The organism is Mesorhizobium sp. M0522, assembly GCF_040321085.1.
GTDB lineage: Bacteria > Pseudomonadota > Alphaproteobacteria > Rhizobiales > Rhizobiaceae > Mesorhizobium.
This window is the reverse complement of sequence record NZ_JAMYQW010000026.1, coordinates 1-94351: the sequence shown is the minus strand read 5'-3', so window position 1 is coordinate 94351 and position 94351 is coordinate 1. Positions and strand designations below refer to the sequence as shown.

At 62.5% G+C, this 94351-nt stretch carries 96 protein-coding genes, 4 tRNA genes and 1 pseudogene; 56 read left to right on the top strand and 45 right to left on the bottom strand.

Annotated elements, in window-relative coordinates; translation table 11 throughout:
• Positions 1–911, bottom strand: a 911-nt coding sequence (gene tuf, locus NKI58_RS24455; RefSeq protein ID WP_352699883.1) for an elongation factor Tu, incomplete at its 3' end; no start/stop codon positions are given.
• A gap of 272 nt (positions 912–1183) precedes the next feature.
• Between tuf and NKI58_RS24450 the strand changes: the two genes are divergently transcribed.
• The 3 genes from NKI58_RS24450 (at position 1184) to NKI58_RS24440 (ending at position 3327) form a co-directional block, all read left to right on the top strand.
• Positions 1184–2071 (top strand): DMT family transporter, encoded by an 888-nt coding sequence (locus tag NKI58_RS24450; RefSeq protein WP_352787449.1) that lies wholly within the window; start codon positions 1184–1186, stop codon positions 2069–2071.
• Positions 2072–2106: 35 nt separating this feature from the next.
• Positions 2107–2562 carry a GFA family protein gene (locus tag NKI58_RS24445; RefSeq protein ID WP_352685036.1) on the top strand — a complete coding sequence of 152 codons (456 nt, stop codon included), beginning with the start codon at positions 2107–2109 and terminating at the stop codon, positions 2560–2562.
• Between the two features lie 105 nt (positions 2563–2667).
• Positions 2668–3327: an N-acetylmuramoyl-L-alanine amidase gene (locus tag NKI58_RS24440; protein WP_352685038.1), complete on the top strand. Its 660-nt coding sequence runs from the start codon at positions 2668–2670 to the stop codon at positions 3325–3327.
• Between the two features lie 45 nt (positions 3328–3372).
• On the opposite strand, the gene NKI58_RS24435 is transcribed toward NKI58_RS24440, so the two are convergent.
• Entirely contained in the window at positions 3373–3630 is a 258-nt protein-coding gene (locus NKI58_RS24435) for a GlsB/YeaQ/YmgE family stress response membrane protein (RefSeq protein WP_023680431.1), read from the bottom strand.
• Between the two features lie 159 nt (positions 3631–3789).
• Between NKI58_RS24435 and NKI58_RS24430 the strand changes: the two genes are divergently transcribed.
• Positions 3790–4257 carry a YidB family protein gene (locus tag NKI58_RS24430; protein WP_023680430.1) on the top strand — a complete coding sequence of 156 codons (468 nt, stop codon included), beginning with the start codon at positions 3790–3792 and terminating at the stop codon, positions 4255–4257.
• Positions 4258–4432: 175 nt separating this feature from the next.
• Here the strand turns inward: NKI58_RS24430 and NKI58_RS24425 are convergent.
• Together NKI58_RS24425 and NKI58_RS24420 are read right to left on the bottom strand one after the other, a co-directional pair.
• A tRNA-Gly gene (locus NKI58_RS24425) sits at positions 4433–4506 on the bottom strand.
• A 67-nt stretch (positions 4507–4573) separates the two neighbouring features.
• Positions 4574–4658: transfer RNA gene (locus tag NKI58_RS24420), tRNA-Tyr, on the bottom strand.
• A gap of 202 nt (positions 4659–4860) precedes the next feature.
• Between NKI58_RS24420 and NKI58_RS24415 the strand changes: the two genes are divergently transcribed.
• Positions 4861–5712, top strand: coding sequence for a TrmH family RNA methyltransferase (locus NKI58_RS24415; RefSeq protein WP_352787443.1), 852 nt, complete (start codon positions 4861–4863; stop codon positions 5710–5712).
• Positions 5713–5828: 116 nt separating this feature from the next.
• On the opposite strand, the gene NKI58_RS24410 is transcribed toward NKI58_RS24415, so the two are convergent.
• From NKI58_RS24410 to gcl, 3 genes are all read right to left on the bottom strand, one after another.
• Positions 5829–6716: a 2-hydroxy-3-oxopropionate reductase gene (locus tag NKI58_RS24410; protein ID WP_023680428.1), complete on the bottom strand. Its 888-nt coding sequence runs from the start codon at positions 6714–6716 to the stop codon at positions 5829–5831.
• Between the two features lie 161 nt (positions 6717–6877).
• The gene (hyi, locus tag NKI58_RS24405) at positions 6878–7675 is read right to left on the bottom strand and encodes a hydroxypyruvate isomerase (protein ID WP_352787438.1); all 798 of its coding nucleotides are present in this window, start codon (positions 7673–7675) and stop codon (positions 6878–6880) included.
• 23 nt (positions 7676–7698) lie between these two features.
• A complete protein-coding gene (gcl, locus tag NKI58_RS24400) occupies positions 7699–9480 on the bottom strand; it encodes a glyoxylate carboligase (RefSeq protein ID WP_352570927.1) in 1782 nt (593 codons plus the stop codon).
• Between the two features lie 201 nt (positions 9481–9681).
• On the opposite strand from gcl, the gene bhcR reads away from it, so the two are divergent.
• Positions 9682–10539 (top strand): HTH-type transcriptional regulator BhcR, encoded by an 858-nt coding sequence (gene bhcR, locus NKI58_RS24395; protein ID WP_023680425.1) that lies wholly within the window; start codon positions 9682–9684, stop codon positions 10537–10539.
• 40 nt (positions 10540–10579) lie between these two features.
• On the opposite strand, the gene NKI58_RS24390 is transcribed toward bhcR, so the two are convergent.
• The 3 genes from NKI58_RS24390 to NKI58_RS24380 form a co-directional block, all read right to left on the bottom strand.
• Positions 10580–10936: a hypothetical protein gene (locus NKI58_RS24390; protein WP_023680424.1), complete on the bottom strand. Its 357-nt coding sequence runs from the start codon at positions 10934–10936 to the stop codon at positions 10580–10582.
• A 464-nt stretch (positions 10937–11400) separates the two neighbouring features.
• Positions 11401–11700 carry a BA14K family protein gene (locus NKI58_RS24385; RefSeq protein ID WP_023680423.1) on the bottom strand — a complete coding sequence of 100 codons (300 nt, stop codon included), beginning with the start codon at positions 11698–11700 and terminating at the stop codon, positions 11401–11403.
• Between the two features lie 175 nt (positions 11701–11875).
• Positions 11876–12043, bottom strand: coding sequence for a hypothetical protein (locus tag NKI58_RS24380; RefSeq protein ID WP_023680422.1), 168 nt, complete (start codon positions 12041–12043; stop codon positions 11876–11878).
• Between the two features lie 156 nt (positions 12044–12199).
• On the opposite strand from NKI58_RS24380, the gene NKI58_RS24375 reads away from it, so the two are divergent.
• From NKI58_RS24375 to NKI58_RS24360, 4 genes are all read left to right on the top strand, one after another.
• A tRNA-Thr gene (locus NKI58_RS24375) sits at positions 12200–12275 on the top strand.
• A 153-nt stretch (positions 12276–12428) separates the two neighbouring features.
• Positions 12429–12668, top strand: coding sequence for a hypothetical protein (locus tag NKI58_RS24370; protein WP_156937488.1), 240 nt, complete (start codon positions 12429–12431; stop codon positions 12666–12668).
• A 275-nt stretch (positions 12669–12943) separates the two neighbouring features.
• Positions 12944–13141: a hypothetical protein gene (locus NKI58_RS24365; RefSeq protein WP_084641813.1), complete on the top strand. Its 198-nt coding sequence runs from the start codon at positions 12944–12946 to the stop codon at positions 13139–13141.
• 135 nt (positions 13142–13276) lie between these two features.
• Positions 13277–13915, top strand: a complete 639-nt coding sequence (locus NKI58_RS24360; protein WP_352570926.1) for a cupin domain-containing protein — start codon at positions 13277–13279, stop codon at positions 13913–13915.
• A gap of 64 nt (positions 13916–13979) precedes the next feature.
• Here the strand turns inward: NKI58_RS24360 and NKI58_RS24355 are convergent, their stop codons facing one another.
• Positions 13980–14546, bottom strand: coding sequence for a DUF2569 family protein (locus tag NKI58_RS24355; protein ID WP_352787428.1), 567 nt, complete (start codon positions 14544–14546; stop codon positions 13980–13982).
• Positions 14547–14686: 140 nt separating this feature from the next.
• On the opposite strand from NKI58_RS24355, the gene NKI58_RS24350 reads away from it, so the two are divergent.
• On the top strand, positions 14687–14887 hold the full coding sequence (locus NKI58_RS24350) for a DUF2905 domain-containing protein (RefSeq protein WP_352787425.1): 201 nt from the start codon (positions 14687–14689) through the stop codon (positions 14885–14887).
• A 55-nt stretch (positions 14888–14942) separates the two neighbouring features.
• Here NKI58_RS24350 and NKI58_RS24345 read toward each other — a convergent pair whose 3' ends face one another.
• Positions 14943–15557 carry a TetR/AcrR family transcriptional regulator gene (locus tag NKI58_RS24345; RefSeq protein ID WP_352570924.1) on the bottom strand — a complete coding sequence of 205 codons (615 nt, stop codon included), beginning with the start codon at positions 15555–15557 and terminating at the stop codon, positions 14943–14945.
• Positions 15558–15648: 91 nt separating this feature from the next.
• Here NKI58_RS24345 and NKI58_RS24340 point away from each other — a divergent pair, with 91 nt between their 5' ends.
• From NKI58_RS24340 to NKI58_RS24315, 6 genes are all read left to right on the top strand, one after another.
• The gene (locus NKI58_RS24340) at positions 15649–16755 is read left to right on the top strand and encodes a polyamine ABC transporter substrate-binding protein (RefSeq protein ID WP_352724703.1); all 1107 of its coding nucleotides are present in this window, start codon (positions 15649–15651) and stop codon (positions 16753–16755) included.
• A 13-nt stretch (positions 16756–16768) separates the two neighbouring features.
• Positions 16769–17611, top strand: a complete 843-nt coding sequence (locus NKI58_RS24335) for an ABC transporter permease (protein ID WP_352724704.1) — start codon at positions 16769–16771, stop codon at positions 17609–17611.
• 2 nt (positions 17612–17613) lie between these two features.
• The gene (locus NKI58_RS24330) at positions 17614–18396 is read left to right on the top strand and encodes an ABC transporter permease (RefSeq protein ID WP_352755283.1); all 783 of its coding nucleotides are present in this window, start codon (positions 17614–17616) and stop codon (positions 18394–18396) included.
• Positions 18393–19457, top strand: a complete 1065-nt coding sequence (locus NKI58_RS24325) for an ABC transporter ATP-binding protein (RefSeq protein ID WP_352787419.1) — start codon at positions 18393–18395, stop codon at positions 19455–19457. The genes NKI58_RS24330 and NKI58_RS24325 overlap by 4 nt, the downstream gene beginning before the upstream one ends.
• A gap of 2 nt (positions 19458–19459) precedes the next feature.
• Positions 19460–20221 carry an MBL fold metallo-hydrolase gene (locus tag NKI58_RS24320; RefSeq protein ID WP_352787417.1) on the top strand — a complete coding sequence of 254 codons (762 nt, stop codon included), beginning with the start codon at positions 19460–19462 and terminating at the stop codon, positions 20219–20221.
• Positions 20222–20682: 461 nt separating this feature from the next.
• A complete protein-coding gene (locus tag NKI58_RS24315) occupies positions 20683–21456 on the top strand; it encodes an NAD kinase (protein ID WP_023679915.1) in 774 nt (257 codons plus the stop codon).
• 83 nt (positions 21457–21539) lie between these two features.
• Here the strand turns inward: NKI58_RS24315 and NKI58_RS24310 are convergent, their stop codons facing one another.
• Positions 21540–22193, bottom strand: a complete 654-nt coding sequence (locus NKI58_RS24310) for an outer membrane protein (RefSeq protein ID WP_352787415.1) — start codon at positions 22191–22193, stop codon at positions 21540–21542.
• 347 nt (positions 22194–22540) lie between these two features.
• Here NKI58_RS24310 and NKI58_RS24305 point away from each other — a divergent pair, with 347 nt between their 5' ends.
• Positions 22541–24142: a DEAD/DEAH box helicase gene (locus NKI58_RS24305; RefSeq protein WP_352787412.1), complete on the top strand. Its 1602-nt coding sequence runs from the start codon at positions 22541–22543 to the stop codon at positions 24140–24142.
• A gap of 81 nt (positions 24143–24223) precedes the next feature.
• On the opposite strand, the gene NKI58_RS24300 is transcribed toward NKI58_RS24305, so the two are convergent.
• A complete protein-coding gene (locus NKI58_RS24300; protein ID WP_352787409.1) occupies positions 24224–26218 on the bottom strand; it encodes a BTAD domain-containing putative transcriptional regulator in 1995 nt (664 codons plus the stop codon).
• Positions 26219–26684: 466 nt separating this feature from the next.
• Positions 26685–27578: a LysR family transcriptional regulator gene (locus NKI58_RS24295; protein WP_352787406.1), complete on the bottom strand. Its 894-nt coding sequence runs from the start codon at positions 27576–27578 to the stop codon at positions 26685–26687.
• Between the two features lie 120 nt (positions 27579–27698).
• Between NKI58_RS24295 and NKI58_RS24290 the strand changes: the two genes are divergently transcribed.
• Both NKI58_RS24290 and NKI58_RS24285 read left to right on the top strand, forming a co-directional pair.
• The gene (locus NKI58_RS24290) at positions 27699–28583 is read left to right on the top strand and encodes an NmrA/HSCARG family protein (RefSeq protein ID WP_352787403.1); all 885 of its coding nucleotides are present in this window, start codon (positions 27699–27701) and stop codon (positions 28581–28583) included.
• Positions 28584–28631: 48 nt separating this feature from the next.
• Positions 28632–28904, top strand: coding sequence for a DUF2798 domain-containing protein (locus NKI58_RS24285; RefSeq protein WP_023679921.1), 273 nt, complete (start codon positions 28632–28634; stop codon positions 28902–28904).
• Between the two features lie 90 nt (positions 28905–28994).
• Here the strand turns inward: NKI58_RS24285 and NKI58_RS24280 are convergent, their stop codons facing one another.
• From NKI58_RS24280 to NKI58_RS24255, 6 genes are all read right to left on the bottom strand, one after another.
• Positions 28995–29642, bottom strand: a complete 648-nt coding sequence (locus NKI58_RS24280) for a YiaD family glycine zipper/OmpA-like lipoprotein (protein WP_023679922.1) — start codon at positions 29640–29642, stop codon at positions 28995–28997.
• Positions 29643–29816: 174 nt separating this feature from the next.
• Positions 29817–30185, bottom strand: coding sequence for a GFA family protein (locus NKI58_RS24275; protein WP_023679923.1), 369 nt, complete (start codon positions 30183–30185; stop codon positions 29817–29819).
• 177 nt (positions 30186–30362) lie between these two features.
• Positions 30363–30749 carry a hypothetical protein gene (locus NKI58_RS24270; protein WP_031212810.1) on the bottom strand — a complete coding sequence of 129 codons (387 nt, stop codon included), beginning with the start codon at positions 30747–30749 and terminating at the stop codon, positions 30363–30365.
• A 473-nt stretch (positions 30750–31222) separates the two neighbouring features.
• Positions 31223–32354 (bottom strand): peptide chain release factor 2 gene (gene prfB / locus NKI58_RS24265; protein ID WP_156937454.1). Its coding sequence is split into 2 segments (ribosomal slippage): positions 31223–32287 and positions 32289–32354, totalling 1131 coding nucleotides; the frame shifts between segments, so codons are not numbered across the junction.
• Positions 32355–32487: 133 nt separating this feature from the next.
• On the bottom strand, positions 32488–34944 hold the full coding sequence (locus NKI58_RS24260) for a penicillin-binding protein 1A (RefSeq protein WP_023679927.1): 2457 nt from the start codon (positions 34942–34944) through the stop codon (positions 32488–32490).
• A 214-nt stretch (positions 34945–35158) separates the two neighbouring features.
• Positions 35159–36421 (bottom strand): N-acetylmuramoyl-L-alanine amidase, encoded by a 1263-nt coding sequence (locus NKI58_RS24255; protein ID WP_352593831.1) that lies wholly within the window; start codon positions 36419–36421, stop codon positions 35159–35161.
• A 666-nt stretch (positions 36422–37087) separates the two neighbouring features.
• On the opposite strand from NKI58_RS24255, the gene NKI58_RS24250 reads away from it, so the two are divergent.
• Positions 37088–40069, top strand: a complete 2982-nt coding sequence (locus NKI58_RS24250) for an Rne/Rng family ribonuclease (protein ID WP_352787398.1) — start codon at positions 37088–37090, stop codon at positions 40067–40069.
• A gap of 197 nt (positions 40070–40266) precedes the next feature.
• Here NKI58_RS24250 and NKI58_RS24245 read toward each other — a convergent pair whose 3' ends face one another.
• The gene (locus NKI58_RS24245; RefSeq protein ID WP_352593829.1) at positions 40267–41214 is read right to left on the bottom strand and encodes a glutaminase; all 948 of its coding nucleotides are present in this window, start codon (positions 41212–41214) and stop codon (positions 40267–40269) included.
• 11 nt (positions 41215–41225) lie between these two features.
• Positions 41226–42374 carry a pyridoxal phosphate-dependent aminotransferase gene (locus NKI58_RS24240; RefSeq protein WP_352699919.1) on the bottom strand — a complete coding sequence of 383 codons (1149 nt, stop codon included), beginning with the start codon at positions 42372–42374 and terminating at the stop codon, positions 41226–41228.
• A gap of 145 nt (positions 42375–42519) precedes the next feature.
• On the opposite strand from NKI58_RS24240, the gene NKI58_RS24235 reads away from it, so the two are divergent.
• The 6 genes from NKI58_RS24235 (at position 42520) to aat (ending at position 47867) form a co-directional block, all read left to right on the top strand.
• The gene (locus tag NKI58_RS24235; RefSeq protein WP_352472763.1) at positions 42520–43914 is read left to right on the top strand and encodes a M48 family metalloprotease; all 1395 of its coding nucleotides are present in this window, start codon (positions 42520–42522) and stop codon (positions 43912–43914) included.
• Between the two features lie 70 nt (positions 43915–43984).
• On the top strand, positions 43985–44788 hold the full coding sequence (locus NKI58_RS24230) for a DsbA family protein (protein WP_023674825.1): 804 nt from the start codon (positions 43985–43987) through the stop codon (positions 44786–44788).
• 163 nt (positions 44789–44951) lie between these two features.
• On the top strand, positions 44952–45386 hold the full coding sequence (gene aroQ / locus NKI58_RS24225; protein WP_352755278.1) for a type II 3-dehydroquinate dehydratase: 435 nt from the start codon (positions 44952–44954) through the stop codon (positions 45384–45386).
• A gap of 26 nt (positions 45387–45412) precedes the next feature.
• Positions 45413–45871 (top strand): acetyl-CoA carboxylase biotin carboxyl carrier protein, encoded by a 459-nt coding sequence (gene accB / locus NKI58_RS24220; protein ID WP_023674823.1) that lies wholly within the window; start codon positions 45413–45415, stop codon positions 45869–45871.
• 19 nt (positions 45872–45890) lie between these two features.
• On the top strand, positions 45891–47234 hold the full coding sequence (gene accC, locus NKI58_RS24215) for an acetyl-CoA carboxylase biotin carboxylase subunit (RefSeq protein WP_023674822.1): 1344 nt from the start codon (positions 45891–45893) through the stop codon (positions 47232–47234).
• Positions 47235–47249: 15 nt separating this feature from the next.
• Positions 47250–47867, top strand: a complete 618-nt coding sequence (gene aat, locus NKI58_RS24210; RefSeq protein WP_023674821.1) for a leucyl/phenylalanyl-tRNA--protein transferase — start codon at positions 47250–47252, stop codon at positions 47865–47867.
• An 83-nt stretch (positions 47868–47950) separates the two neighbouring features.
• Here the strand turns inward: aat and NKI58_RS24205 are convergent, their stop codons facing one another.
• From NKI58_RS24205 to NKI58_RS24195, 3 genes are all read right to left on the bottom strand, one after another.
• Positions 47951–48319 carry a hypothetical protein gene (locus NKI58_RS24205; RefSeq protein ID WP_352458853.1) on the bottom strand — a complete coding sequence of 123 codons (369 nt, stop codon included), beginning with the start codon at positions 48317–48319 and terminating at the stop codon, positions 47951–47953.
• Positions 48320–48407: 88 nt separating this feature from the next.
• Entirely contained in the window at positions 48408–48890 is a 483-nt protein-coding gene (locus NKI58_RS24200) for a DUF2155 domain-containing protein (RefSeq protein WP_352787388.1), read from the bottom strand.
• Between the two features lie 171 nt (positions 48891–49061).
• A complete protein-coding gene (locus NKI58_RS24195) occupies positions 49062–49460 on the bottom strand; it encodes an NADH:ubiquinone oxidoreductase subunit NDUFA12 (protein ID WP_352458848.1) in 399 nt (132 codons plus the stop codon).
• Between the two features lie 254 nt (positions 49461–49714).
• Here NKI58_RS24195 and NKI58_RS24190 point away from each other — a divergent pair, with 254 nt between their 5' ends.
• From NKI58_RS24190 to NKI58_RS24170, 5 genes are all read left to right on the top strand, one after another.
• Positions 49715–50887: a helix-turn-helix transcriptional regulator gene (locus NKI58_RS24190; protein ID WP_352787383.1), complete on the top strand. Its 1173-nt coding sequence runs from the start codon at positions 49715–49717 to the stop codon at positions 50885–50887.
• A 208-nt stretch (positions 50888–51095) separates the two neighbouring features.
• Positions 51096–52496 carry an ArnT family glycosyltransferase gene (locus tag NKI58_RS24185; protein ID WP_352787379.1) on the top strand — a complete coding sequence of 467 codons (1401 nt, stop codon included), beginning with the start codon at positions 51096–51098 and terminating at the stop codon, positions 52494–52496.
• Between the two features lie 94 nt (positions 52497–52590).
• On the top strand, positions 52591–52890 hold the full coding sequence (locus NKI58_RS24180) for a hypothetical protein (protein WP_352646745.1): 300 nt from the start codon (positions 52591–52593) through the stop codon (positions 52888–52890).
• Positions 52891–53039: 149 nt separating this feature from the next.
• A complete protein-coding gene (locus NKI58_RS24175; protein ID WP_352787376.1) occupies positions 53040–54248 on the top strand; it encodes a hypothetical protein in 1209 nt (402 codons plus the stop codon).
• Between the two features lie 151 nt (positions 54249–54399).
• Positions 54400–54741 (top strand): hypothetical protein, encoded by a 342-nt coding sequence (locus NKI58_RS24170; protein WP_352578246.1) that lies wholly within the window; start codon positions 54400–54402, stop codon positions 54739–54741.
• A 16-nt stretch (positions 54742–54757) separates the two neighbouring features.
• Here NKI58_RS24170 and NKI58_RS24165 read toward each other — a convergent pair whose 3' ends face one another.
• The 4 genes from NKI58_RS24165 to NKI58_RS24150 all read right to left on the bottom strand — a co-directional run bounded on the left by NKI58_RS24165 (position 54758) and on the right by NKI58_RS24150 (position 58244).
• Entirely contained in the window at positions 54758–55249 is a 492-nt protein-coding gene (locus tag NKI58_RS24165; RefSeq protein WP_352787371.1) for a GNAT family N-acetyltransferase, read from the bottom strand.
• A gap of 1 nt (position 55250) precedes the next feature.
• Positions 55251–56750 carry an Asp-tRNA(Asn)/Glu-tRNA(Gln) amidotransferase subunit GatB gene (gene gatB, locus NKI58_RS24160; RefSeq protein ID WP_352787368.1) on the bottom strand — a complete coding sequence of 500 codons (1500 nt, stop codon included), beginning with the start codon at positions 56748–56750 and terminating at the stop codon, positions 55251–55253.
• Between the two features lie 191 nt (positions 56751–56941).
• The gene (locus NKI58_RS24155; protein ID WP_023717464.1) at positions 56942–57373 is read right to left on the bottom strand and encodes a CBS domain-containing protein; all 432 of its coding nucleotides are present in this window, start codon (positions 57371–57373) and stop codon (positions 56942–56944) included.
• Positions 57374–57473: 100 nt separating this feature from the next.
• Positions 57474–58244 carry a rhomboid family intramembrane serine protease gene (locus NKI58_RS24150; RefSeq protein ID WP_352787365.1) on the bottom strand — a complete coding sequence of 257 codons (771 nt, stop codon included), beginning with the start codon at positions 58242–58244 and terminating at the stop codon, positions 57474–57476.
• Positions 58245–58637: 393 nt separating this feature from the next.
• Between NKI58_RS24150 and NKI58_RS24145 the strand changes: the two genes are divergently transcribed.
• From NKI58_RS24145 to NKI58_RS24135, 3 genes are all read left to right on the top strand, one after another.
• Positions 58638–59276 carry a PAS domain-containing protein gene (locus tag NKI58_RS24145; RefSeq protein ID WP_023674809.1) on the top strand — a complete coding sequence of 213 codons (639 nt, stop codon included), beginning with the start codon at positions 58638–58640 and terminating at the stop codon, positions 59274–59276.
• Positions 59277–59393: 117 nt separating this feature from the next.
• Positions 59394–60011: a PilZ domain-containing protein gene (locus tag NKI58_RS24140; protein ID WP_352787362.1), complete on the top strand. Its 618-nt coding sequence runs from the start codon at positions 59394–59396 to the stop codon at positions 60009–60011.
• Positions 60012–60274: 263 nt separating this feature from the next.
• Positions 60275–60874 carry a transglutaminase-like cysteine peptidase gene (locus NKI58_RS24135; RefSeq protein ID WP_198023528.1) on the top strand — a complete coding sequence of 200 codons (600 nt, stop codon included), beginning with the start codon at positions 60275–60277 and terminating at the stop codon, positions 60872–60874.
• A 218-nt stretch (positions 60875–61092) separates the two neighbouring features.
• Here NKI58_RS24135 and NKI58_RS24130 read toward each other — a convergent pair whose 3' ends face one another.
• A complete protein-coding gene (locus NKI58_RS24130) occupies positions 61093–61620 on the bottom strand; it encodes a gamma carbonic anhydrase family protein (RefSeq protein ID WP_352825336.1) in 528 nt (175 codons plus the stop codon).
• A gap of 18 nt (positions 61621–61638) precedes the next feature.
• Positions 61639–61983, bottom strand: a complete 345-nt coding sequence (locus NKI58_RS24125) for a DUF6949 family protein (protein WP_352787357.1) — start codon at positions 61981–61983, stop codon at positions 61639–61641.
• A 119-nt stretch (positions 61984–62102) separates the two neighbouring features.
• On the opposite strand from NKI58_RS24125, the gene NKI58_RS24120 reads away from it, so the two are divergent.
• Positions 62103–62834, top strand: coding sequence for a hypothetical protein (locus NKI58_RS24120; RefSeq protein WP_023674801.1), 732 nt, complete (start codon positions 62103–62105; stop codon positions 62832–62834).
• Positions 62835–63098: 264 nt separating this feature from the next.
• Here NKI58_RS24120 and NKI58_RS24115 read toward each other — a convergent pair whose 3' ends face one another.
• Entirely contained in the window at positions 63099–63302 is a 204-nt protein-coding gene (locus NKI58_RS24115; protein WP_023674799.1) for a DUF3126 family protein, read from the bottom strand.
• A gap of 209 nt (positions 63303–63511) precedes the next feature.
• Positions 63512–64360: a serine O-acetyltransferase gene (gene cysE / locus NKI58_RS24110; protein ID WP_023717455.1), complete on the bottom strand. Its 849-nt coding sequence runs from the start codon at positions 64358–64360 to the stop codon at positions 63512–63514.
• A 159-nt stretch (positions 64361–64519) separates the two neighbouring features.
• Here cysE and NKI58_RS24105 point away from each other — a divergent pair, with 159 nt between their 5' ends.
• Complete coding sequence (locus tag NKI58_RS24105; RefSeq protein ID WP_352702388.1) at positions 64520–65134, top strand: HD domain-containing protein; 615 nt, start codon at positions 64520–64522, stop codon at positions 65132–65134.
• A 41-nt stretch (positions 65135–65175) separates the two neighbouring features.
• On the opposite strand, the gene NKI58_RS24100 is transcribed toward NKI58_RS24105, so the two are convergent.
• The 4 genes from NKI58_RS24100 to NKI58_RS24085 all read right to left on the bottom strand — a co-directional run bounded on the left by NKI58_RS24100 (position 65176) and on the right by NKI58_RS24085 (position 67647).
• Entirely contained in the window at positions 65176–65439 is a 264-nt protein-coding gene (locus NKI58_RS24100; protein WP_352787354.1) for a hypothetical protein, read from the bottom strand.
• A 240-nt stretch (positions 65440–65679) separates the two neighbouring features.
• Positions 65680–66447 carry an alpha/beta fold hydrolase gene (locus NKI58_RS24095; protein WP_352683375.1) on the bottom strand — a complete coding sequence of 256 codons (768 nt, stop codon included), beginning with the start codon at positions 66445–66447 and terminating at the stop codon, positions 65680–65682.
• Positions 66448–66467: 20 nt separating this feature from the next.
• A complete protein-coding gene (locus tag NKI58_RS24090; RefSeq protein ID WP_352787351.1) occupies positions 66468–67031 on the bottom strand; it encodes a DUF192 domain-containing protein in 564 nt (187 codons plus the stop codon).
• Between the two features lie 19 nt (positions 67032–67050).
• Positions 67051–67647 (bottom strand): cold-shock protein, encoded by a 597-nt coding sequence (locus NKI58_RS24085; protein ID WP_502897017.1) that lies wholly within the window; start codon positions 67645–67647, stop codon positions 67051–67053.
• Positions 67648–67862: 215 nt separating this feature from the next.
• Between NKI58_RS24085 and gloA the strand changes: the two genes are divergently transcribed.
• Positions 67863–68303 (top strand): lactoylglutathione lyase, encoded by a 441-nt coding sequence (gloA, locus tag NKI58_RS24080; RefSeq protein WP_023674793.1) that lies wholly within the window; start codon positions 67863–67865, stop codon positions 68301–68303.
• Positions 68304–68380: 77 nt separating this feature from the next.
• A pseudogene (locus tag NKI58_RS24075) lies at positions 68381–68675 on the top strand (DUF2218 domain-containing protein).
• An 8-nt stretch (positions 68676–68683) separates the two neighbouring features.
• Here NKI58_RS24075 and NKI58_RS24070 read toward each other — a convergent pair.
• Together NKI58_RS24070 and ilvA are read right to left on the bottom strand one after the other, a co-directional pair.
• Complete coding sequence (locus NKI58_RS24070) at positions 68684–69256, bottom strand: DUF1697 domain-containing protein (RefSeq protein ID WP_031211246.1); 573 nt, start codon at positions 69254–69256, stop codon at positions 68684–68686.
• Complete coding sequence (ilvA, locus tag NKI58_RS24065; protein WP_352787342.1) at positions 69253–70509, bottom strand: threonine ammonia-lyase IlvA; 1257 nt, start codon at positions 70507–70509, stop codon at positions 69253–69255. The genes NKI58_RS24070 and ilvA overlap by 4 nt, the downstream gene beginning before the upstream one ends.
• A gap of 128 nt (positions 70510–70637) precedes the next feature.
• Here ilvA and NKI58_RS24060 point away from each other — a divergent pair, with 128 nt between their 5' ends.
• The 3 genes from NKI58_RS24060 (at position 70638) to NKI58_RS24050 (ending at position 74505) form a co-directional block, all read left to right on the top strand.
• Positions 70638–72032 (top strand): hypothetical protein, encoded by a 1395-nt coding sequence (locus NKI58_RS24060; protein ID WP_352787339.1) that lies wholly within the window; start codon positions 70638–70640, stop codon positions 72030–72032.
• A gap of 103 nt (positions 72033–72135) precedes the next feature.
• On the top strand, positions 72136–73209 hold the full coding sequence (locus NKI58_RS24055; protein ID WP_023674783.1) for an alpha/beta hydrolase: 1074 nt from the start codon (positions 72136–72138) through the stop codon (positions 73207–73209).
• A 132-nt stretch (positions 73210–73341) separates the two neighbouring features.
• Positions 73342–74505 (top strand): alpha/beta hydrolase, encoded by a 1164-nt coding sequence (locus NKI58_RS24050; protein ID WP_023674782.1) that lies wholly within the window; start codon positions 73342–73344, stop codon positions 74503–74505.
• Positions 74506–74763: 258 nt separating this feature from the next.
• On the opposite strand, the gene ade is transcribed toward NKI58_RS24050, so the two are convergent.
• Positions 74764–76575 carry an adenine deaminase gene (gene ade, locus NKI58_RS24045; RefSeq protein ID WP_352787334.1) on the bottom strand — a complete coding sequence of 604 codons (1812 nt, stop codon included), beginning with the start codon at positions 76573–76575 and terminating at the stop codon, positions 74764–74766.
• A 544-nt stretch (positions 76576–77119) separates the two neighbouring features.
• A complete protein-coding gene (locus NKI58_RS24040) occupies positions 77120–77572 on the bottom strand; it encodes a cupin domain-containing protein (RefSeq protein ID WP_352620635.1) in 453 nt (150 codons plus the stop codon).
• A 279-nt stretch (positions 77573–77851) separates the two neighbouring features.
• On the opposite strand from NKI58_RS24040, the gene NKI58_RS24035 reads away from it, so the two are divergent.
• A tRNA-Leu gene (locus tag NKI58_RS24035) sits at positions 77852–77937 on the top strand.
• A gap of 64 nt (positions 77938–78001) precedes the next feature.
• On the opposite strand, the gene NKI58_RS24030 is transcribed toward NKI58_RS24035, so the two are convergent.
• Positions 78002–78580, bottom strand: a complete 579-nt coding sequence (locus NKI58_RS24030) for an NUDIX domain-containing protein (protein WP_023674774.1) — start codon at positions 78578–78580, stop codon at positions 78002–78004.
• Between the two features lie 153 nt (positions 78581–78733).
• Here NKI58_RS24030 and NKI58_RS24025 point away from each other — a divergent pair, with 153 nt between their 5' ends.
• The 8 genes from NKI58_RS24025 to NKI58_RS23990 all read left to right on the top strand — a co-directional run bounded on the left by NKI58_RS24025 (position 78734) and on the right by NKI58_RS23990 (position 85429).
• The gene (locus NKI58_RS24025; protein ID WP_352787329.1) at positions 78734–79837 is read left to right on the top strand and encodes an NADH:flavin oxidoreductase/NADH oxidase; all 1104 of its coding nucleotides are present in this window, start codon (positions 78734–78736) and stop codon (positions 79835–79837) included.
• A gap of 108 nt (positions 79838–79945) precedes the next feature.
• The gene (locus NKI58_RS24020; RefSeq protein WP_352787326.1) at positions 79946–80263 is read left to right on the top strand and encodes an SH3 domain-containing protein; all 318 of its coding nucleotides are present in this window, start codon (positions 79946–79948) and stop codon (positions 80261–80263) included.
• Positions 80264–80325: 62 nt separating this feature from the next.
• The gene (locus tag NKI58_RS24015; RefSeq protein ID WP_352623603.1) at positions 80326–80619 is read left to right on the top strand and encodes a DUF982 domain-containing protein; all 294 of its coding nucleotides are present in this window, start codon (positions 80326–80328) and stop codon (positions 80617–80619) included.
• A 28-nt stretch (positions 80620–80647) separates the two neighbouring features.
• Entirely contained in the window at positions 80648–80887 is a 240-nt protein-coding gene (locus NKI58_RS24010; RefSeq protein ID WP_023674770.1) for a DUF2188 domain-containing protein, read from the top strand.
• Between the two features lie 164 nt (positions 80888–81051).
• A complete protein-coding gene (locus NKI58_RS24005; RefSeq protein ID WP_352593804.1) occupies positions 81052–82137 on the top strand; it encodes an ABC transporter ATP-binding protein in 1086 nt (361 codons plus the stop codon).
• A gap of 33 nt (positions 82138–82170) precedes the next feature.
• Complete coding sequence (locus NKI58_RS24000; protein ID WP_352593803.1) at positions 82171–83496, top strand: ABC transporter substrate-binding protein; 1326 nt, start codon at positions 82171–82173, stop codon at positions 83494–83496.
• 186 nt (positions 83497–83682) lie between these two features.
• Positions 83683–84534, top strand: coding sequence for a carbohydrate ABC transporter permease (locus NKI58_RS23995; RefSeq protein WP_502897019.1), 852 nt, complete (start codon positions 83683–83685; stop codon positions 84532–84534).
• A gap of 1 nt (position 84535) precedes the next feature.
• The gene (locus NKI58_RS23990; RefSeq protein WP_023674766.1) at positions 84536–85429 is read left to right on the top strand and encodes a carbohydrate ABC transporter permease; all 894 of its coding nucleotides are present in this window, start codon (positions 84536–84538) and stop codon (positions 85427–85429) included.
• Positions 85430–85615: 186 nt separating this feature from the next.
• On the opposite strand, the gene NKI58_RS23985 is transcribed toward NKI58_RS23990, so the two are convergent.
• On the bottom strand, positions 85616–86602 hold the full coding sequence (locus NKI58_RS23985) for an alpha/beta fold hydrolase (protein ID WP_352593802.1): 987 nt from the start codon (positions 86600–86602) through the stop codon (positions 85616–85618).
• A gap of 149 nt (positions 86603–86751) precedes the next feature.
• Here NKI58_RS23985 and NKI58_RS23980 point away from each other — a divergent pair, with 149 nt between their 5' ends.
• From NKI58_RS23980 to NKI58_RS23960, 5 genes are all read left to right on the top strand, one after another.
• The gene (locus NKI58_RS23980) at positions 86752–87501 is read left to right on the top strand and encodes a competence/damage-inducible protein A (protein WP_352570874.1); all 750 of its coding nucleotides are present in this window, start codon (positions 86752–86754) and stop codon (positions 87499–87501) included.
• A gap of 78 nt (positions 87502–87579) precedes the next feature.
• Positions 87580–88413, top strand: coding sequence for a universal stress protein (locus tag NKI58_RS23975; RefSeq protein ID WP_352458593.1), 834 nt, complete (start codon positions 87580–87582; stop codon positions 88411–88413).
• Between the two features lie 128 nt (positions 88414–88541).
• A complete protein-coding gene (gene gpt, locus NKI58_RS23970) occupies positions 88542–89042 on the top strand; it encodes a xanthine phosphoribosyltransferase (protein WP_023674762.1) in 501 nt (166 codons plus the stop codon).
• Between the two features lie 221 nt (positions 89043–89263).
• Complete coding sequence (locus NKI58_RS23965; RefSeq protein ID WP_352458592.1) at positions 89264–89752, top strand: NUDIX hydrolase; 489 nt, start codon at positions 89264–89266, stop codon at positions 89750–89752.
• Positions 89753–90398: 646 nt separating this feature from the next.
• Positions 90399–94163, top strand: a complete 3765-nt coding sequence (locus NKI58_RS23960) for a vitamin B12-dependent ribonucleotide reductase (RefSeq protein WP_352683418.1) — start codon at positions 90399–90401, stop codon at positions 94161–94163.
• Between the two features lie 91 nt (positions 94164–94254).
• On the opposite strand, the gene NKI58_RS35605 is transcribed toward NKI58_RS23960, so the two are convergent.
• The coding region (locus NKI58_RS35605; protein ID WP_502897018.1) for a hypothetical protein at positions 94255–94351 on the bottom strand (97 nt) is incomplete at its 5' end.

Below are 94351 nucleotides of genomic sequence, written 5' to 3'. Positions count from 1 at the left end.
GCAACGAACTTCTTGTGCGGCTTGACGGTGCCGGGCTTGGCCAGGACCTGGCCGCGCTCGACGCCTTCACGGTCGACACCGCGCAGCAGCGCGCCGATGTTGTCGCCGGCCTGGCCCTGGTCGAGCAGCTTGCGGAACATCTCGACGCCCGTGCAGGTCGTCTTGGTGGTCGGACGGATGCCGACGATCTCCAGCTCCTCGCCGACCTTGACGACGCCGCGCTCGACGCGGCCGGTCACAACCGTGCCGCGGCCCGAGATCGAGAACACGTCCTCGATCGGCATCAGGAACGGCTTGTCGAGCGGACGCACCGGCGTCGGGATGTAGGCATCGACCGCAGCCATCAGTTCGCGGATGGCGTCCTCGCCGATCTTCTTGTCGCTATCTTCAAGTGCGGCAAGCGCCGAACCCTTGACGATCGGAATGTCGTCGCCGGGGAACTCGTTCTTGGTCAAAAGCTCACGCACCTCGAGCTCGACCAGCTCGAGCAGCTCGGCGTCGTCGACCTGGTCGACCTTGTTCAAGAACACCACGATCGAGGGCACGCCGACCTGGCGGGCGAGCAGGATGTGCTCGCGCGTCTGCGGCATCGGGCCGTCGGCGGCCGACACCACCAGGATCGCGCCGTCCATCTGCGCAGCACCGGTGATCATGTTCTTCACATAGTCGGCGTGGCCGGGGCAGTCGACATGGGCATAGTGGCGGTTGGCGGTTTCGTATTCGACGTGCGCCGTCGAAATGGTGATGCCGCGCGCCTTCTCTTCGGGCGCCGCATCGATCTGGTCGTAGCGCTTGTATTCGCCAAAATACTTGGTGATCGCCGCCGTCAGCGACGTCTTGCCATGATCGACGTGACCAATCGTGCCAATGTTCACATGAGGCTTAGTGCGCTCGAATTTACCTTTTGCCATAGTCTCTTTCCTTGGACGGCCTGGGGACGGCCTGGACCTTCAGTTCAGTCGAATGCGGGGCGATTAGCGACTAAGGCCGAAAAACACAAGTGCCTTGTCGCCGAGCGCGCTCGCCCGGCCCGAACGCGTGATCCGGTTTCGGAGAATGTGGCGCGGATATAGGAACGAACAAGGGCAAATGGAATGGTTACGGCGGCGGCTGACGGCTTTGCCGGATTTACAGCCGGATCTGGCCCATTGCCGCCCTGGCGCCGGTCTGATTTCGTGGGCCGATGCATTTCATCCCGACTGCCATACGAGGCCCGCTGTTCATGGTCGTTTCGACCGGGTCCTACATCGTCAACGACACGATGATGAAACTCGCAACCGCGGGACTGCCGCCCTATGAGGTGCTGTTCCTGCGCGGCGCTGCGGCAACATTGTGGGGCATTCCGCTGCTGTTCATGCTGGGCTATGGCAAGCAGATCCCGCTGATCCTCGACGCCAAGGTTTTGCGCAGGAACCTGCTCGAACTGGGTGCGATCCTTTGCTACGTGGTGGCGCTCGCCAACATGCAGATCGCCGATTCGACCGCGCTCGGACAGATCACGCCCTTGCTGATGCTGGTCGGCTCCTCGATGCTGTTTGGCGAACGGATCGGCGGGGTGCGCCTGGCGCTGATCGGCCTTGGTTTTATCGGCGCGGTGATGGTGGCACAACCGACGATGCAGGGGATTTCGGTCTATGCCCTGCTGGCGCTAGGCAATGCAGCCCTGTCCGCGGCGCGCGATCTGGCCGGACGCAAGGTCGCCGCCGACGTGCCGGGAATGGTCGTCGCTATGTCCGCGGTGATTGTCGTGCTCGCGGGGGCCGGGGCAGCTCATTTGCTTTCCGAGCAGTGGGTGGTGCCTGAAATCCGTCACCTGCTGCTGATGGGCGGCGCCGGACTGTTCCTGATCTTCGGCCACTTCTTTATCTTCATGGCCTATCGCGTCGGGCCGACCAGCGTGGTGGCGCCGTTCTACTATTGCTTTACCGTCTGGGCGGTGATTTCAGGCCTGGTGGTATTCCGGCAGCTCCCGAATGCGCTGGCCATCTGCGGCATCCTGCTGGTGGTGGCCAGCGGGTTGACCATAGTCTCGCTCGACGAGCGCAAGCGCCGGTTGACCGTCGTCGCCTAGAGCGGAAAACGGCGCAGGGATAATCGGAGAAGCGCATGGCAGGCCCGGATAACGAGAACAACCAGAATGCAAGCAACCGCACGCTCACCGGAAAGTGCCTGTGCGGCGCCGTTCAGTACGCGGTGGCGGACGCGTTCGTCTATGCCGCGAACTGCCACTGCTCGAACTGCCGGCGCACCACCGGTTCGGCGTTCAAGCCATTCGCCGGCATCGAACGCGACAGGCTGAGCCTGACCAGGGGCGAGGACAATCTCACGATCTTCGGCGACGAAACCGGCCATGACGCGCACTGCCGGACTTGCGGCTCGTTGCTCTATTCCGTGGTCCGCGACGGTGCCTTCGTGCATGTCGCCATGGGAACCCTGGTCGACGAGCCGACCATCCGCCCGACGCAGCACATCTTCGTCGGCTCGAAGGCGAAGTGGTTCACGATCACCGACGATCTGCCGCAATACAGAGAACACGCGGTCGCCGCAGATGCCGGCGAATAGCTGACCGTTAGAAAACGCTCAACCAAATTATCGTTTCGTTTTCGCGTCGGCCGCCAACGAAACTATACTGTGCTCCGTCACTGAACTTATGTCGCGGGGATTTCTGTGGCATTGCCGCCCGACTGGTTGCCCAATGTTGCGATGAAGCGCGTCATTTGCCACTGGACGGCCGGCTCGCATTCGGCCGGCGATACCGACAGGGATGCGTATCACATACTGGTCGAGGGGAATGGCCGCCTGGTCAGGGGCCGGCCTTCGATCGCGCTCAATTCGAGCCGGGTAAAACCGGGATATGCCGCGCACACGCTCAACTGCAACGGCGGCTCGATCGGGGTTTCGCTCTGCTGCATGGCCGGGGCGGAGGAAAGGCCGTTCGATGCCGGCCGCTATCCGATGACCAGGGCGCAGTGGGACGCGATGACCACGGTTGTCGCCGAACTCTGCAAATATTACCGCATCAAGGTCACGCCCAAAACGGTGCTGTCGCACGCCGAGGTCGAAAGCAATCTCGGCATCGAGCAGCGCGGAAAATGGGATTTCACCCGGCTGCCCTTCGATCCGACGATCAGCGGCGCAAGCGCCTGCGGCGACCGGCTGCGCCGCGACGTGACGGCGGCAATGGGCGCGATGCCAAATCTGCCGGTGAGGAACGGGCGCGATGCCGCATGGCAGCGACTGCTCGAGGAATTATGGCCGATCATGGTGGGAGGGCTGGAAGCCGGCCTCAACACGCTGATCCGCGAAATCCTCAAAAGGATCAGATAGGCGGTCGGCATTCGGATGAATGCCGACGCAATTGCCGAGCGGCTTCTACAGAGCCCGCCTGCCGCTGAACTGGTGATAGGCCCACAGGACAACCACGGCACCGACCACGGCTACGATCAGGCTATAGATGTTGAGCCCGGTAACGCCCGACGCGCCAAAGGCGCTGAAGATGAGCCCGCCGACGATGGCACCGACAATCCCGAGCACGATGTCGAGCACAAGGCCTTGCCCGCTTTTATTGACGATCTTGCTGCCTATGAAGCCGGCGATGACGCCGAGAATAATCCAGCTTAATATTGACATTTTTCCTCTCCGTTCCCCGCACCCGATTACTTCCACATTATTAAGCAAAGCTCAAGCCAACTTGAAAATCATGATTACGGAAAGCTCAAACCGGCTTGAAATTCGCCATGGATGCGTCATTGTTGGAGACGGACGGGCAATTTGACATGGAGATCCACAATGGGACTGTTTGACAATGCCGTTCCCGGCGGCAACGTCGCCAAGCCGCTGATGATCGCGCTCGGCGCACTTTTGGTGGGAAAAATGCTGAGCGGTGGAAGTTCCGCCCAGCCGGAGGCGGCGCAGAGCCCTGCCCCCGTCCCGCCTGATACAACCGCATCCGCCGACGGCGGACTGCTCGGCGGTCTGGGCGGACTGCTCGACAAACTGAAGGACGCCGGCCACGGCAACGTTGCCAATTCGTGGGTCGGCACCGGTCAGAACCAGCCGATCAACCCCAGCGATCTGGGCAGTGCTCTCGGGCCACAAATCATCCAGGAGATCGCGCAAAGGACGGGCCTGAACCAGCAGGATCTGCTCAAGCAATTGTCCGCGGCCTTGCCAGGGCTTGTCGACCAGTTGACGCCGAACGGGCAGGTGCCGCAGCAGAACCAGCTCGCGTCCATATTCAGCAAATTCGCGAGCTGACGCCTGTCGCCCAACGCCGCCTGCGGTTCGGGACAACGATAACAACGATAACACAGATTAAGATGCGCGTCCGTCTGGACGCGCAACGAATACTTTGAACTATCGGCAAAGCGCTTCGCTTGGGGCTGCCTACTTCGGCATCGTGCGCGAGGTGCGCCGCGGCTTGGGGGAAATCTGGAGCGGGTAGCGGGAATCGAACCCGCATATTCAGCTTGGAAGGCTGCTGCTCTACCACTGAGCTATACCCGCGCCTTTCAGTCAAGCATCGGATCCGCTCCGACGCTCGCTCTGCGTTTCAGGGCTTCCGGGCCGGCAGTGGTGGAGAGGGTTGGATTTGAACCAACGTAGGCATAGCCAACGGATTTACAGTCCGTCCCCTTTAACCACTCGGGCACCTCTCCAGTCTGCCGCCGGAGCCATGCAACGAGGCATCGACGCGTCGCGGCTGCCTGAGCAGCCCTTCCGCGAAGCGCCTTATGGCGGCAGCGCCCAAAACTGTCAACCGCAACAGTCCGGCAAAAAGCGCTGAATCTCACGCCTCGCCCGACAAGCAGCTTATGCAGCTGTATCCATGGCCGGACGACACGGCTATAGAAGCCGGCCATGAGCAACGACAACAAATCGAAGACCCCTAAAGACGCCCACTACGCCAAGCTGCGCCGCGCGCATCGCGACGAGAAGAGCGGTGGCGCGCCTGCATTCAGGCCACGCCAGCCGGTGCCGCCCGGCGAGAACCCGGCGGATGGGCTGGTGCGGCTCTACGGGCTGCACACGGTGCGGGCCGCACTCGACAATCCGCGCCGAAAAATCAAGAAGATGCTGGTGACGCGCAACGCTGCCGAGCGGCTGGCAATCGCCGATCTTGGCGCTTTGCCCTTCAAGGCGGAGTTGGTCGAACCCAGGGACATCGACAAGGTCACCGGCTCGGATGCCGTGCACCAGGGCGTGGTGATCGAGGCCGAGCCGCTGAAACCGAAACGCCTCGATGCGCTCGGCGACACCAGGCTGGTGCTGGTGCTCGACCAGATCACCGATCCGCACAATGTCGGCGCGATCCTGCGCTCGGCGGTCGCCTTCGGCGCCGGCGCACTGATCACCACGGCGCGCCACAGCCCGCAGGAATCCGGCGTGCTGGCAAAGTCGGCTTCCGGCGCGCTCGAACACATCGATCAGATCGAGGTGAAGAACCTCGCCCATGCGCTGGAGCAGCTGCACGAGGCCGGATTCCAGACGATCGGCCTGGATTCAGACGGGCCGGCGGAGCTCGAAACGAGCTTTGCCGGAGAAAAGATCGCGTTGGTACTTGGCGCCGAGGGCAAAGGCCTGCGCCAGAAAACGCGCGAGACGGTGACGACGCTGGCCCGGCTCGACATGCCCGGCGCCATCCGCTCGCTCAACGTGTCGAATGCCGCGGCGGTGGCGCTTTATGCGGCGAGGAAGTTTTTGAGAGAGTGAATGGTGAATGGTGAATGGTGAATGGTGAGAGTGTACGTAAGTCGTGACCAATTCACTACCAACGACTCACCCATCTGCTTCTGATTACCGACCCACTATTCACTATTCACTATTCACTATTCACCCACTTCACATCCCGCCATTCGCTCCAGCGCCTTGACCAGCGCCGAATGATCCTCCTTTGACCCGCCATTCGCCGCGCACGAGTTGAACAATTGCTGCGTCGTTGAAGTGTTGGGCAGGGCGACGCCGAGCGCTTTCGCGCCTTCAAGGGCGAGATTCAGGTCCTTCTGGTGGAGTTCGATGCGGAAGCCGGGCGCGAAAGTGCGCTTGATCATGCGCTCGCCATGCACTTCCAGGATGCGCGAGTTTGCGAGCCCGCCCATCAGCGCCTGCCTGACCTTGGCCGGGTCGGCGCCGGCTTTCGATGCAAAAACAAGCGCTTCGGCGACGGCCTCAATGGTCAGCGCGACGACGATCTGGTTGGCGACCTTGGTGGTCTGGCCGACGCCGTTCGGTCCGACCAGAGTGATGTTCTTGCCAAGCTTCTCGAAGATGGGCCTAGCGCGTTCGAAGGCTTTTTCCTCACCGCCGACCATGATGGTCAGCGAAGCCGCCTTGGCGCCGACCTCGCCGCCCGACACCGGCGCGTCGAGATAGTCGCAGCCGACATCGTTGATCTTTTTTGCGAATTCCTTGGTCTCGATCGGCGAGATCGAGCTCATGTCGATGACCAGCTTGCCTCTTGTCAGCCCGGACGCGACGCCGTTCTCAGCGAACAGCACGTCGGCGACCTGCGGCGTATCCGGAACCATGGTGATGACGATGTCGGCGGCACGCGCGACGGCATCATGGCCGGTGACTGTCTTCAGGCCCTTGGCGACGAGATCGGCCGGCGGCTTCGAGCGGTGGTCGCTGGCGACGACCTGATAACCGGCGTCTAGCAGATGCCCCGCCATCGGCGCGCCCATGATGCCGAGGCCGATGAAGCCGATGGTTTCCATGTTTTTCTCCAAGTGACTATGTGAAACGCCCCCTCATCCGGCCCTTCGGGCCACCTTCTCCCCGAGGGGAGAAGAGATCGCGAACGCCGGTGCCAGCCTCTTCTCCCCAGCGGGCAGAAGGTGGCCGCGCAGCGGCCGGATGAGGGGGCCTCTCTTGCCCGCTACGCCGCCGCGCTGCCCTGCCCGGCCAGGTCCCGGAACCACCCCAGTCCGGCATCCGTCCCCGCCTTCGGCTTATACTCCGCGCCAATCCAGCCGGCATAGCCGATGCGGTCGATGTGGTTGTACAGAAAAGGAAAATTGATCTCGCCCGTCCCCGGCTCATGACGGCCGGGATTGTCCGCAAGCTGGATATGCGCGATGCGGTTGAGGTTTGCCTCTATGGTACGGGCGAGATCCCCCTCCATGATATGCATGTGATAGATGTCGTATTGCAGGAACAGGTTCTTCGATCCGACGCGGTCGATCAGGGCCAGAGCCTGGTCCGAGTAATTCAGGAAGAAGCCCGGAATGTCGCGGGTGTTGATCGGCTCGATCAGCAGCCTGATGCCGGCCTGCTCCAGCTTTTCGGCCGCGAAAGCCAGATTTTCGGCGAAGACGTCTTCCAGCACGGAGCGATCGACGCCTTGCGGCGCGATGCCGGCGAGGCAGTTGACCTGCTCGCAGCCGAGCGCATGGGCATAGGTGACGACCTTGGCAATGCCCTGCCGGAACTCCGGGATGCGGTCGGGCAGGATCGCGATGCCGCGCTCGCCCTTGGCCCAGTCGCCGGCAGGCAGGTTGAACAGGACCTGCGTCAGCCCGTTCTTCTTCAACCTGGCCGCGACGACATCCGGCGCATGGTCATAGGGGCCGATATACTCGACGCCCTTGAAGCCGGCGCGGGCGGCGGCATCGAAGCGGTCGAGGAAGTCATGCTCGCCAAAGAGCATCGAAAGATTGGCTGAAAACCGTGGCATGGCAGTAGTTCCTCATATGCGGCTTAATCGAGCATGACGATCGCCGTGGGGGCATCTTCGTGATGTTCGGCTAGCTCCTCGAATTCGGTGATCTTGTCGATTTCGGTACCCATCGAAACGTTGGTGACGCGCTCGAGGATGAATTCGAGCACCACCGGAACCTGGTGCTCGTTCATCAGGCGCTTTGCCTCTTCGAAGGCACCGGCGAATTCCCCCGGCCGGCGCACCCGGACCGCCTTGCAGCCCATCGCCTCGGCAACGGCGACGTGGTCGACGCCGTAGCCCGCCTCAGGCTCGTCTTTCCGGTTGACGTTCTCGAAGGCCAGGCTGACTTCGAAGTCCATCGAAAAGCCGCGCTGCGCCTGGCGGATCAGGCCGAGATAGGCATTGTTCACGACGACATGGATGTAGGGCAATCTGTGCTGTGCGCCGGCCGCCAGTTCCTCGATCATGAACTGGAAATCATAGTCGCCGGACAGCGCCACGATGGTGCGGTCCGGATCGGCGGCGCGAACACCGAGCGCTGCCGGCAGCGTCCAGCCGAGCGGGCCGGCCTGGCCGCAATTGATCCAGTTGCGTGGCTTGTAGACGTGCAGGAACTGCGCCCCGGCGATCTGCGACAGGCCGATCGTGGTGACATAGGTGATGTCGCGGCCGAACGCCTTGTTCATCTCCTCGTAGACGCGCTGCGGCTTCAGCGGGACCTGGTCGAAATGGGTCTTGCGCTTCATTGTCTTCTTGCGCTGCCGGCATTCGCCGGCCCAGCCCGACCAGTCGCGCAATTTTCCGGCCGTCCTCCACTCGGTGGCGACGTCGAGCAGCATTTTCAGCGCCGCACCGGCGTCCGAGACGACGCCGAGGTCCGGCGCGAAGACGCGGCCGATCTGCGTCGGCTCGATATCGACGTGGATGAATTTCTTACCCTTGGTGTAGACGTCGATCGAACCGGTGTGGCGGTTGGCCCAGCGGTTGCCGATGCCGAAAACGAAATCGGCTTCGAGCATCGTGGCATTGCCATAGCGGTGCGAGGTCTGCAGCCCGCACATGCCGGCCATCAGGCGGTGGTCGTCGGGGATCGCACCCCAGCCCATCAGCGTCGGAATGACAGGCACGCCGGTGACCTCGGCGAACTCGATCAGCAGATCGGACGCATCGGCGTTGATGATGCCGCCGCCGGCGACGATGACAGGCTTTTCCGCCGCGTTCAGCATCGTCAACGCCTTCTCGGCCTGAGCGCGCGACATTGCCGGCTTGAACGGCACCAGCGGCTCATAGGCATCTATATCGAACTCGATCTCGGCCAGTTGCACATCGACAGGCAAATCGATCAGCACCGGCCCCGGCCGCGACGAGCGCATCAGATGGAACGCTTTCTGCAGCGCCATCGGCACCAGATAGGGTTCCATGACGGTAACAGCCCATTTGGCGACGGGTGCGGCGATCGCCGCAATGTCGACGGCCTGAAAATCCTCCTTGTTGAGACGCGCGCGCGGCGCCTGCCCGGTGATGCAGAGGATGGGAATTGAATCGGCAGCGGCCGAATAGAGGCCGGTGATCATGTCGGTGCCGGCGGGACCCGAAGTGCCGATGCACAGACCGATATTGCCCGATCTGGCGCGGGTAAACCCTTCGGCCATATGCGAGGCCGCCTCGACGTGACGCGCAAGGATGTGGCGGATACTGCCCCTCGCCTTCAGTGCCGAATAGAGCGGGTTGATCGCAGCACCCGGCACGCCGAAGGCACAGGAGATGCCTTCCTTTTCGAGAACGAGAACCGCTGCGTCGACTGCGCGCATCCTGGCCATGTCAGCCTCCACGGAATTGTTGATAGCCTATGATGCCAGCGCACCAATGATTTTTCAATTTTTTCAGAATATTTTTTCATTTCTAGAAAACGGCTCTTGTGAGTTGAATTGATTTGACTTTCTGTTTTCTACGAATCGCTTGGCAAATCGGTGAAAAACTTTTTCATTGCTTGTTGGGCGAACAGAGCGAAGAATGGCCCGATGGAGACCACCGAAAAACGCCAGCGCGGCCGGCCGCGCGCCTTCAACGGGCCGGCCGAGGCCGCCTCGGTGCAGTCGCTGGACCGGGCGCTGCGCATCCTGGCAATCGTCGCCGATGGCAGTGGCCTGTCGCTGAGCGAGATCGCCGCCAGTTCCGGTCTGCCGGCATCCACCGCCTACCGCATGCTGACGACGCTGGAAAACCACGGCATGGTCGAGTTCGACGGCCCTGACCAGCTGTGGTCGATCGGCGTCGAGACCTATCGCATGGGCGCGGCGTTCCTGCGCCGCCGCAAGCTGGTCGACCGCGCCCGTATCGTCATGCAGGAACTGATGGAGAAGACCGGCGAGACCGCCAATCTCGGCGTCGCCGAGGACGATTGCGTCGTCTTCGTCAGTCAGGTCGAGACGCACCAGGCGATCCGCGCCTTTTTCCGGCCGGGCACGCGCAGCCCCTTCCATGCCTCGGGCATCGGCAAGGCGGTGCTGGCGCATCTCGAGCCGGAGCGCGTCGCCACCATCCTGCGCCGGGCCGGGTTGGAGCGCTTCACCGAAAATACGCTGTCCGACATCTCGGCGCTCGCCCGCGACCTGGTGACGATCAAGCTGCGCGGCTGGTCGGTTGACGACGAGGAGCGGCATCCGGGCATGCGCTGCGTTGCCGCCGCCATCTTCAATGAATTCGGCGAGCCGATCGGCGGCGTTTCGGTCTCCGGGCCGACAGTACGGGTCACGCCGGAACGGCTGGCCGAGATCGGCCCGCTGGTGCACGATGCGGCGGCGGAGGTGACGAGGATGATCGGCGGCCTGCCGACCCCTCCCGGCCTTGGCAGCGAGCCGAGCGCATGGCAGCGCTGACCAGCGCCGAATGGTGCGACATCTGCCAGGATGGCCAGAGCTAGCCCCCGGGCACCGCGCTCTTGGTCGATAGGTCGTAGAAATCAAGCAGCATCGCCAGCCCAACTCCGCAGGCGGTGAAGATGAGGCCGGCAATGAAGATACGATTGGCGCGTTCATAAACGCGCCGTTGTAGAGACGTTATGTCGAGCAGCAACCGCAGCGCTCGTATCTGCAGGGCAATGCCGATCAAAATCGGCACGACGGCGGCCAGGTGATAGATTTCCCACGGTATCGGGTTGGCGGCCCAATGCGTGATGAAGCCCAGCGAGAACGCCAGCAGGATGCCGACGGTGGTGATTGTGCCGTTGCGGAAAATTGTCTCGATCGGCTCTTCGTTCGGATCTTGCTCGCCCAAGCGCCCTCTCCCCTGTTTCGGCTCGGTGCAGATTAGGCTGTTGGGAAATCGCTGTACATCGGCAAGAGTGTTGGCGAATGCTGAAGCGGCATCCGATCTCGCCTTAAGTGGACGATGTTCGACAGGACAGAGAGGCTGACGGAGCGCGGCTTTATTCCAGCTTGGGTTCCTCGCCCCACGGAAGTGGGGAGAGGTGGCGCGGCGAAGCCGCGACGGAGAGGGGACCGCGCCCTACGAAGGCCCCCTCTCCGGCCGCGGAGCCTGTCCTCGGGCTTGCCGAAGGCAAGACCCGTAGGCGGCCACCTCTCCCCCGCTTCGCGGCGGGCGAGGAACCCAGGTCCTAAGAGGTCGGAGGAACAACCCCTCTGCCCTGCCACTCAGACACACAGAAAAAGGGGCAGTGGGGTGCCCCTTCTTCCGGTTGCCTGAAACGGTCACCTCCTCCCAAGCTGGCATAGTGGCCCTCAAAGCCAGCAGCGATGGCGATAGCCGTCGTAGCCGACATAGGTGTCCGAGTACGGGTCGTAGCTCTGGTAGCGATTGAGGCAGCGCCGGACGTGCCACGAGCCGCCGCCTTCCTCGATATAGACGGTGCGCGGCTGGGCCAGCGCGCTGCCGAGCAGGAAGCCGCCGACACCTGCGGCAATGCCGATGCCGAGGTGCTTGTGCTTGTGATGGGCGGCCGACGGCTGAACGGTGCCGACCAGCATGGCGGCGGCGACAGTGGTGGCGACGAGGCCGGAAACGATGGTGCGCTTGAACATGACGATCTCCTTGTTGTGGGAGGCGATCCAACCGCCTCTTGACCATCAGTCGTCGCAACAAGGAAAAAGGTTCGAAGGTCCTTTTGGATTTTTTTCGAAGGGAGAAATCGCGCGGTCTGATGCGCGACCACGAACGGTCGCGCCGTCGACAGTTCACCGGAACAACCGGCAGGCCTCAGCCCATGCCGGTGATATGGCGAAGCCAGAAGGCGAGCGCGATGAAGCCGATGATGGTGGTGACGCCGGTCCAGTCGATATTGGCGTGCTTCAGGTCCTTGACGAGCTTCACCAGGAGAACCCAGGCCACGACGACGAGCGGGAGAATGATGACAAACCTGATCATGCGACTGCCTCGCTGATGCAATTGCACCTTCGATCAATATAGGAAGCGAATTGGCCGTTTTCAGGACGCCTTGGCGGCAGAACCGGCGCGTTCGCGGCGACCGAAAACGGAGTTTTGTCTTTACTGGCGCGGCAAATATGGTAACCGGAGCGCCGTGCCCTTGTAGCTCAGCTGGTAGAGCAGCGGTTTTGTAAACCGAAGGTCGGCGGTTCGATTCCGTCCGGGGGCACCAGTACGGGCTTCTTGAGACCTCCGGGGCGCTTGATATCTGCTCATCCCCGATATCCACAGGCCGGGGCCGTCAGGATCGGTAGCACATCAGCTTCAACGCATATATTCCCTAGCGGAAACCATAGTTCCCTAGCGGAAAACCTAGGAGTCTTCGTTGGAGCAGAAACGCACGACCGCCCCCTTCATCAACGGCATATTTGGCGGATTTATCGTCTTCGCCTTCGCGTTCGGTTTCCGTTTCCTGCTAAGTCCCGATCCCGATCCAACATCAAGAGCAACGACAAGCCTTTCAGTACTGGCCTTCGCCATTTGTTTCGGCGCAGCCTTCCTCCGCGAGCACCGGCGCCAGATTGCCGCCGCCAGAGAATATATAAGCCGCCCAAGATCGTATTAGGGGCGTACGTGTCGGGACCGTCCTCGTCGGGTCACCAGAAACTTCCGTGAAATTGCTGGCAAAATCTGTCGCCAGACAACGAGTTAGCATCTCATATCTAGAGACGCTGAGCCAGGGCGTGACTTCGCGGTTGCAGAGCCGTCATTTCGGCCCTCTCTCCCGGCCTCGGCCATCTCGTACCATTCGATTAAATTGCTCCTGTGTATATTAGCACTCGCTCAATTAAGCGCGCCGACAATGTCGGTGCGGCGGGCCAAAAACCAAAGGGTGTTGTCATGCGAAGTGATTTCGCCGCGGCGCGCGAGCTTTTGGAGTGCGCACAAAACCGCCTCTGCGGCGCGGATGAAACGAGCCGACGCGTCAACGAGGCCCTCGACGCGCTGATTGAAGAAATAGCCATCGCGGAATTCCGCAAGGCGCCACTGACGGTCGTGCCGTTTCCGCGAGCGCGGCCGCCTAAGCATGTTCGGTAGAGCGCTGATCGCCCGCGTTGACGAAGAGCCGGCAACTGGTGTTTCCGCAATCGCCCGTTGGAGCGTCGTTGAACGACCAAGCCTTTGACGATAGAGTTGCCGGGCAGTGGTGCTCTGAAACTCCGGAGCCGATCCATGTCACGCTGTGGAGATGTCTACGAGAACAAGGTGACCGGCGAATATGCGGTCATCCTGCGTGGTACCGAAGACCGCGGCCAGGGACCTGGCATCGCTCATCTGACCGCCCGGCCGGGAGCCGCAGTGGTGGGCGAGCACTTCCACCCGAATCTGACGGAACGGTTTACCGTCCTCCGTGGCCGTCTCGACGCTTGCATCGCCGGGAGCACTTTGTCCCTGGGGCCTGGCCAATCCGCCACGGTCGAAGCAGGCGTCGCACATGATTGGTGGAACAGCAGCAAAACCGAAGAAGCGCATGTCCTGGTCGAAGTCGACCGGGCGCCAGGTGCGGACAATGTCGACCCGAACCGTTTCGAGCTGCTGATCGGCATGCTCTTCGGCCTGGCCAATGCCGGCAAGGTAGACAGAAAAGGTAGACCTTCGCCGCTTCAGGCAGCAGTCATCGCCAGGGAATTTGCCGACGTGATCGTCTTCACGCACCCGCCACCTTCGATTCAGCGAGTGGCGCTGGGGATCCTGGCGCCACTCGGCCATCTGCTCGGCTATCGCGCGATCGACCCGGACTACTGCAAGCCGCACGGGCATGTCACGCCGGCTCCTGAAATCCTCGCTAGAGCAGGCCTAGTAGCCGGATGATCCGGGTCCATATTGGGCGCCCGGCATTTTTGTCGGCAGCCATACATAGGACTCGCGGCAAGCTCTATGAAGCACTCGCGACATGACCGGATATGGCGACCCGGTCGAACGTGTTTCTCACCCTGACCGACTTGTAGACGTAGGCGACCCAGATGCCGGTCAGGACAAAAGAAACTGCGGGCATTACCAGCGCATCCCCTGCAAGCACCAAGCTCACAGGAGCGCTCATAACCGCTGAGATCCATACCGCGTCCAGAATAAACACGATTGGTATTGCAAACCACTGATACAGGAATAGCTGCTTGAAGCGGGAACTCCGCCGGAGCATTGCAACGAACACAATCACCGGGAGCACCAGAAACGCCAGCAAGAGGGCAACCTCGCCGTAGACCGCCAAAGTGCCATTCGGGAGCGTCATGAGCTGTCGGTAGCCTTCACTCGATGAGCCCAATGAGACGAGCGTGCGTAGCGGGGAGAAAGCCTGAAGGATCGCCAGCAGCATAAGCCAGCCTCCGAAACCTACGAGAGCCGAAGGATCCTGTAATGGCTTTGCGGCTGACCGAACGGCAAAGAAAACAGGCACGCCGATCAGCAGCAGCACTATAGCCCAATGCCAGATGGAAATCTGCATCCAATCCCTCCCTTGATACCCTTTTAGGTTGTATCAGATTTCAACCTCAACTCAAGAGGCAACATCGAAAGGAAGCGCTGCTTGCAAGACCCGTCAACACTATATTTCTGGCACGATGCTATTTCCGGCAGGATGCTGCCATGTCGCGAACTCTGATCGTCGTTGGTCTCAGCATAGTCGCCATAGGCCTGCTGTGGCCTTGGTTGGCCCGGACCGGCCTTGGCAGGCTGCCCGCCGATATCGTGATCGAGCGTGAGAACTTCAGGCTTTATGTCCCTATCACCACGGGGATACTGGTCAGCATCGTGCTCTCGGCCATTCTATGGCTGATCAACCGTTAGGCGATGCTCCGGCTGCGGCGATTTGTGTTGCAGGCCCTACTCGCCCTTGATCTTCTTACACTCCGATCGCCGCCACCAATATCCTGTTCTGCCTGCGTATCGCCGTGCGCAGTTCGGCAATCCTCGCCTCCTCGCGCTTCACGAATTCGATGAACATCATGTTCATGTTGTTGAAGATGAGTTCGCCGAGCGCCGGCCCGTCGATGTCGCGGCGCACCAGGCCGAGCGCCTGCAGGCGGACGATCAGCGCGCGGATTTGCTCGGTCAATGCCCGGTCGAGCGCGGTATAGGCCTGGCCGAACGGGCTGTCGGGCAGCTGCGTCGAGATCGCCATCGCCTGCCGCCACATCTCCTTGCTGAGATAATGCAGCGAATGTTCGATATAGATGCCGAGCAGCGTATCCAGCGCGTCGCCGACATTGGCCGGCGGGTTGGCGACGACGCCGCGCCCGGCATTCAGCACCTCGTTGACCTCCAGCGAGACGATGGCGCCGAGGATGTCGCCCTTGTTCTGGTAGTAATTGTAGATCGTGCCGACCGAGACTTCGGCCTGCGCCGCGATGGTCTCGATCTTGGCGCCTTCATAACCGGCATCGCGGAATAGGTCCGCTGCCGCCTCGATGATGCGGCGGTGCCGATCCGCCTTCTGCCTTGCCCGCAATCCGCTCATAGCGGCTGTTTGCCACAAAAACAGAATTGACTCAATTTTAGAATTGGTTCAATTTTTTGCCACAAGCCAAAAAGGCAAGGGAGAACACTCGATGCCCATCAAGCTGAAGACCCCCAATCCAATTACCAGGAACCCGCTTTCCGTTCTGAAGAGCCATCTCCAAGGCGCGTGCGCCGCGGCAGCACTGCTGCTGGCGGCTGGCAGCCTCGCTCAGGCGCAGGACCTGAACGCGCTGATCTGGTGCGATCACGCCGATCCGGCGCTGTTGCAGCCGTTCGAGGAGGCGAACGGCGTCAAGGTCAATGTCAAGGAGTTCGAAGGCACCGGCGCCGGCCTGGCCATCGTCGATCAATCACAGCCCGGCGACTGGGACGTGATGGTGATCGACAGCATCGACGTACCGCGCGGCGTCGAAAAAGGCCTGTTCGAGCCGCTACCGGAAGACAAGCTGCCGCTGGTCGACCTTTTTCCGCAGGTGAAGATGGATAGCTCCACCGTCGTCGACGGCAAGCGTTACGGCATCACCGAAAAGTTCGGCTACAACACGATCGGCTACAACAAGACCAAGGTCGACCCGGCCGACATGCAGTCGATGGCCGCGCTGACCGGCGACAAATACAAGGGCAAGATCGCCATCTACGATTATTACCTGCCTGTCATCGGCATGGCCGCACTGGCGATCGGCAAGAAGACTGCCGAGCTGACCGAAGCCGACCTTCCCGCCATCAAGGAAGAGCTGCTCAAAATGAAGGCCAACGCCAAGCTGGTCGGCGAAGTGACCGCCAGCCAGACGGCGCTGGCGACCGGCGAGGTCGACATTCTGGTCGGCGGCGGCGAATGGGTGACGGCGGGGCTGGCCAAGGAAAACCCTGCCCTCGACTTCTCTATCCCGAAGGAAGGCGCCGTGCTGTGGTCGCAGTCGCTGGCAATGTTCAAGGATTCCAAGAACAAGGAGCTGGCGCTTAAATTCATCCAGTACATTATGAGCCCCGAAGGCCAGGCGCGGCTCGCCACCTCGTCCTGCTATTGGGGCATGCCGGCCAGCAGCAAGGCGGCGTTGAGCGACGAGCAGAAGAATATCCTGCGCTTCGACGAGCAGCCGGAATTCCTCGCCCGCGCCCAGTCCTATCCGGCGCCGAACGCGGATCTCGACAAGAAGATGCAGGACGTCTGGACCGAAATGCTGCAGGCGCAATGACCGGCTGCCGGTCGTGAACGCCGTCAACAGCGGGCGTGCCCTGCCCTGGGCGCTGGTCGCGCCGGCGCTCGGCTGGACGTTGCTGTTCTTCGTGCTGCCCTTCGTCGCCATGGCGGTATCCAGCCTGACGGCACATGAAGGCGGCGGCTTCACGCTGTCCAACTACAGCCAGTTCTTTGCCAATCCGTCCTACTGGCAGGCGATGGTGAACTCGCTGCAGGTCACAGCGATCGTCACCGTGATCTCGGTGCTGCTTGCCTATCCCTTTGCCTGGATCCTGGCCGAGCAGGTGCCGGAGCGCTGGCAGCGGCTGGCGCTGATGCTGGCGGTGCTGCCCTTCTGGACCTCCTATGTCGTGCGCTCCTATTCGTGGCTGCTGGTGCTGGCGCAAAACGGCGTCGTCAACCGCGCGTTGACCGGCTCCGGCCTGTTCAGTGAACCGCTGCAGCTCGCCAATACTCGGCTGGCCACAATCACCGGCTTTGTGCATTTCTTCGTCATGCTGTTGACGCTGACGATCTTCGCCAATCTGAAGCAGCTCAGCCCCAGCTACCGCAAGGCCGCCGCCGACCTCGGCGCCGGGTCGCTGCGGACTTTCCTGCATGTCGTTCTGCCGCTGACGCTGCCTGGCATCATGGTCGGCGCCTTCCTCACCTTCGTGCTATGCATCGGCGACTACATCACGCCGCAGATCCTCGGCGGCAACAATGAGCTTTTGATGCCGCAACTTGTCATGATGCAGATCGGCCGGCGCGGCGACTTTCCGCTCGCCTCGGCGCTGTCGATCATCCTGATGGCGGTGGTCACCATTGCCTATCTCGCCTGCGCCCGCTGGCTGAAGATCGAGCGGGCCTGACCATGCGCGCTCTCATCCGCCTTGTCTCCGGCCTTTACGCCCTCGCCATCTACGGCTTCATCTTCTTGCCGGTCGTCGTTCTGGTGCTGTTTTCGCTGCAGGCAACCTCGTTTCCGATCCCGCCCTTCACCGGGCCCTCGCTGCGCTGGTACGAGGCCGTGCTCGCCGACACGCGGCTGACTTCGGCTCTGGTCAATTCGCTGCTGGTGGCGGTCGTCTCCTCGGCTGCCGCCGTCACGCTTGGCTTTCTCTCCGCCTGGGGTTTTGCGCGCTTCGCCTTGCCGGGCTCGGGCCTGATGCGCGGGCTGATCACCTTGCCCCTGACCGTCAGCTATCTCATCATCGGCATGGGGCTGCTGGTGCTGTTCAACTGGGCCGGCGTGCCGAAGTCGCTCATTGCCGCCGGCATCGGCCATGTCGTGATCAACCTGCCGCTCTGCTTTGCCATCGTCTACAGCCAGATGGGCGACCACCAGATCAATATCGAGCGCGCCGCGCGCGACCTCGGCGCCCCCGAATGGAAGGTGCTGCTGCTGATCACCGTGCCTGTCATGGCGCCGGCCATCTTCGCCGGTTTCTTTCTGTCGATGACCTTCTCCTGGGACGAATTCGTCATTTCGTTCCTGTTGACGCGCTTCGATACGACGCTGCCGGTCGAGATCTGGAACCTGCTCCGGTCCGGTCTCAATCCCAAGACCAACGCCGTCGGCTCGCTGGTCTTCGCCGTCTCCATCGTGCTGGTGGTATTGTTCGAGCTGATGCTGTTGCGGAGGAAGCCGGCATGACCGCGCCACTGGTCGATATAAGCTCCGTCTCGCATCGCTTCGGCCAGCATACCGTGCTGAAGAACGTCTCGCTGACGATCGAGGCGGGCAGCTACACGATCCTGCTCGGGCCGTCCGGCTCCGGCAAGACGACGCTTTTGTCCATCCTCGGCGGCTTCGTCACGCCGAGCGAGGGCAAGGTGCTGATCCGCGGCAAGGACTGCACTGCCGTGCCACCGGCGAAGCGGCCGACGACGACCGTGTTCCAGGATTATGCGCTGTTTCCGCATATGAGCGTCGGCAGCAATGTCGGCTTCGGCCTGCGCATGCGGGGTGTCGATGGCGCAACCCGGGCAGCAAGGGCACGCGAGGCGCTGGCGCTGGTCGGGCTCGCCACTGCCTTCGACAAGAAGCCGCACCAGCTTTCCGGCGGTCAGCGGCAGCGCGTGGCGCTGGCGCGCGCCCTGGTGGTCGAGCCGGCGGTGCTCCTGCTCGACGAGCCGCTCGGCGCGCTCGACCTGAAATTGCGCCGGCAGATGCAGGATGAATTGAAGGCGATCCAGAAACGCGTCGGCACCGCCTTCATCCACGTCACCCACGACCAGGAAGAGGCGATGGCGCTGGCCGATCATTGCGTGGTGATGAATGACGGGCGCATCGAGGACGAAGGGCCACCCGAGCGCGTCTATGCACGGCCGGCGACGCGCTTTTCCGCGACCTTCATGGGCGAAAGCACGCTGTTATCGGGAACGGTGACCGAGGCAAAGAGCGCCAAAATCACCGTCACCACGAAGCTTGGGCCGCTCTCGCTGCCCGGCACATTGCCGGTCGGCTCGACCGTTGCGCTGGCCGTCCGCCCGGAGCATCTTGTCCTCGGCGCTGCCGGCGGTGCTGTGGCGCTCGGTACGGCCAAGGTCAGCGACGTCGTCTTCCAGGGCAGCTTCAAGCGTGTGCTGGGGACCTCCACGACCGACCCGGCGCTGCACTTCATCGCCAAGGTTCCCTCGGCATCGGCCGTCCAGCCGGGCGACGTGGTCGCGGTATCGTGCGATGCTGGCGACATCATCCTGCTTGCGGACTGAACATGAGCACGCTTCCAACCATCGACGCCGGCCACTGGTACGAAACCATCCGCATGGGCGATGGCGTGACGCTGATCCACGAGCCGTGGATCAAGCCGTTCTTCCGCTGCAACATCTGGCACGTGCGCGGCCGCGACCGCGATCTTCTGTTCGACACCGGCCTTGGCCATTTCAGCCTGCGCCGCCACGTGCCGCTGGTCACGGAGCGCAAGCTCACCTGCGTGGCCAGCCACACGCATTTCGACCATATCGGCTGCCATCACGAATTCCCCGACCGCTGCGTGCACCCGGCCGAGGCCGGGATCCTCGCCGACCCGCGCAACGAATGGACGGTTGCCGACCGCTATGCCACCGACGAGATGTTCGACGGCATGCCGCGAGGCTGGGACACGAAGCGCTACCGGATCCTGCCCGCACCAGCCGGCCGATTGCTCGAGCAAGGCGATATCCTCGATCTCGGCGACCGTGCCTTCGAGGTGATCCACACGCCCGGTCATTCACCCGGGGGCATTGCGCTCTACGAAAACAGGACAGGCATCCTGTTTTCCGGCGACATCGTCTATGACGGCCCGCTGATCGACGACGTCTATCACTCCAATATCGACGACTATGTCGAAACGCTGCTGCGCATGCGCGATCTCGCTGTCTCGGTCGTGCATGGCGGCCATTTCCCGAGCTTCGGCAAAGTCCGCTATCGCCAGCTTGTCGACGAGTATCTCGCGCAAAAGCGCCAGGCCGGCTGCCATCTGTTGCAAGCCCGATAAGCACTGGCGCTGTGGCGTCAAAGCGCCCTTTGCGGACAGGGTGTCCCCGCCGCGTCGCCGCAGCGTGAGGCCGTGGGCTCGGGTCTAAAGCTCTTTTCCTCCGACTGGCGCACCAGTTCCGCGAAAGCCAGGGCAAAACTTGCCAGCATCAGGAAGACAATAATCAAGCGTGCCAGCGGCAATAGATCGGCCTCGACTGGTTAGCCCCCACGCCGCCCGTCCGCTGCCGGCTAACATGATCGATATGGCTTTACGAGAGTTTAAGGCGAGTCTTAACCATCACATCATTTTGTCCTCCGACATGATGCGCGAGTGCGGCTTGTTTGGTCGCCATCTCCAGGCACCTCCCTCCCTTTGCAGAAATGCCCACCCATGCTAACCCGGCGCTGGCGCGGCCCAGCAACCGGTCGCCGCCAATCGGTCGCCAGACGGTCGTCGCCAATCGGTTGTCGTTGAGAGCCATGAGCAAAACCGCCAGCCGTTTCGCCTTCGTCTCATCCGGTACAGCCGACGCCAATGCAGCGTTGGAAAGCCTTTCGGCACGCTACGGCCAGGCATCCGTCGAGGAGGCCGGGATCGTCGTGGCGCTCGGTGGCGACGGCTTTCTGCTGCAGACCCTGCGCGAGACGATGAGCACGGGAAAGAAGGTCTACGGCATGAACCGTGGCACCATCGGTTTCCTGATGAACGAATACCGCGCCAGCGGCTTGACCGGGCGCATCGCGGCGGCCGTTGCCGAAACGATCCGTCCGCTGGAGATGCAGGCGGTGACGGCCGAAGGCGAGACGATTTCGGCGCTCGCGATCAACGAGGTCGCGCTTTGGCGCCAGTCGTACCAGACGGCCAAGATCCGCATCACCGTGGATGGGCAAGAGCGGCTGGAGGAATTGCACTGCGACGGCGTGATGATTGCGACGCCGGCCGGCTCGACCGCGTATAATCTGTCGGCGCACGGGCCGATCCTGCCGCTCGACGCTCCGCTGCTGGCGCTGACCCCGGTCAGCCCGTTTCGTCCGCGCCGCTGGCGCGGCGCGCTGCTCTCCAACAAGGCGATCGTGCGTTTCGACATTCTGGAGCCGGAAAAGCGGCCGGTGAATGCGGCCGCCGACCACACCGAGGTCAAGGCGGTGACGACGGTCACAGTGAGGGAATCGCCGACGGCAACGGCGACGCTGCTGTTCGATCCCAACCATTCGTGGAACGAGCGCATTCTCGCCGAACAGTTCAGGTATTGAACAGACCGTGCAAATAAAAACCCGGCACGAGGCCGGGTTCCTATTTGACAACACAAGACTGTTGCGGCCGCCGATCGTTGCGATTAGAACTTGTAATTCAAGCCGATGACTCCGGTGTGTATGCGGACCTTTGCTTCGACATTCAGGCCGGTGTCGACTGTATAATCGCCCTTGCCCAGATCGAAATATTTGTATTCGCCCTTGAGCGACCAGTGATCGGTAAAGGCATATTCCAGGCCCGCGCCCAGGGTCCAGCCTGCTCTGGTTTTCGAGGTGCCGTTGGTCCCGATCGGACCGCTTGTGCTAATCTCAACCCTGCCGAAGCCGAGACCGCCGGTACCGTAGATCAGCAGCCTATCCATCGCATAGCCAATTCGGCCACGCAGCGATCCGAGCATCTTTACATCGGAATCGCAAGAGAAGGTGGGGTTCGGACAGGCCGTGCCGCCATCGATGTGGGCGGCCGAGATGTCCGCCTCGACGCCATAGACTATATTTCCGCTCTGGAAATTGTAACCGGCCTGGACGCCGCCCAGGGCGCCGCTGCCATCATGATCAGCCGTCCCGCCAACAGTATATTCCCAGTCTACTTTGCTGCTGCCACCGCCGACATGTGCGCCTAGATAGAGGCCCGTCCAGTTATACGTTGATGCGACCGGCAATTCCACGACATCGGCCGCGATCGCCGGAGTCAAGGCCGCTGCCAGAAACGCAGCGGAGAGAAAAACTTTCTTCATAATATGGCCCCCTCAGCCAAGAAAATGGATGAATCATTTGTGGCTAGTTTTCTGAGTTATTTCAAATCTCAAATGACACTTTCGCGTGCGGTCAGAATGAATGCACCCTGGCGTTGCTGATCTGCAACACCTGCGCTGGTGCGAGAATGTCGCCTTGCTGAAGAGCGGGCCATCGACGAGCGGTAACCATCGCGATTAAGGTTACGGCTTCACAATCGCGCCAATGCCGCCCGTTTGTGTTGACAAATCGTGGGCTTGCGCCTACCTGCAATACCAATCTTGCAGGCGCGCGGCGCTTGCCGCGACTGCATATGTTGCGCCCCCGAACCAGCCAAAGACAGCCAAACTTGTCCTCAGACACCCAGATCGCTCAAGAAGCGTTGACCTTCGCAGACCTCGGCCTGTCGCCGAAGGTCCTTTCCGCAGTTACCGATGCCGGCTACACCGAGCCGACGCCGATCCAGGCTGGCGCCATCCCTCACGCCTTGCTCGGCAAGGACGTGCTGGGCATAGCCCAGACCGGCACCGGCAAGACGGCGTCCTTCGTCCTGCCGATGCTCACCCGGCTGGAAAAGGGCCGCGCCCGCGCCCGCATGCCGCGCACGCTGATCCTCGAGCCGACGCGCGAGCTCGCCGCGCAGGTCGAGGAAAACTTCGTCAAATACGGCAAGAACCACAAGCTCAACATCGCACTGCTGATCGGCGGCGTGTCCTTCGACGAGCAGGACAAGAAGCTCGAGCGCGGCGCCGATGTGCTGATCGCGACCCCCGGCCGCCTGCTCGACCATCGCGAGCGCGGCAAGCTCCTGCTCAACGGCGTCGAGATCCTCGTCATCGACGAGGCCGACCGCATGCTCGACATGGGCTTCATCCCCGACATCGAGCGTATCTGCGAGATGATCCCGTTCACCAGGCAGACGCTGTTCTTCTCGGCGACGATGCCGCCGGAAATCACCAAGCTCACCGAGAAATTCCTGCACGCACCGGTGCGCGTCGAAGTGTCGAAGGCAGCATCGGCCGCCACCAACATCACCCAGCGGCTGGTGAAATCCGGCCCGAAACCCTGGGACAAGCGCGAGACGCTGCGCAATCTGATGAAAGCCGAGGATGCCGAGCTGAAGAACGCCATCATCTTCTGCAACCGCAAGATCGAGGTATCGGAGCTGTTCCGCTCGCTGCTGAAATATGATTTCGACGCCGGCGCTCTGCACGGCGACATGGACCAGCGCGCGCGCATGCAGATGCTGGCCAATTTCCGTGACGGCAAGCTGCGCTACCTCGTTGCTTCGGATGTCGCGGCGCGCGGCCTCGACATTCCCGATGTCAGCCATGTCTTCAATTACGACGTGCCGATCCACGCGGAGGATTACGTCCACCGCATCGGCCGTACCGGCCGCGCCGGGCGCTCGGGCAAATCCTTCACCATCGCGACCAAGTCGGACACCAAATACATCGACGCCATCGAGCGGCTGATCGGCACGAAGATCGAGTGGCATGACGGCGATTTGTCGACGGTCGTTGCCAGCGAAGGCGGCGAGGATGAGGCCCCGCGCCGTGGCCGCGGTGCGCCACGCCGTGCCGGCCGCAAGGACGACGCCGACGCCAAGGACAGGGGCGAGCGCAAACCGCGTGAACGCCACGTCAAGCGCAGCGAGGAAGCGGCGCCGGAAGCGGTTAGCGAGGAACAGCCAGTCGTGGCCGAAGCCACCGTCGCCGACATCGACGAGCGGCGTACCCGCAAAGAGGCGATCCGGTCGGAAAACAGCGAACGCCAGGCTTCACCTGAACGGAAGGCTTCGCCGGATCGCAACGAAAGGCGCGCGCCCGAACGCGGCGACACCAGGCCGCAGCGCGAGCGCCCTGCCCGCCAGCGACAGGAAGACAATGACGCGACCGTCGGCTTCGGCGACGACATGCCGGCCTTCATGCGGATCGTCGCCAAGGTCTGATGCTGCAGCGCTTGTGCGTCCTGCGGACGCGCGAAGCACCGAAACCTGCATAAGACAGCCTCGCTTCGCGCTGAGATGGGGTTAGTCCGGCAGGCCCGCCTTGCGAAGGCCTTCGATATATCTGCTGCGATCGTCCGGTCGATAAAACGGCGGCAGCACCTCGGCGAGATTCGAAAGCCGCAGCGAGGGATCGAACTCGCAAAGCCGGGCCATCATTTGCTGCGCTTCCGTTAGGCGCCCCGCAAGGGCATGACCCGCCGCCACTACACGCATCGCGCTCACGTAGTTCGGCTGGTGCCGCAGCGACTTTCCCGCCCAAGCGACGGCGTCATCGTAGTGGCCTGCACAAAAATGAGCGAGCCCGGTGTTGAACTGCCAAGCGAACAGGCGTGGATCCAATGGGCTTAGGCGCATGGCAAGCGCGGCGTGCTCGATGGCCTTGCCTGGCTCGCCCAAGCAAGCCCTCACCCAGCTGCTGACGCCCAAAGCAGCGGCCAAGTTCGGGTTGAGAGCGAGCGCGCGATCGATGCAAGCCGCACTATCATCAAGGTCGCCGCCTACGTAGCCGAGGACGTATCCACCGTAGGAAAGCGCAATTGCATCGTCCCTTCCGAGTTCGACCGCTCTCCTGGCCAGTCGAGTAGCTTCGGCAATCTCTTCTGCACGGTCGACCATCCAGCCGTTGCTTTTTCGGGTAGCGTAGCACCGCGCCGCCCGCGCATGGGCTATCGCGAACTCCGGGTCACGGTCGATCGCCTTCATGAAGAGGCGCAAGGCGTCGTCAATCGCCGATCTACTAGTGATCGTTCGGTCAAAGGCCGCCAGCCCGCGGAGATAGTAGTCATAAGCATCGAGGCTTTCTGTCGGTTTGCGTTTGGCACGCTCGATCTCAGCCTCCTCCATTTTCGGTGTGATTGCGCCGACGATGCTCGAGGCGACCTGGTCCTGCAGACTGAAAACTTCGGCGAGCGTTCCATCAAAACGGTCGGCCCAGAGATAGGCCCCCGTCGAGGTGTCGATGAGCTGCCCGGCGATGCGCAGGCGGTCGCCCGCCCGGCGAACACTTCCCTCGACCACATAGCGCACGCCCAGCTCACGCCCGACCTGCTTTATGTCTATGGACCGTCCCCTGTAGGTGAAGCTCGAATTCCGTGCGACCACGAACAGGTGACGAAAGTGAGCCAAGGCGGTGACAATGTCTTCCACCATGCCGTCGGCGAAATATTCCTGCTCCACATCACCGCTTAGATTCTGAAACGGCAGCACCGCAATCGACGGCTGGTCGTCGCGCCTCGTCGGGGCCGCCAGAACCTGCGCCAGTGATGCGGCGGCAGAGCTTGGCTCAGGCCGCTGACGTTCAGTTCTTTCACGGGACTGCAGGGAAGCCGCAAGTGAGCTTGTCTGCTCCTCTGGGTCCGCATTCAGATGTTTTTTTAAAGCTGCCCGACACAGCTCGACCTGGCGCAAGGCCGCGTTTTCGTGACCTCGATGAGCGTGGATGCGGATAAGCGCCCGATGGGCTGCCTCCGCCGTCGGATCCGAGGCGAGCAATCTCTCCGCGAGCCCTTCGCAGGCCGTCTCTTCCGCTGAGCCGGGTGCGGGCAGCGCCAGGCTCAGCCGATCGACCAACTGCAGCGCCTTGCGCTGATACTTGCTCAGATACGGTCCAAACCACTCGTCCAGTTCGTCAGGAATCGTTTGCCCGGCAAGCAGCTCACCGCGATAGAGATCGGCTGCGAAGGCGAGATCGGTGGTCCGGCCCTCCTCTAATTTCCGGTCGAACACCGAGATGTCCGCCTCATCCGGACCGGCAATCAGCACGACGGTCTCCTGATCCCCATCGATGTAGACGGTGGCATCCAAGCTGGCCGGGAACGAGCGCCTGATGTCGACAAGCGCTTGCCGCAGACTATTGCGGGCTTGCCCATTGCTTCGCCCCGGCCAAAAGGCTTCGGAAAGCTGCTCGCGACGATGGCCGCGGCGGCCTGCGAGAACCAGAGCAGCAAAAAGAAGCGAAGTCTTGCGTGTGGCGAACCGGACGGGCCGGTGCTCCGGGGAAGTAACCTCCAGGCCCACCAAGCAACCGGATGCGCACAAATCGTCTCCAGACTTTGACCGCAGCGACAGAATAGCATCTCGGTAGATTGATTTAACACCGATTTAACGGCGGATCGTCGGACTCCTCCCAATTGTTCACGCACAGCCGAACAGCCCGAAAACACCTGCGTGGCACGCTCCCACCCGCAAACTCGAAACGGGAGACTAAGAAATGGCTCACACGGGAACTCGCGCCGGCAGCAGCGCGTCCAAACGCCGCTGGCTTGGGTCTGGCCTGAAAAGCGCAGCAATGATGATCACTGCCTTCACGGGGTGGCGGCGGACCGTCGCAAGACGCAGGGCATTGGCAAATTTGACGACCGATCAGCTGAATGACATCGGTCATTCGGAGGTCCATCAACCCGTGGTCAACGCCGCCAAGGCAGTTCTGATCACGAACTTGATGTCGATGAGGTAAGATCGGCGCTCAGATTAGTTTTGCGCCCTAAAGGTTCTTGAGCTCCAGGCGGGATGCCAGCAGGTCCAGAAAAGCGCGAACTTTGGCGGAGGATGATCTGCCTTCCGGCCACACGGCGTGTATCGGCACCGGCACAGGCTCGAATTCGGTCAGAACCAGTTCCAGGCGGCCGTCGTCCACCAGGTGTTTTATCTGCCAAAGCGGCGAGTAGCCCAGACCCAATCCGTGAACCGCGGCTGCATAGATGGATATCATCAAATTCGACCGGAAAGTGCCCGCGACCTTCACCGACCGGGGCTTGCCTTCAATCTGAAACATCCATTCGCCCGGGCGGCCGTCGACAGTTCGTACGATGCAATCGTGCTCACGCAATTCAAGCGGATGGGCCGGTCGGCCGCGTTGCTGGAAGTAGGCAGGTGCGCCGAACACGACGCGCCGCAACGCCCCCAGCCGCTTCGCACGTAAATTGGAATTCGGCAAATTGCCGATCCGGACCGCCAAATCGAGACCCTCGGCATCAAGATCGACAAATTCATCGGAAAGCTGGAGGTCAACCTCGACGCGGGGATATGTCCGCATACAGTCGGCGATGACCGGCATCAGGAAATCCGGGCCGAACAGAACCGGGGCACTCACACGCAGGATGCCCGACGGCTCCGACCGTCGGTTGGCCGCCTGAAGCCTGGCTTCGTTAATTTCCTCGACGGCGGGTTTGATGCGCTGGAAAAAAGCCGCTCCGGCTTCGCTCGGCGTCGAGCGGCGTGTCGTCCTGTGCAGAAGCTCGACCCCGATGGATTCCTCCAATGTCGCCAAGGACCGACTGACCGACTGCAGTGAGCGGTTCAGCCGGCGTGCGGCAGCCGTCAGGCTGCCGTGCTCGACAATGGCAATGAAGGCCTCGAAATCATCTATCCGGCTCATCGCTCCTTTCTCCCGAAAATCGGGAGAAACTATCGCAAAATCGATCAATTGTAACGCAGTTCGCTAGATTTTATCTTCCCTGCATAGGCCGAAAGGCAGACTTGAGGGAAGGAGATCGTCATGCGAACACCCAGTCCAACGGTCCTGATCGTAGGCGCCGCAGGCCGCGTTGCCGGTTTGGTGGTGCCTGAACTCGTCCGCCGCAATGCCAGGATTCGGTCGCTTGTTCGTGACGCCGCGAGTGCCGAAAAAGCCCAGAAAGCCGGTGCATCCGAGATCGCGATCGGAGATCTGCGCGACCATCGGAGCCTTGAGCAGGCCGTGGAAGGTGTCGACGGTGTCTTTCACATCGGACCGGCCTTTGCTCCCGACGAAGCCGCCATGGGGGTTGCCATGGTTGAGGCGGCGGCGCGAGCAGGCGTTCGAAAGTTCGTCTTTTCGTCGGTGATCCAGCCGACCAATACGAGGCTGGAAAACCATGCAAGCAAGGTACCCGTTGAAGCTGCCCTCTATTCGACGAACATGGAGTACACCATTCTGCACCCGGCCAATTTCATGCAAAATATCGCGGCGGCCTGGCCGTCCGTCGTCGAGCACGGCGTTTTCGCCGAGCCGTTTCCAAGGACGGCGAAGCTCGCCCGCGTCGACTATCGCGATGTGGCTGAAGTTGCGGCAATCGCACTGACCGAAGCGCGTTTGTCCTATGCGACCCTCGAGCTGTGCGCCGACGGTATGCACAGCCGCGAAGAGGTCGTCGCCATGATGAGCGAAGCGCTTGGCCGGCCGGTTTCGGCGGGCGAGCCGACATTTCAGGACTGGGCGGCGAAGGCCCGCCTTCCCTATACGGACCGGCAGTTGCAGATGCTGGCCAAAGTACACAGCCACTACGCCAAATACGGCCTCGGCGGGAACAGCCTGACGTTGCGTGCCGTGCTTGGCCGCGAGCCGCGTTCGCTGCGAAGCTTCATTCGGGAATTGGCGCTGCAGACGGCATATGCCGCCTGATCGTCCTCACAATAGCGCCTACGCATATTTTTTTATTAGGAGATTTCGATGCAAGCATCACCGGACCGAGCCTTCAAGTTGAGAAAGCTGCCGCCCTCCTACGGCGCGGTGGTGATGCCGTTGGTTCTTTCGATTCTGATGTCCTCGATTGTCTCGGCGGTTTCGACGGCAATCGGCGCAGGCTGGACGAACGGGTTTATAGCGGCCTGGAGCTATGCGTGGGGCGCTTCATGGCTTGTTGCGTTTCCCAGCCTGCTGATTGTGCTTCCGATCGTGCGCCGGATCGTTGCCGCAATTGTCGATCAGCCGGCCCGGTCCTGATATCGCGAACGAAGGGCGCCGGCGGCCGGTGGTCCGGCATAACCATTAGAGCGGCCCCTTGCGGGGCCGCTCTCGGTTCATGTGCTTGCCTCAGGTGAGCGGCGACAGCTGGATCTCGACGCGGCGGTTCTGAGCCCGGCCGGCAGCCGTCGCATTGGAGGCGATCGGACGCGTCTTGCCGAAGCCGGTGACGGCGAAGCGGCGGGAATCGACGCCCTGTCCGGACAGATAGTTGGCGACCGCCAAAGCACGGCGCTGCGACAGGTCGAAATTGTGCTCGTCGCCGCCGGTCGAGTCGGTGTGGCCGAACACGTCGACGGTGGTCTGCCGGAACTTTTTCAGCACAAGGGCAACCGAATTCAGCACCGGATAGAAACCGGCCTTCACCGCGTCCTGGTCGACGTTGAAGGTGATGTCGGACGGCATATTGAGGATGATCTGGTCGCCGGTGCGGGTGACGCTGACGCCGGTGCCCTGAAGCTGTCGGCGCAGTTCGGCCTCGTTCTGGTCCATGGTGGCACCGATGGCACCGCCGGCAAGCGCGCCGATGCCCGCGCCGATCAGCGCGTTGCGGCGGTCGTTACCGCCGGCAAGCATGCCGAGCCCGGCACCCGCCAAAGCACCGAGACCGGCGCCGGCAGCGGTGTTGGAAACCTTCTGTTCCCCGGTGTAGGGATCGGTGGTGCATGCGCTCACGAGCACAGCCGTCGCCACGACGGCGAGCACAATCTTTTTCATATGGTGGTCCCTCTCCATTCCACGGTCGCGCAACGGCGCACCGCATCAGCCCTTCCAGCGACTTGTACCATGAAATGCGGCGAAAAACGGACCAGCAAAAGCCGTTGCCGCGGCTTTCCCCGGCTCAATTCCACACGCCTGCAGCGGCTCGCGCGACCACCCCAATTCGATCGGCTACCAGAGATTCTTGCCGTCGATGACCACCACTTCGACCTTGTCGAGATCGAAATCGTCGAACAGCCGCGAGTTCACGCTGATCTTCGGATTGTCGAAATTCGGCTCGCCTGTCGACCAGTCCGGCGTCTCGGTGAAGGTGCCGCAGCCGCAGGTGGCGCAAAAACCGTGTTTTATGGTTTTCGATCCCCACTGGTAGAACGAAACATTCTCCGGCGGGCTGGTGAGTCTGAATTGCGATGGGGTGTAATAGGCCCACAACGAACCGCGTTTCGAACAGAAGGAACAGGTGCATCGCGTCACTGTCTGCGGCGCTTGCGAAACCTCGAACGTCGTCGCCTTGCAGTGGCAGCTTGCCTTGATGGTCATGAATTGGTCCCTCACAATGCCGCCGCCCCGTACGGCAAAGGCAGCATAAAGAAACGCTCCTGACAACTGCCGGTCAGCAGACCTGTGAGCCTGCGATGCACAGATCGAAGGCCCATCGATCCAAAACCGCTGCACACGCTCGGGTCAGCCCGTGGGCAAGCTTTTGGGCGTCATGCGCTAGTAGGACGATGGGGGCACGAACAGGCAGATGGTCTTTCCGTCATTGGCACCGGCAACGGAGCACCAATGATATTCGCCGTCGGGCGAATTCTTGATCCGCTTGTCGCTATAGGCCACGACTTCCCCGGTTCCTTTGATGACATAGCCCTCGGGACGTTCGCTGATCGATGTCTGAGAGACCTCGCGGCAATCATAGCCCGAGCAGCAGGAGAACGGATAGCTCCAGCCTTGCGGCATTGCCGCGGTCGGCTTGGCATCATGCGCCAGAGCAGGCGCCGCAAATGGAATGGCGGCAGCAATCAAAACCACTGCCGCGACAAGTGAATTCAGGAGTCGGCGCGCCGTGCGGGCGACTGGGGCCGGTCTGGTTGTGAGAGCAGGCATGAGCGCAGTTCCTATCAACGGTTGTCAAGCATTTCGCTTGCCCGTTCCCGGAACGTGTCTTCCCAGTGGCCGGATCGTCAGGTCGCAGATACGCCGCGTCCGGCCATAAATGCTTTTTTCCTCCCCAGCGCATGAATGCTGGGCTGATTCCTTGGTTGGCGCAAGGAATTGCTGTCGCAATCGAACGCCGACCTCTGCAGCCGGAACCAACCTGCCGCCCTGGTTGACGAACCTCGTCGACCCCCGGCAGAGGGATCGCCAATAACGGGATTTGGCTCGCGCTGGTTCCAGGCTTGGCACCGGCAGGCCCGAGGCATCCGCGTCAAAAGCGGAAATCGATTTTGAAAAACTCTACGAAAAACAAAGTTGTAGAACGACAGGTAGGTGCAAATTGAGAGCTCGTCACTCTCGCACGATGGCCGTAACTCTCGCGTGATGAACCCACATTCCTGCCGGATTGGTGCCCGGCGGCCTCAGTCGATATCGGCCACCGTTTCGCCGGCGCCACCCTCGATCCGCTGCGACAGCGAGGCTTCCATGAAATCATCGAGGTCGCCGTCGAGCACGCTCGACGGGCTGGTGCTCTCGACACCGGTGCGCAGATCTTTCACCAACTGATAGGGCTGCAGCACGTAGGACCGTATCTGGTGGCCCCAGCCGATATCGCTCTTCGACGCTTCCGTGGCGTCCGCCACCGCTTCGCGCTTCTTCAGCTCTTCCTCGTAAAGCCGCGAGCGCAGCATTTCCCAGGCCTTGGCCTTGTTCTTGTGCTGGGAGCGCTCGGCCTGGCAGGCAACCGCGATGCCGGTGGCGAGATGGGTTATGCGCACGGCCGAATCGGTGGTGTTGACGTGCTGGCCGCCCGATCCCGACGACCGATACGTGTCGATACGGACGTCGGATTCGGAAACGTCGATGTCGATCGTATCGTCGATGACGGGATAGACCCAGACGCTGGCGAAGGAGGTGTGGCGGCGCGCATTGCTGTCATAGGGCGAAATCCGCACGAGACGATGCACGCCGGATTCCGTCTTCAGCCAGCCGTAGGCGTTGTGGCCCTTGATCAGCAGCGTGGCGGACTTGATGCCGGCTTCTTCACCGTCATGTACTTCCAGCACTTCGACCTTGAAGCGGCGGCGCTCGGCCCAGCGCGTATACATGCGCAGAAGCATCGAGGCCCAGTCCTGGCTTTCGGTGCCGCCGGCGCCAGCATGGACTTCCAGATAGCTATCGTTGGCGTCAGCCTCGCCCGACAGCAGCGTTTCGATCTGGCGCGCCTTGGCCTCGCCGCGCATCGAGCGGATCGCCGCTTCGGCCTCCGCGATTACGCCCTCGTCGCCCTCTTCCTCGCCAAGCTCGATCAGGCCGATATTGTCTTCCAGGGCCTGGGTGAGGCCTTTGACCGCGGCAATACCTTCCTCGAGGCCCTGACGCTCGCGCATCAGCTTTTGCGCTTCCAGCGGCTCGTTCCAGAGGCTCGAATCCTCGGCACGGACATTCAGGTACTCAAGCCGCTTTATGGCTTGATCCCAGTCAAAGATGCCTCCTCAGCAGGGTTATCGCCTGCCTGATCTCGTCGACAATATTTTGCGTTTCCGCGCGCATGGCTGGCTGTTCTGTCCTGTTGCTAAATGGCGGCTTGATGGCGCGATACATAGGGACGGCACCGGCCCCTGTAAAGCGGAATGGGCCGGCTCGACCATCATCGTCAAGTCGGCCCGACCCGATGTAGCGATTGTCAGTAGAGCCCGCCGCCGCCCGACTGGATGGCCTGGTTGGCCTGCGGCGACAGCGCCCCGCCGGTGGCGTTGGAGCCGTCCGCACCCATGCCGATCACCCAATAGCTGTCGGCGGGACCGGTACCCGGCTTGAAGGCTTCGGTGATGGTTCCGGCGTCGCCCGCGTTGGCTCGCATGCCGGTCTTGCGATTGATCGCAATCAGCTTCATGCCTTCCGGAACCTTGAAGTCGACATTGGGCGTGCCATCCAGCGCCACGCGCATGAAATCCTTGAAGATCGGCGCGGCAAGGCCGCCGCCGGTCGCGCCCTTGCCAAGACCTTTCGGCTGATCGTAGCCCATATAGAGGCCGACAACGAGGTTCGGCGTATAGCCGATGAACCAGGCATCCTTTTCGTCGTTGGTCGTTCCGGTCTTGCCGGCGATGTGACGGCCAAGCTCGTTGATGGTGGCGCCGGTACCGCGTTGCACGACGCCCTCCATCATCGATGTGATCTGGTAGGCGGTCATCGGATCGAGCACCTGCTCGGAGTTGTCGACCAGCTCCGGCTCTGGCTGGTCCTGCCACTCGGCGGCATTGCAGTTCGAGCAGCCGCGTTCGTCCTGCCTAAAGACGGTCTTGCCGTAGCGATCCTGGATGCGGTCGATCAGCGACGGCTTGATCGACTTGCCGCCATTGGCCATGATCGAATAGGCCGACACCATGCGCATCACCGTCGTCTCGCCGGATCCCAGCGCCATCGGCAGATACGGCGCCAGGTGGTCGTAGACGCCGAAACGCTCGGCATATTCCACGACCAGCTTCATGCCCATGTCGTTGGCAAGCCGCACCGTCATCAGATTGCGCGATTTCTCGATGCCGGAGCGCAACGTCGCCGGGCCGGCCACCGTTCCGTCGTAGTTCTTGGGCGTCCAGGTCGTGTTGCCGCTCTGGATGGTGATCGGCCCGTCCATGATCACGGAGGCGGGGGTATAGCCATTGTCGAGGGCGGCCGAATAGACGATCGGCTTGAACGACGATCCCGGCTGGCGCATGGCCTGCGTCGCCCGGTTGAACTCCGATTGCGCGTAGGAGAAACCGCCGACCATGGCCAGGACGCGTCCGGTATGCGGGTCCATGGCGATCAGGCCGCCTTCCACTTCGGGAACCTGGCGCAAGCTGTAGCTGTTGTCCGAGCCGTCGTTCTTCTGCACGAAAATCACGTCGCCCGGCTTCAACACGTCGGCGGGCGACTTCGCCTTGACGGTCCTGCCGTCGACCACGTGGCGCATGGCGAAGCTCATGTCTTCCTTGCTGACAGTGCCTTCGACGCGGTCCTTGACGATTTCGCCGGAGATCTGGCGCGTCGGCTGCAGGCCGATGGACAGGCCGGTGGCCGAGCTGTCGAGCACGACGGCGAGCGACCATTCCGGCACGTCCTCCAACCGCTTGACGTTGCCCAGCGGCACGCCCCAGTCGCCGGAAACGTCGATGCTCGTGACCGGCCCGCGGTAGCCGCGCAGCGTGTCGAACTTCATAAGTCCGTTCTGCATGGCCTTGCGGGCAATCAGCTGCATCTTCGGATCGAGCGTCGTGCGGACGGAAAGGCCGCCCTCGTAGAGCGCATTCTCGCCATAGCGCGCGATGATCTGGCGACGCACTTCCTCGGTGAAATACTCCCCGGCGAAGAGATAGTTGCCGGTGCGGCGCGGCGTGACGCCGAGCGGCTCGGCCTTGGCCTTCTCGCCTTCCTCATGCGTGACGTAACCGTTCTCGACCATCTGGTCGATCACCCAGTTGCGGCGCTCCAAGGCGCGATCGGCATGCTTGAAGGGATGGTAGTTGTTCGGCCCCTTCGGCAGAGAGGCGAGATAGGCGGCTTCGGCCACGGTGAGCTCGTTCACCGATTTGTCGAAATAGGTTAGCGCAGCACCGGCGACGCCATAGGCGCCGAAGCCGAAGAAAATCTCGTTGAGATAGAGCTCGAGAATGCGATCCTTTGAGTAGGCCTGCTCGATGCGGAAGGCGAGGATCATCTCCTTGATCTTGCGCTCGTAGGTCTGGTCTGAAGACAACAGGAAGTTCTTCGCCACCTGCTGGGTGATGGTCGAGGCGCCGACCTGGCGCTTTCCCGAGCCAACATTCTGCAGGTTGACGACAATGGCCCGGCCAAGGCCGGTCACGTCGATGCCGGGGTGATTGTAAAAGTTCTTGTCCTCGGCCGACAGGAAGGCCGCCTTGACACGATCCGGGATCGCCTGAATCGGCAGATAAAGCCGCCGCTCACGCGCATATTCGGCCATCAGCGCGCCATCCGACGCGTGGATGCGGGTCGTCACCGGCGGCTCGTATTTGGCCAGCACCTCGTAATCGGGCAGGTCCTTCGACAAATGGCCGATATAGATCGCCACGCCCGCCGCGACCAAAAGGGCCAGCGTCGTGCCGATGCCGAAGAAATAGCCAATGAGACGAATCATACCCGCTCCAGTCCTTGGTTCGGGAATTTCCTAAACGAAGCCGCCCTTCGCGCAAGCTTTCGGGACGATCCCAAACCGTAATCGCAAAACCCATGTCGCGACCATGTGGGCAAAATACGGCAGCGTGGAATTTCGGTTTCGAATGCCGGAAATAAAAGCACAGGGTGTTGTCGCCGTGCAACGCTGCTTCAGGTTGTGGGCGCCGGCGGACATTTCAGCCTCCGGCCCCCGTTCCGCTCTTGGCCGAAGCAAATAGGGCAACGGCGTTGGTTATGCTCTGGGTCGCCTTGTTGCGCCAATCGGCGCTGAGCAATTGCGCTTCGTCCTTGGCGTTCGACAGATAGCCGAGTTCGACCAGCACGGATGGAACGTCCGGCGCTTTCAGCACCTTGAAGCCGGCAGAACGCTGCGGGTTGTTGATCAGACCGACGCTGGTGGAAAGCTGTCCGACGAGAGTATGGGCGAAGCTCATCGAAAAATTATGCGTCTCGCGGCGGATCAGGTCGATCAGGATATCGGTCACTTCCTTGCTGTCGTCCTTGATCTCCATGCCGGCGAACTGGTCGGAAAGATTTTCACGGTCGGCAAGCGCCTGCGCCTCGGGATCGGAAGCCTTGTCGGACACGGTGTAGACCGTTGCGCCGCGAATGCCCTTGAGGCTGATCGTGTCGGCATGGATCGAGATGAGCAGGTCGGCCTCATGCTGGCGGGCAATGCGCACGCGGTCGTCGAGCCGCAGGAACACGTCGGTCTCACGTGTCAGGAACACGTCGTATTTGCCGCCGGCGGCGAGCTTGTCGCGCAGTTCCATGGCGAAGGCGAGCGTCACGTTCTTCTCGACCGTCCCGTTCAGGCCCTCGGCGCCGCCGTCGATGCCGCCATGGCCGGGATCGATGACGACGGTGAAACGATGGCCCGGATTGGAGACCGGCCCGGTACCGACCCTGCCGGCCTTGTCGGCGGAGACCGTCGAACCGGTGGTCAGCGCCTGATTGGCGAGCGCTGCGTCGAATTCCCGCTGCGAGGCCGCCGACATGTCGATGGCGATGCGGTAGCCGTTGCCGTCATCGTTCTTGAGCACGTCGAGATTGTCGACGGCGAACGGTCCCTTGCCGGTGAGAATCAGCCGCGATTTCCCCTCGCCGAGTCCGCCGTAACGCACGGCGCGGACAAGCCCGCGCGGCTTCATATCCTTGGCATTGAGGGCGAATCTCGTGGCCGGGAGATCGATGACCAGGCGATTGGGGCCGCGCAGCAGGAACCATTTGATGTCGGGCTCGCGGTCGAAATTGATGACGATACGCATCTTGGTGGCATCGCCGGCCATCTTGTAGCTTATGGCACCGAGCGGTGCGTCGGCAGCACGCGAAAGCGGCGAAAAGACCAGGCAAGCCAGGATCAGCGGCAGCAGGCAGGCGGTGCGGAAGAACCAGCCTCCATGATGACGGCCCTTGTCTGCGAAGCCTGCCAGTCCCATCTTTCTACCAATCGCTCCCGTTGGCGTCATGCCCGATCGCTTGTCGAAGTGCCCTATTGCTTGTCAAAGTGCTGGCAGGCCGCGAACTCGATTAACGATTGGTATCCAGAGAAGGTTAACCAAGCCTTTTCATGGAAGGCTTGGAACCGGGGCTTCCGCTGCGGAACGGCTTTTTGCCGGCATCGGGAATCGGGGTTGCCTTCCAACCCGCCAAATCATAAAAGCGATGGTGGATCACTGCAATCCTGGAACCGTCCTCCTCCGCAGCTTCCTGCTACAGGTCAGACGCAAGACGGCTCCTTTCGCTTCAGGCGAAGAAGGCATCGGTGATCGCGACGATTTTCGCAGGCGTGCTCCCGTGGCGGGGGAATCGCCTGCGTGAGCAAAACGGCCGGGATTGTCCCGTGCCGGCTCTGTATGAGCAAACAAGCTGGTCCGGTTTTTTCCGGGCTTTGGTTCAAAAGGTTCTGCTGGTGACGATGGCTTCAAGCGCAATCATGGAAAGGTCCGCAACAAACCGCGCCACTACGGCTGCGGGCGGCACCGCCATGGCGCTCAGGCAGCGGCCGGCGGACGTTCAATTGTCCGGCACCCATGTTCCAGGTCCACGGCAGCGGGCAGTGTCCTGCAAGCTGCGGCCGACGGCTGCCGGGAGGAAACGAAATAATGCCCAACAAAATGCTGATAGACGCCTCCCACCCGGAGGAAACACGCGTTGTCGTCGTTCGCGGTAACCGTATTGAAGAATTCGACTTTGAATCCCAGGACAAGAAGCAGCTCAAAGGAAACATCTATCTCGCCCGCGTAACGCGCGTCGAACCTTCCCTCCAGGCAGCCTTTGTCGAATATGGCGGCAACCGTCACGGTTTCCTCGCCTTCAGTGAAATACATCCCGACTACTACCAGATTCCGGTCGCCGACCGTCAGGCGCTGCTGCGTGCGGAAGCACAGGAAGCCCAGGACGAAGAGGACGAGGAAGCCGAAGGCGAGGACCGCCAGAGCCGCGACCGTGGCAAGCGCGGACGCCGGCGCGGCGGCAAGAGCCGCGACCGCGGCGAGCACAGGCGCGAGGCAGGCGCGGCCGACGGTGAGAATGGCGAGAACGGCGAAGATGCCGTCGCAGAAAAGCTGGATGCCGTTGCCGACAACACCACGTCCGACACTGCCGGACAGAGCGAGGATGCCGCTGGACAGATTGAAGAAGTCGCGCATAGCGGCGAGACCGAGCCTTCCGAAGGCGGATCGAGTTCCATCGCTGCCAGCGTCGATGCCGACGTAATCTCCGAAGCCGTCCCACAAGTCGAGACAAGCGGGGCCGAGACAAGCGGCGAAGCGACGTCCGAAGACAATGATCGCGGCATGCTGGAGGAGGTGCAATCCTCGCATCCGGACGATCACGAGATCGAATCGGTCGGCGCTGAAGACGCGCTCGAAGAAGTGCGCAACCGCCGCAAGCCGGTGCGCCGCCAGTACAAGATTCAGGAAGTGATCAAGCGCCGGCAGATCCTGCTGGTACAGGTCGTCAAGGAAGAGCGCGGCAACAAGGGTGCAGCGCTGACCACCTACCTGTCGCTGGCCGGCCGCTATTCGGTGCTGATGCCGAACACGGCACGCGGCGGCGGTATTTCGCGCAAGATCACCAATGCGCAGGACCGCAAGCGGCTGAAGGAAGTGGTCGCCGATCTCGAAGTGCCGCAAGGCATGGGTGTCATCCTGCGTACGGCCGGCGAAAGCCGCACCAAGGCAGAGATCAAGCGCGACTACGAATATTTGATGCGACTTTGGGAAAATGTTCGCAATCTGACGCTGCAATCGACGGCCCCTGCCCTGGTCTATGAGGAAGGCAGCCTGATCAAGCGCTCGGTGCGCGACCTCTACAACAAGGATATCGACGAGATCCTGGTTTCCGGCGAAGAAGGCTACCGTGAAGCCAAGGACTTCATGCGCATGCTGATGCCGAGCCACGCCAAGGTGGTTCAGCCGTTCCGCGACACGACGCCAATCTTTGTGCGCAACGGCATCGAAGCGCAGCTCGACCGCATGCTGCAGCCGCAGGTGACGCTGAAGAGCGGCGGCTACATCATCATCAACCAGACGGAAGCGCTGGTCGCCATCGACGTCAATTCGGGCCGTTCCACCAAGGAGCACTCGATCGAGGACACCGCACTTCACACCAATCTGGAAGCCGCCGAGGAAGTCGCCCGGCAATTGAGGCTGCGCGATCTCGCCGGCCTCATCGTCATCGACTTCATCGATATGGAGGAGAACCGCAACAACCGCTCCGTCGAGAAGCGGCTGAAGGATCACCTCAAGAACGATCGTGCCCGCATCCAGGTCGGCCGCATCTCGCATTTCGGCCTGATGGAGATGTCGCGCCAGCGCATCCGTGCCAGCGTGCTGGAATCGACCATGAAGCCTTGCCCGCATTGCGGCGGCACCGGCCATGTGCGCTCCGATTCGTCGGTCGCGCTGATGGTGGTGCGGGCAATCGAGGAATTCCTGCTCAAGGATTCGCGCAGCCACATCACGGTGCGGACGCCGGCGGCGACCGCGCTCTATGTGCTCAATCACAAGCGCGGCACGCTGGTGGAATTCGAGCACCGCTTCGGCGTGACCATCACCATCGAAGCCGATGACGCGGTCGGTGCACAACACTATGCCATCTTCCGCGGCGCGCTGGCCGAAAAGCCGGAAGGCTTTGTCGAGGCGCGCACGTTCCCGGCCTATGTCGAGCCGGAAGAACCCGAGGACGAGATCGTCATCGAAGAGGAAGACGAGGCACCGGTGCAGGCCGAGCAGCCACGCCCTGCCCAGCAGCCGCAGCAGCCAAGGTCCGGCGAGGACGGCGAAGGCCGCGATCGCAAGCGCCGCAAGCGCCGCAGACGGCGCGGCGGCAAGGATCGTGAACACGGGGATCGTGAACACGGGGAACGTGAACACGCCGATCGCGAGCATGGCGCTGCTGTGGAAGGTGCTTCCGTTTCGGCGCCGATAGACGATGCCTTCGTAGCCGCCGGCGATCAAGGCGCCGAAGCGGAACGTGAAACGCCGGCCGGTGTTGCCGAAACGGCGGAAGCGGCGGACGACGGTCACGGCAAGAAGCGCCGGCGCGGCAAGCGCGGCGGCAAGCGCAATCGCCGTGAGGACGGCGAGGACGGCTTGGAAGCTGCCCCCGGCGAGCCCACCGCCACGACGGAAGGTGCCGTGTCGGAAGCAGAGCCCGTAATCGGCGAGCCGGAAGGTGCGCCGCCGGCCGAAGAGCTTGCGGTGCTTGCTCCGGCGAACGACGACATGCCGAGCGCCGAAAAGCCGAAGAAGCCGCGCCGTGCCGCCAAGCCGAAGAAGGTTGCGGCGGAAGCAGTTGCCGAGATTGCGGGCGCCGAGACATCGGCTGCCGAGGCCGCCTCCGTGGCTTCCGGCGAGACCGCTGCGCCGGCTTCGCAGGAGACCGAAGCGGCGGCTGCCGAGGAAACGCCGAAGGTCCGGCCGTCGCGGCGCAAGCCCGTACCGGTGGATGCTCCGGTCGTGCCGGTCGTCTCCTCGATCGTCCCGGACGAGGCAAAGACCGACGAGGCAAAGACCGAGGAAGCAAAGGCCGAGGACAAGCCGAAGCGTGCCGGCTGGTGGCAACGGAAGGGCTTTTTCTAAGCCTTCCGTGCATTAGCCAGACTTTCTGATTAAAAAAATCCCGCGCTGCCGATCGGCTGCGCGGGATTTTTTTGCCCCAATTCAGGCGACAGGCACCAGAGCGGAATGCATTCAAATTGAATGGGGCATTCCGCTCTAACTGTTTGTTTTGCCGCATTTGTGCGGACGCCAAATGATTCCATTTGGCTGCAAAATGCTTATGGCGCGAAGATCGACCAGTTCATCGTCTTCGCCAATTTTTCCAGCGCGATCGACCCCAGCCTCGAATTGCCATTGGCATTGAGGCCAGGGGACCAGACGGCAAGCGAGGTGACGCCCGGCACGATCCCCAATATGCCGCCGCCAACGCCGCTCTTGCCGGGAATGCCGACGCGGAAAGCGAAGTCGCCGGAGCCGTCATAGTGGCCGCAGGTCAGCATCATCGCGCCGATGCGGCGGGCGCGCTCTGCCGAGACGACGGAATGCCCGGTCGCCGGGTTCTTGCCGCCATTGGCAAGGAAGCGGCCGGCCAGGGCCAGTTGCCGGCAGCTCATGGCGATAGCGCAATGGTGGAAATAGACGCCCAGCGCCAGCTCCGGCGCGTGATTGAGATTACCGAACGATTTCATGTAATTGGCAAGTGCGAAATTGCGAAAGCCGGTGGCGCGTTCGGACGCCGCGACCTCGCGGTCGATGATGATGGTGTCGTCATCGGCCAGGAACTGGATGAAGCGCAGGATCTCGCCGATCGCCTCGCGCGGCTGATGGCCGGCAAGCAGGATGTCCGAGACCACGATGGCGCCGGCATTGATGAATGGATTGCGCGGAATGCCGTTCTCGTGCTCGAGCTGGACGATCGAGTTGAACGGATTGCCCGAAGGTTCGCGCCCAACCCGCTGCCACAGCGCGTCGCCGACATTGCCGAGCGCCAGCGTCAGCGTGAACACCTTTGAGATGCTCTGGATCGAAAACGCCTCGTCGGCATCGCCCGCGGTCAGCACGCGGCCGTCATTGGTCACCGCGGCAATGCCGAATTTTTTCGGGTCGATCTTGCCGAGCTGGGGAATATAGCTGGCGACGTCGCCGCGATCGGTACGCTCCGCCATTTCGGCAGCGACCTCGCGCAACGCATGTTCGAGTTGGGGCGCCTGATCAAACTCCGGCATCGTCGCACCCGCTACTTCAGCCAGCGTTCGATACGCGCCATCGCCTCGACCATGTCGTCGTGGCTGCCGGCATAGGAAAAGCGCATCGTACGATGGCCTTGCAGCGGGTCGAAATCGCGGCCCGGCGTCGCAGCCACATGCGCCTCGGCAAGCATCCGGCGCGCAAACGCCATGCTGTCATTGGTGTGCCTGGTGACGTCGCAGAAGGCGTAGAACGCGCCGTCCATCGGCGCGGCCAAAGCAAAGCCGAGCTCCGGCAGGCGTTGCATCAGGAGCTCGCGGTTCCAGGCATAGCGCGCCTTCACCGCTTCCAGCTCTGGCGTCGCCTTGAATGCCTCGATCGCGGCAATCTGAGACAGTTCGGGCGGCGAGATGTAGAGGCTCTGGGCGATGCGCTCGACTGGCCGCACCAGTTCCTGCGGCAGCACCATCCAGCCGATGCGCCAGCCGGTCATGCAATAATATTTCGAGAAGGAATTGATCACCGTCACATCCGCGCCGAAAGCAAGCGCCGTCGTGTCGGGCGCCGCATAGGCCAGCCGGTGGTAGATTTCGTCCGAGATGACGGCGATGCCGAGCTCTTGCGCCGTCTCGACCAGCGCCTCGAGATCGCCGGCGGGAATGACCGCGCCGGTCGGGTTGGCCGGGCTGGCGAACAGCACGCCCTTCAGCGGTTTTTCGCGATGCGCGGCTTGCAGGTGCTCGGCATGCAGATAGGCGGCGCCGTCCAACTCGATCTCGGCGACGTCGATGCCGAGCGCGGCCATGATGTTGCGATAGGCAGGATAGCCGGGCGCAGCGATGGCGACGCGGTCGCCTGGATCGAACATTGCCAGGAAAGCGAGGTTGAAGGCAGCCGACGATCCGGTGGTGACGGCTATCCGCTCGGGCGAAACGTCAAGCCCGTAGTGCTCGCCATAATGCGCCGCGATCGCCTTGCGCAGGCCGGCGAGGCCCAGCGCGTCGGTATAGCCGATGCGGCCTGCTTTCAAGGCATTGGCCGCCGCTTCGCGAACCCCGGCCGGCGCCGGATCGGAAGGCTGGCCGACGGCCATGGAAACGACCGGCAGGCCCTTGGCTTTCAGCCGATTCGCCTCGGCCAGGATGTCCATGGCATGGAACGGTTCGACCGCGCCGCGGCGCGAAAGCGAAACAACCATTTTTCAATCCACCACACTTGTCCGCACGTGCCGGCCATGCTGGCCGCGCCGCACAAATGCCCGATTGGTGTGGGGATCACAAGTTCGGTAAGTTTAGGCTGCCGACTTTTCATCCTTCGCCCACTCGTCTACCAGTGGACCTGCCATGTTGAGCCGACCCAAATCGACGATCGCCAGGACAGCGCGCGCCCTCGCGACGCTTTCGCTTGCCGCGGTGGTCGCCATGGCCGGCTCGGTCAATGCTTTTGCGCAGAATGTGCCGGTTGTGCGCGATGCCGAGATCGAGGCGCTGGTGCGCGATTACGCGCGGCCGATCTTCAAGGCGGCGGGCTTGTCGGGCGACGCCATCAACATCGTGCTGGTCAACGACCAGAGCTTCAACGCCTTTGTTGCCGGCCGCCGCCTGTTCATCAACACCGGCGCGCTGATGACGGCCGAAACGCCCAACGAGATCATTGGCGTCATTGCCCACGAGGCCGGCCATATCGCCGGCGGACACCAGCAGAAATTGCGAGAACAGCTCGAGCGCGCCAAGACGATGGCGATCCTGGCGACGCTGCTTGGCGCCGGCGCCATGGTGGCCGGCGCCACCAGCAACAGCCGCGGTCTCGCCGGCGCCGGCATGGGCGTGGTGGCCGGCGGCGGCGAGATGGCGCAACGCAGTATCCTCGCTTATCAGCGCACCGAAGAGATGACCGCCGACCGTTCGGCGATCACCTATCTCAATGCAACCGGCCAGTCCGGCATGGGCATGCTGAAGACGTTTGGCCGCTTCCAGAACGCATTGTCGCTCTCGGGCGCGCAAGTCGATCCCTACAGGATCAGCCATCCGATGCCGCAGGAGCGTATCGCCAATCTCGAAGTGCTGGTGAAGCAGAGCCCTTACGTCGACAAGGTCGACCCGCCGGCACTGCAGCAGCGCCACGACATGATGCGCATCAAGATCGCCGCCTACATGCAGGGCCAGGCGGCGGCGTCGCGATTGATGCGCAAGAACCCCGGCAGCCTCGCCTCACGCTATGGCGACGCGCAGATGACCTATCTTTTCGGCAATCTGGCGTCGGCGCTCACCAAGACCAACGCGTTGATCAAGGAACAGCCGAAAAATCCCTATTTCCAGGAATTACGCGGCGACATCCTGATGAAGGCGAACCGGCCGAAGGATGCGGCGGACGCCTATGCCAAGTCGGTCAGCCTCGATCCGGCGCGATCGGGGCTGCTGCCGGTCTCTTACGGCCAGGCGCTGATGGCGATCGGCACGCAGGATTCGCTGAAGAAGGCGGTGGCGCAGATCAACACCGGCCTCGGACGGGATCGCGAAAACGCCGCCGGATACCGCTATCTGGCACAGGCTTACGGGGAACTCGGCAACATCCCGGCCGCCGAGCTTGCAACCGCCGAAGGGCATTTCTATTCCGGCGACTACAAGAATGCGAAAATCTTCGCCATGCGGGCGCAGCAGAGCATGAAGCGGGGCGAGCCGGGCTGGCTTCGCGCGCAGGACATTATAAACTACGCACCATCAGGTAAGAAGAAGTGAACCTTTCGGACGCAGGCTGCGACACAGCCAAAGCGAGCGGACCGGAACACGGGCAAGAGGATCGAGGATCATGACCAAGGCAATTCTGCTGGGCACTACCGGAGTGGCAGCGGCTCTCGCCATGCTGGCATTCGGCTTCGTCGCCGGCAATCCGCAGACGGCGAAGGCCGGCACGGCGCAGCTTGCCCAGACGGCGTCCTCGGGTACCAAGCTCGACCGCACCGAAGTCGAAGGCATCGTCCGCGACTATCTCCTGAAGAACCCGGAAGTGCTTCTGGAGGCACAGCAGGCACTCGAGGCCAAGCAGAAGGAAGAACAGCGCGTCGCCAGTCTCGGCGTCATCAAAGACGCCAAGGACCAGATCTTCAATTCCTCCTTTGACGGTGTTGTCGGCAATCCGAACGGCAAGGTCACCATCGTCGAATTCTATGATTATAATTGCGGCTACTGCAAACGCGCCATCGACGACATGCGCGCGCTGACCAAGGCCGATCCGGACCTGCGCTTCGTACTCAAGGAGTTCCCGATCCTCGGCCCGGATTCGCAGAAGGCGAGCGTCGTCTCGATGGCCTTCCATTTGATGAAGCCGGAGAAATACGGCGAATTCCACAATGCGCTGCTCGGCGGCCAGGGGCGCGCCACCGAGGCGGCGGCAATCAAGGTGGCGCTGTCGCTCGGCGCCGACGAGGCGGCGCTGCGCGAAAAGATGAAGGACCCGAGCATCACCGAGGCCTTCTCCAAGACCTATGACCTCGCCACCAAGCTCGCCATCACCGGAACGCCGTCCTATGTCGTCGGCAACGAGGTGGTGTTCGGCGCGCTTGGCCAGGAAGTGCTGGCCGAAAAGATCGAGGCGGCGAAGGCCGCGCTCTGATCAGCATTCGGGTTTCGATTAGGCTGCGGGTTTCCGGCACGGGCCGTTTTCCGGCTGTTGTGGACGGCGAAAGAACGCACTTGCGCTCTTTTCGCCAGCGTCTATGCCCATTATAGAGGGTCCGGCGCGCCGGCTTAGCCGCGCCGGGAAAGGTCGGCATATTTTGAAAACGGTTTTCGTCCTGAACGGCCCCAATCTCAACGCGCTCGGCAAGCGCGAGCCGGGCATCTATGGCGGCAAGACGCTTGCCGCGATCGCCGACGACTGCAAGCAGGCAGGTGCCGCACTTGGGCTGGAGATCGATTTCCGCCAATCGAACCATGAGGGCGACCTCGTCGACTGGATCCAGGAGGCCGCCGACAAGGCCGCCGCGATCGTCATTAATCCGGGCGCCTACGGCCATACCTCGATCGCCATTCACGATGCCATCCGCGCTGTCGCGCCGCTGCCGGTCGCTGAGGTGCATCTCTCCAACATCCACGCGCGGGAACCATTCCGCCACGTCTCCACGGTCGCGCCGGTCGCCGTCGGCATGATCTGCGGGTTCGGGCCGCTCGGCTACACGCTGGCGCTGCAGGCGCTGGCTGCACGCCTATGACCGGCCAACAAACAGAAGGCTCGAAAATGTCGATAAAGAAGAACGGTGTTGACCAGCAGCTGATCCGCGATCTGGCGGGCATACTGAACGACACCAACCTGACCGAGATCGAGGTCGAGCTGGGCGATCTGAAGGTGCGCGTCTCGCGGCAGGCCCCGGCCGTCCATGCCGTCGCCACAGCTCAGCCGGCCTATGCTCCGGCAGCCGCGCAGCCTGCGGCAGCGGCCGCGCCGGCGACGCCCGACGTGTCGAAGAACGCCGTTGCCTCGCCGATGGTCGGCACCGCCTATCTGGCACCGTCGCCCGACGCCAGGCCGTTCATCGAAATCGGCCAGAAGGTCAAGGAAGGCCAGACGCTGCTGATCATCGAAGCAATGAAGACGATGAACCAGATACCCTCGCCGCGCGCCGGCACGGTGACGGCGATCCTGTTTGAAGATGCGCAGCCGGTCGAATATGGCATGCCGCTCGTCGTGATCGAGTAGAGCCGGGAACAGGCGAAAGATGTTCCAGAAAATCCTCATCGCCAATCGCGGCGAAATCGCCCTCAGGGTGCTGCGCGCCTGCAAGGAGCTCGGCATCCAGACGGTGGTGGTGCATTCGACCGCCGACGCCGACGCCATGCATGTGCGTCTCGCCGACGAGAGCGTCTGCATCGGCCCGCCGCCGTCGCGCGACAGCTATCTCAACATCCACCAGATCGTCGCCGCCTGCGAGATCACCGGCGCCGACGCGGTGCATCCCGGCTACGGTTTTCTGTCGGAGAACGCCAAGTTCGCCGACATCCTCGCCGCGCACAACATCACCTTCATCGGCCCGACCGGCGACCATATCCGCATCATGGGTGACAAGATCGAGGCCAAGCGTACCGCAAAACGCCTCGGCATTCCCGTGGTGCCCGGCTCCGACGGCGCGGTCACCGAGGACAAGGAAGCCAAGCGCATTGCCGCCGCGATCGGCTACCCCGTGATCATCAAGGCGTCGGCCGGCGGCGGCGGGCGCGGCATGAAAGTGGCGCGTAGCGAGGCCGATCTCGAGGTGGCGCTGCAGACGGCACGCTCGGAGGCGGGTGCGGCCTTCGGCGACGACGCAGTCTATATCGAGAAATATCTGCAGAAGCCGCGCCATATCGAAGTGCAGGTGTTCGGCGACGGCGCCGGGCGCGGCGTGCATTTCGGCGAGCGCGACTGCTCGCTGCAGCGCCGCCACCAGAAGGTCTGGGAAGAAGCGCCCTCGCCGGCGCTCAATGCCGAAGAGCGCGCGCATATTGGCGGCGTCTGCGCCAGGGCGATCGCCGATCTCGGCTATTCCGGCGCCGGCACCATCGAATTCCTCTATGAGGACGGCGAGTTCTATTTCATAGAGATGAACACGCGCCTGCAGGTCGAACATCCGGTGACCGAGGCGATTACCGGCATCGACCTCGTGCACGAGCAGATCCGCGTCGCCTCGGGCGGCGGACTTTCGGTGCGCCAGGAGGACATCCGCTTCCACGGCCATGCCATCGAATGCCGCATCAATGCCGAGGATCCGCGCACCTTCACCCCCTCGCCGGGCACCATCACCCATTTCCACACGCCGGGCGGCCTCGGCATCCGTGTCGATTCCGGCGTCTATTCCGGCTACAAGATCCCGCCCTACTACGACAGCCTGATCGGCAAGCTGATCGTGCATGGCCGCAACCGCGTCGAATGCATGATGCGACTGCGGCGCGCGCTCGACGAATTCGTCGTCGACGGCATCAAGACGACGCTGCCACTGTTTCGCGACCTCGTTGGCAACGCCGACATCGCTAATGGCGACTACGATATCCACTGGCTGGAAAAATACCTGGCCGAAGGCGAGTGACACAGGGGCGAAGCGATGACCCGTCCCTACGCACCCGGTTATCGCATCCCGACCGACCTGTTGCTCAAAGCCTATGCCTCCGGCGTCTTCCCGATGGCCGAAAGCGCCAATGACCCCGAAGTATTCTGGGTGCGACCGGAGACGCGCGGCATCATTCCGCTCGACGGGTTCCACATACCGAAAAGCCTGAGAAAGACGATCCGCAAGAACCTGTTCGAGTTCCGCATCGATTTCGACTTCGAGGCGACGATCGAGGCCTGCGCCGAAAGGCGCGAGGAACGGCGGTCGACCTGGATCAACGCGCCGATCCGCGAAGCCTATATCGAGCTGCATCGGATGGGCCATTGCCATTCGGTCGAGGCCTGGCACAACGACCGATTGGTCGGGGGGCTCTACGGCGTATCGCTCGGCCGCGTGTTCTTCGGCGAGAGCATGTTCGCCAGGGAGACCGACGCGTCAAAGGCCTGCCTGGTTCACCTCGTCGAACGCCTGAAGGCGCGTGGCTTTGCACTGCTCGATACGCAGTTCACCACCGAGCATCTCAAACGCTTCGGTGCAATCGACGTGCCGCGCGGCAAGTACGAGAAGATGCTGGCCGAGGCGCTGAAGGGCGAGGCCGTGTTTTTTCCATAAACTGGTATGGTTCATCGTTTCACAGAAACACAATTCCGGACGGAAAGCCGTTCACACTTTCCCGGAATTGCTCTTGCGGCCGGTCAGCCTTTTGCTGCCGTCACCAGCGGCGTCTGTGCGTGGAACATCATCTTCCAGCCATTGACGCGATGGACATAGCCGGTGCTGACCAGCGCCGCATAGGCTTCGCCATCTTGCCGCGTCGCACGCGCCTCGTAGGTCAGCATGACGATGTCGCTGCCCGGCTCGATGATGCCCTTGAGATCGATGTCGAGATCGCGCCAGCGGTTCGGGTCCGTGGCAGTTGCGGCCAGATCGGTATTGCTCATCACCCGCGCCATCTGCGGGAAGGCCACCAGGCATTCGGTATCGGCATTGGCCTTGAAATAGTCGGCGCCGCCGCTCCAGAATCCCCTTTCGATGTCGAGAAGTTCGTTCTTGTTGGCCATCATCATGGCAACCTCCTCCGTAGAGAGGCACCAACGCTCGGGCAACACGGCGGTTCCGCAAGAGGCGGTATCCGCCGCGCGCTGACAGATTCTAGTTGGTTTTGGGGGCGGCGGGTGCTGGCACGTCGGACTTCTGCTTGCAGCCCTTCAGCCAGATATCATAGACGGCATGCTCGACGGCGTTGATCCCGGGGCTTTCGGCAAACATCCAGCCGGTGAAGATACGGCGTATTTTCCGGTCGAGCGTGATCTCGTCGACCTCGACGAACGAATCCGTCTTCGGCTCTTCGTTTTCGGGCCGCGAATAGCAGATGCGCGGCGTCACCTGCAAAGCGCCGAACTGCACCGTCTCGTCGATGTAGACATCGAAGGTGATGATACGGCCGGTGATCTTGTCGATGCCGGCGAATTCAGCGACGGGATTGGTGATGCGCTCGGATACTGCGGGTGCTGCAGGCGCCACCGACGCGTCCGGCGCAGGCGGCGCCAATTCCTGCGCAGTAGCAAGCGCCACCATAGAAGCGAGAACGACCCCGGTTAATCCGCCCGTCAAAATTCGGCTGAACATGCTCATGCAAGGTCCGGTGGTTTGCGCCCGGGTGATTCTCTTAACGCCAAGGCTAGTTGCTGCTGTCGGATCAGCAAACAGCTAAACAGCAATTGTGGCGACAAAGGACCGCCCTCGTGGGGACCGCCCTCGTGGGGACCGCCCCCGTGGGGACCGCGCGCGTGTCGCGGCGATCGATCACGAACCAGGCGTCCAGGCGTCGTAGTCGCCCGTCACCTGCGGACGATGCTGGTTGGTCAGCACCGAGCCTTTCGGGCGATAGGCCGCGGGGCTGCCGGTGAGGTTCGGCACATGCGGCTTTTGCCAGTCGCGTGGCTTGTAGTCTTCGCTTGGCGGCGCAACGTCGACACGATGATGGATCCAGCCGTGCCAGCCGGGCGGGATCGCCGAGGCTTCCGAATAGTTGCGGTAGATGACCCAGCGACGGGTGCGGCCTTCCGAATCGACGCCGCCCTCATAGTAGACGTTGCCGACCTCGTCCTGCCCGACCTTCTTGCCGTGCCGCCAGGTGTGGAAGCGCGTTCCCAATGTCTGGCTATTCCACCAGGTGAAAAACTGCAGAAGGAAAGTTTTCATCCAAATCCTCGTGGCAAGTCCTTGAAGCAAGTCCTCGCGGCGGCTGCGGCGCCTGTTCCTGCTTATGGCGTCACGGCATTGCGAAGGCAAGCGTCTTGCCGCAACCGAGGAGCAAATGGGTGGCGGGAAGCGAAACGATCATGTCATTTTCGCGGCCGCCCGAAGCACATGAAATGGGTTGTTGGCAACCTTACGCAGCGTTATTCTAGGAGTTGAAGCTTCGTTGCCTCAAGGACGGCAAATGAGAGGGGCTCATGTCATCGCTGGCGGGCACGGCCGGTCGCGCGTTGCCGCAGGTCGTTGAGGCGATCTACGATTCGATTGCCGACGTCGACCGCTGGCAGGCGACACTCGAGGCCATCTGCAACCTGGCGGAAGGCCAGCTTGCCATGCTCGCCGTCATCGACACGATCAGCAGCTCCGCGCGGTTTTCGGTGTCTTGCGGCGATCCCGCAGTTCTTGAGCCGTTGAAGCATGACTACGGCTCGCAAGTGCCTTTCTATGCGGCGGTTCCCAAGATGGAGATCGACGTGCCGTTCACCGTCGATTCGATCTACGCCCTGCAAGGCCCGGATACGCGACAGAGATGGCTCGAAAGCCGCATCGTGCGCGAATGGGTGCAACCCAACCGCCTGGACGATTTCTTCTGGGTGGCGTTGATGAAGCGGCCGACCCGGATCGGCACGTTGATGGTGGTTACCGACAAGGACAGGCGCCAGATTTCCCGCGAGGATATCGAGCTTGTCTGCCTGTTGGCACCGCATGTGCGGCGCGCGGTGACCATCGGCGACCTGTTCGAGGCCGAGCGGCGCAAGGCCGAAATCTTCCGCTCCATCATCGAAAGCCTCGACCATCCGGTGCTGATCGTCGCCGAAGACATGACCATCATCTTCGCCAATCCATCAGCCGAAGCGCTGCTCGCCGAAAACATTTCGGTTGCTTGTGTGCGCGGCCAGCTTTCCTTCACCTATGCCAATGCCAATGCCGCGATCGGCCGCGCCGTCCAGCTCGGCACGCGCGACGAATTCGCGCTCGGACCTTGCGGCATCAACATTCCCCTGGCCAAGACGGCCGTTCCGGCGGTGGCCCATGTGATGCCGCTGGCGCGGCGTGAGATCTCGGCGCGCATCTCGCAGCGCGCCGCTGCAGCGATCTTCATCGCGGCGGCCGGTTCGGCACCAATCCCGGCGCTGGACGCCATTGCGGCGCTGTTCGGATTGACCGCGGCAGAAAGGCGCGTCGCCGGTCACGTTGCCGCCGGCCTGACGCGAAAGGAAATCGCCGCGGCCGGCGGCGTCTCGGACGGCACCGTCAAGTCGCAGCTGGCGACGATCTTCGACAAGACCGGTACAGGCGATCAGCGCGAGCTCGAACTGTTGATGCGCGAATTGTCGCCACCCTTGCGCTTACCCTTGCGCTCCAGGTGATTTTGCTCAGGTTCCCCGGACCGGCAGCGGTCCAGAAGACTCGGCCGGCAAGTTTTTCAAGCCCTTGAGACCATCGTCCGCAAAATCTGCGAAACGAAACCGGCATCGTTGCAATTCGGCCAAAATCATGGTGCGGTCGTTCGCGGTCCAGAAACGCGGCACTATGCTCGGCTGGAATGAAAATGGTTTCTGGCGCGGATCTCGATCTTTGACACCGACATCTACCGAGCGGCTGCTCCCCTACCTCTTTCTGCTTGGGCTGATCGTAATCGCGGTCGCTTTCCGGCCACTGCTGCCCGTCGACGAAACGCGATATCTCAGCGTCACCTGGGAAATGTATCTGAGCGGACAGATCTTCGTCCCGACGATGAATTTCGCGCCCTATCTGCAGAAGCCGCCACTGCTGTTTTGGCTTATCGACCTTGTCTGGAATATTTTCGGCGCCAGCCGGCCGACGGCGATGCTGGTCATCTTCGCCGCCTCCTCGCTCGTCATCTGGCTGACGACGGCGTTGGCAAAGACCCTGTTTCCGGGCCGCGACGACATCGCGCGGCGCATCCCCTGGCTGGTTGCCGGAAGCAGCGTGTTCGTCATCTATTCGACGCTGATCCTGTTCGACCTGTTGCTGACGGTCTTTGTGCTCGCCGCGCTGTTGTCTTTGATTGCCTTTGCCCGCAGCGGCAACCGCTGGCAGGCCGTTCTGGCCGGGCTGTTCATCGGCATGGGCGTGCTGACGAAAGGCCCGGTGGTGCTGATCCATATCGGCGCGCCCATCCTGTTCTACCCGTTCTGGCGCGACGGGCGGGCGGGACTGACGACACCGAACTTCCTCGCTGGAGTGGGCCTGGCCCTGCTCGCCGCACTAATTCCGGTGGCGATCTGGCTGGTGCCGGCGACCATCCTGACAAAAGGCAATTTCGTTTATGATCTCGTCTGGAACCAGTCGGCGGGGCGCGTCACCGGCAATTTGCGCAATTCGCACGGCCGGCCGTTCTATTTCTATCTGCTGCTGCTGCCGGTCATGTTCATACCGTGGATCTTCATACCCGAGGTGTGGCGGTTGAAGCTGCGCACGCGGATACGCAGCCTGATCGACGCGAAGTCGCCGGATCTGCGCGCCTTGCGCCTGCTGTCATTCTCGTTCGTTGCCGTGTTTCTGGTGTTCAGCGCGATATCCGGCAAGCAGCCTCATTATGTCGTGCCGATGTTGCCGTTCGTGGTCATCCTGTTCGGCTATTTCATGGCGGAGATCCCGCTCGCCAGGCTGAAGAGCTCGGCCATCGTCATGCTTGTCATTTTCGGCATCGGCCACGCGGTGGCATCGGCAACCGCGTTCAAACGCTATGATCTGACGCCGCTCGCCAACTTCATCAACGAGCGAAAGGATGCGGACTGGGCCGTGGCTTTCGACTATCAAGGCGAAGTCGGCTTCCTGGCCCGGTTGCAAAAGCCATTCGAAATCACCGACAAACCGGAAGAATGGCTTGGCTCGCATCCCAGCGGCTATGTCATCGACAAGGTTTCCAAGGATCCCGGCACTGCAGGGCAAATCGCGTTCCGGCTTCGCGTCGAACGCGGCTATCTCGTCGTGCTGAAGGGACAGCATTGACGATCGTCACCGGTATGCGAGTTCGTCCCCCGCGCGGGAGATGAAGGCGTTGCTGCTTCGTGGTTCCATCGCTCGATAGAACCGGGAGGTATTCATGCGCAAGCTCATCTCGACGACGCTTTTTGCCTTATCGCTCGCTGTGGCCGGCCTTGCCGCCGATCCGGCATGGAGCTTCAAATGTCAGTCCGGAACGATTGGGCAAGGCAGTTGCTCCTGCTCCGGGACGGCCGACTGCACCGATATGCGGCATTCCAAAATGTGCAAGGGCGACCTGAACTGCGGTTCGGGCAAATGCTCCTGCACGGCCGCATTGGTAGTCGACCCCGGCCCGAAAACCCCCAAGCCCAAGGTCGTCGCGCCGAAGGCGACAACCAAAGGCGTCGTGAAGCAGTAGATATCCAATCCGAAAGGACGGCGGCTCGACGTCGCTGGGCCGACCCGATGTTTCGCGGTTCATCCCCCGTGCGGGCGATGAACCGCCATCGAACAAATGCTGCTGTCTAGCCGGAGGGTGGTTTCCAACGACAGAGCGAGGATACCATGTTGAAAACCTGCACGATGCTGTTCTTCTGCCTGATGGCGGCCACCGCGGCCGCCCAGCCGCCGCCTTCGGGGCCGCCGGTTCCCAGTGCGGCACTTGCCCCATGCAACGCCACACAATCGAACAGGCCCTGCAAAGCCGAACTCGGCGTGTTCCTGATCACCAACACCGTCCGCAACCTGGCGCAAGCCAAGGTCGACGCCACCAACGCACAGCTGGCCGCCCAGGGACGATCGTCACGCGCATCGATCGAATCGCTGAAGCAATGGCGGCCGTCGCGCTTTGCGACGCAGATGCTGAACCAGCCGAACAGCTGGTTTGTCAAAGTTCCTTACATCCTGACCATCAAAGTCTCGATCCCGGTGACCTCCGACCGCCACATCGGCATTCCCATAGACGTCAACGTCTTCTGCAGCGGCTGGCAGACCGATTCCAGCCAGGTCATCATCCGCTCGCAACCCGGCCCGGCGAGCTTCGAGGGCGGCAACATCCTCGAAGACGTTTTCAACGTCGGCAATTACATCGACGCCCAGGTACGCAGCTCGTTTTCGGCACCCCTGCCGGTGACGACGCCGGTTCCAAATTCGAAATGCTCGGCAATAGACGGCTCCGATACCGGCACGCAGGCCACCGGCGATGATCTCATCTTCTGGACGGTGCCGCGGCGCAACCTGGTGGTGACGGACGCCATAGCCAAGCCGACGGTTGAAGTGACCTTCGACAGCCTCACACGCCTGCCAGCCCGCGACTTCCACAACAATGTCGTCTATGCGGAATCCGAGGCCATAAACCTCAACGTCTATGCCAATGAGGATGGCCGTCAGAAGGCGCTGACGATGCGCGAAGGCGACGTGGTTGCGCTGAACCTTCCCGCAGTACGGCTCGACGCGCGAAAATACGATTCGCTGGTCGTCATCGGCAATGTCGACCAGCCGCCGAACGACCCCAGAGACAGCGCCTTCGCGGTAGCGGCCAAGACTGCGGGATTCGGTCCCGGTTCCAAGATCATACAGATCCCGAAGTGGTATTCGAGGCCGCCGGACCAGTTCAATCCCAAACCTACATGGGTCAGAGTTCCGGGCTACGAGCTGCACTATACGGTACGCTATCTCAACAGCGGCGGGCTGGCCGTCGATGGTGGAACCAGTACGGTCCGGCCTCCAAAAGTCGCCGTTCCGATAAAGACGCTCATCAAGCCGAAAACGCCCTGACGCGGCCGCTCTCGGATGACGGCGGCGGTTCAGACCGCTGCCGCCTTCCCCCGCGCGGCAGATGCGGCAGCGCCGGCATCATGGCCTGATCTTGCCGGGACAAACGCGCCGCTGCGCCACGAGCGAGCGGCGCCATCGATGGAGACAAACGATGCTGCACCTTCCTCACACCATGCCCGCCGTCAGGATCATTGCGGCAATCTCGCTGCTTGCCTTCCCGAACTTCCTGCCGCCGGTCACCAGCCCGGCGAACGCGCTGCCGGTCAGCCAATCCTGCCGGATCACCACGTATTATAAGACTGCGGCAAAGGCGACGGAGGTTGGCGTGCGCTCGACGTGCCAGGGCGTCAAAAAATGGGGCGTCACCTCGAAATATTACGAGGTGGAAAAAATCGAAGCCGCCACGCCGCCGCACACGTCGGGCGGCGGCGGCAGCCTGCCGTGCGAGTTTCTCGCTGCCGGCTGCTCCAACCTGCCCGAGAAACGCAACTGAACGTCAGGCGAACGAGCTAGCCGATCGCCTTCTCCAAAACCAGCGCCGGCAAGCCCGAGGCGCCGCCGCAATCGGCCGTGTTGCCGGCGGGCAAGAACCCTCGCGAGCGGTAAAAGGCGATGGCGGGAGCATTTGCTTCCTCGACCTCGACGCGCAGCGTCCGGGCCTCCGGAAAGCTTGCCTCGATCTCGTCCAGCAGCGCCTGGCCGATGCCTTGCCTCTGCCAGGCCGGATGGACGTAAAGCTGGTTCAGCATGACGATCCTGGCATCCGTGGTGGCGGCCGCGAAAGCCATGCCGCCGATGCTTTTGCCGTCGTCGGCGAGCAGGAACTCCGAGTTGGGCCGCGTCAGCCGTGCCTTGAGCGCGGCGATCGAATGCCATTCATCGGTGATTTCGGTAACCCGCGCCGCGCCGTAGATGGCGTCATAGGTGGCAGCATGCCACGTCTCGATCAGCAATGCGCGCACCGCCGCCAGATCGCGCTCGCCGGCAGTGCGGACGAACATCCTACTCGATCCCGAGCCTGGCCTTGACCAGCTCGTTGACCGCCTGCGGATTGGCCTTGCCGCCAGTCGCCTTCATCACCTGGCCGACGAACCAGCCGGCCATCGTCGGCTTGGCGCGCGCCTGTTCGACCTTGTCCGGGTTGGCCGCGATCACCTCGTCCACCGCCTTTTCGATGGCGCCGGTATCGGTGACCTGCTTCATGCCGCGGCTTTCGACCAGCTGACGCGGATCGCCGCCCTCGTTCCAGACGATCTCGAACAGATCCTTGGCGATCTTGCCGGAGATGGTGCCTTCCTTGATCAGGTCGATGACCGCGCCGAGCTGATCGGGTGAAACCGGAGCATTTTCAATACTCTTGCCGGCTCTGTTCAACGCACCCAGCAAATCGTTGATGACCCAGTTGGCGGCAAGCTTGCCATCGCGACCAGCGGCCACCTTCTCGAAATAGTCGGCGACCGCCTTTTCCGATACCAGGATCGAGGCGTCGTAAGTCGACAGGCCGAGCGAAGCGATCAGCCGCGCCTTTTTGGCATCGGGAAGTTCCGGCAGGTCCTTTGCCAACTCGTCGACATAGGCCTGGTCGAATTCCAGCGGCAGAAGATCGGGATCGGGGAAATAGCGGTAGTCATGCGCTTCTTCCTTGGAGCGCATCGAGCGCGTCTCACCCTTATTGGGGTCGAACAGCCGCGTTTCCTGCTCGATCCTGCCGCCGTCCTCGAGGATGGCAATCTGCCGGCGCGCTTCGTAGTCGATGGCCTGGCCGATGAAACGGATCGAGTTGACGTTCTTGATCTCGCAGCGCGTGCCGAATTCGCCGCCGGGCCGCCGCACCGAGACGTTGACGTCTGCGCGCAGCGAGCCTTCGTCCATATTGCCGTCGCACGTGCCGAGATAGCGCACGATGGTGCGCAGCTTGGTGACATAGGCCTTGGCTTCATCGGCGGAGCGCATATCCGGCTTGGAGACGATCTCCATCAGCGCCACGCCGGAGCGGTTGAGATCGACATAGGACATCGTCGCATGCTGGTCGTGCATCGACTTGCCGGCGTCCTGCTCCAGGTGCAGGCGCTCGATGCCGACCTCGATGTCCTCGAATTCGCCCTGCCGGTCCGGGCCGACCGAGACGATCACCTTGCCCTCGCCGACGATCGGCTGCTTGAACTGCGAGATCTGGTAGCCCTGCGGCAGGTCGGGATAGAAATAGTTTTTCCTGTCGAAAACCGATTTGTGGTTGATCTCGGCCTTCAGGCCCAGCCCGGTGCGGATCGCCTGCTTGACGCATTCCTCGTTGATGACCGGCAGCATGCCGGGCATCGCCGCATCGACCAGGCTGACATTGGCGTTGGGCACGGCGCCGAAAATGGTCGAGGCGCCGGAAAACAGCTTTGCCTGCGAGGTCACCTGCGCGTGGACCTCGAGGCCGATGATGATCTCCCAGTCGCCGGTGGCGCCGGGAACCAGGCGCTTGGCGTCGGGCGTGCGGATATCGATGATGCTCATAAGGGCCTGCATATTGAAATTGCGGATATGCGAGAACGCATATTTTGATGTGCAACTTCGCTAGTGCAAACCGCCAAAAGAGACAAGCGCAAAGCCGCAGGCGCCGACGCGGCACAGGCCCGCACCTGCCGCGATGGACTGCTATAGCGGCTTGAAAAAAGTTCAATGGCCGGCAACCCGGCCGCCGTCACCTATGCCGTGGCGATATAGGCCCTGATCTCCTCGGCCTCGCGCTCGACATCCTCGATGCGGCGCTTGACCACGTCGCCGATCGACACGATGCCGTCAAGCAGCCCGTTCTTTTCCACCGGCAGATGGCGGAAGCGGCCCTTGGTCATGATCTCCATGACCTCGTTGACGGTGTGGTTCTCATTGCAGATCTTCACCTTGGGCGTCATCGCCGAGCGGATGGCAAGGTCGAGCGCCGCCGCCCCCTCCTTGGCGAGAACCCGCACCACATCGCGCTCGGAAAGAATGCCGACGATCTTGTGATCGCCGTTGGTGATGACCAGCGCGCCGATCCTGTGTTCGGAAAGCATGCGGATGGCTTCGCTGAGCTTTTCGTTCGGCCCGAGCGTCACCACGTCGTGGCCTTTTGCCTCGAGAATTGCCTTAACAGTCATGGCGTCCTCCTCTGCATTTCCTGCCGGCTCCTGCCCTGGCCGGCTTTCCCTGGGATGAACATCGTGCGCCGCGATCGGTTGCATTTCAAGTGCGGCGGTCTCAGGTCTCCGGCTCGTCCGCCTGCCGGGGCACCTGCTCTCGCCGATCAAAAAACCGCAGGCCGAAGAAGCCGGCAAGAAAACCGCCAATATGGGCTTCCCAGGCGATCTGGCCGTCAATGCCAGGCGCCAGGCCGAAGAGGCCGGTCGCCAGGTTGATCACCATCCACATGGCGAGAAAGGTGATGACGCCGCGCGAGCGCAGCACCGCCGCCATCGGCAAAGGCTGGCCGGCGAAGGCGGCCTTGCCCGACGATCGGTCGATGCGGAAGCCGTAGCGTGCCGCCGCGCCCATCATGCCGGAAATCGCGCCGGAGGCGCCGACCAGCGGCGCCTCGCCAAGCGGGTGCATGGCCCAGAACAGCGCCACCGCCGCCAGTCCGGTCGCGGCGAAGAACAGGCTGAAGCGCAGCGCGCCGAAGCGGTTGGCCAACGGTGAGCCGAAGGCCGCGAGCCACACCATGTTGATGGCAAGATGGGCAAAGCCGCCATGCAGGAAGGCATAGGTAAAAGGGCTCGAAAACGCGAAGAAATCCAGATCGAAGCGGCCGGAATAGCGGATCGGGACAAAGGCGGCCCGGACAAGCAGTTCGAAGTCCTGGTCGTCGGTCAGCCAATAGACCCGGATCAGATGGACCGCGACACAGATGCCGATCACCGCCAGCACCACGGGCGGCAGGTTGAACACCGGCTCGCGGCGCTGCTCCGGTTCGCGGGCGGCAGGCCCGCTCTCGCCCTGCTCGATCTCCGGTGGGCTTTCTGGGTCGCTCATATGGCTTGCACTCAGTCGCTGGATTGGACTTGGCGAGCATGTAGATCACGGCCAACCGAATCACAAACGGCGAATCAGCAGCCCCGAATCAAAAAAAGAAGCCGTCCAAGGTTTCCCTTGAACGGCTGGTCGAGCCCCCTTGCTCCCCCTGAACTCTTGACTGAAGTGCTGCCGATCGTCGCAAAACGACCGCTTCTGGAGTGGTTTTGGTGTGCCACAGGCCTCGCTGGCGCGCAACGTAAACCAGTTGTTAACCTTAACCGCCCCGACCCGTGAACAAGTATTAACGATGCTGGCACGCATCCTGCTCCGCAACGCATGTAGGTCTTCGGAGGGCGCCCTTCTGTTCACCGATGGGACATCAGAAGACAGAATGCGCGGAGCAGCATTAGCATGAACCAGACCGGATCGATCACGCTGTTCCATTATTGGAACCGGTTGCGTGACGGACGCCCTGCCCCGAAGCGCTCGGAAGTCGAGCCGGCCGACATCAAGTCGCTGCTGGCCGACACGTTCATCCTGGAAAAGGACACGCGCGGCGAAGCGGTGTTCCGGCTCGCCGGCACCAGGCTCTGCGCGGTCTATGGCCGCGAACTCAAGGGGTTTTCATTCCCTTCGCTGTGGCGCGAGAAGGATCAGCGGCTGATCTCGAAGCTGACCGATGGCGTCTTCGACCTGAAATCGGTGGTGCTCATCACCTACGAGGGTTTCAGCCGCAGCGGCCGTTCCAACAGGTTCGAGCTGCTCGCGCTGCCGCTCGACGGCGGTGTCGAGAGCCCGCGCTGCCTCGGGGTGATAAGCGCCGTCGAAAAGCCCTTCTGGCTGGGCGCCGACCCGGTTCTCGACGCCTTGATCGATTCGATCCGCGTCGTCGATCCCGACAAGGAGCCGATGTTCCCGGGGAACCGTCCGGCGATCGAGGTTCCCTCGCTCGCCCCGTCGGAATTCGACCCGCCCGAGACGATTTCGGCGCTCGGCCAGGCCCGCCGCATCCGTCACCTGGTCGTCTTCGACGGCGGACGCGAGGAATGATGCCCAAAGCTTAAAGCAACAGCGCCGGGCTTTCCCCTTTGTTAACCTGCTTTGTTGTAGTTTTCCGCTGAAATTCCCCGCATCCATGCGCGGAATGCCGAACGGGGTATGGCAGTGATGAGGTCAGCGGCGGTCGACCATGAGCCGTCCCAAGCTGAAAGGCGCAACTTTCAGCGCGTCCGCGTGAAAATTTACGGACGCTTCATGCTGGAAGACCGCACCGAACATCCCTGCCAGGTGGTCGACATGTCGCCCGGCAACGTCGCGCTGCGCACCGAGCGCGCCGGCCTGGCGGGCGAAAAGGTCATTGCCTATATCGATCACATCGGCCGCATCGAAGGCGTCATCACCCGCACTTTGCAGGATGGCTTTGCGATGACCGTCATCGCGTCGGACCGCAAGAGGGACAAGCTCGCCGCGCAACTGACCTGGCTTGCCAACAAGCACGAGCTCGACCTGCCGGAAGACCGCCGCCATGAACGCGTCGCACCGCGCAACCCGACGAGCGTGCTGCAGCTTGCCGACGGACGCCAGTACCAGTGCCGCATCATCGACCTGTCGCTGTCGGGCGCGGCGATCGAGATCGACGTCAAGCCGGCCATCGGCGTCCAGGTGACGCTGGGCACCATGCGCGGCCAGGTAGTGCGCCATTTCGAAGATGGCGTCGCCATCGAGTTCGCCGTCATCCAGCGGCCGGAAACGCTCGATACCGAATTCAGCTCATCGCGCGGCTGACGCGGAAGCGTTAGCACTATCGGGAAGAGAGAGGCTGGCGATCCTTCGCGCCCCCTCTGTCCCGCCATCCTAGCTGTTCGAACGGTGCGACGAAGCATGGGAACATGCCCGGCTGGAATCCTTAAACAATTCTATATTCAATTGCGTCAAATTTTATGTTTATTCTATTGGCGTTTTACTTAATGTCTACTTCGCGCTTTTGCGTCAAATAAATCCAGCCGTGTCATTGTCTCCTCAAACGGGGAGACTGAATAATGAACAGGATGAGGGGCAAGCTGTTGCTGGCGGCAATAGCGATGCAGCTTTTCGGTTGGGGGACTGTAAACGCGGCGGAGCCGGCCTTCATGCACACCGGCGGCCGCACCACGCAGCCGGTCGGACACTACGAATTGTGCCAGCAGCTTCCGCAGGAATGCAATCAGAGGACGCCTGGCCGGGCACCCGTCGAGCTGACCCGCAAGCTGTGGGCAACGATCGTCAAGGTCAACAATTCGGTCAACAGCAGGGTCGCGCCGCGCACCGACATGGAAATGTGGGGCAAGGAGGAAGTCTGGTCCTTTCCCAATAGCGGCTTCGGCGACTGCGAGGACTATGCGCTGGAAAAGCGCCGCGAGCTGATGAGCATCGGCGTGCCGGCCGGCGATCTGCTGATGACGGTGGTGCGCCAGCGCAATGGCGACGGCCATGCGGTGCTGACCGTGCGCACCAGCCTTGGCGAGTTCATCCTCGACAATCTCCAGCCCAAGGTGCTGTCCTGGACCAATACCGGCTACACCTACTTGAAGCGCCAGTCCGAGCGGAATTCCGGCGCCTGGGTGACGATCAACGACGGCCGCTCCGACGCGGTCGCCAGCGTCCGCTGAGGACGCCAAGGCATGTCGCCCAAAGCGCGTAGCGGTCTTGAGATAACGACATGCATAAAGCAGAGGTTAAGTGCGTCGCATGACTTCGCGCTTTAGGAGAAACCCGGTCGAGTCCCCACCCTCCCCGTCCCCAACGACCGGGTTTAAGGAGCCGGCCCCGTCCCCGGGCCGGCTCCACCATTTCTGGGCTTGCGATAGGCAGCCTTCACTGACTGGCGCTACACTTTCCTCAGCCCCGCCCTGAATCTCTTCCCGTTTTCCACATAATGCGCGGCCGAGGCGCGCAGCCTGGCGACTGCGGCCTCGTCGAGCATCCTGACGACGCGCGCGGGCGAGCCGACGATCAGCGAATTGTCGGGAAATTGCTTGCCTTCGGTGACCAGCGCGCCGGCGCCGACCTGCGAGTTGTTGCCGATTTTCGCGCCATTCAGCACGATGGCGCCCATGCCGATCAGGCTGTTGTCACCGATGGTGCAGCCATGCAACAAGGCGCGATGGCCGATCGTGCAGCCTTGGCCGACGGTCAGCGGAAAGCCGGCGTCGGTGTGCATGATTGTGTGCTCCTGCACGTTTGTGTCGGCGCCGATGACGATCGGCTCGTCGTCGCCGCGGACGACGACGCCGAACCAGAAGCCGGCATTGCGGCCAATCCTGATATTGCCGATCAGGGTGGCATCGGGCGCGATCCAGTTGCTGTCGGCGTCCTCGAAGGCGGGCGCTTTTCCGTCAATCGCGTAGATCGGCATTGCTATCTCCAGATCGTCTCACACCGACAAGCTGCCAGACCCTAGAAGCGAAGCCGCCCAGGACGCAATGGCGATCACCACCATGCCCAGCGCCAGCGCCCAGATGGTCGCCGTACAGCCGCAGGAGATCAGCCCCAGCACCGAGATGCGACGCTCGCGCCAGCCGTCCAGCGCCTCGTTGGCGAACATCAGCGGCCCGGCGCAAGCCGTCGCGGCGAGCGAGCGCAGCATGTGCTTCGACGATACATAGGGCTGGACGAAGGCAAGCTTGCGGCCGGCGATCAGCTCCATCGCCGATCCGGTCAGGCCGCAAGCCGTCAGCCCAGCCATAAAACTGAATATGATCTGTTCGACAGGGCCCATCTTTACCCTCCGTTTACCATGAAATCGCACAGTCGCCCGCAAAAGCTGCGAAGCAAGCGCCGTGCCGGGCCGAGATGTGCCGCTCAGGCACACCCGATGGACGGTAAACGAGGGTCGCGATGAAGCAGGCAGCCGCCACAGAGGGCCCGCAACTCAGCGTCGTCGATTCGACGCTGATGAAGCGAGTGTTTTATGCGTTCGCGACGCTGGCGCTGCTTTCGGTGGCGATCAGCCTTGGCGGCAAATGGTTCGGCCGCTCGATCGCCATGGCCGGGTACACCGACGACACCACGGCCCACAAGGTCGTCATCGGCAACAACGTCATCGCCGTGCCGGCCAATGTCATCCGCTTTGCCCAGGCCCGGCGCGACGGCATCGCCTCGCGGCTCGACCTCTATCTGCGCTATCCCGAGATGGACGGCTACAGCGAGGGTGCCCGCAACGACTTCAACCACACCGGACCCAGCAAGGACATCGTCTTCCTGTCGTTCGAGCCGCAGATGATGTCGCGTGACATGAGCGGCCGCTTCGCGCCGATCTACAGCGCGCTGATCGCCAAGCCGGGTACGCCCGGCCCTGGCGGCACCACGCTTTACGCCTTCAGCGAAAAATCAGGCTATCTCAACGAAGTGCTGGCAGTCGCCGATCGCCCCGGAAAGGATCCGTTCGTCGCACGCTGCCTGAGCGGCCCGAGCGCGGACGAATCGCTGGCGCCCTGCGAACGCGACATCCTGGTCGGCGACAATCTCAGCCTTACCTACCGCTTCCCCCGGGAATTCCTGGGCGACTGGCAGGGGCTCGACGCGGCGATTTCTGCCGAAGCAGCGCGTGTGCTGAAGACCGGGCGGTAAGCAACGAAACGAGCCGTTCCGTAGCGATCCTTCGCGCCCCTCTCTGTCCTACCGGACATCTCCCGCACGAGGGGGGAGATCGGCCGTCATCTTGGCTTTCGCCAATCTCCAATGTTGCAGGAAGAGTGCAGCGCCGAGGCTGCCAATCTCCCCCTCGTGGGGAAGATGGCCGGCAGGCCAGAGGAGGGCGCTGTCCCGCCGGCGTCCTGCAAGGTTCCGTACCGCCGCAGCGCTTGAGGCATAGCGGCCAGCTAAACTCCCAGCTCAGGCCAGATCGATGTCGAGGATCGCCATCGAGAAATTATAATCGCCGTCGTCCTCGTCCTTGAAGACGATGCCAAGGAACTCGTCGCCGACATAGACCTCGGCCGAATCTTCCTTGCGCGGCCGCGCCTTCACTTCGAGTTTAGGGTTCTGGAAGGTGCGCTTGAAATAGGCGTCCAGCTTTCTGATTTCGTCCGGCTTCAACAGTCTTCTCCGATCGTCGCTTGCTAAAGTGCGTCGCGTCTGAAGAGACGATGCGACGCGCTTTAAATCTTGCTTCATGCATGTCGCTATCCAAAAACCGCTGGGCACTTTGGGCGACATGCATTGGTGAGCGCGCTTCTGGCACGTCGACAATGGCCATGTAAAGGCAAGCCGGCATGGGGGCAGGAATTCAGCCCCTGCCCGAGCACTCAGATGTCGAAGCTGACGACGTGGTCCATCGTCTGCGATGGCAACAGCTGGTCCATCTGCCGCGAAGGCTGGTCGCAGCCGGTCTCGCCGACGACGCGGGCCGGCACGCCGGCAACCGTCTTGTTGTGCGGTACCGGCGACAGCACCACCGAGCCGGCCGCGATCTTCGAGCAATGGCCGATCTCGATGTTGCCGAGGATCTTGGCGCCGGCGCCGATCAGCACGCCGTAGCGGATCTTGGGATGGCGGTCGCCGCCGGCCTTGCCGGTGCCGCCCAGCGTCACGCCGTGCAGGATCGACACGTCGTCCTCGATCACCGCCGTCTGGCCGACGACGAGGCCGGTGGCGTGGTCGAGGAAGATGCCCTTGCCGATGCGGGCAGCCGGATTGATGTCGGTCTGGAACACCGAGGACGACCGGCTCTGCAAATACAGCGCGAAGTCCTGGCGGCCCTGGTTCCACAGCCAATGCGCCAGCCGGTGCGTCTGGATGGCGTGAAAACCCTTGAAGTAGAGCACCGGCATGATGAAGCGGTCGCATGCCGGATCACGGTCGTAATAGGCCTGGATATCGACGCGCACCGTCGTCGACCAGTCCTTGTCGTCGGCCGCCATCGCCTTGAACGTCTGGCGGATGAGGTCGGAGCCGATGTCCTGATGGGCGAGGCGCTCGGCCAGCCGGTGAATGACCGCTTCTTCCAGGTTTTCCTGATTGAGGATGGTCGAATAGAGGAACGCCGCCAGCAGCGGATCGCGGTTGACCGCTTCCATCGCTTCGTCGCGGATCGAACGCCAGATCGGATCTACCGGCTGCACCCTGGTGGGACGGGAAATCGTAACGCTGTTCATCTGATGTCTCCGGCCATCCAATGTCTCGGCCATCCAATGTCTCGGTTGGCGGCTTGCCTATTCTCCGGCCGCACCTATAAGCCAGATCATAGCACGGGTGAACTCAATTTTCCTTAGTGCTTCGTGAAATGGATTTGGTTGGCGGAATTTCAAGCAGCCATGGAAAACGCAACCTTGATGGACGAGACCCTGAAGCGCGAGCTTTCCGCGCTCTATGAGGCCGAAGATCGCCACTACCACGACCTTGGCCACATCGAGGCGATGCTGGCGCTGGCCAATGATTACAAGGCGTTGTTGCATGATCCTGAAGCTGTCGAGGCAGCGATCTGGTTTCACGACGCGATCTACGACAGCCGCGCCAAGGACAATGAGGCGAGGAGTGCCGCACTTGCCGAGGAAAAGCTCGCCGGTCGCGCCGATGCACAACGCCTCGGCCACATCGCGGCGATGATCACTGCCACCGCCGGCCACGAATTGCCGCCCCTTGGCGACCAGCATTCGGTTCGCGACGCGGCGCTGTTCCTCGACATGGACCTGGCGATCCTGGGTGCTGCGCCCGAGGCGTTCGACGCTTATGAACAGGCGGTCCGCCGCGAATATCAGTGGGTCGATGAGCCGATGTGGCGGGCCGGACGTGCCGCAGTCCTGAATGGCTTCCTCGCCCGCCCGCATGTCTTCCATAGCAAGGAGTTCCGCCGGCGCTTCGAAACCCAGGCCCGGCATAACATGGCGCGGTCGCTCAGGGCGCTGGGGCACAGCCCGCGCGGATCGTAGCCGACGCGTCGGCCACTTGCGTCCGGAAGATTTGCCCGAAATCAGGTGAATGCGCCAAAAGTCGATGCCATTGCCCACAGCATGAACACCCCGGCCGCCAGCGACGCGCCGTTGACCACGATGCCAGCGAGGCCGAGCAAACGATTGTCGTTTGGCCGCCCAAGCGCCATCAGCCCGAAGACCGCGCCGGTAAGATGTGCCAAAGGCCCGGCCAGGAAAAATACCGCAGCGAAGAAGCCCGTCGCACAGTTCTGGAGCAGTGGGGAGGCGTCGCTCGGCATTGCCATCAACGCGGTGATCGCCATCGCGCCTGCCACCAATGCAGCCAGCGCTAGAACAACGGACCGTTCGCCGAACCTGCTTTTCGCAATGACGCCCGGCAAAGCGGCGTCGCTTCTTCCCCATTGTGCCATCGTACCCCCTGCCCTTCGTTCAGCGTGGCGGGTTTGAACCGATCCACACGTCGCTCTCATTTATTCCTGTATCGTTGCAAAACCGCTAAGGACCCGTTCAGGCCGGATGGCCGCTTTTTGGGGAGCCATCCATCAGAGCGGATGCTCGGCATAAAACTCCAGCACACGCTGCTTGAAGGTCTTGTCGCCGACCGCCAGCATGTGGTCGCGGCCTTCGATGTGAAACGCCCTGGCGTTGGGCATCAGGGCGGCGAGCTCATCCGGCGAGCCGCCGATGTCGTCCTTGGTGCCGACGGCGATCAGCGTCGGCTGGGCAATGCGGGCAAGGTCGGCCTCGCTCAGCAATTCGCGGGAGGTGGCGATGCAGGCGGCGAGCGCGCGGCGATCGCTGCGGGTCTGATCGGCGAAGGCGCGGAACGAGCGGCCGCGCGGATCGCTGGTGCCTGCCGGATCGTCGGCCAGAAGGGCGTCGGCTATTGGATCCCAGTCGCCGACGCCGTCGACCATGCCGATGCCGAGACCGCCGAAGACCAGCGTCGCCACCTTCTCCGGATCGGAGAGCGCCAGGAAGGCCGATATGCGCGCGCCCATCGAATAACCCATGACATGAGCGCGTTCGATGCCGAGATGGTTCAAAAGCGCTGCCGCGTCCGACGCCATTTTTGCCGGCGTGTAGTCGGCTTCGTCATAGCTCTTCGACGACGACCCATGGCCGCGATTGTCGAAGGCGATGGCACGATAGCCGGCGTCGTTCAGCGTCTTGAACCAGCCGGGCGACACCCAGTTGACGTAATGGCTCGAGGCAAAGCCGTGGATCATCAGCACCGGATCGCCCTGCCCCGATGCCGGCTGGCGGTCAAGGAAAGCAAGGTCGAAACCGTCATGGGAGAAAAACTGCATCGGCCGAAGATCCTGCCCGTTCAGTCGGAATCGACACTCGGCGCATCGCCCTTGTCGGGCGGCGGCATGGCCGGCCCCGGCGCCGTGCCGATGGCCGGATGGCGCAGCAGGTCGCCGTCCTCAATGCCCTTTTTGGCGGCGGTGCCTGCCTTGAGCTCGAGTACGAAGCGCACCGGCTCGTCCGGCGAGATGATCGCCTCCGACTGCGGCTCGCCTTGCCTGATCGCCCGGATCCGGCCGTCCTGGCCGACGAAGACCAAGTCGAGCGGCATCGGCGTGTTCTTCATCCAGAAGCTCACATCCTGCGGCGCACCGAACACGAACAGCATGCCGTGATTGTCGGCCATGTGGCGGCGGAACATCAGGCCGGCCTCGCGCTCGGCGGGCGTGTCGGCGATTTCGACGGAAAAAGAACGCTCGCCGGCCTTCGTCACCGCGACCAGCGGCGCCGGGTCGACGGGAAGGATCATCGCCTTGCCGTCGGCGGAACTCGGTTGCTGAAAATAGAAGAACGCACTTGCGGCGACGATGAGGAAAATCCCGGCGCAGAGCGCGCCCGCCGTCAGCCGGTTGCTGTGAGCCATATGAAATCCTCGGCCGGAACTAATGCGAGACCGGCAAGGTACCCATATCGGGGTGAATTTCGGCAGCCATAAGGCCTTTGTCGCCGCGTCCGAAGCGGACCAGCACCACCTGGCCCGGCCGGAGTTCGGTGATGCCGTAGCGGCGCAGCGTCTCCATGTGGACGAAAATGTCCTCGGTGCTCTCGCCCCGGGTCAGAAAGCCGAACCCCTTGGTACGGTTGAACCATTTGACCAGCGCCCGTTCGAGGCCGCTTTCCGGCGTCACCGCGACATGGGTGCGCTGCTCCTGCATCTCCGCCGGATGCACCGCCGTGGTGACATCCATCGAGAGCACGCGGAAGGCCTGCAGCCCGCGCTCGCCCTGCTTGACCAGGCAGACGACGCGGGCGCCTTCCAGGGCGGTCTGAAAACCGTCCTTTCGAAGGCATGTCACATGGAGGAGGATGTCGCCCGAAGTACCATCATCGGGAAGGATGAAACCGTAGCCCTTGGCCACGTCGAACCATTTGATGGCGCCGGCGATTTCGACGAGATCGGCCGTATCGGCGCTCTCATCCCGCTTCAACGCATCGTTACCGGCCCCGTCCCGCCCCATGAAAGAGGCCTTTTCCCCCATAAGAACGCCCCCTTTTTTCAACAAACACCGCAACTGATTCTTGGTATCAGATTAACACCGCGGCTTCCGGTGTGTGCAAGACCTGACGTGCCTTTTTTCACGGTTCCGTACAGGAATAGCGGATTTGCCGTTTTCCGGCGCCGGCCAACGTGGCCAATTGCCCTTTGGCCGGGCCGCCCCTATGTTGCGCCGCAACGCAACATAAGGAGGAAATCATGCGCTATCTGCACACCATGGTCCGCGTCGCCGACATCGATGCTTCGCTCGATTTCTACTGCAACAAGCTTGGCCTCAAGGAAGTGCGCCGTCACGAAAACGAGCAAGGCCGCTACACGCTGATCTTCCTCGCCGCCCCCGAAGACGAGCAAAGCGGCATCAGCGAGAAAGCGCCGCTGGTCGAACTGACCTACAATTGGGACCCGGAAGACTACAAGGGCGGCCGCAATTTCGGCCATCTCGCCTATGAGGTCGACGACATCTACGCCACCTGTCAGCGGCTGATGGACAATGGCGTTACCATCAACCGGCCGCCGCGCGACGGCAACATGGCGTTCGTCAAATCGCCGGACGGCATCTCGATCGAGCTGTTGCAGAAAGGTCCGGCCAAGCCGAAGGCCGAGCCGTGGGCGTCGATGCCGAACACCGGCAGCTGGTAACCGATCACGCCATCTTGAACGAACGCAGGCGGCCCTGGTTCGGTTTTCGCGTCCGCATTCCCAAGGAGAATTCATTTATGCCGACCAGCCATGTCGACGTCGCCACCGAACATGCGAGCCGCTATCTGCAGCAGCTGTGCAAGCATTGGGCGCATAAATTCCCGGTCGAGTTCGACCCGAACCACGGCACCATCGATCTGACGCTCGGCCGGCACGGTTCTCGATGCCGACCCGGCAGCGCTGCACATTGCGGTGACGACCGATGAAGCCGGCTCGCTCGAGCGCCTGGAAACGGTCGTCGCCGAGCACATCAAGCGCTTCGCCTTCCGTGAAGAGCTGGCATTCGACTGGAAACGCGCTCCGGCCGCGTAGACGACCTGTCAACCGCCAGCCTTGGCCATGTCCAGCAGCATCAGCACGGTGCGCCAATTACGCGCCGTGCCCGGCACCTTCAGAACGCGCGGAATGAGATTGGCAAACACCGATTTGCCGAGCCCGTCAGGCGCATGCAGGTAGAGCACGTCGCCCTTGATCTCGAAGCGTTCGGGCCCGGTGCATTTTTCCGCCAGCCGGGCGACCTCCTCGGCGGTCGGCCGGCGCTCCAGCGCATAGGCATGCAGCTTGGTCGGCTCGCCGGCCACTTCCGGATAGGGATTGTCCGCCGCCAGCCGCTCGAGCCAGCCGAGATCGCGCACCATGATGCGTGAATGGAACCCCCATTTCTTCTCGAATTCCGCTTCCAACCGCTTGGTCAGCGTCGCCGCATCGCCATCTGGCGACCGGAACACGGCGTTGCCGCTCTGCACATAGGTGGCGACATCGGAGAAGCCGAGCTGCTCGAAAAATGACCTGAGTTCCGCCATCTTGACGATGCGGTTGCCGCCGACATTGATGCCGGAAAACAGCGCGATAAAAACGTTCGCCGGAGCGTTCGGAAGATCGTTGCTGCTCATATGATGAACCCGGCGAGCGTCTCGTTGTCGGTGATGTCCTGGTAATGGACGCTCTCGGCGTCGAAATTCGCCTTGAGCAGGTCGAAATTGCGGCGGTCCTTGGTTTCGATGCCGATCAGCACCGAACCGAAATTGCGCGCCGATTTCTTCAGATATTCGAAGCGGGCGATGTCGTCGTCGGGACCCAGCAATTCAAGGAAATCGCGCAGCGCGCCGGGCCGTTGCGGAAAGCGGATGATGAAGTATTTCTTCAAGCCCTCGAAGCGCAGCGCCCGTTCCTTCACATCCGGCAGCCGCTCGAAATCGAAATTGCCGCCCGACACCACGGCGACGATGGTCTTGCCCCTGATTTCCTTCCTGGAAAAATCCTTGAGCGCATCGATCGCCAGCGCGCCGGCCGGCTCCAGCACGACGCCTTCGACATTGAGCATTTCGATCATGGTTGCGCAGAGCCGGTTTTCCGGGATCAGCCGCACGGTGTCGGCGGCAAACTCCTTGAGGTGGCGCAACGGCTCGCGGCCGATCTCGGCCACTGCTGCGCCGTCGACGAAATTGTCGACCTTGGCGAGCTTGATCCGCTTTCCGGCGGCAAGGCTCTCGCTCAGGCTCGGGGCGCCGGCCGGCTCGCAAAAGACGAAACGTGTTTCACGGTGCTGGTCGGCGAAATAATGGGTGACGCCGGCGGCCAGGCCGCCGCCGCCGACCGGCAGCATGACGATATCAGCCATGCGCGCACCGGGCATCTGGCCTGATATCTCGTAGGCGACGGTCGCCTGCCCTTCGATGATGTCCTTATGGTCGAACGGCGGCACCATGTGGGCGCCGGCAGTTTCGGAGAATTCGAGTGCGGCGCGATAGCAGTCGTCGAAGAAATCGCCGACCAGCCTGATCTCGACGAAGACGCCGCCGAACAGCCGCGTCTTGTCGATCTTCTGCTGCGGCGTGGTCACCGGCATGAAGACGACGCCCTTTTTGCCGAAATGGCGGCAGACGAAGGCAAAGCCCTGCGCGTGATTGCCGGCCGAGGCGCAGACGAACAGCTCGGCAGCGTTGCCGGCGGCGATCGTCTTGCGGAAGAAGTTGAAGGCGCCGCGGATCTTGTAGGAGCGCACCGGCGTCAGGTCCTCGCGCTTCAGCAGCACCCGCGCGCCGGTCTTCTTCGACAGATAGTCGTTTTCCTGCAGCGGCGTCTCCGGAAAAATCTCGCGGATCGCCGCAGCGGCAGCAGCGACGCGAGAGGAGAAACCGGTCATGGCAAGAGCACCCCACAGGCTACGCGAGTTCGGTCCCGCTATTGCATATCTGGCCTCGTGAAGCCATTGTCCGGCCGCCCCGAAGGGGCATTTCCGGAATCAACGTAAGCATTTGGGGGCGTTTGCTCATGCCTGTCGCATCGGTTGCCCGGAAAACCGTGTCGCTGCCGGAGTTCGGCGAGCCGACGGTGATGCCGCTGGTGCCCCGCGCCACCTATGAGGCCCGCATCGCGGCGCTGGTCGCACTTGGCGGGTTCGATGCCTTCGTCGTCTATGGCGACCGCGAACATGCGGCCAATGTCGCCTACCTCTGCGGCTACGATCCCCGCTTCGAGGAGACGCTGCTCATCATCGTTCCCGGCAAGCCGCCGAAACTGCTGGTCGGCAACGAGGGCTGGGGCTATGCCGAGATCTGCGACGGGCCTTACGAGCGCGTGCTCTACCAGACGTTCTCGCTGCCGGCGCAGCCGCGCGACCGCTCGCAGTCGCTTTCCGACATCCTTGCCGATTGCGGCCTGAAGGCCGGCCAGCGCATCGGCGCCATCGGCTGGAAACCGTTCGGCCCCGGCGACGCCGGCTTTGGCGAAACGACGCTCGACCTGCCGTCCTTCATCGCCGACACATTGCGCAGCCTTGCCGGCGATAGGGGCACGGTCGTCAACGCGGCGAACCTTTTGATGAACCCTGCCGACGGCCTGCGCGCCATCAACGAGGCCGACCAGCTGGCGGCGTTCGAATTCGCCGCGACCTATTCCTCGCAAGGCCTGCGCAATGTCCTGCAAGGCATCGAACCCGGCATGACCGAATTGCAGGCGGCGCGGCTGATGGGCATCAACGGCCTGCCGCAATGCTGTCACCCGATGCTGTCGGCCGGCAAGCGGGCGCCCTATGGCCTGCCAAGCCCGCGGCTCGAAATCATCAAGCGCGGCGACCCGATCACCATGGCCTATGGCATCCAGGGCTCGCTCAATGCCCGCGCCGGTTTTCTGGTCGAGGATCCGGCCGAGCTTCCGAGGGGCATCCAGGACTATGTCGAGAAGCTGGTCGCGCCCTATTTCTGCGCCGTCGTCGACTGGTACGAGACGGTCGGCATCGGCGTTCCCGGCGGCGCGTTGTGGCAAGCGGTGCACGACCGCATCGGCGATCGGTTCTTCGGCGTAGCGCTCAACCCCGGCCATCTCATCCATATCGACGAATGGATGCATTCGCCGGTATTTTCCAGCTCCGACATCAGATTGAAGTCGGGCATGGCCTTGCAGGTCGACATCATCCCGGCGACCGGCACCGATTATTTCACCACAAACATCGAGGACGGCATCGCGCTGGCCGACGAGGCGCTGCGCGAAGAGATCGCCGCGCGCTATCCCGAAGCCTGGCGCCGCATCGAGGCGCGCCGCGCCTTCATGACCGACGTGCTCGGCATAAGGCTGAAGCCGGAAGTGCTGCCGTTTTCCAACATTCCGGCGTTCCTGCCGCCGTTCTGGCTTTCGCGCAACAGTGCGATGGCAGTCGCGAGGCGCTGAGCGCATTTCGGCGCCTGCGACTTACTTCCGCCGCACTTGGCCTGTCCGGGAGGTGCGGCGGAGGTGGATGGGCCTTTGGTCAGGCCGGAGTGGAATTGCTTAAGTGCCCTTGAAGACGATTTGTATCATTCTCATTGCCGCGCTGCTCGCCGGCTGCGGCGGGCGCCAAACCGAGGAACTGCTCGGCAGCGCCATGATGGCGGTGCCGGTGACGGAAATCGCCGGCAACCACTCGATCTTCATCGCAACCACGCGCAAGCGCTCCGACGATCCCGATAAGGTCTTCGACGGCGAGCGCTCGGCGACGCTGAACTATGCCCGCGTCAACGTCACCGTCCCCGGTATCCACAAGACAGGCCAGATCGAGCGGCGCTCGCGCGGCAAGTCGGACGATCCGGCCAAATACTTCATGGCTTCCGAGGTCGTCGGATACGACACCCAGCCGAAATTCTCCAGCGCGCTCAGCGCCGACATCGCGGCGCGCGGCGGCCGTGTCATGGTCTTCGTCCACGGCTACAACACCGGCTTCGACGACGCGGTCTACCGCGTCACCCAGATCACCCATGATTCCGGCTATCCGGGCACGCCGGTGCTGTTTTCCTGGGCGTCGGGCGCCAAGACCACCGACTATGTCTACGACAAGGAAAGCGCCAGCGTTGCCCGCGACCAGCTGGAAGTGACGCTGAGAATGCTGGCGCAGACCGGCGCGCGGCGCATCGACATCGTTGCCCATTCGCTGGGAACCTGGGTCACCATGGAGGCGCTGCGCCAGCTCGCCATCACCGGCGACCGCGATCTCGGCGGCAAGCTCGGCGACGTCGTGCTGGCCTCGCCCGACATCGACGTCGACGTGTTCAAGAGCCAGATGCGCCGCTACGGCAAGCCGAACAAGCCGTTCATCCTGCTGCTCTCCGACGACGACCGGGCGCTGCGGCTCTCCGGCCTGATAGCCGGCGCGCGGCCGCGCGTTGGCGACTACAAGGACGCCGCCGACCTCGCCAGCTATGGCGTGTCGGTCGTCGATCTCTCCAGCGTCAAGGGAGCCGACCGCTTCAACCACACCAAATTCGCCGATAATCCGGAATTGGTGCAGTTGATCGGCCAGAAGCTGCGCGAGGATGACGGGTTTGCCAGCGACCGCGAAGTGACAGACCGCATCGCCTCGGTCGGACAATAGCTGCATTGCGCGGCAGTGACTGTTGACCATTGCCGCACCATCGGAACAGTTTGAACTGGACCGTGCCGGGCTCTGCCTCTATCGAATAGGCCAAGACGTCTCCGGCTCGACGTCGCCTTTGCGGGAGCCCGCGTGACCGTGCCTTCGAAGATCTTTCTCGTCGTTGCGTTCGCGCTCGCGCTGGCAAGCTGCGCCGGCCAGAACACGCACGACTTGCTCAACAAGACGACAATCACCGTGCCTGCTTCCGACATTGCCGCGACGCACAAGATCTTCGTCGCCACAACCCGGCAAAAGGCAATGAAAGCGCCCCGGCAGGTGTTCGATGGCGACCGTTCGCCGACCACCAGCTTTGCCAGCGTCGAGGTGACGGTGCCCAAAATTCACCAGCTCGGCGCCATCGAGCGGGTCAAGGGATCGGCCAACAGCAATCCGGCGAAGGATTTCACGGCGACCGGCGTCACCTTCTACGAAGGCGCGCCGCAATTCGCCAAGGCGGTCGGCGCCGATATCGCGATGCGCGGCGACCGCGCGCTGGTTTTCGTGCACGGCTTCAACAACGGCTTCGACGACGGTATCTACCGGCTGACGCAGATCGCGCACGACACGAAATACCCGGGCACGCCGGTGCTGTTTTCGTGGGCGTCGAGCGGCAAGACGACCGGCTACATCTACGACAAGGAAAGCGCCAATGCGGCGCGCGACGATCTCGAAGCGACGCTGCGCATGCTCGCCAAGAGCCGCGCCAAGAGCATCGACATCATTGCCCATTCGATGGGGACCTGGGTGACGATGGAAGCGTTGCGCCAGCTTGCCATCACCGGCGACCGCGACCTCGGCGGCAAGCTCGGCTATGTTATCCTGGCTTCGCCCGATATCGACGTCGACGTGTTCAAAAAGCAGATGATCCGCTACGGCAAGCCCGACAAGCCGTTCGCCGTGCTGCTTTCGGGCGACGACCGGGCGCTCAGACTGTCGACCCTGATCTCCGGCGACAAGCCACGCGTCGGCGACTATGGCGACGCGGCCGACCTCGCCAGCTATGGCGTCTCGGTGGTCGACCTGACCAAAACCAAGGGCGGCGACCGGCTGAACCACGCCAAATTCGCCGACAACCCGTTCCTGGTGCAGCTGCTCGGCGACCGCTTGCGCGCCCCGGCCGGCCTCGCCTCCGAAGAGACCGCGCCGGCCCAGCTCGACAATCTCGGCCAGGGCCTCGGCAAGGCCGTCGGTTCGGTCGCCGAAATCGTCATCACCACGCCGTTCAAAGTGCTGACCATCGCCACGGGCGGGTGAGCCGACCTCTACTGCCAAACGCGCCGGTGATTGGCAGCTGTCAACAAAAACGCTCTGCAGCGATCCTTCGCGCGCCCCCCTCTGTCCTGCCGGACATCTCCCCCTCTAGTGGGGAGATTGGCCGCCACTTTCGGCTTTCGCCAATCTCCAACTCTGACGAACAACGCGCTGTCGACGAAACTGCCAATCTCCCCCCTTGAGGGGGAGATGTCCGGCAGGACAGAGGGGGGCGCTGTCCCTCCAGGGTTCAGTGCTTCTTCAAACGAACAGATCGACCTTCTGGAATGTCGTCACGTCGATAAGGCCGACGTCGGAAATTCGGAGCTCGGGGATGACGACCAGCGCCAGCAGCGAGTGCTGCATGTAGGCGTTGTTGAGCGAGCAGCCCATCTGGCGCATGGCGTCGCTGAGTTGGTCCGCCTTGGCGGCGACGATTTCCGCCCGCTCGTTGGACATCAGCCCGGCGATCGGCATTTCGACCAGCGCCAGTTCCTTGCCCCTGGAGAACAGCACAACACCGCCGCCGACCTCGCCCAGCCGGTTCACGGCCAGGGCCATGTCCTGCTTGTTGGTGCCGACGACGATGATGTGGTGGGCATCGTGGGCCACGCTGGAGGCCATGGCGCAGTCGCCGATGTAGCCGAAGCCGGAGACGAAGGCGTTGGTGACGCCGCCGGTGCCCTTGTGGCGTTCGACCAGCGCGATCTGGCAGACGTCGTTGCGACGGTCCATGGCGACCAGCCCGTCCTCAACCCCAAGATCGGCCTCCAGCGCCCGCGTCGGCGCCTGGTTTTCGATGACGCCGATGACACGCACCCGCACCTCGTTGGCGCCCATGGGTGCGGCGATGTCGAAGTCGCCGGCCTTGAGCTTCCTGCCGAGCTTGACGGTGTTCTTCGCCGTCTTCGGATAGTCGTAGGCCGGAATGTCGATTTCGAGCTTGCCGCCCTTGGCCAGCCTGACGCCGCGGCCATAGACCTCGTCGATGGTCATTTCGGCCAGGTCGGAGACGATCAGCAGATCGGCGAGCCGTCCCGGCGCGATCGAGCCGATCTCGCGCTCCAGCCGGAAATGCTGGGCGGTGTTGAGCGTCGCCATCTGGATCGCCGTCACCGGCGTCAGCCCTTGGCTGATGGCGTGGCGCACGACCCGGTCCATATGGCCTTCGTGCACCAGCGTACCGGAGTGGCTGTCGTCGGTGCACAGGATGAAGTTGCGCGGGTCGAGCCCGCTCTCCGTCACCGCCTTGATCTGCGAGGCCACGTCATACCAGGCCGAGCCCAGCCGCAGCATCGCCTTCATGCCCTGGCGGACGCGGGCGATGGCGTCCTCGGCGCGCGTGCCTTCGTGATCGTCCTCGGGGCCGCCGGCGACGTACCCGTGGAACGGCAGGCCGAGATCGCGCGAGGCATAATGCCCGCCGACCGTCTTGCCGGCCCTCACCGTCGCCGCGATCTCGCCCGACATCACCGGATCGTTGGCGGCGACGCCCGGAAAATTCATCACCTCGCCGAGCCCGATGATGTTTTCCCAGGTCATCGCTTCGGCAACGTCGGCGACGGTCAGCTCGGCGCCGGCATGCTCCAGCCCCGGTGCCGAAGGCACGCAGGACGGCATCTGCACGAGTACGTTGACCGGCATGGCGACGGCCTCGTCATGCATCAGCCGCACGCCCGGCAGGCCGAGCACGTTGGCGATCTCATGCGGATCGATGAACATCGAGGTGGTGCCATGCGGAATCACCGCGCGGCAGAATTCCGTCACCGTCACCATGCCGCTCTCGACATGCATATGCGCGTCGCAAAGCCCCGGCACCAGATAGCGGCCGCCTGCATCGACCACCTTCGTGCCTTGGCCGATGGCATGGCCGGCGTTCGGCCCGCAATAGGCAAAGCGGCCGCCGGCAATGGCGATGTCGGTGCCGGCGATGATCTCGCCCGAATGGACGTTGACCCAGCGCCCGTTGCGGATGACGAGATCGGCGGGTTTGCGGCCCATGGCGACATCGACCAGATGCGTCGCCATCTCGGCCCAGGGTTTTGGTTTCGTCGCATTGGCGGTCTTCGGCATCAACAGGCTCCTCTTTGCCCGACTGTGCCAAGCCGCGAGGATTTTGACCAGCGAGGAAGTAAGCGCGGACGGCGAAGTTGCAGATCTCCCCCTCAAGGGGAGATGTCGCCGAAGGCGACAGAGGGGGTCGGGACGTCCTGACGCGAACCTTTACCGCGAACAAAACAGGCTGGCGCTCGACGCGCGACGACCCCCTCTGGCCTGCCGGCCATCTCCCCCTCAAGGAGGGAGATCGATGCGCCATGGCCTTCGCTAATCGCCAAGGGCATTTTGTGCCGGCCGCAGCAACTTTGTTCTTGCTTTGTGCCGGCAGCTATGCTACTAATTTGGGTATGGTGCCAATTGGCTCCAACGACCCGCCTCCCGAGGCGGGTTTTTCTGTTATGGCGCCATTCACGGCAAAATGGCCCAAGCGGAATACGATTCCGTTGCGGCCAATTAGCTTTCGTCTCGTTAGAGGGTCCTTCTGAATCGACGGTCGCGGAGTTCGACGCACTCCATCGTTCGAGCCTTCGGCCGGTTCACTCAATTCGATCCCGAACTGTCACTTTTTGCTTGGATCGTCCGCCGGGTTGACGTAGGTGATCTTGAATGGCCCCTCGCCATGAACCTGGATAATCGTTTCGCTTGTCGTCCAGGCGAAGTGATTCATTCCGGCCGGCGCGACGCCGAAGCCGCCAGCAGTCAGTTCGACACCTTTCGCCTCGTCGAGCTTATCGCCCATTCCAATATGGAAGTTGCCGGAAAGCACCGTTACGTATTCCGTGGTGGGATGATTATGTGCGGCAATTTTGTAGCCGGCGGGTGTCTTCAACCGCAGCACATAGGCGCCGTCCTTTGAGGGATCTCCAGCGACAACAGCCATTTCCGCGCCAGCGGGAATGACAGCTGGAGCAGGACCCCATTTGATGTCTTTGGCGTTCATCGGCATCTCATCGGCAAACAGAGGCGCCGTCCCAACAAGCAGCAGTGCCAGGGCAGAGGCAAGCTTGAGCATGACAATCTCCCAGTGTCTGTAGAGGACGGCGTCGAGTATCGGAGCGCCGATCCACTTGCCACTTCGAGCCTACCAGGGCAGAGCGCCCGAACGCATCCTGCGAACGGGGGACGCGCATTCGCGGTAGCCGCGGAAGCTGCCGCTAAAAACATTTCCCAGGTGAAACGATTTCGTTTGCATCACTGTAGGTGATCGGCCTCGCTAGCTTCCGGTGCCAGATTTGTCGACGGCAGAAGACGGCTTGACGGCCTTTGGCTGGCGGCTGAAAAGGACTGGCCTGCGGACGTGGCGGAATTGGTAGACGCAAGGGACTTAAAATCCCTCGATCTCTGATCGTACGGGTTCGAGTCCCGTCGTCCGCACCAGATTGGTCTCGTTTGATATCCTTCGTAACTGGAGACTAGGGCGCTCGACCCGGTTCTGGCCCCCTCACCTCCCGATCGGGTTCAGCTTCAGGTGCTGGATGAGGATGATGGTCTTGGCGTCGATGATCCGACCGTCGTGGATGCCGGCCAGTGCCTCGTCTAGCGGCATCTCCAAAACTTCGATGTCCTCGCCTTCGTCGTGGGCGCCGCCGCCGTCGGAAATGCGGTCGGCGGGCGAGTAGCGGGCGACGAAGAACCAGAGCCGCTCAGTGACGCTGCCGGGGCTCATATAGGGCGAAAACAGCCGCTGCACGTCCTTCAGCCGATAGCCGAGTTCCTCCTCGGCCTCCTTGCGGATGCAGGTTTCGGGATCGTCTTCGTCGAGCAGGCCGGCGCAGGCCTCGATCAGCGGCTCCTTGTGGCCGGTGACGTAGGCCGGGTAGCGGAACTGCCGCACCAGAAGCACCGTCGAGCGGTCGGGATCGAAAGGCAGGATCACCGCGCCGTCACCGCGATCGTAGGTCTGGCGGGTGTGCGTTTCCCATTTGCCGTCGCGCCGGCGGTAGTCGAAGACGGTCTTTTTCAGAACCGCCCATTCGTCAGAAAGGACTTCCTCGGAGCGGATGCGAATGCGATCTTCCATGGTGGACTCCCTGCTGCCGCGGCAAGGCGTAGCCGCGAACGGCGGTTCGTGCAATCGGGCCACCAATTGGTCCAGAGCACCGGTTCACCGTCTCGTGTCTGGCGCTGGCACAATCGGCTGCATAAATAGCGGCAACCCTTTCCGGAGTTTTTTATGACCTCATCGCTTTTCCAGCCGATCACCCTCGACGGCCTGACCTTCCCCAATCGCATCGCGGTCGCGCCGATGTGCCAGTATTCGGCCGAGGACGGCTCGGCCAGCGATTGGCATCTCTATCACTGGATGAACCTGGCGATGTCGGGCGCCGGCATGGTCACCGTCGAGATGACCGATGTCGAACGGCGCGGCCGCATCTCGCATGGCTGTCTCGGCCTCTATTCCGAGGACAACGAGGCGGCCGCGCGACGCACGCTGGATGCAGCCAAGCGTGTCGCGGCACCGGGCACGAAATTCGGCACGCAGCTTGCCCATGCCGGCCGCAAGGCCTCGAATCGGAAACCCTGGGAGGGCGGCGGCCCGCTGCATGCCGATCAGGATCCGTGGCCGATCGTGTCGGCCTCGGCGATCGCCTACGACACCGGCTGGCAGGTGCCGCGGGCGCTGGAGGACGACGAGATCCTGCAAATCATCGAACGCTTCGCAGAAGCGGCAAGGCGGGCCGAGCGCGCCGGCTTCGACTTCATCGAATTGCATGCCGCGCATGGCTATCTGATCTTCCAGTTCCTGTCGCCGCTCTCCAACCGGCGCACCGACCGCTGGGGCGGCTCGCTGGAAAACCGCATGCGTTTCGCCGTCGAGATCGCCAAGGCGGTGAAGAAGGCGGTGCCCAGGCTGATGCTGGGCGCGCGCCTGTCGATCAAGGAATGGGTCGATGGCGGCTTCGAGATCGAGGATGCGATCGAAGTGGCAAAAGCGCTGAAGGAAGCCGGCGTCGCCTATCTCTGCTGCTCGAGCGGCGGCAATTCACCGTTGCAGAAGCTGCCCTCCGGGCCCGGCTACCAGGTGCATCTGGCCGAAGCGGTGCGCAAGGCCGTCGGCATCCCGACGCGGGCCGTCGGCCTGATCGACGATCCGAAGCAGGCCGAGGCGATCGTCGCCGACGGCCGCGCCGACATGGTGGCGCTGGCGCGCGCCTTTCTTGCCGATCCGCGCTGGGGCTGGCGCGCCGCGGCCACCTTCGGCGAAAAAATCCACCCGGCGCCGCAGCTTGCCCGCTCGGTGACGACGATGCAGCACTGGATGAAGGCGGCGAACTGACGGCGGGTTCGTCTCGCTGGACGGGGCATCACAGCTTCGCTTTGATCCTCTGCCGGTGTAGAGTGGCCGGGGCCGCGGCTGGGCGCGGCGGGTTGGGGGAGCAGAGACATGCCGTTCAGGGGGAATTCCATTGCGGCTGCCGCCGCGGTTTTGGCCGGGCTGTCGTTCGCCGCATCGACGCCGGCCGGGGCGCAATATTGGGAAGGTACGGTGCACGGTCTTTCCAGGCACTACAATCTGGCGACGGGAAGCGGCTTTCTCGCCGTTCGGGCCCGGCCGAACTCGTCGTCGCGCATGATAGGGCAATTGTTCAACGGCGACCAAACCGAGATCTTCGACCGTCGCGGGAACTGGTACAAGGTCGATTTCGGCGGCCGCACCGGCTGGGCGAATGCACGCTGGCTGCGCAACGACTGCGGCTATTGAGCTATATTCGACTGAGCTAACATAGTACTTGCAACCAAATCGGCCGCTCCGCGTTGGCGGCGATGATGGACAGCAAGCCATTTGAAAAGCCGGTCGTGGTCGAACTCGGCCATGTCGGCAAATATCGGCAGATCCGCAGCGCCCAGGAGGCGGCGGAGTGCCTGATGACGGTCTGGCCACTCAATCGCGGGCCGCGTCATCGTGATGCCCTCGACACTTGCCTAAAAGTGCTGGAAGGTTATCGTTCGACGGCGGATGCGCGCCGGGCACTGATCGAAGCCGCCAGGGAATCGGACGTGCTGGTCACAGACGACAGGCTGCCAGACGACACACTGGCCGACGATAGGCTGCATTGAGGCAACGGGCTTTCAACCGGAGGGTTTCATGGCGAAACTGACCTACAAGATCGTCGAGCATGACGGAGGCTGGGCCTACAAGGTCGGCTCGACATTCTCCGAAACGTTCCCCACCCATCAGGACGCGTTGCGCGCCGCCGAGATCGCTTCCGCCGAACAGCAGGTCGCCGGCAACACCGACGGCATCCAGTACGAGGACGCCGACGGCAAATGGCATGACGAGCTAGCCGACGGCCGCGACCGGCCGCAGACCGAGGTTTCGGATTAGGGTGTGTCGATATCCCAGTGATGCCGGCGTGCTTTACAGGTCGGTTTGGTAGCGCTACCGTCTCACATCGCGCGTGACCGGGGAGGAGCCTGGGCGCTGTCGCGGGCCAGGCAAGAAAGCGGTTTCCTTCGAAGTCGTTGCAGGAATCAATCGGGAGGAGATCGATGGCGTCTGTCGCAATCGGCGATGTCTACAAATCATTTGGGACCGTCGAGGTCCTGCACGGGGTCAGCGTCGATATAAACGACGGCGAGTTCGTCACGCTGGTCGGTCCTTCGGGTTGCGGAAAGTCGACCCTTCTCAGGATGATCGCCGGCCTGGAAAAGATCTCGCGCGGCCAGATCGCGATCGGCAAACGTGTCGTCAATAACGTTGCGCCAAAGGAGCGCGACGTCGCCATGGTCTTCCAGAACTATGCGCTCTACCCGCATATGACGGTCGCCGAGAACATGGCGTTCTCGCTGATGCTCAAGGGCGTTCCCAAGACGGAGAGCGATGCCGGCGTGCGGCGCGCGGCCGAAATCCTGGGACTGGTGCCGCTGCTCGACCGCTATCCGCGCCAGCTTTCCGGCGGGCAGCGCCAGCGCGTTGCCATGGGCCGGGCGATCGTGCGCGATCCGCAGGTTTTCCTGTTCGACGAGCCGCTATCCAATCTCGATGCCAAGCTCCGGGTGCAGATGCGCGCCGAGATCAAGGAACTGCACCAGCGCCTGAAGACGACGACGGTCTACGTCACCCACGACCAGATCGAGGCGATGACCATGGCCGACAAGATCGTCGTCATGCATGACGGCATCGTCGAGCAGATCGGGCCGCCGCTCGAGCTGTACGACCGGCCGAACAATATTTTTGTCGCTAGCTTCATCGGCTCGCCCGCCATGAACATGCTCAGGGGCGAGATCGTAAGCGACGGCTCGCCGTCATTTCGCGGCGCCGGAGGGATTTCGGTCCCGTTGGCGTCTGCACTTTCCATCGGCAATGGTGAGCCGGTCGTGCTGGGGATACGGCCCGAGCATTTACGGCTGTCCGACCATCAGGGCATCCCGGTCACCGTCGTGGTGGTCGAGCCGACAGGGTCCGAAGTGCAGCTCATCGGCCGCACCGCCGGCGGCGAGGAGATCGTCGCAAACTTCCGGGAACGCCATTCCTTCACGCCGGGCGAAACCATCCGGCTTACGGCCGAGCCTGGCCTCATCCATCTCTTTCACGGCAAAACCGGACAGCGGTTCGAAACACCCATCGGGCAGTAGGACGGCAAGGACAATAAGCAGGAGGAAGCGAGCATGAAATTCACCAGACGTGACGTGATCCGCACCACCGCCGGCGTTGCGGCGGGAGCCTTGGGAAGCCGGCTCATCGGCTCTCCCGCCTTTGCCCAGGAGGGGTTGAAATACAAGCCCGAGGACGGCGCCAAGCTCAGGCTGTTGCGCTGGTCGCCTTTCGTGCAGGGCGACGAGGATCAATGGCTGGCCAACACCAAGCGCTTTACCGAAGCGACCGGTGTCGAGGTCCGCGTCGACAAGGAAAGCTGGGAGGACATCCGCCCCAAGGCGGCGGTCGCCGCCAATGTCGGCTCCGGCCCGGACCTGATGTTCGTCTGGTTCGACGACCCGCACCAATATCCCGACAAGCTGCACGACGTGACGGAACTGGGCGAATATCTCGGCTCGAAATATGGCGGCTGGCACGATGGACCGCACCAATATGCGACACGGCAAGGCAAATTCCTCGGCCTGCCGCTGGCGACCATCGGCAATGCCATCGTCTATCGCGAAAGCTGGGTGAAGGAGGCCGGCTTCTCCGAATTTCCGAAGGACACGGCGGGCCTGCTCGAGCTTTGCAAGGCATTGCAGGCAAAGGGGCACCCGGCCGGCTTCACGCATGGCCACGGCGTCGGCGACGGCAACAACTACGCTCACTGGCTGCTATGGAGCCATGGCGGTCAGATGGTCGACGAGAGCGGCAAGGTGACGATCAACAGCCCCGAGACGCTCAAGGCGATCGAATACGCGCAGCAACTCTACAAGACCTTCATTCCCGGCACCGAAAGCTGGCTCGACGTCAACAACAACCGCGCCTTCCTGGCCGGGCAATTGAGCGTCATCGCCAACGGCATTTCCGCCTACAACACCGCCAAGATCAACAAGGACAAGGATCCGAAGCTCACTGAGATAGCCAAGGACATCCGCACCACCAACCTGCCGATCGGCCCGGTCGGAAAATCCGTCGAGCTGTTCCAGGTGACCACGGCCGTGATCTTCGACTACACGCCCTACCCCAACGCCGCCAAGGCCTACCTGCAGTTCATGTTCGAGGATCCGCAAATGTCGCAGTGGATCACGTCGTCGGCAGGCTATTGCTGCCAGACGCTCAAAGCCTTCGACAACAACCCGGTGTGGACGGCCGATCCGAACAACGCCGCCTACGCCAAGGCCTCGGCGACGCTGCGGCCCAACGGCTATGCCGGCCCGCTTGGCTATGCCTCGGCGGCGACCATGGCCGACTATGTGCTGGTCGACATGTTCGCCAAGGCGGTGACAGGCCAGGCGACGCCGCAAGAAGCGATGGAAGAAGCCGAGAAGCGCGCAAACCGCTACTATCGCGTTTGAGCCGGGTTCACCCGGGCAGCCATGCTGCCCGGCTTCGAATCGCGCATGGCCGCCCGGCCGTTCAATGAGACCTTAGAGGAGCCGACCATGGCCGTGACCTCCGCTGCCGCTCAGCCACGCCGGTCGGCGCTGTCGCGCATTCTGACGTTCGTGTCCGAAAGTCATAACGCGCTTGGCTTCGGCTTCATGCTGCCCGCGGCGGCACTGCTGCTGGTCTTCCTGACCTATCCGCTCGGGCTCGGCGTCTGGCTCGGCTTCACCGATGCCCGCATCGGCCGCCCCGGCATCTTCATCGGCTTCGAGAACTATGAATATCTGTGGGATGACGCCGTCTTCTGGCTCTCCGTCTTCAACACCTTGCTCTACACGATCAGCGCCTCGGTCCTGAAGTTTGTGCTCGGCCTGTGGCTGGCGCTTATCCTCAACCAGAACCTGCCGTTCAAGTCGTTCTTCCGCGCGATCGTCCTGCTGCCCTGGGTGGTGCCGACGGTGCTGTCGGCGATCGCCTTCTGGTGGATCTACGATTCGCAATTCTCGATCCTGTCCTGGGCGCTTATGGAAATGGGCCTGATCGACCATCGCATCAACTTCCTCGGCGATCCCGAGAATGCGCGGGCTTCGGTCATCGCCGCCAATGTCTGGCGCGGCATTCCTTTCGTGGCGATCACGCTGCTTGCCGGCCTGCAGACGATTCCGCAGTCGCTCTACGAGGCCGCCACGCTCGACGGCGCCAGCCGCTGGCAATTGTTCCGCTATGTGACGCTGCCGCTGCTGACGCCGATCATCGCCATCACCATGACGTTTTCGGTGCTGTTCACCTTCACCGACTTCCAGCTGATCTATGTGCTGACGCGCGGCGGGCCGGTGAACGCCACGCACCTGATGGCGACGCTGTCGTTCCAGCGCGGCATTTCCGGAGGCCAGCTTGGCGAAGGCGCCGCGATCGCGGTCGCCATGATCCCGTTCCTGCTGGCGGCGATCCTGTTCAGCTACTTTGGCCTGCAGCGCCGCAAATGGCAGCAGGGCGGCGGAGATTGACATGACCGCGATCGAAACGAGCAAACGCCCCGAACTCGACGAAGGCGGCATGGGCTACCTGCAGAGTTTGCCGCGCCGCGTGGTGACGGTCTACCTGCCGTTGCTGATCTTCGTCATCGTGCTGTTGTTTCCGTTCTACTGGATGACGATCACGGCGGTTAAGCCCAACCTCGAGATGACCGACTACGCCAATTTCAATCCGTTCTGGGTGGTGCATCCGACGCTCGAGCATATCCGTTACCTGCTCTTCGAGACGTCTTATCCGGGCTGGCTGCTCAACACGATCATCATCTCGACCGCCGCCACGTTCCTGTCGCTGCTGGCTGCGGTGTTCGCTGCCTACGCGATCGAACGCTTGAGGTTCTCCGGGGCGCGGCAGGTCGGCCTCGCGGTGTTCCTCGCCTATCTCGTGCCGCCCTCGATCCTGTTCATTCCGCTATCTGTGATGGTGTTCAACCTTGGACTTTACGACACGCCGTTCGCGCTCATCCTCACCTATCCGACCTTCCTGATCCCGTTCTGCACATGGCTGCTGATGGGTTATTTCCGCTCGATCCCGTTCGAGCTGGAAGAATGCGCGCTGATCGACGGGGCGAGCCGTTGGCAGATCCTCACCAAGATCGTGCTGCCGCTATCGGTGCCGGGCCTGATTTCCGCCGGCATCTTCGCATTCACGCTGTCATGGAACGAGTTCATCTACGCCTTGACCTTCATCCAGTCGTCCGAAAACAAGACTGTGCCGGTCGGCGTGCTCACCGAGCTGGTGCGCTCGGACGTCTACGAATGGGGGGCGCTGATGGCGGGAGCGCTGATCGGCTCGCTGCCGGTCGTGGTGCTCTATTCGTTCTTTGTCGAGCACTATGTTTCCTCGATGACCGGAGCCGTGAAGGAATAGCCAGCATCATGATTGGGTTCGGAGGTATTCCCGGCGGCCGGGAATGCCTAGGGTAGGCACCCTGCCGGCCGAGGCTACGGCCGGTTACTTGCCGCAGTATTGATCGTTGACATTCGTGTTGGCGTTGGCGTCGGAGACAGGCTTGCACACCTTTGCGTGAGGAATGCGCGAGGTTGCGGAAGGGTGTCAGCTGCCGGTGTCGGACTTCGGCGCAAATGCGCGGTCGGCAATGCGTTCGATGAAAGCGACGACCCGTTCCGGCTCGACGAATTGCGGCATGTGACCAAGCCCCTCGACCGGCTCGAAATGCAGCCCCCTGATCTTTTCCATCACCGGCCAGCCTTGAATATCGATGCCCAGCACGAGATCGGAAGCACCAAACAGAATGCCGGCCGGCATGGTGATCTCGCGATAGCGTTGCTCGATGCGGCCAAGGTCGTGCTCAATGGCCACGACATCGGTCGACGTTGCATAGAAATGGCTTGGCCTGAGCCCGCACCAGCCGCCGCCCTCGACCATATAGTCGGCCGGCGCCGTCTGCGGCGCGAAAATGAAGGCAAGCGTCGCTTCGGCATATTTGAGAGCCGCCGGGATCGCCACCGTATGAGCCATGATCCGGCGCCGCAGCGGCGACTTAATGTACAGCGGGCCGAACTTCTCGCGCGCGTCCGGCTCCAGATGGGTCAGCGGTGCCAGCAAGGCGATGCCGGAAATCGCCTCTGGATGCTCGATAGCCAGCGTCAGCGCGATGGCGCCACCCAGCGAATGACCGACGACCAGAGGCTTTTCCAGCCCAAGCGCGTCGATAAAATGCCGCACGATCTCGGCCTGCTCGGGCAGCCGTCCGCTGGCGCCCCTGGCCCGCACCGAATAGCCGGAGCCCGGACGGTCGAGCGCGATCAGCCGATAGTTCGGGCCGAACCGTCCGAACAGCGTGTGGCCGAATTGATGAAGCTGCGCGCCGAGGCCGTGCAGGAAGACGATCGGCCGCCCCTCGCCCGTCTCGACATAATGGATGCGGTTGCCGTCGATCTCGATGAATTTGCCACTGGCCGGCACCAGCCTTTCGGCCTTCGCCGCGATCCGCAGCGTCGCCAGCATCGGATAGGCTGCCATGACGAGCGCCAGCAGAAACAGCGCGCCGGGTAGCCATAGCAGAATCGATGCCGGCATGTCTTGCTCAGGGCTCCAAACCGGCACGCAGCATCACCCGCCGACGGGTGCACTGCAAGGGAGGTGGCACAGGTAGATCCGTCATTTGGCGGCATTGCCGCCGGCCGTTTGCCGCGCTATCTCAGGCGACCCGTTTGCCGGAGCCAGTCATGACCGAAATCGTCACCGCCGCCATGCTCGTCATCGGCGACGAGATTCTGTCCGGCCGCACCAAGGACAAGAACATCGGCCACCTCGCCGACATCATGACGGCGATCGGCATCGACCTGAAGGAAGTGCGCATCGTTGCGGACGAGGAAGACGAGATCGTCGCTGCGGTGAATGCGCTGCGCACCCGCTATACTTATGTCTTCACCACCGGCGGCATCGGCCCAACGCATGACGACATCACCGCCGATTCGGTTGCCAAGGCCTTTGGCGTGCCATGCGAATACGACGCCAAGGCCTACGCCCTGCTGGAGGCAAGCTACGCCGCCCGCGGCATCGAATACACCGAAGCACGCAAGCGCATGGCGCGGATGCCGCGCGGGGCAGACCACATCGATAATCCAGTGTCGGTTGCGCCGGGCTTTCGCATTGGCAACGTCCATGTCATGGCCGGCGTGCCGGCGATTTTCCAGGCGATGCTCGACAATGTCGTGCCGACATTGCGGGCCGGCACCAAAATGCTGTCAGCAACCGTGGAATGCCCGTTCGGCGAAGGCCTGATCGGCGGGCCGCTGGGCGACATCCAGAAGGCGCATCCGGACACGATCATCGGCTCCTACCCGAAATATGGCGACGGCAAGTTCTGGACGGAACTGGTGGTGCGCGCCCGCAGCCAGCAGGCACTGGACTCCGCACGCGCCGACGTAGAGGCTATGGTGGCGGGCTTGATCAAGGCAAGCCGAGTGGGCTGATCGGCCGGCCTGACGGAACCAGCATCGCGCAGTGACGTTTGTCACGAGTGGGATCGCCGTAAGAAGTGAGGGACTGCCATGCGCTTCAAGACCATCGTCGCCATATTGCAGAATGAACAGGATGCCGAGCGCGTCCTCGACTGCGCGATCCCGCTGGCCAGCCGATTCCAGAGCCATCTGATCGGCATCCATGCCGAGGCGCTGCCGGTGCCCTACACCTCTGCCACCGGCTTTCCGGACACCGAGTTCCTGCAGGTTTCCGCCGATATGAACCGGGAGCGCGCCGAGAAGTTGCAGGCCGCCTTTCACAAGCGCATCGAGAATTCCGGCCTGTCGTTCGAGTGGCGCAGTCTCGAGAGTTTTTCCGGCGACAGTGCGCTGACCGGCATCTCGACCGTTCGCACCGCGGACCTGATCATCGCCGCGCAGCGCGAATCGGGCAGCGACCCGAGCGCCGACGTCGACACCCTGGTCTACGATGCCGGCCGGCCGGTGCTGGTGGTGCCGCATTCGGGTCCGCTGGTCACCAGCTTCAAGCATGTGCTGCTCGCCTGGAACGGCAGCAAGGAAGCCGCGCGCGCGGCCTTCGATGCCCTGCCCTTCATCATCGAGGCCGAAAAGACGGACATCGTCGTCATCGACCCGCCCGATACGCTCGACGAGGCGCCGGAAACAGCCGGCGCCGAGATCGCCGCCTCGCTGTCCAGGCATGGCGCGACCGTCAGCGTCTCGGTGCTGAGGTCCGGCGGCGCTTCCGTTGACGACATCATCCAGACCAGGGTCGCCGAGTCGGGTGCGGACCTGCTCGTGCTCGGCGCCTACAGCCATTCCTGGCTGCGCCAGCTGCTGTTCGGCGGGGTGACGCGAACGGTGCTGCGCACCGCCCCGGTGGCGGCTTTCCTGTCGCGGTAGGTTCACAGGGATAGCTGGCAGGACAATAGCTTTGCCGCGCCCTTGCCAAAGCCAAGCCTTTCCAGTTAATTCCGCGCGCATTCCATAGGTGTCTGCGCGCGATGCGCGCTTTACGGAGTGCGCGAAAGATGTCCCTGCCCGAAAAAGCCTTCCCGGTCTCCTGGGACCAGTTCCACCGCGATGCGCGCGCGCTCGCCTGGCGGCTTGCCGGCGCCAACAAGGGGCAATGGAAGGCGATCGTCTGCATCACGCGCGGCGGCCTGGTTCCGGCCGCCATCATTTCGCGCGAGCTTGGCATCCGCATCATCGAGACGGTCTGCGTCGCCTCCTACCACGATTATACCAGCCAGGGGCAATTGCAGGTGCTGAAGGAGGTCACGCCGGCGCTGCTCGCCGATGACGGGGCCGGCGTGCTGATCATCGACGACCTCACCGACACCGGCAAGACGGCGGGCATAGTGCGCGCGATGATGCCCAAGGCGCATTTCGCCACCGTCTATGCCAAGCCGAAAGGCAGGCCGATGGTCGACACTTTCGTTACCGAGGTCAGCCAGGACACCTGGATCTATTTTCCCTGGGACATGGGCTTCACCTACCAGAAGCCGATCGCCGATGACCACGCCGGCTGATTCGCGCAACGCCGCTTGATGCACCGAGTCCGCCCAGGGGACCTCCGCACACCGATAAAGGCGTGGCGCGACGCTGCTGCAGTCGCGCCATTAGGCTGAGATCGGCGCAGATTGACGGAATCTGGCCGATCCGTGAAACATTTTTTACTTTCATTGCTTATAATTAGCCGTAAGATTCGTGAGACGGCAAATGATTCTGGAAGCTGGGGCAAGCTTCTCCGATGTTGACGAGGCCAACGACGCACAACCATAAGGCCGAAAGGGTCCGGCGACTCTTCGGCGCGGTGCCGTCCCGCCTTCAGGTTGCAGCCCTGCCCTGGCGCGATGGCGGCGACGGCGTCGAAATCATGCTGATCACCAGCCGCGATACCGGCCGCTGGGTGCTTCCCAAGGGCTGGCCGGAAGCAAAGGAGCCGCTTTGCGAGGCGGCGGCGCGCGAAGCCGGCGAGGAGGCCGGGCTGCGCGGCACGATCTCGCATCACGAGGCCGGCCGCTATTTCTATGCCAAGCTGCTGGATTCCGGCGAGGAAGTGCCGTGCGAGGTGCTGGTCTTCCCACTGCAGGTCGACAAGGTCGCCGACCGGTGGAAGGAAAAGCGGGCACGCACCCGCAAGTGGGTCAGCGCCGCCGAGGCTGTGCGCATGGTCAACGAACCCGACCTCAGCCAGATCATCGCCCATTTCTGCGCGGATCCGCATCGGTTCTCCTGAGTCTCAGTCGCGCATAGCCTATCGCTCAGGTGCTGTGAACGTCGTTGCCGAAGCGCCTCCACCCAAAGCCGACCCTTCCTTGCGCTCCGCTTCTATCCCCGTTATCCACATGTGTGACACACAAGATGTGGGGGTCATAAAAGCTACGCAAACGAATCCTTGACGTCGCAAAACGAGTCGCCTTTTATAGGCCATGCGCTCTTGTTGAGAGTGCGACCGGAAAAGTTTCGAGGCCGGTCTTTTTCCCGGAATATGTGCGTTTTGATCCGCGTTCCCGCCTGTTTACGAGGCCGGCGAATGCGTGGGATTTTGAAGCCTTGGGGGGCGAGAGGGGAGGATTGTCGGACTTGAATAAATTGTCTGTTAATACTATATTTAGTGTTTGCAGGTAGGTTCGACGCTAGATAATGTGAAGTTCCCTCGACCGAGGGCGTTACAAAAAGTTTTCAGCTTTGAGGGACCCACAGGGTCCGTGAGCGCGTTGGACAGCGGCCTCGCAAGAGGTTCGACCGGCAGGGCGGCGGAGACTGTGATGATGAGAGCCGGCGGGTTTCGAACGCCGGCAGACGGCGGACATGCGCGTTTCGTCAAGAGGGCAGAAATCCTCTGGGAAAAGCGCTATATGTAGACAAAAGGGACCGGACCAATGCGCATCGAGCGTCGTTTCACCAAGCCAGGGCAATCAGCTTACGCGGAGATCGAATTCCGCAAGGCGCTTTCCGAGATCAAGAATCCGGATGGCTCGGTGGTGTTCCGCTTGGACAACATCGACGTGCCGGCGCAGTTCTCCCAGGTTGCCGCCGATATCCTGGCGCAGAAATATTTCCGCAAGGCGGGTGTTCCCGCACGGCTGAAGAAGGTCGAAGAGACGCAAGTCCCCTCCTTCCTGTGGCGCTCCGTCGCCGACGAGGCTGAACTGGCCAAGCTGCCGGAAGCCGAGCGCTACGGTTCCGAGATCGACGCCCGCCAGGTCTTCGACCGGCTTGCCGGTACCTGGACCTATTGGGGCTGGAAGGGCGGCTACTTCAAGTCGGAGGAAGACGCGAGCGCCTTCCGCGACGAGCTCGCCTATATGCTGGCCACCCAGCGCGTCGCGCCGAACTCGCCGCAATGGTTCAACACCGGCCTGCACTGGGCCTATGGCATCGACGGTCCGAGCCAGGGCCATTTCTATGTCGACCCGTTCACCGGCAAGCTGACCAAGTCGAAGTCTTCCTACGAGCATCCGCAGCCGCATGCCTGCTTCATCCAGGGCGTGCAGGACGACCTCGTCAACGAGGGCGGCATCATGGACCTGTGGGTGCGTGAGGCGCGGCTGTTCAAATACGGCTCCGGCACCGGCTCCAACTTCTCGTTCCTGCGCGGCGAAGGCGAAAAGCTGTCGGGCGGCGGTCGTTCGTCGGGGCTGATGAGCTTCCTCAAGATCGGCGACCGCGCCGCGGGCGCCATCAAGTCGGGGGGCACGACACGCCGCGCCGCGAAAATGGTCATCGTCGACGCCGATCATCCCGATATCGAGGAATTCATCGACTGGAAGGTCAATGAGGAGCAGAAGGTCGCCTCGCTGGTCACCGGCTCGAAGATCGTCAAGAAGCGTCTCGAAGCGATCATGAAGGCCTGCATCAACTGCGAAGGCAATGGCGACGATTGCTTCGACCCGGCGGTCAACACCGCACTGAAGCGCGAGATCAAGGCGGCCAAGAAGGACGCGGTGCCGGAGAACTACATCTACCGCGTCATCCAGTTTGCAAAGCAGGGCTACACCTCGATGTCGTTCAAGACCTACGACACCGACTGGGATTCGGACGCCTATCTCACGGTTTCCGGCCAGAATTCCAACAATTCGGTGTCGCTGAAGGACGATTTCCTGCGCGCCGTCGAGCAGGACGGCGACTGGCATCTCACCGCCCGCAAGGACGGCAAGGTGCTGAAGACGCTGAAGGCGCGCGATCTCTGGGAAAAGATCGGCTATGCCGCCTGGGCATCGGCCGATCCGGGCCTGCATTTCAACACGACGATGAACGACTGGCACACCTGCGCCTCGGCCGGTGCGATCCGGGCGTCCAACCCGTGCTCGGAATACATGTTCCTCGACGACACCGCCTGCAACCTGGCCTCGATCAACCTTCTGCCCTATCGCAACGCCGACGGCACCATCGACATCGCTGCCTACGAGCACACAGTGCGGCTGTGGACCATGGTGCTGGAAATCTCCGTCATGATGGCGCAGTTCCCGTCGAAGGAGATCGCCAAGCTTTCCTACGAGTACCGCACGCTCGGCCTCGGCTACGCCAATATCGGCGGCCTGCTGATGACCTCGGGCATTCCCTATGATTCCGACGAGGGCCGCGCCATCTGTGCCGCCCTCACCGCGATCATGACCGGCACGGCCTATGCAACTTCGGCCGAAATGGCCGCCGAGCTCGGCGCGTTCCCCGACTACGACCGCAACGCGCAGAACATGCTGCGCGTCATGCGCAACCACCGCCGCGCGGCCTATGGCGAAAGGGACGGCTACGAGAAGCTAGCCGTCAACCCGGTGCCGCTGGTCGCCTCGGATCTCAGGCAGCAGGAGCTTGCCGACCATGCCAAGGCCGCCTGGGACCGCGCCATCGAGCTCGGCGAGGAGCATGGCTACCGCAACGCACAGGCAACGGTGATCGCACCGACCGGCACGATCGGCCTGGTGATGGATTGCGACACCACCGGCATCGAGCCCGACTTCGCGCTGGTAAAATTCAAGAAGCTGGCCGGCGGCGGCTATTTCAAGATCATCAACCGCGCCGTTCCGGAAGCGCTGCGCACGCTCGGCTATTCCGAGAGCCAGATCGCCGAGATCGAGGCCTATGCCGTCGGCCACGGCAATCTCAACCAGGCGCCGGGCATCAATCCCGGCTCGCTCAAGGCAAAAGGCTTTACCGACGAAAAGATCGCAGCGCTCAATGCGGCGCTGAAGTCGGCCTTCGACATCAAGTTCGTCTTCAACCAGTGGACGCTGGGCGCCGACTGGGTGAAGGAGACGTTCGGCTTCACCGACGAGCAGCTCAATGATTTCTCGTTCGAGATGCTGCCGGCGCTGGGCTTTTCGAAGAAGGACATCGAGGCCGCCAACATCCATGTCTGCGGGGCGATGACGCTGGAAGGCGCGCCGTTCCTGAAGGCCGAACACCTGCCGGTGTTCGACTGCGCCAGCCCGTGCGGCAAGATCGGCAAGCGTTCGCTGTCGATCAACAGCCACATCATGATGATGGCGGCGGCGCAGCCCTTCATCTCCGGCGCCATCTCCAAGACCATCAACATGCCGAACGACGCGACGGTGGAAGACGCCAAGGGCGCCTACATGCTGTCGTGGAAGCTGGCGCTGAAGGCCAACGCGCTCTATCGCGACGGCTCGAAGCTGTCGCAGCCGCTCAACGCCTCGTTGCTTGCCGACGTCGAAGACGACGAGGACGAAGCCATCGAGCAGCTGATCGCGGCGCCGGCCGCACAGCGCGCCGTGCAGGTGACCGAGAAGATCGTCGAGCGCGTCGTCGAGCGTCTCTACCGCGACCGCGAGAAACTGCCGAACCGCCGCAAGGGCTATACCCAGAAGGCGGTCGTCGGCGGCCACAAGGTCTATCTGCGCACTGGCGAGTTTGATGACGGCCGTATCGGCGAGATCTTCATCGACATGCACAAGGAAGGTGCGGCCTTCCGGGCGATGATGAACAACTTCGCTATCGCCATCTCGCTCGGCCTGCAATATGGCGTGCCGCTCGACGAATATGTCGAGGCCTTCACCTTCACCAAGTTCGAGCCGGCCGGCATGGTGCAGGGCAACGACGCCATCAAGAACGCCACGTCGATCCTCGACTACGTGTTCCGCGAACTGGCTGTCTCCTATCTCGGCCGCCACGATCTCGCCCATGTCGACCAGTCGGATTTCGACAAGACGGCACTCGGACGCGGCATCAATGAAGGCAAGGCGACGCCCTTCTCCAAGGGCCTGACCCGCGGCGCCTCGCCGGTCAAGCTGGTGTCGGGCATGGGCGCCGAGCCGAAAGGCTTTGCGGGTTCCGGTTCCGGAACTCCAGCCCGTACCGCCCCGACCGCTTTCTCCGGCTCCAACGTGCTGACGCTAAAACCGGCAAGCGACGAAGCCGTCGCCTACAAGCGCGACTACGAGGAGCGCGCCAGGGAACTGGTCGAGGACATCGTCTACGCGGAAGCCTCCGACCCGACGGAGCTGTTCACCGACGAGGCCGCGAAAGAAGCAGCCGAAGCCAAAGCGCTCGCCGCCAACCGGCGCCAGCAATCGCTGATGCAGGGCTACACCGGCAACGAATGCTCGGAATGCCATAACTTCACGATGGTGCGGAACGGGACTTGCGAGAAGTGCGATACTTGCGGGGCCACGAGCGGGTGTAGCTGAGGAGCTGAGGTCGCGCCCTCCCTTCTCCCCTTTGTTTGGACCGGAGACATCGCGAACAGGTGTGCGAGGACATCGCGAACAGTTTTGCATGCTATCGCGCCAGGACATTGAGGTCGATGGTTTCTATTTTCTGATGTCTGAACCAGGCGTCGAAGACACCGTCTGTGGCGGTGGGCCTGAAGGCGACG

Excerpts from the sequence above, each read along its gene's own strand:
- NKI58_RS24245 (WP_352593829.1), bottom strand. The coding sequence starts at position 41,214 with ATGCCGGAGTTTGATCAGGCGCCCCAACTCGAACATGCGTTGCGCGAG.
- NKI58_RS24140 (WP_352787362.1), top strand. The coding sequence starts at position 59,394 with ATGAGGTCAGCGGCGGTCGACCATGAGCCGTCCCAAGCTGAAAGGCGC.
- NKI58_RS24350 (WP_352787425.1), top strand. The coding sequence starts at position 14,687 with ATGTCGCGAACTCTGATCGTCGTTGGTCTCAGCATAGTCGCCATAGGC.
- NKI58_RS24195 (WP_352458848.1), bottom strand. The coding sequence starts at position 49,460 with ATGAAAACTTTCCTTCTGCAGTTTTTCACCTGGTGGAATAGCCAGACA.
- NKI58_RS23980 (WP_352570874.1), top strand. The coding sequence starts at position 86,752 with ATGACCGAAATCGTCACCGCCGCCATGCTCGTCATCGGCGACGAGATT.
- NKI58_RS24070 (WP_031211246.1), bottom strand. The coding sequence starts at position 69,256 with ATGAGCAGCAACGATCTTCCGAACGCTCCGGCGAACGTTTTTATCGCG.
- NKI58_RS24285 (WP_023679921.1), top strand. The coding sequence starts at position 28,632 with ATGCAAGCATCACCGGACCGAGCCTTCAAGTTGAGAAAGCTGCCGCCC.
- NKI58_RS24320 (WP_352787417.1), top strand. The coding sequence starts at position 19,460 with ATGAGCACGCTTCCAACCATCGACGCCGGCCACTGGTACGAAACCATC.
- NKI58_RS24105 (WP_352702388.1), top strand. The coding sequence starts at position 64,520 with ATGGAAAACGCAACCTTGATGGACGAGACCCTGAAGCGCGAGCTTTCC.
- NKI58_RS24430 (WP_023680430.1), top strand. The coding sequence starts at position 3,790 with ATGGGACTGTTTGACAATGCCGTTCCCGGCGGCAACGTCGCCAAGCCG.
- NKI58_RS24040 (WP_352620635.1), bottom strand. The coding sequence starts at position 77,572 with ATGCTCAAGCTTGCCTCTGCCCTGGCACTGCTGCTTGTTGGGACGGCG.
- NKI58_RS24355 (WP_352787428.1), bottom strand. The coding sequence starts at position 14,546 with ATGCAGATTTCCATCTGGCATTGGGCTATAGTGCTGCTGCTGATCGGC.
- NKI58_RS24235 (WP_352472763.1), top strand. The coding sequence starts at position 42,520 with ATGTTGAGCCGACCCAAATCGACGATCGCCAGGACAGCGCGCGCCCTC.
- NKI58_RS24250 (WP_352787398.1), top strand. The coding sequence starts at position 37,088 with ATGCCCAACAAAATGCTGATAGACGCCTCCCACCCGGAGGAAACACGC.
- ade (WP_352787334.1), bottom strand. The coding sequence starts at position 76,575 with ATGCCGAAGACCGCCAATGCGACGAAACCAAAACCCTGGGCCGAGATG.
- hyi (WP_352787438.1), bottom strand. The coding sequence starts at position 7,675 with ATGCCACGGTTTTCAGCCAATCTTTCGATGCTCTTTGGCGAGCATGAC.
- cysE (WP_023717455.1), bottom strand. The coding sequence starts at position 64,360 with ATGAACAGCGTTACGATTTCCCGTCCCACCAGGGTGCAGCCGGTAGAT.
- gatB (WP_352787368.1), bottom strand. The coding sequence starts at position 56,750 with ATGAGCATCATCGATATCCGCACGCCCGACGCCAAGCGCCTGGTTCCC.
- NKI58_RS24100 (WP_352787354.1), bottom strand. The coding sequence starts at position 65,439 with ATGGCGATCACCGCGTTGATGGCAATGCCGAGCGACGCCTCCCCACTG.
- NKI58_RS24000 (WP_352593803.1), top strand. The coding sequence starts at position 82,171 with ATGAAATTCACCAGACGTGACGTGATCCGCACCACCGCCGGCGTTGCG.
- bhcR (WP_023680425.1), top strand. The coding sequence starts at position 9,682 with ATGGAGACCACCGAAAAACGCCAGCGCGGCCGGCCGCGCGCCTTCAAC.
- NKI58_RS24170 (WP_352578246.1), top strand. The coding sequence starts at position 54,400 with ATGCTGCACCTTCCTCACACCATGCCCGCCGTCAGGATCATTGCGGCA.
- NKI58_RS23960 (WP_352683418.1), top strand. The coding sequence starts at position 90,399 with ATGCGCATCGAGCGTCGTTTCACCAAGCCAGGGCAATCAGCTTACGCG.
- NKI58_RS24230 (WP_023674825.1), top strand. The coding sequence starts at position 43,985 with ATGACCAAGGCAATTCTGCTGGGCACTACCGGAGTGGCAGCGGCTCTC.
- NKI58_RS24330 (WP_352755283.1), top strand. The coding sequence starts at position 17,614 with ATGCGCGCTCTCATCCGCCTTGTCTCCGGCCTTTACGCCCTCGCCATC.
- NKI58_RS24060 (WP_352787339.1), top strand. The coding sequence starts at position 70,638 with ATGCCTGTCGCATCGGTTGCCCGGAAAACCGTGTCGCTGCCGGAGTTC.
- NKI58_RS24255 (WP_352593831.1), bottom strand. The coding sequence starts at position 36,421 with ATGGGACTGGCAGGCTTCGCAGACAAGGGCCGTCATCATGGAGGCTGG.
- ilvA (WP_352787342.1), bottom strand. The coding sequence starts at position 70,509 with ATGACCGGTTTCTCCTCTCGCGTCGCTGCTGCCGCTGCGGCGATCCGC.
- NKI58_RS24260 (WP_023679927.1), bottom strand. The coding sequence starts at position 34,944 with ATGATTCGTCTCATTGGCTATTTCTTCGGCATCGGCACGACGCTGGCC.
- NKI58_RS24385 (WP_023680423.1), bottom strand. The coding sequence starts at position 11,700 with ATGTTCAAGCGCACCATCGTTTCCGGCCTCGTCGCCACCACTGTCGCC.
- NKI58_RS24200 (WP_352787388.1), bottom strand. The coding sequence starts at position 48,890 with ATGAGCATGTTCAGCCGAATTTTGACGGGCGGATTAACCGGGGTCGTT.
- NKI58_RS24125 (WP_352787357.1), bottom strand. The coding sequence starts at position 61,983 with ATGGGCCCTGTCGAACAGATCATATTCAGTTTTATGGCTGGGCTGACG.
- NKI58_RS24450 (WP_352787449.1), top strand. The coding sequence starts at position 1,184 with ATGCATTTCATCCCGACTGCCATACGAGGCCCGCTGTTCATGGTCGTT.
- NKI58_RS24345 (WP_352570924.1), bottom strand. The coding sequence starts at position 15,557 with ATGAGCGGATTGCGGGCAAGGCAGAAGGCGGATCGGCACCGCCGCATC.
- NKI58_RS24130 (WP_352825336.1), bottom strand. The coding sequence starts at position 61,620 with ATGCCGATCTACGCGATTGACGGAAAAGCGCCCGCCTTCGAGGACGCC.
- NKI58_RS24165 (WP_352787371.1), bottom strand. The coding sequence starts at position 55,249 with ATGTTCGTCCGCACTGCCGGCGAGCGCGATCTGGCGGCGGTGCGCGCA.
- NKI58_RS24180 (WP_352646745.1), top strand. The coding sequence starts at position 52,591 with ATGCGCAAGCTCATCTCGACGACGCTTTTTGCCTTATCGCTCGCTGTG.
- NKI58_RS24025 (WP_352787329.1), top strand. The coding sequence starts at position 78,734 with ATGACCTCATCGCTTTTCCAGCCGATCACCCTCGACGGCCTGACCTTC.
- NKI58_RS24275 (WP_023679923.1), bottom strand. The coding sequence starts at position 30,185 with ATGACCATCAAGGCAAGCTGCCACTGCAAGGCGACGACGTTCGAGGTT.
- gloA (WP_023674793.1), top strand. The coding sequence starts at position 67,863 with ATGCGCTATCTGCACACCATGGTCCGCGTCGCCGACATCGATGCTTCG.
- NKI58_RS24155 (WP_023717464.1), bottom strand. The coding sequence starts at position 57,373 with ATGACTGTTAAGGCAATTCTCGAGGCAAAAGGCCACGACGTGGTGACG.
- NKI58_RS24415 (WP_352787443.1), top strand. The coding sequence starts at position 4,861 with ATGAGCAACGACAACAAATCGAAGACCCCTAAAGACGCCCACTACGCC.
- NKI58_RS23985 (WP_352593802.1), bottom strand. The coding sequence starts at position 86,602 with ATGCCGGCATCGATTCTGCTATGGCTACCCGGCGCGCTGTTTCTGCTG.
- NKI58_RS24095 (WP_352683375.1), bottom strand. The coding sequence starts at position 66,447 with ATGCAGTTTTTCTCCCATGACGGTTTCGACCTTGCTTTCCTTGACCGC.
- aat (WP_023674821.1), top strand. The coding sequence starts at position 47,250 with ATGACCCGTCCCTACGCACCCGGTTATCGCATCCCGACCGACCTGTTG.
- NKI58_RS24270 (WP_031212810.1), bottom strand. The coding sequence starts at position 30,749 with ATGCCTGCTCTCACAACCAGACCGGCCCCAGTCGCCCGCACGGCGCGC.
- NKI58_RS23965 (WP_352458592.1), top strand. The coding sequence starts at position 89,264 with ATGTTGACGAGGCCAACGACGCACAACCATAAGGCCGAAAGGGTCCGG.
- NKI58_RS24205 (WP_352458853.1), bottom strand. The coding sequence starts at position 48,319 with ATGATGGCCAACAAGAACGAACTTCTCGACATCGAAAGGGGATTCTGG.
- NKI58_RS24340 (WP_352724703.1), top strand. The coding sequence starts at position 15,649 with ATGCCCATCAAGCTGAAGACCCCCAATCCAATTACCAGGAACCCGCTT.
- NKI58_RS24435 (WP_023680431.1), bottom strand. The coding sequence starts at position 3,630 with ATGTCAATATTAAGCTGGATTATTCTCGGCGTCATCGCCGGCTTCATA.
- NKI58_RS24085 (WP_502897017.1), bottom strand. The coding sequence starts at position 67,647 with ATGGGGGAAAAGGCCTCTTTCATGGGGCGGGACGGGGCCGGTAACGAT.
- NKI58_RS24280 (WP_023679922.1), bottom strand. The coding sequence starts at position 29,642 with ATGAAAAAGATTGTGCTCGCCGTCGTGGCGACGGCTGTGCTCGTGAGC.
- NKI58_RS24295 (WP_352787406.1), bottom strand. The coding sequence starts at position 27,578 with ATGAGCCGGATAGATGATTTCGAGGCCTTCATTGCCATTGTCGAGCAC.
- NKI58_RS24190 (WP_352787383.1), top strand. The coding sequence starts at position 49,715 with ATGTCATCGCTGGCGGGCACGGCCGGTCGCGCGTTGCCGCAGGTCGTT.
- gcl (WP_352570927.1), bottom strand. The coding sequence starts at position 9,480 with ATGGCCAGGATGCGCGCAGTCGACGCAGCGGTTCTCGTTCTCGAAAAG.
- NKI58_RS24365 (WP_084641813.1), top strand. The coding sequence starts at position 12,944 with ATGCGAAGTGATTTCGCCGCGGCGCGCGAGCTTTTGGAGTGCGCACAA.
- NKI58_RS24380 (WP_023680422.1), bottom strand. The coding sequence starts at position 12,043 with ATGATCAGGTTTGTCATCATTCTCCCGCTCGTCGTCGTGGCCTGGGTT.
- NKI58_RS24015 (WP_352623603.1), top strand. The coding sequence starts at position 80,326 with ATGATGGACAGCAAGCCATTTGAAAAGCCGGTCGTGGTCGAACTCGGC.
- NKI58_RS24310 (WP_352787415.1), bottom strand. The coding sequence starts at position 22,193 with ATGAAGAAAGTTTTTCTCTCCGCTGCGTTTCTGGCAGCGGCCTTGACT.
- accC (WP_023674822.1), top strand. The coding sequence starts at position 45,891 with ATGTTCCAGAAAATCCTCATCGCCAATCGCGGCGAAATCGCCCTCAGG.
- NKI58_RS24360 (WP_352570926.1), top strand. The coding sequence starts at position 13,277 with ATGTCACGCTGTGGAGATGTCTACGAGAACAAGGTGACCGGCGAATAT.
- NKI58_RS24150 (WP_352787365.1), bottom strand. The coding sequence starts at position 58,244 with ATGAGCGACCCAGAAAGCCCACCGGAGATCGAGCAGGGCGAGAGCGGG.
- NKI58_RS24240 (WP_352699919.1), bottom strand. The coding sequence starts at position 42,374 with ATGGTTGTTTCGCTTTCGCGCCGCGGCGCGGTCGAACCGTTCCATGCC.
- NKI58_RS24290 (WP_352787403.1), top strand. The coding sequence starts at position 27,699 with ATGCGAACACCCAGTCCAACGGTCCTGATCGTAGGCGCCGCAGGCCGC.
- NKI58_RS24315 (WP_023679915.1), top strand. The coding sequence starts at position 20,683 with ATGAGCAAAACCGCCAGCCGTTTCGCCTTCGTCTCATCCGGTACAGCC.
- NKI58_RS24145 (WP_023674809.1), top strand. The coding sequence starts at position 58,638 with ATGAACCAGACCGGATCGATCACGCTGTTCCATTATTGGAACCGGTTG.
- NKI58_RS23995 (WP_502897019.1), top strand. The coding sequence starts at position 83,683 with ATGCTGCCCGCGGCGGCACTGCTGCTGGTCTTCCTGACCTATCCGCTC.
- NKI58_RS24030 (WP_023674774.1), bottom strand. The coding sequence starts at position 78,580 with ATGGAAGATCGCATTCGCATCCGCTCCGAGGAAGTCCTTTCTGACGAA.
- NKI58_RS24010 (WP_023674770.1), top strand. The coding sequence starts at position 80,648 with ATGGCGAAACTGACCTACAAGATCGTCGAGCATGACGGAGGCTGGGCC.
- NKI58_RS24005 (WP_352593804.1), top strand. The coding sequence starts at position 81,052 with ATGGCGTCTGTCGCAATCGGCGATGTCTACAAATCATTTGGGACCGTC.
- gpt (WP_023674762.1), top strand. The coding sequence starts at position 88,542 with ATGTCCCTGCCCGAAAAAGCCTTCCCGGTCTCCTGGGACCAGTTCCAC.
- NKI58_RS23975 (WP_352458593.1), top strand. The coding sequence starts at position 87,580 with ATGCGCTTCAAGACCATCGTCGCCATATTGCAGAATGAACAGGATGCC.
- NKI58_RS24135 (WP_198023528.1), top strand. The coding sequence starts at position 60,275 with ATGAGGGGCAAGCTGTTGCTGGCGGCAATAGCGATGCAGCTTTTCGGT.
- NKI58_RS24410 (WP_023680428.1), bottom strand. The coding sequence starts at position 6,716 with ATGGAAACCATCGGCTTCATCGGCCTCGGCATCATGGGCGCGCCGATG.
- NKI58_RS24090 (WP_352787351.1), bottom strand. The coding sequence starts at position 67,031 with ATGGCTCACAGCAACCGGCTGACGGCGGGCGCGCTCTGCGCCGGGATT.
- NKI58_RS23990 (WP_023674766.1), top strand. The coding sequence starts at position 84,536 with ATGACCGCGATCGAAACGAGCAAACGCCCCGAACTCGACGAAGGCGGC.
- NKI58_RS24120 (WP_023674801.1), top strand. The coding sequence starts at position 62,103 with ATGAAGCAGGCAGCCGCCACAGAGGGCCCGCAACTCAGCGTCGTCGAT.
- accB (WP_023674823.1), top strand. The coding sequence starts at position 45,413 with ATGTCGATAAAGAAGAACGGTGTTGACCAGCAGCTGATCCGCGATCTG.
- NKI58_RS24325 (WP_352787419.1), top strand. The coding sequence starts at position 18,393 with ATGACCGCGCCACTGGTCGATATAAGCTCCGTCTCGCATCGCTTCGGC.
- NKI58_RS24020 (WP_352787326.1), top strand. The coding sequence starts at position 79,946 with ATGCCGTTCAGGGGGAATTCCATTGCGGCTGCCGCCGCGGTTTTGGCC.
- NKI58_RS24445 (WP_352685036.1), top strand. The coding sequence starts at position 2,107 with ATGGCAGGCCCGGATAACGAGAACAACCAGAATGCAAGCAACCGCACG.